The following is a 115,343-nucleotide window of genomic DNA, read 5'->3' as shown; positions in this document are numbered from 1 at the left end:
CCTCCGCCTCCGGCAAGGGTGAACGTGCGATATGCAATGAAAACTCGGCTTCGATCTGACGCTCATCCAGCTGCTCGCTGATGGCCTGCTCAAGCTGCTTGTAGACTTCCTTGGTGATGAGCACCGGTGCGACCTTGGAGCCGAAGCGGCCCAGCATTGACTCGCGGCGGGCGACCGCCAGCGGATCCGTCAAGGCGATCTTGATGTAGTAATCGGTGGGTCTGAGCTTGTGTCGTCGCTCAGACCGATGGGCCACCTCTGCATCTACCTCACGCAAGGCACGCTCGCGTTGCTCGTGCAAGAGGATAAGAAGGTAACCACAGCCTGCTACCGCAGGCAGTGTAATCAGAAGAAAAAGCCAGTAGAGCATCGCTGCTTCATGTTTCCTTGAAGAGACAGTGACCTGTCAGAGGCCAACGATGATACCGGCTTCAGCGATCCCAGCAAGTCTTATTGTCGCCTTCAGTGACCCCTTTGGCACCAATACTGTTGATCGAGAGCCCGTCGCACTTGTCGTCGAGTTGGCCTGCCTTGGCGTTGGCTGTGAGTGTGTAGGTGACCGCATTGCCGGCTGAAGCAGCCGGAGAGTTGCTGACGGAAATATCGTAGTGTTCGTTGAAATTAAGCGTACTCGACGCTGCGGGCGCCGAATAACCAAGCTCCTTCACCGTCCGCGCATAGCTACCACTGCGCGAGAAAAACTTCTCCTGCGCCGTAGCCATCCGCAGCAACTCAGCTTTCGCATCGGCGCGATGTGATTTCATCACGCTGTCGCGATAGGCCGGGTACGCCACCGCGGCAAGGATGCCGACGATGGCGACTACGATCATCAGTTCTATCAGGGTGAAGCCTTTTGACTGGCGCATGTGAGTGCTCCTGCTAGCGTGTGTAAGCATTCATGGTTGTTTCATCCTTGACGACCGAAGCCGAAACAATCAGGCGCTCTCCTCTGGAGACTGCCGCCTTGAAAAGCACGGTGTCTCCTACCTCCAGCACCATCATGAGCGGAACTGGCTTACCTCGGACCACGACAGCGACAGTGGGATCGACCTGGAGCGTCTCATCGAGAATCGTAATGGTGTTCTTCGCGACGTCGATTGCGTTGACGATACCGCCCGCTTCCGATATTTCCTCTGCAACTGCCACCGACGACATCAATAAGGTCAGGGCGAGGGCTAGAGAGGCACTGCCAAGTCTGGTCACAATAGAAATGTACGTTTTCATCGCAGTTGTCTCCATGTCTGTCTGCCGTCATTGGCACCGAATTCGGTCTTTGTGATTTCGACACCGTTGGCAGTGGTTCGAACGATGTTCTGCCCCAGGATATTGAAACCACCAGTATTGGCAATCTTGACGGCAGCCAGGTTGTTACCTGAACCGTAGGCTGCGTCGTCGGCGTTGTAGTCGCCGTTGTTGATCATGCCGTCATTATTCAGGTCGAACTGCCGGACTTTCGGCGGACCGCCCGCTGCACTGAGACCGAAAATATAATTCTCGAGGCCGCTTTCACAAAGCGAGAGCAAGGGCGTCGAGGACATGAAGAAGACGACGGGTTCGCCCCCGGTGCCGCGAACGATCGGGTTGGTCATCATCATCTCACCACGGTTGATCGGGTCAGCCGCCGTCGCTTTTCCGGTACCGTCGTCGGCATACTCCACAAAGTCCAGGAACCAGCCACGCTCGTTCACTACAGGCGCATCGTAGGGCGGGGTGTCGTCGTAGGTCAGCCACTCGACGGTTTCTGTAGTCAGCCGTTTGATAGTGTTTTTAAGGATTATCGGCTCCCCCTCAACATCTGCTACGTACTCCTGCTCCTCGAACACCAGAAGCTTCTGCTGCTGCAGGTCATCTCTGTCGAACGTGCCGTTTACCTTGGTTTTGTCGAGCACCGACCTGTCCCACACTGAGTAGAAGCTGTTCACCTGAACCAGATCAAGCTCACCATCGTCCTCTTCAATGTACTTACCCGTACCGAAGGTGACAAGATAGCTGTCTCCGAAGGGGTGCAGCGCAAGCTGGGGACGAGTGGTGATCGACTGTCTATCACCATTGGGGGCCATAGCGGTGAATAATGGCTTGTTTTCTGCCAATTTCCAGTTAGCGAGCGCAGTACCATTCGTACGTGGATGCACAGTTGACGTCCCCATGATGGCCTCTTTCGTGGATACCGCAGTGTTGATCAAATCGAAGCGCCACAGCTTGCCGTGCAGATCACCCGCGTAGACCGAATCGACGATGAGATCACCGTTGACGTCTGCCAACAATGGCTCCGCCATTCCATTTGGATCGGTGGGCGTGCCAACGCCTGTATCGAACGCCTTGATCGTTTCTCCAGTCAGCGCATTCAACACCAGCAGTTGCGAGCGATCCCCGTCGCTTTTATAGCCATTTCCGATGACCACACCCCATTTGCCATTGTGCAGGCGTCCAATTTGAGCCTTGCCATAAACATGACCGAGGTTTGGCCGAACGGTGGAGTTCAAAGCCTTCGTGCCACTAATCTCCCACATGAGCTTGACTTCATCAGGATCGGTAACATCCAGGGCGTACACCGAGCGACCACCAGCGCGGAGGCTCCCAATGAGTATGGTTCGCCACTTTGTACTGCTGGCCGGATCGTAGACGTCAAACGAGTTGAGTTCGCCGTCGACGAAGGGTTCGTGCTTGTATCCTATAGCCGTTAGTTTATTGAGCTTCGGCACGATCTCAGAAGGAACGAAGGCAAAGATCTCTACCCCCGTATTGGCATCGAAGGCATGCAGCATGCCGTCGTTGGCACCGACGTATACCATCGGCCGACGTTCAGCCTGCAAAGTCTTGAAGACCTCATAGCTATTGGGATCTGTACGCGAAAAGCCCTCAGTCTTGTCCAGGTTAAGCGAAGACGGCGCACCGACATAGAGTGGCGCCGAATAAACGATATCACCAAGAACCTTGCGGCTCGCGCCCTGCCCCCTTGATCGGAAGCGAATATCTTCCATTGCGTCACTACCACGCAACCACGTCACGCGATCGGCACCGAACGCGTCGGCTTCGCCGAGCGAGTTCAGACTTAACTGAGCCTGCTGGGCAGCTGTGAGGTTTGCATATTCAAAGTCGACGAGAACGCCTGCAGTATTGGCTATCTTAATTTCACGTGAATGTGGCGTTCGGCTCGCCAATTGGGCACCAGCCGACCAGCTAGGCGTTTCAGCGACTTTAAGTGTTCCATTTTCGTCCGCAGTCAAAGCAAAGGCTCGCAGATCACCACTCCAGTTTTCGGAGTTAAAGTTCGCGGCGTATGCGAAGTCTGCACCCTCTACGACGGCTGAATCAGACGCCGGTGCTGCCGCTGTAGCTGTTCGGTCCTGTATACCCTGAAGCACGGCCCGAAACGCTTCAACAAGCGTATTTGGATCATCGGCGCTGAAGAACTTGCCACGACCATTGATGGCGGCGTGCCAGAGGTCGTAGGGGTTATTGCCGCTATTGTTGGAAGCGCTCGGCCAGGTTTTGGCTCCGCTGACCAATGCTGAGTAGTCGCCACCGAAGGTATCGCCATTGAAGTCAGGATCGTTCAGTACGGCACTGAAGCCCAGGCCGACAGTAAAAGTCGTCATATGCTGCCAATGCGCTGAATCATTTTTAGGATTCCAGAAAATTTCTGCCTGAGTACCGCTCTTTGCTGTCAGATAGACAGGCACTTTGTCTGCCATATCGGGCTGGGCGTCGTTGTACCATTGCGAAAAGACAATGTCGGCGACAGTATTCGACGCGGAGTCCTTGAACGGGCCGATAGGCGTATAGTTTTGAGCTCCAAACTCTGACGCCGGTGAGACCGGAGGCATCGTTTGAGCAGTGTTATCCACATTGCCGTAGTCGGTCGCAAGACTGCCGTTCCACAAACCATCCGTAAAAAGCATGTGGTACGACGGCCGACATTCAATCAAAGGCGTTTCGGTTGTACCTGGCTGGAAGGCGTACGCACTGTTCTTTCCAGTTCTTGTCAGCTCGGCGCCGGCTCTTACCACCGCTGACCGCAGCGGTGTACCACCCGAGGCGGGCGCGATACTTAACCAGTTATAGAAACCATCTCGGTGAGCCCCATTGAAGGGACGCAGGCGGCTATCGACGTCTGTACCAGTCCAGCCTTCGCAGTCGTTGTTAAAACCATTGCACTTGTTGAGCGCCTGAAAAGCCAGCCGTGCGGTGTCGCCGACTGCTTCGAAGGCAAGTGAAGCCGCACTCGCTGCTGCAAAGACGCGAGTACGATAGAAGGAGAACCAATTGGCAAAGTTCTGCCTGGATTCTGCTGCAGTCTTACCAGATTCGCTGCCGACCTTAACATACCTATAACAATCGTTATCCGAGATCACATCGGTCGTGCATTTAGATGGGTCGTAACGATAGTAATAAGCATGCTGGCCCAATCCTGCAGTATCGGGCCGCTCGTCTCCGCCTGCGCCAAAGTCATCCCGGGGATGAAGGATGATTTCAGTTGAAAGGCTGTAGGAATAGTCTCTGCCCTTGCTTGTAGACGGCGTATAGACGAAGGTCGGGAAGTAATTGTTGGAGAGGTTTGTCGTGTCAGCAGTACCGTCACTGTTTACGTCGGGCCTGAAACCATTGACGTAGGCATTGGTGAAGGAGGTTGCGTAACTGCTGCCGTCGGCCTTCTTAGGCGCCACATAATTAATATCAGGGTTATAGAACTGCAGGTTCCAGTCCGGGGATGCAAACTTGCGCTGAATAAAGAGCCAGTTTTTCTTGCTGCAACCATCGGGTCTGCAGAGCCTTTCGTTGGAAGTTTCATAACCATTAACGCGGTCATCTGGCGTATAGGCAAAAGCCATGGAGCCTGAATCGTCCAGAGTGACGAATATGTTTGGCTCCACGCTGTTTTTGACGAACAGCGGCACTGTGGCCAGATTCAATGGCGCAGCGTAGGTCTGAGTCGCCGGCCCCAGCAGTAGCAGCGACGCAAGCCCATAAGCACCACTTTTCCGAGCCGAACTGATAACAATCTTCAAGGTTTCATTCAACATACATCACCTCACCCTGCCCTGGCGGAAACGCCAGACGCGGTAGCAAATCAAAGAATTTTTACGTAGCGGCTTTCGACTGTTGAGGTTGTATCCTCACGCCATTCGGTGGTCTCCGCGTTGTCTGAACGTAAGCCAGCCGCCGTACTGACTACCGAGTAATAGTGCGGCCCTACGCCGGCTGCAGCCGTTTGTGGGTCGGTCACCGCTACGCCGAAGCTGAGGTCTTCACTGCCGAGGTCGAAGCCATCGTACACAAGCATGCCTCTTGGCTGCTGCGATACCTTGGCCAGCACGTGAATGGCGGGATCTGTGTAGTCGTAGCCAACTGCCTGGTTGGTCCACCAGGTCCAATCGTCAAGGTTAGTCTCCCAATCCTTTTCACCTTCTACCCAGACCACAGGTTCTGAGCCGCCACAGAGCGGGGGTAATGCGCAATCGCCTACCAGTTTGGCGGGTGGGTTGCCGACCTGTGCAGTCAGATAACGCTCCAGCCGTCGAAGCATGGACTCACCAGCCTCGACCGACATGCCTTTGTCTCGCATGTTCAGCAGCATGCGCTCTTCCAGCGTCGTTTCTTCCATTCCCAGTACGGCAATGACCGTCATCACCAGCAGCATGACTAGCGCAGCAATGAGCGCAACACCTTGCTCAGCTGGCCGGCGAATATCTTTCATAAGCTTGACGTTCCTGTAAGTCATGGTCCTCTCCTACAGCACGATGTTCTTGAGCGCGATGGTCTGCGTAGCGACACGATAAATGCGTGCATCCGCTGCAGTAGTGTCTGCCGCAGCATCGAGTGGAAAACGGAAAACCTGTGGCGTGGTATTGATGTTACCCGGCGCCACGGCCAGAACGTCAAAACGCAGACTGACGATCTTCTTCCAGTCACTGTTTGCCGGCGCTGTTACATACTTGTCAGCCACACGATCGTTGTTGCTGTCGATGCCATAGCGAAGTGAGAAATCTTCAATATCACTGACGAGGGGGTAGGCTGTCCCACCATCTCTGCCACATACCAATTCGTTAGTAGCGGCATTGTAGTAGATTCTCTCGACAACCGGCTCGGTGTAGCCGGCTGCGTCATAATTAGCTGCATTGCCAATCTTGGCACCAGTGCAATCCACGTCGTCAGACACGACCTCCTGATAACGGATGCAGATGCCCATACCTGTTTTCGAAGCAGCGATCACCTGCCCTGGGTCGAAGGTGGCACAATGTGTTGACGCGCCTTTCTGCTTGAACACGAACATTTTCGTGGTCTGGGGCAACTGCCGGAAGCCGGTTTTCTCGAGAATGTCTTCAAGAAAGCTCACCGAGAAGCGGGAATTTTCCTGCACCTGAGACTGAGCCTGCTGAAAGGTATAGGTGTCTTTCTTGGCCAGCATCACTTGCACCACACCTGTCAGCAGCAGTGAGCTGACGAGAATCGCTATCATCAATTCGACCAGTGAAAGGCCGTTCTGTCTGTAGTTCATCATTTCAGCTCCTAAGGCTCGAAACTGGTGACATAGGTCTGGAGAGTCGCAGCGGGATCAGCATTCTGCCGGTCCAGCAGGGTCGACTCTGACCAGCTGAAGGCTATTTTCACCGCACTGCCAAGACCATCACAGGCCGCAGTGTCGGGCGTGGCGTCAAGACAGATCACTGCACTTTTAGTCAGCTCGGCAGTCGTGACCGGCAGGACCTGCTTGAGGCTTTCAGACCATTGGATAAGATCATTGGTGGCCATCTCATTCTCCGTACAACCGGTATCGGTGTAGCAGGCAGCGACCAGATCACCGACATCGGGAAAGCCAACTTCTGCGGCTTTGCCATAGTTATCGAGGTTCGGACGCCCCTGATTGTCGAGGATGGCGTCCCGGTTGGCCCGGATACGTTCCATGAGATCGTTGGTCAACATCATCGCGTGGGTATTGAGGTTCGAATTCGTGGTGGACTGCAGACTCACCATCTGCAGGCTGGCAATACCAAGAATACCTACCGACAGCACCATCAGCGCGATGAGCACTTCAAGCAGCGTCATGCCTGACTGTCTACCGGTAATGGGAAAGCCGGAAGTTTGCTGGAACATTGGGAGGGTTCTCCTAAAGCAGTTGGCACTGATCATGGCGTGCAGGTCGTGGCTGGTCCGGTACTGACGCGACCGGTTCTCGAAAGACTGATCATTCGGCCATGATCCTTGCCCCGGTCGTCACACACCGCGAAAGTCATCGTCGATGTATGCGACAGCATTCCATTCGGTCGAAACGCAATATGCATGGAAGCAGAGTTGACAGAGCGAATTTCGAGATCGCCATCAAACGCATCGCGATCACGCAATTGCTGATCTTCGGCCGCCACGAAAGCAGTCCCGCCGTCGTTCTTGGCGCGGCTATCACGGTAAATCGTCCAGCCGTTGCTCCAGACGCGTGGGGTCCCGCCTTTTCTCTGGAGGTTCACAGCCCAGTTCAAACGAATGGCTTCGCTGCGCGCGTAATTGAGTTGCGACACAAAGGAATTGGTTGCCGTTGTAATGCGGTTATTCTTGATCATCGCCTGGAAAGACGGCACACCTACAGTCAGCAGGATGGCCGAGATGGCCAGCACGATCATCAGCTCTAGCAGCGTAAAACCCTGTTGTCTCGACGTCATAGGACGTAGCCCCGATATGTTTATATATCAGGAAGCCTAGTACCTCGTTCAATTTGCAACCACAGCCATCGGACGAACGGCAGGATTGAGCAGACGAACGGTAGTTAAATGCACCTTTTCCCAGGCACTAGCTATGCAAAGCGGCCTACCCCTGAACAGTGCGACGCCTATAACGCCTGCTTCACCCTTTCCAGATCTGCCAGAAATTCTTTGTACGCCGACTGCCTGCCTTGCTCAGGCAGTCGTAACAGGTAGGACGGATGGACGGTCGCAAACACCTGCCGGCCATCATGAGAAATCCAGCGACCCCGCACATCGAGCAGGCGGGTTTTGTCCCCTAAAACCCGTTTTGTAGCGGTTGCGCCCAGGCAGAGAATGTAGCTCGGATTGACCAGATCCATTTCGGCATCCAGCCAGCCTGAACAAGCGGACACCTCCCGTGCCGAAGGACTTGCGTGCAGACGCCGCTTCCCGCCCTCCTTCCATTTGAAGTGCTTGACGGCATTAGTGAGATAACATTCACCAAGATCGAGTCCTACCGCCTCCAAGGCGTCTCTGAGTAGATTGCCTGCAGGCCCCACAAACGGCTCGCCCTGCAGATCCTCCTTGTCGCCCGGTTGTTCACCAACAATCATCAACGATGCGTTGCTGGCACCACAGCCCGGAACTGCCTGCGTTGCCCGCTCGTAAAGGGGACAGGCTCGACAACCCTGGACCAATTCGCGCAACTTCTCGATCGACCTGGCATCCTGAATGGCTGCTGTATTATGCGTGTCGGTAATCCTGAGTGGTTCCCTTGCGCTCACCTTGTGCCTGAGCTCATCTTGTTTGGTTCTCACAGATGAGGACCGTTTGCGAAGTGCTTCTGCATCCAGCGTATCTGCACTCAACATGGCATCTACTGTTTGAGTCGAGCCACTGACCAATGCCGAAATCAAGGCCGCTTCAGGCATATTTTTCCAATAATGCTTCGGCATCTCGCTCTGCATCAATGCCGTATTTGTTCGCGCCGGATTAAAGGTCTTGGCGTAGTAGGTAAGCCACATTGACTCAAACGCGTCTTCGCCGCGCTCAAGAGCTGCTCGAACAGTAGATTGTGGCTCGCCCGCCACGAAGCTTACGTGACCGCCTTCGTGGTGAGCTGCACCGTCTGGCGTAAAAATACTCCAGTGCATATTCGGGAAGCGGCGAGCGAAGAAGGGTGCGGTCAGTGGCAGCACCAGATGCAGGGGCTCGAACCAGGCAGCCCAATGCGCTCTGGCTAGCCTTGGATCAGCCGGCTCAGCGAGATCGAGTGCTTCAGGCGAAACGCTGCCGAGCGGCGTGAAGCGAAGAAACGCTTTCATTTTGTGGGCGGCACGGTGCACGACCTGGGCACGTTTTCTCAGCTCATCGACATCAGGATCAATAGTGAATTCCAACAGATCCCGCTCGCCGTGCACCAGCCTCCACAGTACTCGATACAGTAGCGCCCATTTATCGCCAGAACGGTGGCACGCGACCTTCTGAGCGACAGTCATAAACCTGGACGGAACGCGAGCGCGGGACTCATGATCGGACATCAGCGGCGTGCTATCCCATAGCGATTGCTGCTGACTATCCTCCCAGTTGACGGCTTCCGGCGGAACGCGCGCGTTCAATAATTCTCGCGCTCGCTCCCGCCACTGCTCAAACGTTGAGATACTCGACATGGTTCATCCGGCTCCGTAAAGACGCTCACATGATGAAGTCACCAGCTAACCGAACAGCGCTAATTGCTCTCCAACACCACTTGGCGCCAGAGAGGCTTGCCGAGGAGGCGGTAAAAACGACGCCTTGAGCGTTAGTGAATCAACCAGCGTGGAAGCGGGACGATAATCCTGCGCGACAATGAAAGGCCGTACTTTCTTGAGCGACACACGCATCTTTGCCAGATCATTCAGGCGGAGCGCATGAAAGCGTCGGCTTGTCAGAATTCGCTCCACCGATCTGGTGCCTATGCCAGGAATGCGCAAGAGCCAATATCGAGAGGCACGATTGATATCGACTGGAAAATGCTGACGGTTCCTCAGTGCCCAGGATAGCTTCGGGTCGATATCCAGTTCCAACTCACCCGATTCCGGAGGCACAATTTCCTCAACTCGAAACTGGTAGAATCGCAAGAGCCAGTCAGCCTGATATAAGCGGTTTTCCCGCACCAGTGGCGGCGGCTTGACGGGCAACTGCCGCGAAGCATGGGGGATGGGACTGAATGCAGAGTAATAAACGCGCTTCAGGTCGTAGGCATGATAGAGATTTGAACTGGTAGAGAGAATATCGATATCGTTTGAAGAGTCAGCCCCGATGATCATCTGTGTGCTCTGCCCTGCAGGCACGAATCGCTCCAACTTCACGCGCCGAGAACCACCATGTTTCTGCTTTGCCGAATTCTCTTCCCTGGTGTCATCCCGTTTTAGCCGCACTTTCGCCATGGCGGAACGGATCTGATGCAGGTCTTTCTCGGGCGCAAATTGCTGAAGCGACTCTTGCCTGGGCAGTTCGATATTGATACTCAGCCGATCAGCGTATTTTCCGGCCTCATCTATAAGATGCTGGGACGCCTCGGGGATGGATTTGAGATGGATGTATCCGTGAAACCCCTCCTCCTCCCGAAGCTTTTTGGCCACCTCCAGCATCTGTTCCATCGTGTAGTCAGCGGACTGGATAATGCCGGAACTGAGAAACAGGCCTTCAATATAGTTCCGCTTGTAAAACGAAACTGTCAGCTGAACCACCTCATCTACCGTGAAACGGGCTCGAGCGACATTGCTTGAACTGCGATTTACACAATAGCTGCATTCGTAGATGCAGAAATTGGTGAGCAGAATTTTCAACAAAGATATACAGCGGCCGTCCGGGGTATAGCTATGGCATATACCCATACCTTCCGTCGAGCCGAAACCTTTACCCTTGCCGGCAGCTTTCTTGCCTGCGCCACTACTTGAACAGGACACATCGTATTTCGCCGCATCAGCCAATATTGCCAGCTTTTGAATCAGCTCCATTCACAGATACTCGCACTTTTCGCACACTACTGTATTCTTGTACAGTATCCACCTAATGTAAAGGCGTTCAAGCTAAAGTGACAAGATCGGGGAAGTCTTTTCATCATCTCGGCGTTCTTTCTGATAGACTTTGCCAGGTATATTCTTTGCAGCCGCGCCTAGACAGCCGGCATATCAAGCCCATTCAATCGTAGCTATTGTCCATGACAGACGAAACAACGAGTGCCGAGAAGCCCGCCCACCGCGGCGGCATGCTGCAGAACCTGCTCTTCAATATCATTATTCCGGTCATCATCCTCTCGAAGTTCAGTGGTGAGGATTCGCTCGGCCCAATGGTGAGCATCGTGGTCGCCCTGGCCTTCCCTATCGGCTACGGCCTTTACGACTACAGCAAATCGCAGAAGACCAATTTCTTTTCGGTGCTGGGTATCATCAGCGTCTTTCTGACGGGTGGCATGAGCCTGCTGAAGCTGGATCCTGAATACATCGCGATCAAGGAAGCCGCCATTCCGGCCCTGATCGGACTGGCCGTGCTGATCTCCCAGAAAACGAAGTTCCCACTGGTGAAGATCTTTCTGTTCAACGACCAGATCATGCAGGTAGACAAGCTGCATCAGATATTGGCGGAGAATGGCAAGGAAGAGGAATTCCAGGGAAAACTGTGGAACGTGGCCTCTATCGTGGCAGGCTCGTTTTTCCTGTCAGCGATACTGAATTACATGCTGGCGAAAATCGTACTGGTGAGCCCGCCAGGGACGTCAGCCTACAGTGAAGAACTGGGCAAGATGACCGCACTGAGTTTCCCTGTCATTGCCTTACCCAGCATGATCGTCCTGATGATAGGGCTCTGGTATCTGATCAAGCAGATCAAGCTACTGACCGGCCTCAAGCTTGACGATATTCTCAAGCAGCATTAAGACCTTTAACGCAGTCGGCCGCGGCCAAAACTGCTGACGCGTTCACTGCTCGCGCGCAGCACGCTCAGACTATGGGTTGTATGCAGGTGGCAGATGGCGATCGATAGGGCGTCGGCCGCATCGGCCTGAGGGGTGGCGTCGAGCCGCAGCACAGCTTGCACCATATGTTGCATCTGCGCCTTGGTCGCGGCGCCCGTGCCAGTCATGGCCTGCTTGACCTTGGTTGCCGAATATTCCCCGACTTCCAGCCCAGCTTCAGCCATAGCGAGAATAGCCGCGCCCCTGGCCTGCCCCAGCTTCAGCGCGCTATCGGCATTTTTCGCCATGAAGACCTTTTCGATGGCAGCAGTTTCCGGCTGGTACATCTGGATGACCTGTGCCACTGAACGAAACACACACTGCAGACGGGCTGCCAACGTATCGCCCTGCACTCTGATGCATCCACTCGCGACATACACCGGCTTGTTGTGCTGGGCCTGAATCAGGCCATAGCCGGTAATGCGCGAGCCGGGATCGATCCCGAGAATGATCACTGAACGTCGCTACTAAGCGCCTGGGACTTCTTTCGCACGCAGGCGAATCGATAGTTCCTTGAGGTGGCGATCTTCGACCTTGCCCGGCGCCTGGGTAAGCACACACATCGCACTCTGGGTCTTCGGAAATGCAATCACCTCACGGATCGATTGTGCACCCGTCATCAGCATGACCAGACGGTCCAGACCGAAGGCCAGACCACCGTGCGGCGGCGCACCGTATTTCAGGGCGTCGAGCAGGAAGCCGAACTTGTCAGCCGCTTCTTCTTCACCGATACCGAGAATCTCCAGCACCTTCTGCTGCATGGCGCGATCGTGGATACGAATCGACCCACCACCAAGCTCCGTGCCGTTCAGAACCATATCGTAGGCTCGGCTGAGTGCAGTGCCCGGGCTTTCTGCCAGCATTTCTGGTGAACAGGATGGTGCAGTGAACGGGTGATGCAGTGGCGTCCATGCGCCCTTGTCGGTTTTTTCGAACATCGGGAAGTCGACAACCCAGCATGGTGCCCAGGCTTTGGTATACAGATTTCGATCCTGGCCGATCTTCACACGAAGGGCGCCCAAAGCTTCATTGACGACAGTGGACTTGTCGGCACCAAAGAAAATCAGGTCGCCATTCTCTGCACCGGTGCGGCTGAAAATTTCGCTGATAGCCGCTTCAGGGATGTGCTTGACGATCGGCGACTGCAGGCCTTCAGCCCCGGCAGCCTTGTCGTTGACCTTGATATAGGCCAGACCACGCGCGCCATAGATGCCGACGAACTTGGTGTAGTCATCGATCTGCTTGCGGGACAGCTCGTTACCGGCCGGGATCTTCAGCGCAGCTACCCTGCCCTCAGGATCGTTTGCCGGACCAGAGAAGACCTTGAACTCGGCATCCTTGAGCAGATCCGCCACATCAACCAGTTCCAGCGGGATACGCAAATCCGGCTTGTCGCTGCCGTAGCGCTGCATGGCCTCGGCATAAGGCATGCGTGGGAACTCGCCGAGATCGACATCAAGCACGGTCTTGAACAGATCGACGATCATGGCCTGGGTCAGCTCAATGATTTCAAGCTCATTCATGAAGGAGGTTTCGATGTCCACCTGGGTGAACTCGGGCTGACGGTCGGCACGAAGGTCTTCGTCACGGAAGCACTTGGCGATCTGGTAATAACGATCGACGCCGGACATCATCAGCAACTGCTTGAACAGCTGTGGGCTCTGCGGCAGCGCAAAGAAGCTGCCGGGATGCGTGCGGCTTGGCACCAGATAATCACGCGCACCTTCAGGGGTGGCTCGGGTCAGTATCGGTGTTTCCACATCGATGAAGCCCTGCTGGTCGAGGAAGTTGCGAATAAAGGTCGAGACCTTTGAGCGCAGCCGCAGCTTGTCCAGCATTTCCGGACGTCGCAGATCGAGATAACGGTACTTTAGGCGGACTTCCTCGCCAACGTCGACATAGTCGTCGAGCGGGAATGGCGGCGTTTGCGCCGAACTCAACAACTCGACATTTTTCGCGAGCACTTCGACACGTCCTGTGGACATGTCCTTGTTCTCGGTACCGGCAGGTCGGGTACGCACACGACCAGTGATCGCCAGGACATATTCACTGCGTACTTTCTCAGCAAGCGAGAAGGCTTCGGCGGTGTCGGGATCGACCACGATCTGGGCGATGCCGTCGCGGTCACGCAGGTCGAGGAAGATAACGCCGCCGTGGTCGCGCCTGCGGTGAACCCAGCCGCAAAGGGTGACGGTTTCATCGACGTTGGATTCGGATATGGCACCACAGTAATGACTGCGGCTGAATTGACTTTGCATTGGAATGTCCCGTTCGCAGGCGCCGTTAAAAAGCGTGCTAGTATAAACGCTCCATGCGCCAATTGCAGTCCTGAGTTTGGAATTCGGAGCAGCTCGACACTAGAATGAGTGTAATAAGAACAACAAGCCCTGAAATGGAGCTAAAAATGCAGAAACCGCTCATCGTTCTTCTACCGGGCCTGTTCATGCCCATCAGCAGTTGGAGTCGGGAAACCCTGCGTCATCTGCGGCAGTTTGGCGACTGCGTCCCGCTATCGCTGCCGGGTCATTATCCCGAGCCCGCCCTGCAGGAAGGTCAGCACTACGACAAGGCCCTGGTACTGGAGTCGATCGATCGACAACTTGCCGAGCAACTGGAACCGGAGCAACTGGCCAGCCGGCCCGTCGTGCTCTTCGGGCATTCCACCGGCGCACTCACCGCCCTGTATTACGCCAGCCAGCGTCAGGATCTTGTATCAGCCGTTATCAGCATTGGTGGCACAGTGGATGGGCGCGAAGAAGAGAATGTCTATTACTGGAATCAACTCGGGACCCGATATCTGGGCACCCTAGGCCTGAAACTGACCAATTTTTCAACCTGGTTGGGTACCATGAACGCCGCGACTCACCGCCTGGTCATGAAAGCGGCCTTTCACAATCCTCATAAAGTACTGGCTGATGGCGACTTCGAAGCCGCAATGCCTGATTATTTTCCGGACCTGAGAAAATTCGACACCTCCACGGCCGGCAGAATTCTGCGAGACCTGTACCAGTTCGATGCCAAGCCTGAACTGACCCGGCTGCATTTGCCGGTTTGGGTATGCGCGGGTGAAGAAGACGATTTCGTGCCGGAGCGACGTACCCGTGAGCTTACGGACACGCTGCCCGAGGCGACACTTGATGTGATTCCAGACACAGGACATCTGCCCTTCGTCGAGGAAACTGAACGCTTCTTCCGCTCGATGAGGGTGTTCATGCAGCAGGTGGGGTTAGGCGTCTGGGCTGAAAATCAACCAGCGTTATCCGTGAGAGAAGCGATAGGCCCGGTGTCGTCGAGAGACAAGGCCGCCCTCAGATCAGCTACCCGCAAACTGAGCGCCTCTGGTTCGTAAGGTGTCGCAGGGAAGCGGCCCCAGACCGGACCAGGCCAGGCCTGATCGTCACTGAAGCGCACGATATGATGAATATGCAGCTGCGGAACAACGTTCCCAAGTGCTGCGACATTCATCTTTTCCCCTGAGAATAGACCCATCATCACTGTTGCCAGCAGACACGAGGTATCGTTGATCGAACATCGCTGAATGCGTGTGAGCTCATGCAGCTCAGTAGCATCGGCGACCATTGGAACAAGTAGGCACCATGGGTAGGCTGAATCATTCATCAGCCTGACCTCACAGATCCCTAACCTGCCCACGAGCACCGTATCGCGCTCGATACGATGATCGAGCTCGAACCCCTCAGCTGCAACGACTTCGGCAGACATGCTCAGGCGCCCTTAAATGAACTTCTGAACACTCAGACCACGACCCATGGCGTAATAGTCGAAACCCTTGCGAGCCATTCGCTCTGGATCGTAGAGGTTACGACCATCGAAGACCGCTGGTCGGGTCAGACTGTTTTTCATGACTTCGAAGTCAGGCGAGCGGAACTCTTTCCATTCAGTACAGATGAGCAATGCATCGGCACCTCTCAGACACTGCTCCTTGGTACCGCAGAGATCGAGGCTGTCCTGATCGGCATATATGCGCTGCGTTTCCTTCATTGCTTCAGGATCGTAGGCCTTCACTTTCGCGCCAGCTTCCCACAGCAACTCCATGAGCACCCGGCTTGAGGCTTCACGCATGTCATCAGTGTTGGGTTTGAACGACAGTCCCCAGACAGCGAAGGTCTTGCCCTTGAGGTCGCCATCGAAGTATTTGCTGACCTTTTCGAACAGCTTGGACTTCTGACGATAGTTGACTGACTCGACGGCCTTGAGGAGTTCTGAATCATAGCCCACCGAATCGGCGGTCATTACCAGAGCCTGCACATCCTTGGGAAAACATGAGCCGCCGTAGCCACAGCCCGGATAGATGAAGTGATAGCCGATACGTGGATCAGATCCGATGCCGCGTCGTACGTTCTCGATATCTGCCCCGAGTCTCTCGGCCAGGTTGGCCACTTCGTTCATGAAGCTGATCTTGGTCGCGAGCATGGCGTTGGCGGCATACTTGGTCAGCTCCGCAGAGCGGATGTCCATGGAGATGATACGATCGTGACTGCGATTGAAAGGCTCGTAGGCTTCACGAATAAGCTCGATAGGCTCGTCACTGTCAGCACCAATCACGATGCGATCCGGCTTCATGAAGTCGCCAACTGCGTCGCCTTCCTTGAGAAACTCAGGGTTGGACACGACATCGAAGCGCAGGTCACTGTTCCGTGACTGCAGCACTTCCTGAACAGCTTTCTTCACGCGATCGCCAGTGCCCACGGGCACGGTGGACTTGTCGATAATGACCTTATAGTCGTTCATGTGCTCGCCGATACTGCGAGCGACCATGAGCACATATTTGAGATCGGCCGACCCATCTTCATCAGGCGGCGTGCCCACGGCGATAAACTGCAGCTGGCCAAATTCCACGCCTTCTTTGGCGTCGGTAGTAAATTTGAGGCGGCCGGCTTCAAAGTTCGCCTGCACGATGGGCTCGAGGCCTGGCTCAAAAATGGGGATGATGCCGTTTTTCAGATTCTCGATCTTGGCCTTGTCGACGTCCACGCACATGACGTGATGGCCAACATCAGCCAGACAGGCACCTGTGACGAGACCGACGTAGCCAGTACCGAAGATAGTTATATTCATGATTCACTCCTTGTTTAAGACTTCCGGCCCTGCCAGATCTTTTCCCAATTCAGCGCTGAACGAACGATGGTCTCGAGTTCGGCATGATCCGGCTCCCAGCCAAGCACGGCTTTGATTCGGTCATTGGCCGCTACCAATGCGCCCGGATCGCCCGGACGGCGATCGACGAGTTCAACCGGAAAGTCTACGCCAGACAGCTTCTTCACCACGTCGACGACTTCCTTGACCGTGAAGCCTGTGCCATAGCCGCAGTTCAGTATGTTAGAGCCACCGCCAGCCGCCATATGGGCAAGCGCCATGATGTGCGCCTTCGCCAGGTCTTCGACATGGATGTAATCACGCACGCAGGTGCCGTCGCGGGTGTCATAATCAGTACCGAAGATCTTCATGCCATCGCGAACGCCATTGGCGCATTCGCAAGCCACTTTTATCAGGTGGGTGGCTTCTGGTGTAGCCTGTCCAATACGGCCCTCGAGGTCAGCGCCGGCCACGTTGAAATAGCGCAGAATGGTATAATTCAGTCCACTCGCCGCCGCGAAGTCCTGAATCATCTGCTCACTCATGAGCTTGGATGCGCCATAGGGATTGATGGGCTGCAGCGGGCTGGCTTCACTGATCACCGTCTCATCGGGCATACCGTAGACAGCTGCCGTGGACGAGAACACCAGTCGCGGAATCTTGTGCTTCTCGATGGCGCCGAGCAGGTTCAGCGTATTTCTGGTGTTATTGCGATAGTACTTCAGCGGGTTCTCAACTGACTCGGGGACCACGATATGCGCGGCGAAATGCAGCACGGCTTCGAAGTTCTGGCCCTCCATCAGGCGGTCGATCGCCTCTGGATCGCCGAGATCACCTTCTACAAGCTTGCCGCTCAGGATGGCCCAGGGATATCCGGTCGAGAGGTTGTCGAACACGGTAATATCGTGGCCAGCCTCACCTAGCTGACGCACTACATGGCTACCGATATAGCCAGCGCCGCCAGTTACTAAAACTTTCATGCTGTTTCACCTTAATAGACTTCAAAAAAATTCGTTCCCGCTATGGAGTCTGGTCGGCTACCGTACCCGATCGGCCAGCCTTCACAGCGGCTCTGCGTTCAGCAAAAAAAGTCTGCAATAGTTCGCGACTTTCATCGGCCTTTACGCCCTCGCACCATTCCAGCTGCCAGTTGAACGGAAAGTCACCCAGCAAATTGCCGTGACTCACCACTGCGCCAGACTTGGGCTCCCTCGTGGCAAAGACCAGGCGGGAGACTCGCGCATGAATCATCGCGCCCAGACACATCATGCAGGGTTCCAACGTTACGTAGAGTGTAGCAGGCGTCAGCCGATAGTTGCGGCGAGTCAGACCCGCCTCTCGCATCGCAGTCATTTCGGCGTGGGCGCTCGGGTCGCAGCGATCAATAGGCGCGTTCCAGCCCCTACCGATGACCTGCCCGCTTTTGTCATCGACCACGATCGCGCCGACTGGCACCTCGCCAGCGGCATAGGCTCGCTGGGCCTCTTCCATGGCCAGCGCCATCCACTTCTCGTCGTTCTCTTCTACGTCGGCCTGCGCCAGATGGCTCTGGTGTTGAGGCGCGTCGCTAGCGCCTACTCCCATTCAATCGTAGCCGGCGGCTTCGACGACACATCGTAGGTGACCCTGGAAATGCCCTTGATCTCGTTGATGATGCGGTTGGAAATGCGCTCGATCAGCTCATAAGGCAGATGTGCCCAGCGTGCGGTCATGAAGTCGATGGTCTCGACGGCTCTGAGCGCCACGACATATTCATAACGCCTGGCATCACCGACTACGCCGACTGACTTCACTGGCAGGAACACAACGAAAGCCTGTGCCACCTTGTGATACCAGTCGGCCGCATGCAGTTCCTCGATGAAGATGGCATCCGCCTGACGTAGCAGATCGGCATAGGTCTTCTTGACCTCGCCAAGTATACGCACGCCTAGGCCTGGCCCTGGGAACGGATGGCGATAGACCATGTCGTGAGGCAGGCCGAGCTCGACACCAATGCGGCGCACCTCATCCTTGAACAGCTCACGCAAGGGCTCGACCAGCTTCATGTTCATCCGCTCAGGCAGACCACCGACGTTGTGGTGGCTTTTGATGACGTGGGCTTTGCCAGTCTTGGCCGCTGCCGATTCAATGACGTCAGGATAGATAGTGCCCTGGGCGAGCCAGCTGACATCCTTGATTTTCGTCGCGTGCTCGTCGAAGACATCGATGAAGACCTTGCCGATGATCTTGCGCTTGGCTTCGGGATCGCTCACGCCCTCGAGGGCGTCGAGGAATTGAGCTTCTGCATCGGCGCGAATGACCTTGACGCCCATATTCTTCGCGAACATCTCCATGACCTGCTCGCCTTCGTGAAGGCGCAACAGACCATTGTCGACGAAGACACAGGTGAGCTGATCACCAATAGCCTTGTGCAGGAGCGCCGCGACTACCGATGAGTCGACGCCGCCGGATAAACCCAATAGCACTTTGTCGGTGCCAACGAGTTCACGCACCTGGGCGATCGCATCGTCGATGATCCGGCTGGCCGTCCAGAGACATTCGCAGCCGCAGATGTCCTTGACGAAGCGCTCGAGTATGCGCTGCCCCTGAATGGTATGGGTAACTTCAGGGTGAAACTGCACGCCATACCAGGGCTTCGAAATATGCTCCAGCGCAGCCACTGGCGCACTTGGCGTGGTTGCGGTCACGCGGAACTGGTCGCCCACATCGACGACCTTGTCGCCGTGACTCATCCAGACGTCGAGCAGCGTGCGACCATCAGGACCAACATGATCACGGATATCGGCCAGCAATCGCGAGGGCTCACCCAGTACTTCTACCTGAGCGTAGCCAAACTCATGCGCTTCGGCACCAGCGACCTTGCCGCCATTCTGCTCGGCCATGGTCTGAAGCCCGTAACAAATACCGAGCAGCGGCAGTGGCTGTTCATAAATGAAATCTGGCGCTCGGGGCGAGTCGAGCTGGGTGACAGACTCCGGCCCGCCGGCAAGAATGACGCCCTTTGGCGCAAACTCCTCAAACTCAGCCTGAGTAATATCGAAGGCACGAATTTCGCAAAAAACGCCGATCTCGCGAATGCGACGCGCGATGAGCTGGGTGTATTGACTGCCGAAATCGAGCACCAGTATCCGGTGCTCGTGAATATCCTTACCTGACTTATCAGCTGACACGGTAATTGGGTGCCTCTTTCGTAATGGTCACGTCGTGGACGTGGCTTTCGTTGATGCCCGCGGAGGTGATGCGGGTGAACTGCGGCACGGTGCGCATGGTCGGAATGTCAGCACAGCCCGTGTAGCCCATGGCCGAGCGAACTCCGCCCATCAGCTGGACGATGACGTTTGACAGCGGGCCCTTGCTCGCTACCCTGCCCTCGATGCCTTCCGGCACCAGTTTTTCGACGCCACTGCTGATGTCCTGGAAATAACGATCGCTCGAGCCCTGGGCCTGTGACATGGCGCCCAGTGAACCCATGCCCCGATAAGCCTTGTAGCTGCGACCCTGGAACAGCACGATCTCGCCAGGTGCTTCGTCAGTACCGGCCAACAGGCCACCAACCATCACGCTACTGGCACCGGCGACGATGGCCTTGGCGATATCACCAGAAAAACGAATGCCACCGTCGGCGATCACGGGGATATTCTTCTTTGACATCACTGCAGCGACGTTGGCCACAGCGGTAATCTGCGGCACGCCGATACCCGCTACGATACGTGTGGTACAAATGGAGCCAGGACCGATACCAACCTTGACGGCATCTGCGCCCGCATCAGCCAGCGCCAATGCAGCATCTGCCGTAGCGATATTGCCACCGATGATCTGCACGTCAGGAAAATTCTTCTTGATCCAGCGGACGCGATCGAGCACACCCTTGCTGTGACCGTGAGCGGTATCGACCACGACCACGTCAACGCCAGCGCCGACCAGGACGGAAATCCGATGCTCTGTGTCGCCACCAGTACCGACAGCCGCGCCTACGCGAAGACGACCCTGGTCGTCCTTGCAGGCAAAGGGAAAGTCTTCGGCTTTCTGAATATCCTTCAGCGTGATGAGACCGCGCAGCTTGAATTCATTGTTCACCACGAGCACTTTCTCGATCCGGTGCCGGTGCAACAGCGACATCACGGTCGCAGCATCAGCGCCTTCCTGAACGGTGACCAGCTTGTCCTTGCCAGTCATCAACTCGGACACCTTCTTGTTGAGATCGGTTTCGAAGCGGATATCACGCCGGGTCACGATGCCGACGAGTTCTTCGCCCTGCACGACCGGCAGGCCGGAAATCTTGTTCTCGAAAGTGATCTGGCGAACCTGGGCCACTGTGGTATCAGGCGAAACCGTGATAGGGTCCTTGATCACACCCGTTTCGAACTTCTTGACCTTGCGGACTTCTGCGGCTTGCCGCTCAGGCGTCATGTTCTTGTGTATGATACCGACGCCGCCTTCCTGGGCGAGCGCGATGGCCAGACCACTTTCCGTGACAGTGTCCATAGCCGAGGAAATCAGTGGAATCCGGAGGGTAATATCGCGAGTCAGCTGAGTGGAGAGATCGACATCCTTTGGCAGCACCTCAGAGTAACCTGGGAGCAGAAGAACATCGTCGAAGGTGAGAGATTCTTGCGCGAGTCGTAACATAGAGAATATCTTCGCTGGGAAATGGCGTGAGCGCTACGATCGAAAGCGGCCGCAGCTAGCAGGCGGGCGCATCAAGCGCATCGGGCACAGAGTCAATAGTGCCGGGTATTATATGTTACTGGTCTCAACAAACAAGCACGTGGAAACCAAGATCACAATATGTCCTTTTTAAATCCTGACGAGACTGCCGCGAGTCCTGGCAGCTCGGAACAGCAGCCACTCAGCGTTTCAGCCCTGAACCTCGCCGCGCGAATGCTGCTGGAAAACACTTTCGGACAGGTCTGGATCGTTGGTGAAATTTCAAACTTTATCTGCCCGGCCTCCGGTCACTGGTATTTTACGCTCAAGGACGATGCCGCACAGGTCCGCTGTGCCATGTTCCGCAACCGCAATACGAGCGTGCGCTGGAAGCCTGCGAACGGACAGTCAGTACTGATTTGCGCCCGCGCCAGCATTTATGAAAATCGTGGCGAATATCAGCTGGTGGCGAATGCCATGCTCGATGCTGGCGCAGGCTCGCTGCAGCAGGCCTTCGACCAGCTCAAGCGCAAGCTCGAGACAGAGGGCCTGTTCGACCCGCTCAGAAAGCGTGACATTCCGGCCATGCCTGCTGGGCTTGGCGTCGTGACGAGTGATACCGGTGCCGCATTGCATGACATCCTTCACGTGCTGAAACGACGCTGCCCATTGTTACCGGTCAAGGTTTTTGCCAGCACTGTTCAGGGCGATACGGCGGTCGGCGAGTTGATGGCCGCCCTGCACTGCGCGGACAGGGATCCGGAGGTTGAGCTGATTATCATTGGTCGTGGCGGCGGCTCTGCTGAAGATCTCTGGTGCTTCAATGACGAACGCCTCGCCAGAGCCATTGCCGCCTGCAACACCCCTGTGATCTCGGCGGTAGGCCACGAAACTGATGTCACCATCAGTGACTTGGTCGCGGATCTTCGGGCACCGACGCCTTCGGCGGCGGCTGAACATGCCAGCCCGGTCCAGGCTGACTGGCTGGTACGGGCGGCACAGCTCGATGCGCGCCAGAATCAGGCCATGAACCGGGTGCTGCGGCTCAGCAGCCAGGCCGTCAAGGCCCTGTGCAATCGACTGCAGCATCCGGGGCAAACCCTGGAGCGGCATTCGCAAACGCTTGACCAGCACCAGCTTCGACTAGAGTCTGCAATGGAACGGCTCATCTTCAGCCACAAACGTCATATGTCTCAGCTGAGCGCACGCTTCAACGCCATCGACCCGGCCAGGCCGTTACGCGAACGTCGGCAGCGTGTGGATGAGCTACTCGGCAGGCTGTCGCGCTGCGGGCAGCAGTCGCTGCAAAACAGTCGACAACAGTTTCTGGTGGCCGCACGCCAGCTCGAACAGCTCAGCCCCCTGGCCACCATGAATCGCGGTTATGCCATAGTGAGCACGGAAGCTGGCGGTGACGACGTCAGCAAGATGACGGATAGCGACGCCATGGAGACTCGCGGTATAGTCGGCGCCGTAGTGAGCTCGATCAAGCAGCTTGATCCCGGCGATCGCCTGACTGTGCGTCTGAAGGACGGCCAGGCCGAGTGCCTCGTAGAACATATAACCGATCCAGGCGGAGACTGACTATCCATGATTCCAATGCGCATTTTGCTCGCCCTCAGCTTTGCGAGCTTTCTCGCCGCTTGCACGACCAACCCGGTGACCGGGAAGAAACAGCTCGACCTCGTGTCAGAGTCCCAGGAGCTGGCAATTGGTCAGGAGCAGTATGAACCTGCCCAGCAATCACAAGGCGGTGCCTATACACTCGATCCTGAGCTCACCATGTATGTTCGGGGCGTCGGCGAAAAACTGGCAGCGGTCAGTGATCAGCCTGATCTGCCATACGAGTTCGTCGTGCTGAACAATGATGTGCCCAATGCCTGGGCCCTCCCCTCTGGCAAGATCGCCATCAACAGAGGCCTGCTCACCAAATTCGATAACGAGGCCCAGCTCGCCGCAGTTATCGGCCATGAGATCGTGCACGCAGCAGCGCGACATGGCGCCCAGCGCATGCAGAACAGTATGCTCGTGAGTGCCGGAATGGCTGGTCTCGGCCTGGCCATGAGCAATCAGGAGTATGGCCAGCTACTGGTTGGCGGCGCCGCACTTGGCTCGACACTGGCGTTGGCCAAGTACGGCCGTAACCATGAACTGGAGTCCGATCACTACGGCATGGAATACATGGTCAAGGCCGGGTATGACCCCCAGGCGGCCGTCGAGCTTCAGAAAATCTTTGTTGAACTCTCCGAGGGCAATAATCCATCGTGGATTCAGGGCATGTTCGCTACGCACCCGCCTTCACAGGACCGCGTGGAGGCTAACGCTGAACACGCCAAACAGCTGAAGTCCAGATTTCCCGAGGCTGACTATCGTGGCGAACAGGCATTCATGAAGGCTACCGCGAGGACCCGACGCGCTATTCCAGCCTACGAGGCCTATAACAAGGGCCTGAAGGCACTCAGCGAGGGCAACACCAGCGAAGCCATGACCCTGGCAGAGCAGGCCATCAAGATCGAACCCGAGGAAGGCAAGTTCCATCAGCTCAAGGGTGATGTGTACGCGAAGCTCGGAAATGAGAAGCTTGCGCTGCAAAACTATGACAAGGCGATTTCACTGAATCCGGAATATTTCGAGCCGCTACTCAAGCGAGGCCTGGTCCGCCAGGCCACGGGTCAGCTGGCTGGCGCTGAGCGAGACCTGCAGAAAGCGAATCAGCTACTCCCGACCTCGGTTGGGCACCTCGCTATGGGTGACATTTCGATGTCGAAGCAGCAGCCGCGTCAGGCCATCGAATACTACAAGGTGGCTGCTCAGGCCGAAGGCCGTACCGGCGATATCGCCAGATCCAGGCTGTCGCAGTTCCAGTAGACCCTCTAGACGCCGAGCGCCCGCAGCAGCTCGTCTCTGGCGAGTTGGGGGTCTTCCTGCATGAAGCAGTGTCCCCCTGGCAGCTCGTGAAAGGAAAAATGACTGTTCCGCTTTCCCGCCAGCCGTGCCGATTTGGCAACGAAAGGATAGGAACGCTCTCCATACAGTATCCGGGTCGGCGTTCTGGAACGCTTGATGGCGCTCCAAAGGCCGTAGGGTACGCTGTCAAAAATATCGGCTTCCAGCCAGGTTGGGCAGCGTAATTCCACTTCCGCGCTGCCATCCCGCTGTTTCAGCGCACCGAGTATGAAATCCTGCAGGCTCGCTTCGCACCAGCCCTTGTAGATACCCCGTCCGCGCAGACTGTCTGCAGCGTGGCTGAACGAAGCCCAGTGATCCCGTCGTTTCAGCGCTTTCTGACTAAACGGTGTTCGATACCAGGGCATTACCAGCTTCTGGACTCGAAGCAGGCGAAGCATCCAGGGCGTGAACAGTACTGGATCCAGTAACACCGCTCTGCTGAACAGGGTGGGATTACGGCTGCACAGCAAGGTTGTGAGAACACCGCCAAAACTGTGTCCTACAGCGTAGCGAGTGACATCGCCGTATTGGGCAGCCACCGACTCGATAACAGCTGTCGCCAGCGCTGCATTGCCATTCCAGCCGAGGAAATGCCTGCCCGCTTCCGACTCACCGTGCCCCTGCAGGTCTGTGAAAATGCAGTCGAACGGCGCCTCCTGCCCATCATTGTCACACACCAGAGGTGCCAGCATCTGCCAGTACACGGATGCGCAGAAACCATTGCCATGAAGAAAATGCAGCAGAGGCCGGCCTCGCACCGGCGATCGCCAGCCTCTGATGACCAGCGGCTGCTCCAGACCTTTCAACTCGCCCTTCGCGAACATCTGTTCGAACTGAATGAGTCCACTGTCGTGGATCGGGTGGTACGCAGAGTCGACCGACGCCTCCATGTTCACTTGAGCACCGCCGCAGGCTGCCGACTCATTGCCGACCGAAGGTTGAAGCTGGCGTAAAGGGCAATGGCCACGCCAAGCCCAATGGGTAGCAGCAGCCAGTATTGCCAGTATACTGTAGGCGCCATGTCGAAGACCTTGATTTGCAGTACGAGGCTCGCGGTCTGACTCAACACCATGGCCAGCAGACCGCTCGCACAGCCAATAAAGAAAAATTCGCAACGCTGCGTCGCCCGCAGCGCACCCGGGTCGAGCCCCAGGGCCTGCATCAAGGCCGTTTCGTGCGCCCGTACTGGTGCTTCACGGAGCATGACCACCACCACGACCAGTGCCGCGGCAGCAATCACAATGGCCAGTAACAGCTCAAGCCCCTGCCCGACCTGTTTCAGAAGCACCTGAATGCGCGAGATCAGCGGTCCCAGTTCAAGAATGGAGACCGTGGGATAGTTCCTGTTGATCTGGGAGAGCAGATCCGCCGAATGCTCATCCCCCACCCTGAAGCTGGTGATATAGGACGGCGTGAAGGCCTCGAGGGCGCCCGGTTCGAAAATAACGTAGAAATTGGGCTTGAGACTGGTCCAGTCGACAGTTCGAAGACTGCTCACGACCGTTTCCAGCCGCTCTGACCCGATATCGAAGACCAGACTGTCACCGACATCGAGATCGAGTTGCTGGGCAAGGAGAGATTCTATCGACACACGAACGGGCGAGCCCTCGCCGGGGTCCAGCTGCCCGCCCGCATCTGTCCACCACTCGCCGTCCGCTACCTGGTTACTGTCTGGCAGCTCGGCAGACCAGGTCAGATTCAGCTCACGATTGAGCGCATTGACATTCTTTTCCTTCGACACCGTGGTCTTGACGTCTTCACCATTGATCTCGGCAAGGCGACCACGAATCAAGGGATACATCGGCTGCAGCTTGTTTGCCGTCTCCTGGATCAGACTCTCGAGTTCTTCACGCTCGTAGGGTGCGATATTGATGAGAAAGTGATTGGGCGCGTCGTCCGGCAGCTGCGTCGTCCATTGCGTGATGAGCTCGGTCCTGATCAGGAAGACTGTCAATAGCAGACCGAAGGTGCCGCCCAGTGCCGCCGTCTGCGGAATCACCCACCAGGGGCGACGGAGAATATTGGCCAGCGCCGAGCGCCAGGCGCTCTTATAGATAACGTGACGATCGCCGGAGAGGCTTTTCGTGGCCACGCGCGCCAGCAGGAACAGCAGGCCAGCCAGGAGCAAGGGCACGAGAAAAAGCGCCATGACGACCACGACCAGCAGCGTACTGCCGAGATAGAGCGCCAGTGTCACGACCAGCAATGCATAGCCTGTCAGGGTCCACAGACGACCGGTTTTCGAGCTGGCGACGCTGCCGTCCTCACTTTGCCGGAGCAGACTCGCCGGGGGTGCCTGCAGCAGCGATCTCAGCTGTGGATACCACTGAAAGAGGCAGACGAAAGCGACGACACCTGCCGGTAGCAGAACCCACCAGCCAAACAACGGTGAAGCTGGCAGGCTCACCTGCTCACCAAGCAGCGCGAAAAGACCCCGTTCGAGCGCCAAAGAGGCCAACCAGCCAAAGGTGAGTGCCAATACTAGCCCCATTCCCAGCTTGGCCAGATAGTCCCGCAGCAGCACATCGGAGGTCATGCCGAGCGTACGCTGAAGCGCGACAATACGCTGTTGTTGCATGACATAGAGTTCGAGCGCGAGTTGTAGCGACACCAGGGTAATCAGGATGGTCGCCAGGGCAGCCAGCGCGAGGAAGGCGCTGCTGCGTTCCCAGGCTCGCGATAGCGTACCCTCACGCGAATTCGCCCATTCGAGCTCGTCAGAAGCGCCCATCATCGGCGTTGCAGCCGCCTCGAAGGCACTCAGCCTGTCTGGCGAACCGCTCATATTCACTTCATAGTCATAGCGGCTGCCCGGCAGAATGATCTCGGTAGACGGGACATCTGCGAAGTTCATGAGCACGCGTGGTGCAGCGCCAACGATACGGAAAGAGGGATCGGGCTCCGAGAGCAGGCGGCCGCCGACTTCGAAAACAGCGCGGCCAATGCGAATCTTTGATCCAAACTCGACGCCGAGCCGTTCGAACAGGGTTCTAGCCAGGTAGACTTCCCCTGGGGGCGGCCCAGCAAACTCCGAAGTGGCCGCGTTCTCGCCATCACCGGGCGCTCTCGTGCGGGTTTCGACATCCAGCTGACCTTCCAGCGGATAGAACTGATCGACCGCCTTTACCGATACCAGCTGGAACTCCGGCAGGGTCAGGTCAGGATCTTCGGCGACAGGTCGGTCTTCGACCGCGGCCATGGTCGAAAACTCATAGGTCTCGGAATAGGCAAGGCCCGTCTCGCTCGCCAGTCTGGTCCACTTATCAGCGGGTTCAGGCTGCCGATTCGAATCCAGCTCGACGTCACCACCAGCCATCGCGCGCTGACCCTGGGCGAACTTTTCCACCAGCGCCACATTGAGCCGCATCATCAGCATCAACATCAGACACATGACACACAGGCTGTAGAACACGATTCTGAAGGCTGGCTGCCTCAGCTCACGACGAATACTCATGCGACGGACGCCGGCTCGTCGTGCAGACGGCCATCATAGAGGTAAACCCGGCGATGGCAACGCTCGGCCAGTTTGATGTCGTGAGTGACGAGAATGAGCGTTGTGGCCTGCTTGTGGTTCAGTTCGAATAGCAGGTCGATGATTTCACCGCCTGTCGCTTCGTCAAGGTTGCCGGTCGGCTCGTCGGCAAACAGGATCTTCGGGCGGCCCGCGAAGGCTCTTGCAAGCGCAACGCGCTGCTGTTCACCTCCGGACAACTGGGTAGGCCAGGCATTGATACGCTCGCCCAGCCCGACCTGCTGAAGCCAGGATTCCGCTTCCTGCGCGGAATTCTTGGCCGTGCTGTCCAGTTCGCCATATTTCGACTTGAGATCGAGCGGCAGCATGACATTCTCAAGCGCGCTCAGATAAGGATGCAACTGGAAGTTCTGGAACACGAAGCAGACCGAGGTTCGACGAACACTGGCCCGACCGTTTTCGTCCAGGCTACTGAGCTGGCTGCCCTGCAGCATCACGTCACCCGTACTTGGAATATCAAGGCCCGCCATGATCGACAGCAGTGTGGTCTTGCCTGACCCCGAACGGCCCAGTATGGCCAGCGATTCACCAGCCACCACGTTAAGATCAACGTGTTCCAGTATCGTCAGCGGCGTCGTACCAGCGACAGTCTTGCGGATTCCGGATAGCGCCAGAACGGGGTCTGACGAACTTTGCGATTCTTTCATTACATTATCAGGCATGGACTTTGGGGTCGCAGTTGTCGTAAATGAATGGGGAGACGAACGGAAGCCGGCCAGACCAGCTTTCGACAAACCTTATACGCTCGGGGCATGAAAATCTATTGCACCGGGTTTGCAGAGGCAGGACCAATATAGTGCAGTACAAGACCAGTTCGAAGCAGTGGCAAACGGTAATCAGTGCCTTTCTATTCATGGCCATTTTCAGCCTGGCAGCGGCCGCCCAGGCCTCAGCCTCCGATCCGCGGAAGATCCTCATACTCGGCGATTCGCTCAGCTCCGGCTATGGTATCGATCTCGATCAAGGCTGGGTGAAAAAGCTCGAAAGCCGGATTGCCGATCAGCAGTGTACAGACAGTGTGACTGGCGAAGACTGCGTCCCGGGTAAATGGTCGGTCGTCAATGCCAGTATTTCTGGCGAAACCATAGGCGGAGGCCTGCGCCGACTGCCCAGACTGCTCGAGCGAACCGAGCCTGATGTCGTGGTCGTGGAGCTTGGCGGTAACGATGGTCTGCGCGGCTATCCGGTTCAGCGCATGCGACTCGAACTGGAGAAGCTGATCGAGCTGGCGAAGGCAGATGGCGCTCACGTGCTGCTGGTGGGCATGATGATTCCGCCGAATTACGGCCCGGCATACAGCGAAGCGTTCGCCGCCCAATATGCGGATCTTGCGAAATCACTCGAGGTGCCACTTGTGCCCTTCCTGCTGGATAATGTAGTGTTTACCGAAGGCTATATGCAGCAGGACAGAATTCATCCTACTGTAGAGGCTCAACCACAGATTCTGGACAATGTCTGGCCAGAACTGCGGGATCTCTTGCGAGAGGTGGGTGAGCAGGAATCGAACAGCTGAAAAAGATCGAGATTTCTTGCACGCAGGTGGTTGACTCAACCGAGTGAACTCAGTAATATCCTGCCGCTCAACGATGATCCTCGATAGCTCAGTTGGTAGAGCAAATGACTGTTAATCATTGGGTCGCTGGTTCGAGTCCAGCTCGAGGAGCCATTTTTGAATTCGGGGTATAGCGCAGTCTGGTAGCGCGCCTGCTTTGGGAGCAGGATGTCGGGAGTTCGAATCTCTCTACCCCGACCATTTTTTCAAATGGTCGTTTTTACTTTCCCCCGCTTTATCGTGTTGTCTGAATGCCCCCCCCCTGTTGTTACCCGTATGATGCCCGTCTATATTGAAGCGGCGTCATTGACGTGTGCCGTGCAAACACCTCGTAAAATCTTGTCAGCGAAGAAAATCCACTGTCGTACGCAATTCCCGCGACCTGCATGGTTGACGAGACCAGCTGCGCTTTCGCATGTCGCAGTCGCATATCCGTCAGAAAACTCAATATCGATGAACCCAGGGTCGCCTTGAACACCGCCATGGCGGTACTTTTGGGCAGCCCGGCGGCGTCCGCTATATCGACAATGTTGATATCACTCCGGAAATTCTCCGCAATGAACTCGACCATTCGGGCAGTTTGTTGCAAGCCCCGCTGCGATACCATTGGAATCGGTGAAACCGCCGTGGTGGACCGGCTGACTTCAAGCATTCGCCGGCGTAGATAGAGCAAGGCCTCGTCGAGCACCAGCGCGGTGAGCTCGCTGTGCGCGTTCTGGAGATCGCCTACCCAGTCCAGCACTCTCGACAGTGGCATCCGCGAATCGAGGACAGTTTGAAAAGGTGTCGCCTCCTGCAGCAGGCGAGTCAATTCACCCATCGGCAGGCTCTGAACCAGCTCCGCCAGGGGAACGCGCATACGTAGCAGACGGCAATCCTGGCTGGCAGCCATCACGCCGTGTGGATGCACAGCAGAAAAACAAAGCAGATCACCAGCGGACAGCGCCCAGGCCTGGTCACCGTAGCTGAAGTTCAGCTGGCCGAAGAGCACGGTCCAGAATTCGAAGTAACCACTGCGCTCTCCGCTGTACTCAAGCGGGGATTCAAGAATGGCATCACCGCGAAAGCAACTGGTGTGAAAATCGGGGTGTTCGAGTGAACAATATTCAGCTGAATATCTTGATTGAACCTGTGTCATGAGGCAGCCCGTCTCTATTGTTTTTTTAAGTCACGTGCAGTTGGGCCAGTATAGGAAGGGCGGGCAGAGCGCGGGGTAAAGTAGCGAAAGCGAGTGTAACAAAATGCGAGCAGAAATCAAAAAGCTGCACCAGGATCTTGGCACCACCATCGTGTATGTGACACATGATCAGATCGAAGCCATGACCTTGGCCGATCGAATTGCCGTTATGAAAGACGGCATCGTACAGCAGTTCGGGACGCCGCAGTCGATTTATGATCAACCTGCGAACGTTTTTGTGGCCGGCTTCATGGGCTCCCCCTGCATGAACTTCATCCCCTTGAGGATCGAAAAGCGCAATGGCGAGTTCATGGCGAACATCTCTGATCACGCTGGCCACGTGCATGACATGGACCTGGGAAAAACGGGACGTGAGCTGCATCAAATGGGCCATAACGAGGTATTACTGGGCATTCGTCCTGAGCGTCTGCCTGCACGTTGTGCCGATGAGGTAGAGGACTTGGAGAACCCTACTCTCAAGGCTACGGTCGAGATCGTGGAGCCAACCGGGCCGGATACGATGCTGCATGTTCGCTTGAACGGCGTAAAAGTGACCTGTCGCGTTTCGCCGGATCACATCGTCAAGCCAGGCGATGTGGTGGAGTTGGTGCCGGATTTGTCAAGGGCGGTGTTCTTTGATGCGGAGTCGGAGAAGCGGCTGGCTTAAGCGATGAGCGGGTGGCTACCTTGAAGGTCGTCTTGTAGAGACAACCTGGAGCCTCTATGATTCGGACGTGCGCAATTAAGCGCCGCTGAGTCTGCGTTTCATGCAGCCTTCTCCATCCCTTTAGCCATCTGGAAGTCAGGCGTGAGCATTATCAGCAAAAATTCCCTGATCCACCAGATCATTCTCAGCCTCGAAGCTGACCTCGACACCGTCAAGGCTCAGGCGCGCGGTGCCCATGATGCAGCGACGCACGAAGAAAGCGCAGCTGAGAACAAATACGATACATTTAGTCTCGAAAGCGGCTACCTGGCCTCCGGACTATCTCGAAGAGTACGAGAGATCGAGCAGTCTCTTCAGGCTTATCGGGATCTGGCTCCCCGAGCCTTTGACGATGACGACGAGATTCGACTGACAGCGCTGGTCACGCTCGATGACGATGCGCGGCTGAAGTACTTCATAGGCCCCGGTGCGGCTGGCCTGGTGCTCAGCTTCGAGCAGGTCGACGTTCGGGTCATCACACCTCAGTCCCCGCTCGGCCAACAGCTGCTCGGCAAAGCCGTCGGTGAAGACATCATGCTGATGCAGAAAGGTGTCCAGACTCCAGCGAGCATAACAGACATCGTCTGATTCCAGCTCCCGCTGTACCTACTGCGCATCCGAAGCCGGTGATACCATGTTCTGCTTGCCCTTGCCGGCCAAACACGAGTTATTTCATGTCGCCTCTTGCTATCGGAATAGGCAGCGCCCTGCTCGCCTTCGTGATGTGGGGCTTTCTGCCACTGTATCTCAAACTGCTTGGCACTCTCGGATCGGGTGAGATATTGGCGCACCGCATGGTGTGGTCCCTCCTCTTTCTTGCCGGGCTACTCACTGCACTGAAGCAGTGGCGCTGGCTCAAGCCAACCCTGAAATCGCCACGGCTCATCGTGCTGAGTACCGTCGCGGCCCTGCTGTTGAGTGCCAACTGGATTACTTACATCTGGGCTGTCAATTCGGGCTTCATCGTCAATGCCAGCCTGGGTTACTTCATTAATCCTTTGATCAGCGTGCTGCTGGGCTTCCTGTTTCTGCAGGAGCGAATGCGGCCGATACAGTGGTTGAGTGTGGCAATAGCGGCCTGCGGCGTCATTTATCTCACCATCAGCCTGGGTGAGTTGCCATGGATTGCGCTGGTGCTTGGATTCTCGTTTGGTTTTTACGGCCTTCTACGCAAGCAATCCGTGCTGAACTCGCCGAACGGTCTCACACTGGAAACGATGATTTTGTGCCTGCCGGCGCTGGCCTATCTGCTCTGGCTCGAAGCCGATGGTAGCGGGGCCTTCCTGCACACGAGTATCAGCCAGAACCTGTTGATGATTGGCACCGGTGTCATTACAGCAACGCCACTTCTGCTGTTCGCTCATGCAGCGCAGCGGATACCGCTAGCCACGCTCGGGCTAGTGCAATATGCGGCACCGAGTATTCAGCTGCTACTTGGCGTATTCATGTATAACGAGCCATTTGGCGGCGACCGAATGATCGCCTTTGGTCTGATCTGGACCGCCCTCGCACTGTACAGTGGAGAGGGCTTGCTTCGTATGCGCCAACGGCCGAAGCCCGCTGCCGCGAGCGAGGCCGTCATCGATGCACGGCCGGTGTAATGCAGGTCAGGGCAGCGTTTGCCTACTGAAGTAAGCTTTCATGACTGTATAGAAGTTATGTGGGTCTTCGCTGCCGCACAGCTCGCGAATCGAGTGCATGGCCCACTGCGGCATACCGATATCCAGTGTCTTGACGCCAAGTGCTGACGCCGTAATCGGGCCGATGGTGCTACCGCAGGCCATGTCGGTCCGAACCACGAAACTCTGCCATGGCAAATTACAGCCACTTGCCAATTCCTCATAGAACGCGCTGGTCACGGCATTGGTCGCATAGCGTTGATTGTGGTTCACCTTGATGACCGGACCACGGTTCAGCTGCGGGCCATGGTTCTCATCATGGCGGTCGGGATAATTCGGATGAATCGCATGAGCGTTGTCAGCCGATACCATAAAAGAGCGTTCGAGAAGACGATGGGCACGAACGCTGACATCTTCAGTGGTACTGTCGCTGCGAACAGCCGCCACCATGCGCTGAATGGTCGAGGGCAAAAGATTGCCTTCTGCGCCTTCAGCGGACTGCGAGCCAACTTCTTCATGGTCGTTGAAGACCAGGACACATGGCTCAGACGACTTCGAATCGAGCATGGCCTGCAGCCCGACATGACAGGACAGCAGATTGTCGAGCCTTGCCGAAGCAAGCATCTGTGACTCCACTCCAATAATGGCGCCTGGCTGCGTGTCATAGAGACTCAACTCCCACGACACCACGCGCTTCAGCGAATCGTCACCGGCCGTTTTTCTGGCTTCGTCGAGCAGCAATTGCTCGAAGCGTTCAGTCGAGAAGCCTGCCCCGCCTACCTGTTCGAGCAGCATGACCGGCGGCATATGCTTCTGTGGATTCACCGAGCGATTCTGGTTTACTTCACGATCGAGATGGATAGCCAGACTCGGCACAGTGGCAATGGCTCGTCGAAAATCGATGAGCAGACTACGACGCTCGTCCTTGCTTGTGGTCACCACGACCCGGCCCGCCATCGACAGGTCTCGATCGAACCAGGGATTGAGCAAGGCACCCCCATAGATCTCGACACCGAGCTGGCCAGTGCCATGGCGGCTCAGCGCCGGCAGTGGCTTCAATTTCAGACATGGGCTGTCGGTATGTGCACCGTAGAGCCGCAAGCCCCTGCTGATGGCCTCAGGCTCAGCCAGAGCGGCCATATTGGCGAGGATGACGATGGATGAGCCATTCCTGACAACGTAGCTGCGATCGAGTGCTTCAAGAGACAGCGTGCTCCAGTCGGCAGTGGCATCCAGCGCCGTGAATCCCGCCTTGTCCAGAACTTCGCGCATATTGGCAACAGCGTGGAACGGTGTCGGCGAATTATCGATAAAGGTCAGCAAATCCCTGTTGAAGGTCTCCACTGTAGTATCTTTGGCAGTCATATCAGTATTCCGTTTTCGGATCTTTCGGGTTGTCGGGGGCCTTGGCATCCTGATCAGCCTCTGGCCGGCCACCGTCCTGAGTCAGCTGTTCCAGTCCTTTTCCATCCGATGCACCGTGTTCGCCTGCGGAAGGCTCAGTTACCTCGGAATCAGACGCGACAGTGTCAGGGTGGGCAGGCTCGGGCTCTACCCTGTCGTCAGTAGCCGGTACCGGCTCGGACATTCGACGCCAACCCCAGCGGAGCCAGGCGAGCATCGCAAAAGCCAGCCAGAGGGACCACAGTAGTGCCAGCGCCCGATACAGCCAGATCGGTGTCCAGAACAGTTCTATTTTGGGCAAAGTCGCGGCGGTGTTGTCGATGTACCAGTTGAGCACATTGGCAGATGACCCCATCCCCAGGACGTAGTCCACAGGCTGACCGATCAGGCCTCGCGAAATGCTCAGCAGCACCCAGGCGAAGGCGGCTATCGTCAGCACGATCAGAAGCGCCTGATAAGCTCTTTGCTGTGAGCGACTGAGCTGGCTCATGATCCGCTCCCGATAGAACAGCGCAGTGAGCCAGAACAGCAGAATGCCCAGTCCGGCCACCCAGCCCAGGCTCGCCCCTGCAGCCAGCAGCATCCATTGGCCAATACCAAGTGGGTTGTTGCGCAGGAGACCAGCCACGACCGCGGCAACCAGCAGCACGATGAGCAAGGGCCAGAACAGCAGGGCCGGTCCATATTTCGGGCCGGCCATATGCAGCAGCCAGGCATCGCCAGGCAGAACGGTCGTGATTTCAATGTTATTCAGCGCCACAGGAAACTCTATGGCTGGCGTCGAGCCACGCCAGTGGCTTCGCTGTGGTTCAGTCCACGCCACTTCGACGGTCTGACTGCCGAAGCCCAGAATCACGTCGATCGATCCGCGCTTCTGCGGCTGCGGCACGCGTTCACCGTTCAGCATGACCGAGGTGATTTCAGCCTTTTCAGGCAGGCGGAATGAAAAACGCTGGCTCCTGGAGGCCCTCGCTTCGATAGTGAGATGACTCTCCGCTGAGGCCTGGCTGAAGGTCTTGCGCAGCCTCGCCTGATCGATGGTCAGCTGTTTGCCTTCGATGACTTCGGGCCGGGTGATATCGAGCGAGACACTCTCCCCGGGCCGGGGCAACCAGCTCGGTTGCCACACACCACGGGAGGTCACGCTGTAGGGCGCTATGCCCGAATAGGTGACTCGCCACAGCGGTCCCACGGCCAGGTTCCACTGTTCGGTCCAGCTATCGTTCACCGGCGCTTCGAGCTGCAGGCTCTGTCGTGGTGTCAGCGTGGATGTCCAGCTTGCGGTGTCCTGGCCGTCCTGCAGCGTCACTCGGATCCAGCCAGGCTTTGGCGTTTCGAAGCGACCCATGAGGGTCTCACCGGGCAAGAGCGGCAGATCGATGGTGAGACTTCCCTCCAGTGGCGCGACCCGCTCTACGGTCGTCCTGACCTGCCAGTCGACGCCGAGATTGAGTGTTCTGCTCACCTTGGCGAATGGAGGTGCGGGCTCCTGAAATAAGTGTTTGCGGGCATCAGCTCTTCTGCCACTGCTTGAATCGCGCTCGAAAGTGAGTTCACGCCCCAGCAGTTGGGTGCCGGACAGCCCCGAGGCCACCCAGTCGGCACTCTGCACATCAACATAGTGTGGCAGTAGCGGAAAGTAGATCTTGAACTGATCAAGATCCTCGACCTCGGCTTCGAGCCGCAGCGTGAACACGCCGGCCTCGAGCTCAGTGTGCCACACGCCTTCCGGATCGGTATGCCAGCGTTCGACCGGCTGAGTATTTACAGAAACAGTGTCAGGTACCCACCAGCCGCGTCGGGCTGGCAGGGGCACCATCTGTCTGGTCTGACTACTGACGACCAGGGTAAGCACAGCCTTCTGATTGTCCAGCACCAGGGAGGCCCGATCTACGCTGACGCAACTCGGTAGACAGGCTGGTGGCATCAGCAATCGTGCCTCCATCTGTTGCAACAAGGTCTGCGACGGCGCGACGAATGAAGCAGGGTCTGAAGTCATCTCGATATTCGGCCCGCGACCGCTGCCGACCTGTTGTGCCTCCGTAGACGGTGACCAGAGCAATGGGATCGAACAGCCGAACACAAGCGCCACACCAAGGCGTGTAGTGATACCTGGCTGCCAGGCACTACTATGCGCATCGGTTGGCGGGGATGCTGGCTTGCCACGTCTGAAACGCCGACCAAGCGAACCAAAGATGCCCGCATCCGGAAAATCGTCAGACTCGTCCCCATACTCTTTCGGTAACCAGAGACGGATGAGCAGGAAGGCCAGCAGCAGCAGGTGCAGACAAAGTGCTACCGCCGTCTGCCATCGTGACAGCACGATCAGGCGCAGCGAATCGGACTGGCTCGCCGCACTTTGCCAGTTCAGTGAGATACGGTGCCATCGCCATTCAGGCACGGCAGGCCCGGTCTGTAGCGGCTGGTCACCGACATCGTATAACCATTCGGCATCTGGATCTGTTCGCGGTTTGGACATGAGCGGTGCGCTCTTGCGTCGATCGAAAGCCTGCGAAGCCATCGGCGCTTCAAGTTCACGACTGAGCGCATGAGCTGCCGTCTGTGGCAAGGCAGCCTGTTCTGGCAGCAGAGGGCGCTCGAGCTGTGGATGCATGATCAGACGCAACTGCTCGGCGGAGTAGATCACAAGGAAGACAGAGAGCGCGGTCAACGCAGTCAGATGACCGATTCGGCGCATGGTTTCGAGGCGGAACCGCAGGGTGCCGGCGGCATTCGCCCGAGCGAGCGGACGACCCAATAACAGGGTTGCGATCAGCAGGAACAGCAGCACACTCGCAGCCTGATAGGCAATGGCGACAGCCGGTAATGCAATCATTCCCCAGCCAGCGCCATAGATCCTGAAGACACAGACGCCAGCGAAAAGAATCAGAAAAAGATCCCAAACCGACCATTCATCCAACCAGGTACCAGCGCTGAAATCAGCACCCAGCGCAGCCAGTGCCCACCAGCCTGGAGGCAGCATGATGTCCAGGCTCAGTTCGCTGAGCGGATGCTTCCAGCCGCTGGCTGGCATGGTATAGGTAAGCCCATTGTGCAAGGCTGGCAGCCTGGACACGGCATCCAGATTGACTGCCGTTGAGCGAATTTCAACACCGTGCAGACCGGAGTCTTCGAGCTGGGTAATACTCTGAGGCGCACCGTCGAGCCTGACGTGGCCGAGAAAAAACGGCGGTGCCATCTCGATACGCCAGCCATCGTTCATACGTCCGGTCAACCGGTCCCGCCAGAGCCATTCACGAGCATCGAACTGCAGCCAGACCGTGCTCACCTGCCGCAGCTCGTTGTTCTCCACCTTGCCCACACCTCTGTCCAGTTCTTTCAGCAAGAGCGGTGAACCGGGCGCTACCCGGAATGCTGGCAGCGTCTTCCAGTCTGCCGGCAGCAGGGTTCTGTCAGGATCGATGGCCTCGCCATTGATTTCAATCCGACGCAGGCTGGGGCGGCTTTCCACGACCCAGATTTCCTGGGAGGGCCAGCTGCCCTCGGCAGGTTCTGCAATCGAGTAGGCATTGACCTCACTGGTCTGCCGAAATACCGCGTTAATGGTGAAAGAACCTGGCTGCAGCTGAACCTTCAGTGCACCATCCGATTCAATCTTTGCAGGTAGCGGGCTGGTAAGATCGATGAGTTTGAAGCCAGGCAACTGAAAGCCAGGCAAGACGGCCTCACGGCTGTCTCCGGCAACATCGAGAACGAGCTGGGTGTACAGCATTTTTGGCTGATCGTCGAGTAACTTGCGGTAAACCTGGAGACGCAGAGAAGCCGGTTTGGCAGCATTCTTGTCGCGATCAGTGACCAGCCAGATATCATTTTTGTCGTCGATATAGACTTCATTGCTCAACACCCCGGAGCGCTGCAGCTGAACAGGTCCGAATGCGAGCGGCACTGCCAGTTTCTGCGGAGCGCTTTTCCAGCGGAGTTCGCCGCGGATCTCATGCTCGCCAGCACCCACGTAAATACCAGGCTCGCCTTGTGAGGAAGCGACTACCGGGGCGCGCCTGCCATCCACCATGACATCCTGTGGCCAGGTCGTCCTGTCTCCGGGCAAGGGTGCAAACACTTCCTTCCGCGCCGAAAGCCGAAAATCGAAGGCAGCACTGTTGGTTCCGAGGTTGACAGCCAGCGGGCTGACGTAGAAGCAGACATCCTCGAGGGTGCCATTGCGCTCCGCCTTGTCATCTCGATTGAGCGCAGTCCTGGTACACGCGAGCTGTTCGTTGCGCTGCAGAATCCAGGGCACCCATTGCTGCAGAGCGTCAGGCCAGGCGTCGACGATGGACAGCTGCTGGGGACTCAGTTGTGACATGGACGCAGACGATTGTGCGAACGCAGGTGATGAATACAGGAAAAATAGCAGAACTGGCCAAAACAGCACGCCGCCGAGCCCGAAAAAACCTCGGTCAGTGGAGCCATTCATTCGTGGCCATGCGAACCTGTGCGCAACGCAAACTTCAGCTTTCATGGAAAATGTCTTATAAATAGTAAAGCGGGTGCTCGCGAAAGTAGCGTCAGGGCCAGCTAAATGCAACTTAAGACACCGTGAGACTAGGAGAATACGTAATAACAATGGCGCATCGCATTGATACTTCTGACATCTGGCTCCTCGATATCGAGGCCTACTCCGGTGAAAGTGACAGTTTCCCGGTCGCCATCGCCTGGGGCATCATGGGCGGGCAGATCAACCATGAGCTCATCATTCCTGAAGATGAGTGGGTCGAAGAAGCCGAAGACCAGCCCACCACCTCCGAATTCAATCTAGATGATTTGCGGGAGCGAGGGACCACCGCACTTGATATCATCAGGCAACTCAACGAAGAGCTGGCAGACAAGCAGGTCGTGGTTGACGGGCTCGATATTGATGAGGCCTTGCTGGAGCGTCTATATGAGCCCTACGGTGCGGAGCCATCATTCGAAATTCATAGCCTGACCAACTTCCTGAGCGATAATAATATCGACTACGACTTTCATGAGCTGTATGAACGGCGAACAGAATTCGTGCAGGAGCAGGCCCAGGGGACCGATGAGGCCGAAAAGAGCGTATTCGCGCTCCATCAGCTCATCGAAGAGTATGTTCAGAGGGAAGAAGACTAACTGCGCTTGCCATAAAATCGGGGGCGCCCGACGCTCATATTGCGTGTTTCGGAAGCTAGCCTTGCATGAGGTCTGGCGTCTGGTTCACGTGGCTCTTTCTTCTTGGCATCATCCAGCCTGTCGGACTTTCTGCGTCTCGGCTGAACTGACTCGTTTTCCCAGTTAGGCTCGGCCGCTGCCTCCTCCTTGCTGCCGACCCAGTATTTCTCGACCGCCATGGCCACGCGCTCGGAAATATCATCGTCTCGACTGTAATATTCGCGGTCGAGCAGCATTTCGCTGATCGCCCTGACCGCATCGGCCATTTCGTCACATGCCATCTGTAGACGATAACTGAGCGCTTCGATTTCATCGTCATCCATGGCCTGAAGCCGATGCCCGGCCTCATGAAAAAACGCATTCTTGATCCAGTGCCTGAGAAAAAGAGCCTTCTGGAGAATATTCCAATGCTGTTCAGGTATTTCGAGATCGTAGATGATGTCCTCGGTCACCTTGCCAAGTTGCCCCTGGCTGCTGGTGTACATCATTTTTCGCAGCCGGCTTTTCCAGCGGCTGGCGATGCTGTGAGGGCTCGTCCCATAGAGGCCGGCAAGTGTGTGCTCAAGCGCCTGCGCCTGGTAAAAAGCCTTGCCTAACAGGGCCAGCAAGGGGACGGCTGGTTCACCGTATTCAGTTGATTCGGACATGGTAAATCTGTAGCTCGGTCTGTTTTATAGAAGTTTGGCTGGAATAAAGACTTGTTTTGTGACTATTTTCCGTGACTGTAGAGAATGAGCAGGGCAAAATCCACGCCCTAGTTAGCAGTTCCGGCAAGGACCACAAATGATCTTCAGCGCAAGCTTTCAATCTCACCTCCGCAAGGCGATGCTCTGGAGCAGGTCCTTTCATTATAAGCCAATAATGGCTGGCCTGCTGTCAACAATGCTGCTTTCAGCGTCTGCGCACGTTCTGGCGGATGATGCCGACAGCGGTGCAGCCCTCTCTTCGGCCATCGAAAATGCTCCGGCGAAGAAGCCCAGGAAAAAGCGCGGCCCGGAGATTGTGCCCAAGCACGAGCGCTCGTATATCGGCATCTTCGGCACGCAATTGGAAGTTCGTGGTGTCACCCTGGCCAAGGACGATCTCAAGTTTGATGGCGCCTCCATAGTCGCCGGAACATATCTCAGCGATTACTTCCGACTCGAGGCGCGGGCTGGCACGGGGCTGGAGACGGCCGTAGCTGCTGATGACCCGGAAAACTCGCTTGAATTCGATATCGATTATTATATTTCCGGGCTTATCGGACCACAGGCCAACCTGACAGACTATTTCCAGGTCTACGGCCTGGTCGGCGTCACTCGGCTGGTCGCGTCTACCGATCGCTCGGCACTTCGGGGCTTCCCGGACATCCCTGAAGGACTGATCGACAGCTCATTCAGCTTCTCGTACATACTCGGCACGGACATCCATATTCACTACGATATATGGGCATCCCTCGAATTCGGGCAGCTGCATAAAGACACCCTCACCAATATCAGAACCGAGTTCCTGAACCTCGGCATCAAGTACGAGTTCTGATCAGCCAGCAGCTGTGAATTCTGGGGTTACGGGCGAAGTCTTCAGGAATTGACTGTTTCGTAAAGTCCGTCACCTCGAAGGCCTCTTTCAGGGCAGGACTCAGCTTGAATGATCGCAGATTGCTGGAAAACAGCAGCGTGCCCCCATCTTCCAGGCGCTGCATGGAGGCACGAATCATATCCTCGTGATCACGCTGTATATCCAGCACCCCGGTCATGCGTTTGGAGTTCGAAAAACTAGGCGGGTCGAGAAAGATAAGGTCGAAGCGTTCCCGCTTCGTTTCACTGGATGACAACCACTCCATCACATCAGCCTGCAGGAACCTGTGCTGACCACTGTTGAGGCCATTCAGCCCAAAATTATGAATCGCCCAGTTGAGATAGGTCTGTGACATATCCACGCTCAGCGTTTCCGCAGCCCCGCCTGCTGCGGCCTGCAATGATGCTACCGCTGTATAGCTGAAGAGATTCAACACCCGCTTGCCTTTGGCCTGCTCACGAAGCCACGCGCGCGCAGGTCGATGATCCAGAAAAAGCCCGGTATCGAGATAGTCATGCAGGTTGACGTACACTCTCATGCCCGCCTCCTGCACGATACGGAATGGCGCAGGTAAAGAGGACTGTCCAGGCGGTCGTGACAAGGGAGACGGGCCCGAGCGGCCTGCCTTTTCGTATTGACTGTTGCCGCGCTGCCTACTGCGCTGCTTGATTACGACCCTGCTTTCATCAAGCTCAAGCACTGACGAAATCACTGCTCTGGCCGCGATAAGCCGCTGCCTCGCCTTGACTGGATCTACAGATTTCGGCGCAGCATATTCCTGCAGGGACACTTCGCCTTCATACCAATCCAGTGCAAAGGCGAACTCGGGGATATCGGCATCATAGAGCCGGTAACAACTGACGTCGTTCCGTCCGGCCCACTTGCGCAGCTGTTTCAGATTCTTCCTGAGGCGGTTGGCCAGGGTTTGCTGGTGCTCGCTCCAGGTCTCTGGACTAACGCCCTGCCCTGACGGCATCGCCAGATTTTCAGTAAAATCGTCCTGATGGGGAGACCTGTCAATCGGTTGGGCATCAGTCGTCCCATTACGATCGGCTTTGGGCCCGCCGTAGAGTTCAAAGACACTCAGCACCACTTCGAGATCGCCGTTATACAGCTGGTATTGCTTCTTCGGCTTGAGATGCATGACCTGTGGCACATCTGGCAGACCAGATAGAACCGCAAGCCTGCAATCATGCTTCAACTGCTTCAGCGCCGTTGCCCAGTCAGCATAGAGTCGCTGTATCTCGAGCGTGCTACCGAGTCGTTCGCCGTAAGGCGGATTGGTGGCGATGAGTCCGTAGGCAGAGGCCTCCGGCGCACTCATGGCCTCTGAAGCCGAGCGTCGCTCCAGATCGATGAACTCCACGACGTCTGCGCTTCTGATGTTGATGCTGGCATGGGTCAGCGCCTTCGGATCGACATCACGTCCGAGACAGCGACCGGTCCAGCGCTGCCGGGCAGCCGCTGCCTGTGCTGTCGCATCAACGATAACCGCCTGCCAGAGTTCTGGCTCATGCCAGCGGGCATACCTGAAGAGGCCGGTCTCGCGCAGGAGACCGGGTGCCTGTTGAATCGCCATGTGAGCCGCTTCGATCAAAATGGTGCCGGAGCCACAGAATGGATCGAGCATGGAGGCCGCCGGATCAGCTGCGACCATCTCCGGCCAGCCAGCCCGCATGAGCACAGCCGCCGCCAGATGCTCTTTGACAGGCGCTGCTCCCTGCGCATTTCGGTAGCCTCGCTGGTGGAGACTACGGCGGCTGCAGTCGAGCGCGATACTGAAGCCCCGTCCAAAGCCGGCAGCGATGACCTGGCGTGCATTGTCCCGGTCAAGATACGGTGGCGCTTCACCAGCAGCGCGAAAGGCGTCGACGATGGCATCCTTGATCAACTGTGCACCAAAGCCGGCGCTGCGAATATCGCCGTCCTGTCCCTTCGCATCTATCCAGAATGGACTATCCGGCTCAAGCAGACGAACCCAGTCGATGCTGGCAGCGGCCTCCGAGAGGGCACTCACCTGTGTCGTTTTGTTATCGACAGCCAGGTTGATTAACACTCTGCTTACCAGACGGCTGTACATCAGCAGCCAGTAAATCTGGCCCAGGGTGGCATGGCTTACCGCCCTCGTTCGCAACAGCTGATCGGTCTGAAGGCCGCAGCCCGCAATCTCCGAGGCGACGAGATGATCGAAACCTCTGGGGTAGACCAGCTGGATCTGAGTGGTTTGCAGGCTGTCGGTAAACAAGGGATTAGAATTAAAACTCATTTTGATAGACCAAACTATTCGTTCACATGCAGCGGGAATTAACGCTACTTTGATGGTGTGGAGACTGTGGCCCATGCAAAAGGCAGTGGCAAGCACAGATTCGTTCTTGGTACGGCCGCAATGGCAATGGTCCTCCGCCATGTCTGACAAGGCCCGATTCGAGCGCTCCGGTCCTCACCGGGGGCAGCCATAAAGGGCATCAGGAATTCGAGCTTTGTCGGCATCGAATGTTCAATTTACCAGATCGTGAGGAATGGAAATAATGAAGAGACAGAAGCGTGACATGTCTGAACGGGCTTACTCGAAGGGCTATCAGGTCGGCGTATCGGGTCGTTCAAAAGATCTTTGTCCAGACACAAATCACGATACATGGATGAGCGGCTGGCGTGACGGCCGCGCGGATAATTGGGATGGACTCACCGGAGTTTCCGGACTTCACAAACAACATACCCTGCACGGCTGATCAGGCAGCCAGTAAGCACCGACGATTAGCGACTTTCCCTGGCCAGACAGGTCCAGGCTGACATCTCCACCCACCCATTGTCGCGTCGTCAGGCAGCCCGGTCTCCGGGCTGCCCCATATCAAGATCCGCTATAGCTTCCACCAGCGCAGGTCCTGCGTAAATAAATCCGGTATACACCTGCACCAGAGCAGCACCACGCTGCAGTTTGGCCGCGGCGTCTGAAGGCGTCATGATACCGCCAGATGCAATAACCGGCATATCTGAATCGACCTCGCGCAAGGCTGTGACCAGCCACTGCAACAATTCATCTGCCCGAGCAGTCAGGGGCGCACCGCTCAATCCTCCAATTTCCCGCGCATGCTGGGCCGCCTCGACGCCCTGCCGCGACAGCGTGGTATTTGTCGCAATCAGGGCGTCTATACCAGCACGGTGAGCCTGAACGGCCACGCTCTGGACTTCTTCATGCGTTAGGTCGGGTGCAATCTTGAGGGCCAAGGGCACATAGCGGCCTGATTGCTTTTCGAGGCGCGCCTGCTCCGCCTTCATTGTTTCGAGCAATTGATCCAGTGCCGAACCAAACTGCAGTGCTCTCAGGCCAGGCGTATTGGGGGATGAGAGGTTGATCGTGACGTAGTCGGCCACACTGTGGACGGCGCGAAAACAGTCAAGATAATCGATGTGAGCCGACTCTGCCGGAGTATCCTTGTTCTTGCCGATATTCACGCCGACTATGCCGGGCCAATTTCGCGCCTGAAGGCGAGACACCAGCTTTTCCACACCAAGGTTATTGAAGCCCATGCGGTTGATGATGGCCTGACGGTCTTCGAGCCTGAACATTCGAGGCTTGTCGCTACCCACCTGTGGCTTTGGCGTAACCGTCCCCACTTCGATGAAGCCGAAACCGAGTGAACCGAACGCGTCGATACACTCGCCGTCCTTGTCCAGCCCTGCAGCGAGGCCAACCCTGTTCGGAAAGTCCAGCCCCATCACCTTGATGACGCCAGGCTGACCAGCCACTGAACCCCGAGCAAGCTTTTTCAGAAGTCCGGTACGCTGCATGAAACGCAGCCCCGCCAGCGCCTTGTCGTGGGATTGCTCCGCATCAAGCCGGAACAGGAAGTTTCTCATCCACGGATACATTCTTGCCAGAGCACTCATCATTCGCTGCTCTCCTTTTCGCTGCTTTTCCTACCCCCGCACCAGCCGCCCGGCTCGTGTCGAGGCGGGAGTATAACGATGCCATCGCGAAGACGAAAGGACAGAGTGTGTCACCCTGCGGACAGGGAATGTTTCAGTACTGTCACTTATCCACGAATTCTGTGGATAACTTTGTGTGTATCACAAGAGCAACGTGCCGGAGCCTACTGCGACGCGGCTTTGGCGCAGATCGTTCGATTTTTACCCACACCGTTTGCGGGCCGCACTCAGGAAAAAAAGGACGTGTATAAAGTTCGAAATGCAAGCCCTGTCAGCACCAATTTGAACCAGAATTTGAAACGATCTTCATTGACATGTTGAAGAACACGAAGTCCGACCCTGGTGCCGAACCAGGCTGCGAAGATCATGCAGGCGAGCACTGTGAGCCACGGCATGAAGCTGAAACCAGCCAGGCCAAAGACCAGAATCTTCAGACCATGCTGTGTCGTCATGCAGGTTGAGAACAGCGCGGTGTAGCGCCATTTATCCAATCCCGAACGTCCGATCCAGGCCGAGACCAGCGGACCCGTCGCGCCGACGAGCATGGTCGCCAGCGTAGTCAGCAGTCCGCCGGTCAGCAGACCAATTGGACTGCGCAGTCCCAGCTGGGGCACTTTTCCCCAGCACAGGTAGAGGATGAAGAGCGAAATGATGACGGGAATCCAGCGCTGATCCATACGCACCAGCAGCGCTACGGCCAGAATGGAAGCGACTACCGCGCCTATTGCGAAGAACATGGCCTGAGATCGATCGAGTTGCTCGCGAGTGAGCACCGCTCGGCTGGCATTCGAGCCCATCTGCACCAGACCATGTAATGGGATGAGCGCCAGCGGAGGCACCAGGCCGGCCATGATGATGACCAACAGCGATCCACCGCCGACACCGAGAGCAGCGGTCAGGACCGAACCGACGAAACTCGCCGCCGTCAGTACGATGAGATCGATGATCGACATCATCTCTGGCAACAGCGAATTCATGGTACGTCAGGCCATCAGACTGTTGGTCTTGATCTTCTGCAACTTGTCGCGAAGCTGCGCGGCCTTTTCAAATTCGAGATTTCTCGCAGCTTCATACATGGCGTCTTCAAGCGCCTTGAGCGCCTTCATGGCCTGTTTTGGATCATCCGGTAAAATATCCGGCCCAGTGTAATCCATGCTTGGCTCGGCCACCTTACGCTGCGCTGTACCCTTCTTCTTGCCTGGGTTGTACGCGCCCTCCATGATGTCCTGTACGTTCTTGTCAAGCGCTGTTGGCGTGATGCCGTGCTCGAGATTGTGCTCGATCTGCTTGGTACGGCGGCGGTCTGTCTCGTCGAGGGCCCGCTGCATGCTGTCGGTGATCTTGTCTGCATACAGGATGGCGCGCCCACGAAGATTTCGCGCAGCTCGGCCGATGGTCTGTATCAGCGAGCGATCACTGCGCAGGAAGCCTTCCTTGTCGGCGTCGAGAATAGCTACGAGCGAGACTTCGGGCATATCGAGACCTTCTCTCAGCAGGTTGATGCCGACGAGGACGTCGAATACGCCTAGCCTGAGATCCCTGATGATCTCGACCCGCTCAACGGTATCAATATCGGAATGCAGGTAGCGTACGCGGATCCCATGCTCCATCAGATAGTCTGTGAGATCCTCCGCCATCCGTTTGGTCAGTACCGTCACCAACACACGCTCCTGTCGCGCTACGGTGGTCCTGATCTGGCCCATCAGATCATCCACCTGCGTTTTCGCTGGCAGGATCTCGATCACCGGGTCGATCAGACCTGTGGGCCGCACCACCTGTTCAACGATCTGGCTCTGATGCTCGGCCTCATACTTGCTCGGCGTAGCCGATACAAAAATAGTCTGGGGCGCGGTCCGCTCCCATTCGTCGAAACGCAAGGGCCTGTTGTCCAGCGCCGAGGGCAAGCGGAAGCCATATTCCACCAATGTTTCCTTGCGCGAGCGGTCTCCACGATACATCGCACCGATCTGCGGTACTGTCGCATGGGATTCATCGATGATCAGCAGCGCATCGGCCGGGAGATAGTCGTACAGGGTCGGTGGTGGCTCGCCCGTCGCACGGCCTGAGAGATAGCGGCTGTAGTTCTCGATGCCGTTGCAATAGCCCAGCTCCTGCATCATTTCGAGATCGTAGCGGCAGCGTTCCTCGAGCCGCTGGGCTTCGAGCAGGCGATGGTTGTCGCGCATGTTCTTCAGGCGCTCGGTCAGCTCGGCCTTGATGCCGCTGATGGCATCCAGAATGATCTGGCGAGGGGTGACATAGTGCGTTTTCGGATAGATCGTCGCTCGCGGCACCTTGCGAATGACCTCGCCGGTCAAGGGATCGAACCATGACAGCGACTCCACCTCATCATCGAAAAGCTCGATACGCAGCGCTTCGCTTTCGGACTCCGCCGGGAACACGTCGATGACATCCCCCCTCACCCGGTAATTGGCGCGGTGCAGCTCGACGTCATTACGCTTGTATTGCAGCTCTGCGAGCCGCCTGACGATGGTGCGCTGGTCGATGGTGTCGCCACGATCGAGGTGCAGCATCATCTTCATGTAGGATTTCGGATCGCCCAGGCCATAGATGCACGAAACAGTCGCGACGATGATGACGTCCCGGCGCTCCATCAGTGCTTTCGTGGCGGAGAGTCGCATCTGTTCGATGTGCTCGTTGACTGACGAATCCTTCTCTATGAAGGTATCCGATGACGGCACATAAGCTTCTGGCTGGTAATAGTCATAGTAGGAGACGAAATATTCGACCGCATTGTTGGGGAAGAACTCCTTGAACTCGCCATAGAGCTGCGCCGCCAGCGTCTTGTTGTGCGCCAGTACCATGGTCGGCCGGTTCACCTGCGAGATGACATTGGCCATGGTGTAGGTCTTGCCGCTACCGGTGACACCGAGCAGGGTCTGGTGACTCAGGCCGTCGTTCAGGCCCTCTACGAGTTTGGCTATGGCCTGAGGCTGGTCGCCCGCTGGTTCATAGGTACTCTTCAGTTCAAATGATTTCATACTTCCTTCAATCCGTGTCAGGCGCTATCGATGCAATTGGCCTGATGTTACAATTTCGCCCAGTGTTACCACCCTACTCTCAATCATCAAGAAAGGACCGCCTGCGTGGAAATTCAGTTGTCGGATCGTGTCAACAGCATCAAACCCTCGCCTACACTCGCCGTGACCAACCGCGCTGCCGAGCTCAAGGCAGCTGGTCATGATGTCATCGCACTTGGCGCCGGTGAGCCGGACTTTGATACGCCAGAGCATATCAAGGAAGCGGCGATCAAGGCGATCAGAGACGGTCGCACCAAATACACCGCCGTCGATGGCACGCCCGAGCTGAAGCACGCGATCATCGATAAGTTCAAGCGCGACAACAAGCTCAATTACGAAGCCAATCAGATACTGGTGTCATGTGGGGGCAAACAGAGTTTCTTCAACCTGTCGCTCGCGCTGCTCAATCCTGGTGACGAAGTCATCATTCCGGCACCCTACTGGGTGTCTTATCCGGATATGGTCCTGATTTCGGGCGGCAAGCCGGTATTCATCGACACCACTGTCGAAGCTCGCTTCAAGATTACAGCTGAGCAACTCGAACAGGCGATCACGCCAAAGACCCGGCTTTTCGTCATCAACAGCCCATCCAACCCTAGCGGCGTGGCCTATACGCGTCAGGAACTCACAGCGCTTGCCGAGGTGCTGAAAAAGCACGAGCAGGTGCTGATTGCCACTGATGACATGTATGAGCATTTGCTATGGAACGAGGAAGGCTTCTGCAATTTGCTGGACGTCGCGCCCGAATTGATCGACCGAACAGTCGTGCTTAACGGCGTGTCGAAAGCCTACTCCATGACGGGTTGGCGTATCGGATACGCCGGCGGCCCGCTGAAGCTGATCAATGCCATGAAGAAAGTGCAGTCACAGAGCACGTCGAATCCTGCTTCCATTTCACAGGCTGCTGCAGTGGCAGCGCTGAACGGTAGCCAGGATTGCATTCAGCCGATGCTGAAAGCATTCAAGGAACGTCATGATTATATCGTCGAGGCACTCAACGCCATTCCAGGCGTGAACTGCCCTGAATCTGATGGCACCTTCTACAGCTTTCCCGGTTTTCAGGGCGTGATGGAGCGACTGGGCATGGCCAGCGATGTCGAACTCGCCGAACATCTGCTGGTGAAGAACGGCGTGGCTTTAGTACCAGGCTCTGCCTTCGGTACGCCGGGCCATCTGCGAATATCTTTCGCCACAAGCATGGGCAACCTCGAAAAAGCCATGCAACGTCTGCAAAGTCTGGGTAATTAATAGATATGCCATTACTGCATTTGGATCAGATTTCTCTCGCTTATGGAATGAACCCCCTGCTCGACAACGTCTCGGTTGTGATCGAGCGGGGTGAAAAAGTCGCGCTCGTGGGGCGCAATGGCGAGGGCAAATCCACCCTGCTGCGCCTGCTGTCTAAACAGGCGGAGCCGGACAGCGGTGAGATCCGTGGTCTGGATGCGATCAATGTCGGCGTACTGGACCAGGACCTGCCGGAACGTACTGACACGACGGTATTCGAACTCGTGGCTGGTGGCCTGGCTGAAGCCGGTGAGCTGATTACCAGGTTTCACGAACTCTCGCATAGCGAGCTCGACGAAAAGGGCCTGGAAGCCCTGTCTGTCGTGCAGTCGCGCATGGAAGCCCTGAATGCCTGGCAGCTCGAGACCAAGGTGGAAGCCATCATCACCCAGCTTGGCCTCAAGCCAGAGGTCACCTTGAAGTCGCTGTCAGGCGGCTGGCGCCGACGTGCCCTGTTGGGGCGCGCACTGGTGTCCGATCCGGATCTGCTGCTGCTCGATGAGCCTACGAACCACCTCGACATCCCGGCGATCGAATGGCTGGAAGGCTTTATCCGCAATTTCCGTGGCGCCGTCATCGTCGTGACGCACGATCGCCGCTTTCTGGCGAATGTGGTCAACCGCGTACTTGAGCTCGATCGTGGCAACATCTATTCAGTCAGTGCGAGTTACCCCGAGTATCTCGAGCAGCGGGAAAAACGCCTGCAGGATGAGGCCACGGAACAGGCACTGTTCGACAAGCGCCTGGCTGAGGAGGAAGTCTGGATCCGTCAGGGCATCAAGGCTCGACGCACCAGGAACGAAGGTCGCGTACGCGCACTGAAAGCCTTACGGGTGGAGCGCTCACAACGTCGTGAGCAGCTGGGCAAGGCCAACATCGAGCTCGAAAATGCTGACAAGAGCGGCAAACTGGTGATCGAGGCCGAAGGCGTCACCTATAGCTACAACGCGAGCAGCACTGATACGCCGGTGGTGAAAAACCTCAAGCTGCAGATACAGCGCGGCGACCGCATCGGTATCGTCGGCAGTAACGGCTGTGGCAAATCCACACTATTGAAGCTGCTGCTGGGCGATCTCACGCCAGATGCCGGCAAGATCAGGCACGGCACCAAGTTGCAGATTGCCTACTTCGACCAGTTGCGCAACCAGCTGGATCCGAAGAAGACCGTTATCGATAACGTCAGTGGTGGCCAGGATTTCATCGAGATCAATGGCAAGCGCAAGCATATCATTGGCTACCTCGGTGACTTCCTGTTCCCCCCTGCCCGAGCGCGAACCCCGCTTTCGGCGCTCTCTGGTGGCGAACGGAACCGTGTGCTGCTGGCCAAGCTGTTCACCCAGCCCGCGAACCTCCTGGTGATGGACGAACCGACCAACGATCTGGATGTCGAAACACTGGAAATGCTCGAAGAGTTGCTGACCGAGTACAAGGGTACGCTGCTGCTGGTGAGCCACGACCGGGAATTTCTCGATCAGGTGGTGACCAGCACCCTCGCCTACGAAGGCCAGGGCCGCTTCAAGGAATATGTTGGCGGCTATACCGACTGGGTTCGTCAGGGACATGGCTTTACCGCCGCCAACAGTGGGCTGGAGAGTCTTGCTGACGACACCTCAGCCGCTGATAACACTCAGGCTGACAGTGTCCCGGCAAAATCGGCCGCTGCTTCGCCCGCGTCCGCACAGAAACCTGAGCCGAAAAAGAAGCTGAGTTACAAACTGGAGCGCGAGTTACAGCAGTTGCCTGTGCAGATTGAAACCCTGGAAACATCGATCACCGCCATGCAACTGGCAATGGCCGAACCGGGTTTCTTCGCCAGACAGCAGAATGAGATCAACAAGGATACTGACAAGCTGGCACGACTGGAGGCAGAACTCGCGTCCGCCATGGAACGCTGGCTCGAGCTCGAATCGATGTAGCTTGCCGGCTCGTCGGGAGTGAGCCAGAGCGGCTCAATAACGTAGTGAACTATCATATAAGCTGAAAGGAGACACGATATGCACTACACCAGACAGGTTCTGACGGGTAGCGTACTGGCACTGGGTATGGCCCTCGTCGGCTGTGGAGAGTCGGCCGAAGACATGGATCGAGCGGGCGAGGATCTTTCTCGCGCGACCGAGGACATGGTCGAGAGCGGGAAGCGTATGGCAGGTGAAGCAGCTGAAGAAACGGGCGAGTTCATCGACCGCGCTGGTGACAGCCTCAGCGATGCCGGCGCGCGCGCGAAGGAGTTGGGCCAGTCCGCCCTCAACAAGACGGGCGAAATGGCCTCGGATGCCGGCGACGCCATGCAGGACATGGGCAATGAGGCCAACGAAGCCATGCGTGACGATCCGAACGATCAGGACACTACAGACCGCATGGAATAAGAAGACCCGATCGCATCATATGACTGAGCGCCTGCGCTGCCGGAGCAGGCGCCATTCCTCCAGAAGCCCTATAGCCAGACTACCGCACATCAGCAGCAGAACTATCGTAAAGGGCAATGCTGTCGTGATTGCACCCGCATGCAAGGCGTCCAGAGCAAGCGTCCCACCCCCGACCAGCAACATCGATGCGATGAGCCCTTCCAGAGTGGCCCAGAAAACACGTTGCGATGTCGACGAATCCAGGGCACCGCCCGACGACAGCGAATCCGCTACCAGACTCGCGGAATCAGAAGAACTGACGAAAAATACGACCACGGCCAGAAGACCCAGCACAACGGTCACCTCAGACCACGGCAGCGTCTTCAGCATGGTGAAAAGCGCCAGTGACGGCTGATTGCCCAGCGCCTGCAGTTCACTACCGCCAGCCTGCAACTGCAGTATTGCACTCCCCCCGAATATCGTCAGCCACATGAAGGTCAGGATACTTGGAATAACGAGCATGGCCACGAGGCATTGTCGAATGGTGCGACCACGAGAGATACGAGCCACGAAAAGCCCTACAAATGGTGTCCAGGAGATCCACCAGGCCCAGTAGAACACCGTCCACTGGTGGTACCAGGCTTCATCGTCACGATCGAACCAGAGGCTTAACGCGCCACTGTGCTGCACATAGGAAATGAGGCTGTCGGCCCCCACGGCGATGATGGCCAGAGAGGGGCCGGCGGCAAAAACGAAGGCTGCCAGCACGACTGCGATCAGCAGGTTGAGCTGGCTGACCCGCCTGATGCCACGTTTGATACCGAAAATCATCGACACCACGACCAGCAGCGTTATCGCTACGATAATACCCAGCTGGACTGGAACGGTATTGGGCGTGCCAAACAGAAAGTTCAGCCCTGCGCTTATTTGCCTGGCGCCAAAACCCAGAGATGTCGCCAGACCGAACACGGTGGCAATGACCGCCGTGCTATCGATGATATCACCTGGCCAACCCCAGATACGCTTGCCGAGCAGCGGATAAAACGCGGAGCGCAAGGTCAGCGGAAGCCCGCGGTTAAAAGCAAAGAAGCCCAGAGCCAGGGCCACCAGACCATACATGGCCCAGGGGTGGAAGCCCCAGTGATAAAGTGTAGCGCCCATGGCGAGGTCAGCAGCCTCAGGCGTCGCGGGCGCTACACCAAGCGGAGTGCCATCGTGGCCGAGATAGTGCGAAATCGGTTCTGCAACACTCCAGTACATGAGCCCGATGCCCATGGCACAGGCGAACAGCATTGCAAACCAGGACAGCACCGAGTATTCGGCGCTGGCGTCTACGCCACCGAGTCGGATACTGCCGATTGGCAGAACGATCAATAGCAGGCAGAACACCACGACGACATCGGCTGTAAAGCTGAACAGCCAATCGAAATGCTCGATCGTCCATGTCATGGTCTGCGAAAACAGCAGGTCAGTCTGGACCGGCGCAACGATGGCCAGCATGACGAATACGAGAATCACGGCTGCGCTCAGGAAGAAAACCGGCGCATGCATCTCTAGACCCAGGACCTCCATCTGGTCTTGTGCATTCGGGTAATCGCCCACAACTGGAGGCGTTATGGTCTCGGCACAATCGCCGTTGCGGGTAACCGGCGTGTTCGACTCGTCCACCTGCTCAATGTCTTGCTGCTTACCCTTGTTCACGCTGCTCTACCACTCCATTTTACCGATCTTGAACTGATTGATATCTGCTGGGCAGGGTATGCCAGCCAGAAGAAGGGTACATACGGTAGCAATATTAAGCCTGCTTGCATAAACTTCCTTGCCTCATCTGCACGTACTGCAGTCATCCAGATTCAAAAAGTCAGGAAGACAAGCCTATATGAAGGTTCCGAAGTTACCAGGCATTCTCTTTCCACTCATCAGCCTAGCCATCTATTCGCTCGGTCATGGGGTGTTGTCCACGCTAGTCACTGTCAGGCTCTCCGCTGAAGGCGTCTCCAGTACCTGGATAGGCCTGGTGAGCTCAGCCTACTTCGCCGGCCTGATTGTCGGCACCTTCGTCAACGCTCGTCTGATCGTGAGTGTCGGCCATATACGGGCCTTCGCAGCTTATGCCTCCATTCTGGCCGCCATCACGCTTCTACTCGGGCTTGTGGTCGTTCCCGAGTTTTGGGCACTGATGCGCTTCCTGGGAGGATTCGCCTCAGGGGGACTTCTGGTCGTCATCGAGTCCTGGATACTGGTCACTACACCCTCTGTGAAACGTGGCCAGGTGATGGCGGCCTATATGATCCTCTTCTACGGATCGATGGCCCTTGGTCAGATGGTGCTGAAAAACGTCGATTTGAACACACTGGTACCATTTGCCATCTGCGCCATCTCAGCATCGCTCTCCGTCGTGCCGCTGGCACTGGCTCGGGTAAACATGCCGATACTCGAAGTTGGCAAGAGCCTGCCCCTGGGTCGCCTGCTTCGCATAACGCCTGCGGGCATTACCTCGAGTTTCGCTTCGGGGCTGCTGCTGGGGGCGCTGTATGGCCTGCTACCACTGTTCTTTGCCGGGTCTGGTTACGATCTTGCCAATACAGCCAACATGATGGCTATCGTCATCATAGGCGGCATGGCACTACAGTATCCGATTGGAAGAATGTCAGACCTTACCGATCGCAGAATCATATTGGCTGCGTTGTTCGGCATCACTATGGTCATCTCCATATTTTTCGTCTGGGCAGCACCGACCGAAAATTTCTGGCTCACCGCCAGCTTCATTTTTCTGCTCGGTGGCACCATGTTCTCCATGTACCCTATCAGCCTCAGCCATGCCTGTGATGAAGTTGAACCGTCGATGGTCATGAGTGTGAACCAGGGGCTATTGATCGCCTACAGTATCGGGGCCATGGTCGGCCCCACGATGGCGCCATTTTTCATCGAAGTACGAGGGCCACTCGGACTCTTCGCATTCTTTAGTGTCGTATGTGCGTTCACGGTGGTCTTCCTGCTGTATCGTCGAACCCGTCGCGAAGCGGTACCGCTCACTGAGCACTTCAGCCACACGCTCTCGATACCGAACACACCGATCATGGCAGAAATCGACCCACGCTCGGAATTTCCTGAGATTACACCAGTGATGCCTGAATACGAGCGTCGGCATCACGATCATCACGATGTTGATGTCGGGCAGAATCATTCTGCTGCTGACCAAGATCATCCGGCAAGACGCCGGAACGACCACTGAGAGTGCTGCCGTCATGGCCTTTACACTGATAGATCCCATTACCAATCCGTTTCTCCTCCCTTTCGATGGGCGCCTATCCATGCGGGCGCTCAGCACCTCGCCAGTTGACAAGGATGGGGCTCTGCCCAAGGACGAGCTCAAAGAACGACTGCAGGTGCAGGTGGAGGCGCTTCACGACCTTCAGCGAAAGCTCTTCGCCGACAAGCGTTTTTCAGTGCTGTTGATTTTCCAGGCCCTGGACGCCGCAGGCAAGGACAGCACAATTCGACACGTAATGACGGGCGTGAATCCAGCTGGGGTCTCAGAGACCAGTTTTGGCCGCCCCACATCGACCGAGCTCGACCAAGACTTTCTCTGGCGAGCTGTAGCTGCCCTGCCTGCGAAGGGCAAGATAGGTATTTTCAACCGCAGTTATTATGAAGAAGTACTGACCGTCCGGGTGAATCAGGAGCTCTTGCTACCCCAGCGCGTGCCCGGCGTTTCAGAGCACCCTGACGGCACCGTGGAAGTCGATGTGCAGTTCTGGGAAGACCGCTTCACTGCCATAGCGGCCCATGAGCAGTACCTGGCCAGACAGGGCGTACTGGTGTTGAAGTTCTTCCTGAACGTCAGTCGCGAAGAGCAGAAACAGCGCCTGCTATCACGAATCGACAAGGCACGAAAAAACTGGAAATTCGAAGCGGGAGACCTGGACACACGTGATCAGTGGCCAGCCTACGAAGCGGCTTACGAAGACGTCTTCAGCCGGACTGCAAAGCCATGGGCCCCGTGGTATGCCATTCCCGCCGACAGCAAACCATACATGCGGCTCAAGGTTGCGGAGACTATAGTGGCAGCGATGGAGCGTCTCAACCCGAGCTGGCCGGAACTCGATGACGTCGAGAAGGCAGGGCTCGAGGCAGCAAGAACCCGCCTGACCAGCGAGGACTAGATTTCCTTTTTCGCATTGTCATCGAGCAGGTTTTCATCGTTAGACGCCTGATCGGCGTCGAGCTGCTGCTTGATATCCGTTTCAGGCCTGAGGTCGGCAGCGCCTTTCGGGCGGCTCTCCGCGACTGGGGACGCTTGGGGCGGCTTGGGTCGGCTTGGCGCCTCTGCCTCAGGCGCCTCACTCAGCGTGATCCCTTTGGCACCGAGCCACTTCAGATTATAAGTAGGTTCTGGCATGCCAATTTCAGCTTCGTCGAAGCAGACCTTGATCAAGCGGATTGCCTCACTTTTCACCTTGACATAACTGTACTGCGTCTGGTCGATCCACGCGTAGATATGCAGCACTACGTTCGAATCTCCGAGTGCTTCAATGAGCGCCTGTGGTTTCGGATCTTTCAGTACGCCCTCCATGCCATCCAGGGTATCGAGCGCCAGGGTTTCGGCGTGATTGAGGTCGATGTCTGTGGAGACGCCGACCACAAAATCAAAGCGCCGCTGGGCGTGACGCGTATAGTTTATGATCACGGCCTTGAACACGAGCGAGTTCGGCAATCTCACATGGTTGCCTTCGAAGGTGAGCAGTATGGTGGCTCGCGTAGTCAGCCTCGACACAAAACCCTGATATTCATCGATCCTGACCAGGTCATTGGCTGAAAATGGCTGCCGAACACTGAGCATGAGCGAGGATATGAAGTTTTCCACACTGTCCTTGAGTGCGAAACCCAATGCCAGACCAACCACACCCGCAGCGCCGAGTAAGGTGCCCAGAATGGCGGTCGCGCCGAAAAGCTCGAGCACGGTGTAGAGGCCGAAGATAAAGGTCAGCATACCGGCAATCTGAGCGGCAATTCGTGCTACGAAAATATTCGGCGTCACACGGCCGAATAGCCGGTCCAGCTTTGACACCACGCGGGCAAGCCAGAAGAAGACACCAAGCCACAGCAGCGCCGCCAGGACCAGGGGCAGCCAGGTGATGAAGGCAGTGAGAAGACTCCGTGCCTTTTCAAGCGCCGGGTTCACGCGCTCGCCAATGGCAGACTCCTGCTGCAAGGTATTGTTCACTGCCACCACCTGCGGTAGACGCCCCGCAATCTCAGCAGCCTTCACGGCGACATCCTTGGCGAGAACATTGCCCGACAGTGTGACCACCCCGGCGTCTACCTTGACCTCCACTTCGGCCAAACCAGGAAACTGGGCGTAAATGCGCTTCAGTCTTTTCGAGATATTGGCGTCATGTTGCGATGGATTGCTGTAAAGATCACCATCAAGCGAGCCCTCGGCCACTTCTATTTCTGCATACGCGCCTGTACTCAGCGTCAGGAGCAGGAGCAAGAGCAAGGTCACCTTTTGCAGACAGTTATATATTGGCTTTGATAAGGACAAGCATTTTCCTCCGGAAGATGAGGCATCAGTGATCATTGCGCCCCAGAGACTGGTTACGCTTACTGGCCAGGCTCCGATCTTAGCAGTCATGCCCCTCCCGATCCGGCGTTGCAATAAATGTCGATACGCCGATAATGAAAACTGACTATTCAGCGAATATAACAATGAACATCAAAGCCAGCACCAGTGATATCAAACGGCCGAAACAGGGTGGCCCGGTCTCGAAGTCGGTGAAGCGATCGAAAGCCCTGCAGCGCATCACGCTCATCGGAATGGTCCTGGACCTCGCACTCGGCGCCGCCAAGATTGTCGTCGGCACCATCGGCCACTCTTATGGCCTGATAGCCGACGGTATTCATTCGCTGTCCGACGCGCTCTCGGACGTGCTCGTACTGGTGCTAGCGCATGTTGCTGGCAAAGCCCCGGATGACGATCACCCTTACGGTCACGGCAAATTTGAAACCGTAGGTTCAGTGCTTATGGGCAGCCTGCTCATAGGTGTGGCGGGCGCGTTGGCCTGGGATAGCGTAATGCGCCTACTCTATGCCACTCATCTTCAGGAGCCCGAATGGCCGGTGCTGGTGGTAGCTGCCATTTCCATCGTATCCAAGGAATGGATCTATCGGGCGACACGCAAGGTTGGCGAAGAGTTCCGTTCCGATCTCATCATTGCGAACGCCTGGCACTCACGAACGGATGCATTTAGCTCCATAGCGGTTCTGCTGGCCGCTGGCGGAGCGATGGCAGGGGTGCTCTGGCTTGATATCGTGGCCGCCATCGTCATTGCGGTTCTGGTGGGCCATGTGGGCTGGCGTTTGTCACTATCAGGTCTTAGACAACTCGTCGAAACCGCGGTGCCCGAAGAGTCCAGTCTTGCATTTTCGCGAACGGCCGAGGCAGTTGAAGGCGTGGAAGGCCTCCATTTCCTGCGAGCGCGAGCCGTGGGGGCCGAAACCCTGGTAGACGTTCACATACAGGTGGCGCCCTATGCCAGTGCCTCCGAAGGCCATCATATCGGAGTGCTGACAACACGCGCTCTGAGGAATGCCCATCCGGAAATCGCTGATGTCACCTGTCATGTCGACATTGAAGGCAATAACGCGGAACTGAAGCAACGAATGTCTGTGCACAAGAAGTACCTTGCGGCGGCGGACAAACTGCCGGATCGACGCCAGATCGAATCGAAGGTCCGCGAGCAGCTTGCTGAATACGATGACCAACTGGTTCTCGAACGATTGCAGCTGCACTACCTGAATCATCAGGTCGAAGCTGAGCTGCTCATCAGGATTAATGCTTCATCCCCGGCCATGACAGCTGCGGCACCGGCGTTCGATGCCGATGATGTAAAGACCGCATTAGCAAGTTGCCTGCAGGCACTCGGAGTCAGTGACATCAGAATCTGGTGGCGTGGGTAAGACGACTCCGCTGGGCGGACTGTCAGCCTCAGCCCTTCAGGAAGTGATCAATGCCGGCCTGCGCGCAATCCATGTCCTGCTGCGGTGTTCCCGAGCTGATACCGATGCCACCCACGACAGCACCCTCTACCGAAACAGGTAGCCCGCCGCCCACCACACAGAGGCGGCCACCCATCGAGGTATGAATACCGAACACCAGGTTACCGGGTACGCAGGCAGCGTTGTATTCATGTGTAGCCTTGCGCGCCGCTGCAGCCGTAAAGGCCTTGTCCTGTGCCACAGTGATACTGGTGATCTTGCCGCCATCCATTCGCTCGAAGGCCAGCAGGTTGCCCGACTCATCGGTGACCGCAATACACATGGGCACCTTGATATCCATGGCCTTGGCTCGGGCACCCTCAATGAGCTTGCGGGCGTCATTCTGGTCAAGTCGGCTGATGGTGAGCATATCGTCGAATCCTCTGGAATAAAAATACCTGACTGGATCATCGTTGTGCTGAGAGACAAAGTCCAGCAGATAAATCAGCCTGCTCGTGAACGTCGCCCGGGCTGAGTCAACCGGTTGCCTCTGGGCACACCCAGATTCAAAAAAGTTCGATAACGCGGCCTCTGGCGGCTTCCGCATCTTCATGATCATGGGTGACAAGAATGGTGGGAAGTCCCCGACTGGTCAGATGTTCAAAAACCAGCTGGCGCATCTCCGCGCGCAGACTCCGGTCGAGTTTCGAAAATGGCTCGTCCAGCAACACTGCTCTCGGCTCCGAGAGCAGTAGCCTCATCAGCGATACGCGTGCCCGCTGACCACCGGAAAGTGTCTCAGGATCACGGCTGCCGAATCCACTCAGCCCGATTTCTGCCAATGCCTGTTCAACGCGCATCTGCGGCTTTGGATGCCCGGGGACGAGACCGAAACGCAGATTGCCGGCCACGCTCAGATGCGGGAAAAGCAGAGGGTCCTGAAACAGCAGCCCCACCCCTGATCGCTCGGCAGACACAGACGTGATGTCTTCATCATCCAACATCACTTTTCCGCTGGCCCGGAAAGCCGGTGGCAGAAAGCCCGCCACGTGGGCCAGGAGAGTGGACTTGCCTGACCCCGAGGGCCCCATTATCGTCAGCACTTCGCCGCCAGCGAGGCTGGCATCGAGCGCCAGCAGCAACTTGTCCTGCAGGCAGAGCCTGACCTGCTGCAGATGCAGCTCATGAGCTTTCATTGAATCTCCCTCATCCCCCGTCGATTACGCCAGATCAGGCCTGGCAGGGCAATGGCGACGGCGAAACCAACGAAGGGAAGCAGTGCCTGGACCAGTGACCAGATGCCGATCAGCCGCCTGTCGCCGCCAGCTGCCAGAGCGACTGCCTCGGTAGTTACAGTCGTGATGCGCCCTGCCCCCAGCAGGCGTGTAGGCAGGTACTGCGAAATGCTGATTGCAAAGCCGAGCGCAGCAGCAGTCAAGATCGGCGCCAGCAGCAGCGGCAGGCGAACGCGCCAGAATACGCCGTTCATCGAACTCCCGAGTGACCGGGCCAGTTGGCTCCAGCGAGGATCAAGACGTCGGTAGGATTCCGCCAGCGCAAGATAGACGTATGGCAGAACGAAGAGAAGATGGCCAGCGGCGACCAAGGCGAGCGAAGGCCCTGACTGAATCACCTCGGCACTGACGGTTATGCCCGACAGAAACGCAATCTGCGGTACTAACAGAGGTAAATACAGCAGCCACAATGCCCATGGCGCGGCGACGCCCAGTCGCTGCTCCCGCTCAAGCGCAGCGATAACCAGCAAGACGGCGAGGATGGTGGCGGCGGCAGCGATCACAAGCGTCGTCAGCAAGGGATCCTGCAGCGTCGGCAATGCGCGGAAAAAGGCATCTGCAGACAGCGAGGCAGGCCAGGCTGCCGGGAAACGCCAGAATCCGGCGAAGGCGTTGAGCGCCAGCGCCATAAAACCGAGACCGGCCATGAGCACCACCAGCGACATGGTCACACGCCCAAAGCTTCGTATCGAACGATCAGCGAAGCTGCGATGCCCTCGGCGAACCCACAGGGCATGCAGGCGGCTGGCCAACTGCTCGAACAACCACCAGTTCAGCAGCACTGCGGCCGTCAGCAGTAGTTGGGCAATGGCACCTGCCGAAGCCACATATAGGGTTCCGAGATCCGGGTCGTTGAACCACTGGACCACCTGCACGCTGAGCGTCGGTGGCAGGGTTGGTCCCAATATCATGGCGACATCGACCGTGGACGAGGCAAAGGCAAGCACTGCATAGACCGGTAAGCGAATGAGCGGATAGAGTGCTGGCGCCACCACCTTTAGCCAGGCCACGCCTGGCCGGTAACCCAATGAGCGCGCCATGATCACCCGTTGCCCGGCGTTGACCTGTGGCAAAGCGGCAAGACTCATCAACAGCAGGAAGGGCACTTCCTTCATCACCAGACCGGCCATCAGTGAAAGGCCAAGACTATCGTGGACAATCAGCAGGTCGGGTGGCCGCTCCCAGCCGGTCAGGCCGGGAGAGATCCAGCGGGTCAGGAGACCTGAAGGCATGATGAGAAAGGCAAAGCCGAAAGCCGCAGCGGCATGGGGTACCGAGAGCAATGGCGAGACAAGCCGACGCAGCCAGCTGTCCAGCGACCAGCGACCAGACTGCCTGGCACCGACGGCGGCAAGAAAGCAGAACACGATGAGCAGAGACAGGCCCGTCGTCACCAGCGCCGTGGCGTAGCTGACGCCAACGCTGCGCCAGATCCCGGGCGAGGCGAAAAGCCGCAGCCAGGGCTCGAGCGTCAACTGCTCACCGCCCAATACTGGCAGATAGCCAAAGGCAGGCAGCAGCGCCAGTATGAGGCCTGCCAGAACCGGCAGTACCAGAATAGCGATGACGACTACTGGTATCAGCCGCAGGATCAAGCTGTCATCCGTCGCATTTCATTAGCTGCGGCCAAACCGCACGCAGCAGTCAGATCCATCATCAGCTGCCGACGTAGCGCTTCAACCAGGCTTGTTCAAGCGCCTCTACCCAACTTGGATGGGGCTCGGCAATCACCTTTTCGAGCTCAGCAGTGCTGGCGGCACCAGGCAACTGCGGAAGCTTTTCGAAAAGAGCCCGCTGCTGCTCCGTCAGTTTCTCCAATGAAAGCACAGTCGAGTTACCCCACACTGTTGCATCCTGTTTGCGCGCCTGTGCCTCAGGCGACAGCATGAAGTTGGCAACGACCATCGCGCCTGCTGGATGGCTGGCGTTGAAGGGAATGCCGACAAAGCTGAAGTTACCCAGCGTACCGCCATCGAGCACGTAGGTTTCGACACTGGCAGGCAACTCGTTGGCGGCAATGGCGCCGGCCGCCTCCTGGGTATTAAAGGAGTAGGCCAGGCTCAGCTCACCATCAGCCATCAACTGGCGCATCGCCGGCCCGCTTTCCGGAAAGGCGCGTCCGGAACGCCAGAGCTGCGGGTGCAACTCATCGAGAAAGCGCCACAGCGGCTTCGTGACTGCTTCGAAATCCGCTTCAGATACCGGCTCGCTGAGCACGCTGCTATCTTCGGCGAGCTCTATCAGCGCCTGCTTCAGGAAGGTGGTCCCGAGAAATTGTGGTGGCTTGGCATAGGAGAACTCTCCTTTGTTGGACTTGCTCCACTTCAGCAGTTGTGGAATCGTCTTCGGCGGATTTTCCGTTAGCGCCTTGTCGTAGTAGAACACCAGCTGCGCCTTGCCCCAGGGAAGCTCGTAGCCGTCGACCGGCACCGTAAAATCAGTTCTTACCGCCGGAGATTCATCGGGATTGGTGAGTGGGAAATTCGGCACGTCTTCTGCCCAGGGGCCATACAGGAGGCCAGCCTGTTTCATCGACGCGAAATTTTCGCCGTTGATCCACACCAGATCAACTGCACCGCGATTGGTGTTACCAGCCTGCTTCTCAGCCAACACTCTGGACACGGCCTCGGCGGTGTCTGAAAGCTTGACATGAACGAGCTCGATATCGAACTGCCGCTTTACCTCTGCCGCAAGCCAGTTGATATAGTCATTGGTCCTGTTATCTCCACCCCAGGCATTGAAATAGACCGTCTGCCCAGCTGCCTGCTGCTCCACCTCGTTCCACTCACTGTTCACCAGTTTGTTGTCGGCGCTCATGCTTGCCGCCGACAATACCGTGAACAATCCAGCGACCGTCGCTCGAAGCGTCTTCCGAAAGTTCATGTGCTTGCATCCTTGATCATCATGTTGAATTTTTCAGTAATATTCAGCATCAGCGAAAGGCATCGCCAATCAGCTGTATCTCATCACTTACCTGCTGGAGTACCTGTTGGCTGAGATAATGCCTGGCTCGTTCCTCGACATGCCTGTTCAGGGTGTCGGCATTATTGTTGCGGTCCCAGTTTTCGTAGTGTCCTGTATGGTTCTGCGCCGCCGTGGCCAGCCATTTTGCACACCAGGTGCTTGACCACAGCCACATCGCCCGCCGCAGATCAGCCTGCCAACTCAAATGTGCGAGGACACTCGCACTTTCGCCACCTCGCAGGTCTGCCAGATAAGCAGCCCATTGGCGATAAGCTTCGATGACGCTCGCCGCTTCCAGCACAGCATGTGTGCGCAGATCCCAGGTCGTGGAGGTATACAGTGTTGCGTGTGCAAGATCAAAACCGGCGTGGCTATAGCGGGCCTTTTCCAGGTCGACCATCCAGGCCTTGCCCGACTCGTCGATGAGGAAATTGCCGGGGTGGGCATCGAAGGTAATGAGACTGACTGGCGGTCGATCATGTCGATGCAGCGACTTCGCCAGCGCAGACAAGCCCGACTGAAGCAGGTTTTCGCTGCCCGGAGACAGCTCTACCTGACTGAGATAACGCGCCTGCCCGCTCACTTCATCGTGCATCGCGCGCAGCGGATCTGCAAGATCAGGCAGTGGCCTGCGGGCCGGACGATCGGGCAGGTCCAGTGCATGGATGGCTGCCAGTGTTGCCATGATGGCATCGAGATCGGCGGGGAGCACCGGCGGCCGACCGATGACTTCCTCGACCACGAGCGCTCCCTGTGGCAACAGTCGACTGGTCGATAAACACGCGTACAGTTTTGGGGTACAGCCAGAAGCCATGGCGCGTTGAAAACAGGCCGCCTCGTGCTCAAGATGACGCTGCGGCGGTAGGCCTACCTGGCTCTGCTTGGGTATCCGCAGCAGGCATCCATGGCCCTCCAAACGGACATGAGCGTGCGCCAGACCGCTATCCTCGAGCGGCGTCAGCTCACTGCCGGCCCACCGGCTCGACCGCAGTGCTTCATGCAGGGCATCCAGGTTCTGCGCAGTTATTGCGACATCTGAATTGCTCAAGACTCAGCCCGACACAGCCAGCAGGCCGCGCGCCCTCGCCAGCCGCTGCTCACGCAGCCGACTGAGCGCTGGTCCGATGACGTCGGTGAAACAGCTGTCGCAGCCAATGCAGAGGTTGGCGTAATCGCCACCATCCGGCTTCGTGGTGTGCGAAGCATCGAAGAAGCGCTCTACGGGCCAGCCTTCGTTGACTGCCATGCGCTCCGGTTTGCCGGCATTGATGGCTTCCATCGCCGGATGCCCGACGAGACTTTCAAGTACATCGATGAGCTTCTCCTCAACCAGGTTTCCCAGAGGATGTGCCGTCTTGATACAGCAGGGATAGAAGTCACCTGATGGGTCGATCGAGACTTCGGAGCCAGAGCGACCGTGCTCCAGGAAATTGAGCCCACCAGACCAGGCATTGCAGAAGTTGTCTGTCATTGTCGCTGTCGAAAGACTGTTCTGCCACGCCCGGCCACGCGGCCAAAGCTTGCCGATCCAGGCATCCTCCGTAGCCCCGAAGGCGCTGTAGACGGGCCCCTCTTCGTCCATCCAGAGACGCTCGGTGGATCGCAGACCGGAGCGATGCATGCCAGCAGCTTCGAAATCCCGTCTGAGCGCATTCTCCAGCTCGGTCTTGCCCTCCCCTTTCATACCGACGTGATAATCGTCCAGACCGGCAATGGAAATCATCCAGACACCGATTGAGAGCAACTCATCGATGATCTTTGGCGTGACCAGATCGCCAGTGGTCTGAACTACGATATTCACGCCGCCGCTGTTCTCGTACTTTTTTCTCAGCGCCTCGATGGTCGGATACAGGACCCGCTCACGCACGGGCTCGGTCAGCACATCGCCACCCGACAGGATGATCCGTCCCCTGCGTCTGACGGGACGGCCATCGGCTGCCGGATTGCGCCAGTCTTCATACATCATGGTCTCCGGGAGGTTGGCAACGATCGCTGGTGCGTTGCGCTCGGCCTCACTGACCACCGCCTCAAGTTCTTCGCGAACATAGGGATGAAACCTGGATTCATAGCAGTGCTTACAGCGACGATGACAGTGCCAGCACAGCACGTAGTATATTGATTCCATGGTAGGTCCCTGCAGGCTAAAAGTAGATACTGGACAAATAATACATGCTCAGCAGGCTGCCGATAAGCACCACGAGGCCTCGTAGCCAGGCAGCGGGTAGCCAGCGTGCAATCCGTCCACCGGCCAGCCCACCGACCACGGCGCCCGCGAAGGCGATCGCGGTGTAGTGCCAGTCAATGAGACCGGACAATGCAAAAATCAACACCGCCATACTGGTGATGAGCGCCCCCAGCAGATTCTTGAGGGCATTGTTCTGCTGAACATCATGCACACCGAGCATGTGCAGACCCGCCATGAGCATGATGCCCATCCCTGCACCGAAAAAGCCGCCGTATATAGCAATCAGAAACTCAGCGAGACGAGTACCGGCAGAGGCGTGTTCGTCACCATAGCCTCTTCCCGCTGAGCTCAAGGCCTGGCTGAGACGAGGCCCCAGGGCGAACAGGACCGTCGCAAACAGGATCAGAAAGGGCACCAGGCGGAGAAACATTGTATTCGGAATGAAAATGAGCAAAGCCGCACCGCAACTGCCGCCAATCAGAGCGATCCAGAGGGTGACTCGAATCGAGCCTGAAAAAGCGCGGAGCTCCCGCCGATAGCCTATGGCTGCGAATGCATGGCCTGGCCAGACCGCCACGGCATTGGAGGCATTCGCCACCACCGGTGGCATGCCCGCAGCGAGAAATACCGGAAAGGTAAAAAAGGTTCCGCCGCCTGCGACAGCGTTACAGATGCCAGCCAGGATACCAGCGCCAAATAGCACAAATGATAGCGTTTCGATAGCGGAGTCTGCCCAGAGTGAAAATAGACTTGCCAGAACCGAAATGGGTGCGCAGGCTTGTCGGGTACAGTAGTGAAACTACACCAGGGAGGCTGGTATGACCAGACCAACAGTGTTTACCAGGTATCCGAAGATTGCAGTCAATCTCTCCATGCTGTTTACGGAGTTTCCCTTTCTCGAGCGTTTCGGACAGGCAGCTGATGCGGGCTTCAAGGGCGTCGAATGTCAGTTTCCTTATGAGTGGGATCCCCATGCCATCCGTGATGAACTGAATGCCCGTGGTCTGGAGATGGTGATGTTCAACCTGCCGGCAGGCAACTGGGCCGCAGGGGAGCGCGGTATTGCCTGTCACCCCGACCGGCAGCAGGAGTTCCGTGAGGGTGTCGATCACGCCATCGCCTACGCCAGGGTACTCGGAAACCGGATGATCAACTGCCTCGCGGGAGTCATGCCCGCCGATGTGAGTGCTGTGCTCGCTCATGACACTTTCATCGAAAATCTTGCCTACGCAGCAGCCGCCCTCGAACAGGTAGACATTCGCCTGCTCATCGAGGCCATCAACACCAGGGATGTACCGGGCTTTTTCCTTCACGGTAGCGATCAGGCACTCGTGATACGTGAAATGGTAGGGTCCGATAATCTGTTTTTACAATACGACGCTTATCATATGCAGGTGATGGAAGGTGATCTGGCGCTGACGATCGAGCGCAATCTGTCGCATATCGCCCACATTCAGATTGCTGATAATCCAGGGCGACATGAGCCTGGCACCGGCGAGATCAACTATGGCTTTCTGTTGAGCCAGATCGCAGCCATTGGCTACCAGGGATGGATCAGCCTGGAATACCTGCCAAATTCGTCCACCGAAGCAGGGCTCAAGGGACTCAAGGACTGGCTACTCGACTAAAGCCTTCCCACCCGCATGGAGGGGTGCCAGCCAGGTCAGCAATTTTTCAGTGACTTCGGGGTGATACAGCAGCTGCATATGGTGGCAGCCATAACAGATGAACTGCTTATCCGGTTCGAATTCCAGGTGACGATCGCCTTCCTCATGCTGCCCCAGCGCGCTGGCCACAGGGACAAGGCCATCGCCGACTATCCTGTCACTGATGGCACGAGGCCGTGGCGCCGTCGAAGCAGCAATGGTGTAACAGGTAATGCCTGCGGGGAGCGGCATGGCGGTGCGGGTATCACCGCTGCGTTCGAAGCGGTCCCTGTCCTGCCAGTCTTCATCGCGAATATTGCCGAAGCGCAAATCAGTGATGCCGGCGCTGCGCAGTTGCCCGAGTTTGGCAAAAGGGGCGGTATGTCGCGTGCTGCCGAGAATGACGTCCACCCAGTTGCCTGCCCGTTCCAGTGGCGAGCCATGATGAGGCGTGCCGAGACTCACAAAGGCTTTACATTGTGACGGCCAGGACAACCCGGCCTCAGCGGCATAGTGGAAGGCACTACGCGCAAGCAGCCCGCCCATGCTGTGACCGATGATGCTGAGACTCCTGACTGGCACAGGCCACTCGTCGACAAGCGACTGAAGCAAGGTAGCAAGCAGACGCCCGTTCTGGGAGATGTGCCGGCCTGAATTGTAGCGGATATGAACCGGAGTGCAGTCATCTGCGGCGCCCAGGCGGTCAGCATGGCTCTGCGAAGACTTGCTGCTACGCCACTGCAGATCGTTCATGCACAGGCCATGTAGCATGAGCACGAGGTGACCACTGACACCGGTCATGGCACCAAGTTCGTCCTCCACGATGGCCTGCCCTTGCGCGTCACCCGTCATCACTATTTGCCCGTCCACGCGAAGCGTCATAGGCAACTGCAGGGCATTGCCGCTGGCCTCCAGGTGATCACCCAGCACGCCATTCAGGGCCGCGATCATGGCGGCGCGCTGCGGTGATTCCGGTCCCGCCTCGTCGATCGCCTTCAACAGGGGTTGCAAGGTGCTCTCAAAGCCACTGATCGCCTTGTCTATCCCCCACCCGACTGCACCAGTGATATCAAGCACGCTGCGATAGACGAGACCGGTTATACCGCGCGTTTTTCCGGGCTGATCGCCTTCAGGCATGCCGAGCGTGGACCAGACCGACTGATGAACGCCTTCGGCAATGCGGGTCACGTTCTGGGTCGCCTCCGTGGCTAACCTGGCCAGGCCACGGAGATCCGCAGCCGATGGGGGTTTCTTCATATTTGCCTCTACCCTGTCGTGTACCTTCAACTGGTAGGCAGAAGCATCGCATGAGCGGCTGTGCGCTACCAGAGTCTTCTACGACCAATGTCTAATGTCATTCACTCTCAGGTATGCTTAGCTGACGATCTGACAGTCCCGTCACAAAAAATTCATAAGGGTCTGTTAGTGTCTGCAACCTCACAAGCAAGGCGGGACTACTCCATGATCAGGCCACTGAAAACGCTACTCAACTCCTCTACTCCGCTCGTCCTCTCAGCAGGTCTGGTACTGTCTGCAAGCCCCATTCATGCTGAAACGCTCCGACTCCTGACCTGGGGCGGTTATGCGCCAGACAGTGTCGTCGAAGAGTTTGAAAAGGAAACTGGAATAGACGTCGAAGTCACCACGTCCAACAATGAAGACATGATCTCCAAGCTCCGCGCGACCGGCGGCGCTGGCTTCGACCTGGCTCAGCCCAGTCAGGATCGCATCAGCAGTGCGCAGGCTGACTTCGATATCTACAAGCCTATCGATCTCAGCAAGATCAAGACCGAGCAGATGACGACATCGATGCTCGAGGCAACGAAAAAGAACACGTCCTTTCAGGGGCAGGTGTATGGGGTGCCTCACATCTGGGGCACCAGCGGTCTCATCGTCAATAAGAAAGACGCCGCCAGCGTCAAGGATTACACTGATCTCTGTAACGACGACCTGAGCGGCCCAGTCTCCTATCGGCTCAAACGCCCAACACTTATCGGTTTCGCCTTCGCCATGGGGGAAGACCCCTTCGCTGCCTACGAAAACCCGGAAAGATATCAGCAGATCCTGAAGAAAGTCGAAGACAAGCTCGTCAGTTGCAAGCCCCAGGTAAAAGCCTACTGGGATGGTAATGACGAACTCCTGAACCTTATCCGCTCGGGCGAAGTCGTTGCGGCGATGGGCTGGGATGCGGGTGGCTGGAAGCTTAACAGCGATAATAAGGACGTCAGTTTCATAGCGCCTAAGTCAGGTGCGCTTGGCTGGATCGACACCTTCGCCCTGCCAAGGAAAACCAAGGCTGAAGATGCCGCCTATAAATGGATCAATTTCGTAATGCAGCCAAAGATCGCGGCACAGATCACCGAAGCGGCTGGCAACTTTACTGCTTCGGAAGGTGCTGACGAGTTTGTGAACGAGACGCTTAAGCAGCAGTATCAGGACAGCTTTTCGAAAGATGATGTGGATAACATCAAGTGGTACCCACCGGTCCCAGCCGGTCTCGAGGAAATGGAAGGCAAGGTGCTCGATCGCGTCAAGGCAGCTGGTTGAGTACCAGCCACACCGGGCCGCGCTTCGATCTGGAATGCGTCGGCCTGAGCAAGGCTTTCGGCGACTTCAGGGCTGTTGATGAGGTGTCCTTCAGCATCCCACACGGCTCGTTCTTTTCCATTCTTGGACCTTCGGGCTGTGGCAAGACGACCCTGCTGCGCATGCTGGCCGGTTTTCAGAGGCCTGACGCCGGCGACATTCTGATTCAGCAAACATCAGTCCTGGCCACGCCGCCCAACAAGCGTCCGGTGAACATGGTCTTCCAGCACCTGGCGCTATTTCCGACCATGACCGTGGCTGGCAATATCGCTTATGGTCTGAAGCGCAGAGGCGTCTCGAAGGCCGAGCGTGACCAACGCATCGATCAGGTACTGGCGCGAATCGGTTTACCTGACTCAGGCGAAAAGCGAATCGACCAGCTGTCGGGCGGCCAGAAGCAGCGTATCGCGATTGCCCGTTGCCTCGTCCTCGAACCGGCTGTATTGCTACTCGACGAACCACTCGGCGCGCTGGATCTCAAGCTGCGTGAGCAGATGAAAGTCGAGCTCAAACAGCTGCAGCATGCTTTCAATACGACCTTCGTGTACATCACGCACGATCAGTCTGAAGCGCTCGCGATGTCAGACCAGGTCGCGGTCATGAACCACGGGCGCTTTGAACAGGTGGGAACGCCACAGGCACTGTACTATGAACCAGCGACGGCCTTCGTCGCCGGTTTCGTGGGTGAGAGCAACCGCTGGGTCGGCAGGATCACAGACATCAATGGAGACGCTGTTGAACTGGAGACGGCGCAGGGTCTTCGATTACGGGCCACGGCACCGAAGTCGTCCTCGGCCTCACTGTCGGTAGGTCAGGCCGCCGCGGTGTATATTCGGCCCGAAGCCATCAGCATTGGCTCCGCACTCGAGCGCGGAGAGGGTGTCAACACGGTGCAGGGGCGCGTCGACACTATTCTGTTCGATGGCGCTCGCAGCCATTTCACTGTCGACATCGAGGCAGCCCCTGGTCTGCAGGTGCAGCTCCCTCAAAGTGGGCGATATGCGCAGTTGGCCCGAGGCGACGCCATCACCCTGCACTGGGAAAAGGCTCAAGCCCTATGCTTCCCGGCCCAGTGACCGCCGCGAAGGGCTCAGCCGCCGGCAAACTCAGCCTCTGGCTGCTGCTGGCGCCCATACTGCTCTGGCTCCTGCTGCTGATTATCCTGCCTCACCTCGACCTGCTCGCCATCTCTCTGCGCGAGCGGGTCGCTGCCCGCGAATATGCCTTCAGCCTGGACAACTACACCGCGTTTTTCACCGAACCACTGTACTGGAACACCTTTTTACGTACGGCAATCATGTCGGTGCTGGCAACGCTGCTGACCCTGCTCATCGGTTTTCCTATCGCCTACTACATCGCCAAGATGCTCAAGGGCCGTCCGCGTTCTCTCCTGTTCATTCTCTGCCTGATTCCCTTCTGGGTCAGCGAGTTGGTCCGGACTTACGGCTGGATGATTCTGCTGAGGGAATCAGGCCTTATCAGTGGGCTGCTGCAATGGCTGGGACTGGCTGACCAGCCAGTGGAAATGCTCTACAACGATGTCGCCATCATGATCGGCCTCGTCTATACCTCGATGCTGTTCATGGTGGTGCCACTGGTGAGTACCCTGGATAGCCTGGACGACAGCCTGATCGAGGCCGCTTACGATCTGGGCGGCAACAGCTGGAATGTGCTGCGCTCGGTGATCATCCCGCATGCTGCGCCAGGTATCGTCAGCGGCTGCATCATTGTCTTCATGCTCACGCTGGGCAACTACCTCACGCCGACTCTGCTCGGTGGTAAGAGCAGCCTCTGGTTCACAGAGCAGATTTATACCCAGTTCATTACCCGCTTCAACTGGGAACAGGGCTCGGCCTTCGGCATCCTCCTCCTGTTGCTGTCTTCACTGATCGTCTGGTCCGGCCTGAAAATCACACGACAGTCGTTCACGAGGGTCATGTCGTGATTGCCTCCATTCCCAGCAGTCGATATTTTCGCTTCACCTACGGGTCATACGTGGGGCTGTTTTTCATGTTTCTCATCGCCCCACTGCTTGTGGTGGCCGTGTTCTCTTTCAATGATTCCAGCTTCCCGGCCCTGCCCTGGAACGGCTTCACGCTCGACTGGTATCTGGGGGATGGTACGGCCAATGATCAGGGGATTTCGAGAAAAGGTATCTTCAACGATGAAGCGTTGCTCGGTAGCATCTGGACCAGCATTATCGTCGCAGTGGCCACCACCGTACTCAGCATCGCTGTCGCCATATGCAATGCATTCCTGTTCGAGCGCAGGCAGTTTCCTGGAAAGAACCTGCTGTATATTCTGATGCTGACACCGCTCGTCGTACCGGGCGTGATCCTCGGCGTATCCATTCTGGTATTCAGCAGTAACGTCGCCAACTGGGTCGATGAGACTTTCAACTACGAAGTTGAGCTGTTGCGTCCAGGTCTTGCGCTGGTGGTGGTGGGACAGTTTGCCTTCATCAGCACCATGGCCACACTGGTCATATCCGCGCGCCTGCGCAAGTTCGATATAACGCTTGAAGATGCGGCAATGAATCTTGGTGCGTCGCGTCTGGTCGCAGTGTTTACCGTCACCCTTCCCTGGCTCATGCCCGCGATCATTGGTTCAGCCATAGTCAGTTTCCTGATGTCGTTTGAAAACTTCAATACCACGCTCATGCTGGTCGGCTCAGATTCGCCCTTGACCATCGCCATGTTCGACCGGCTGAAAAGCGGTTCGACGCCGGTATTGAATGCGGTATCCGTTTTATTGATGATAGGGTCGGCCATTCTGGCGTTGATCTCGGTATTCGTGCAGAGAGACAGGACGAGCCGGAATGGGTAGTCAGGGCCATCACTAGCGACGTATTATCCGGCAAGGAAAACCACTGTATGCGTCGCAAAGGATGACATCGATGTCTTTTACCGAAACTACCGCTAATACCTCCCCGCACTGGGGCTTTGAACTCAGGCAAGCCACTTATGACGAGGCCTGTCGTGTACTGGAAAATATTCGCAAGGCGGGGAAGAATGAACCGGTCGATCAACTTGCCAAAGAAGCCGGCCAGGCGGTAACCCTTCTGACCGAGGCCGGATTTCAGGGCTATTACCACAAACCTACCGAAATCGTTCCACTCCCGGCGATGGCGAAGAAAACGGCTGATACCGGCATCCGGGGTATTGAAAAAGCCATCAGCTTCGTGATTGCCCAGTTCTTCAAGAAGCGCACAGCCAGTGAACTCGCTCAACTCGCTGATTATCTGGAGACGATGCTCCACCACAATTATGAGGCGAAGTCACACCATCTCGTATTTCCAATCAGTGACGATCTGCACAAACGCGCCGTTGTGCTTATTCACAAGGTACAGAACGATTCCCACCCGCGAGCAAGTCTGGACGTGATCGTCGAGACCCTGAGTGAGCTCGTCACGGAAAGCATCGATGCCTATTATCTGCAACCAACGGCGATGGTGAGCATCGGTTCGCTCACGCGAAAGACGGCTGATATGAGCGTCAAAGGCGTCGGCTCCGGCGTGCGATCCCTTATCGATAAACTGATCAGGCAGCTGACAGATGAACAGCTGACAGCGCTATCCTACTATCTCGAGAGCATGATTCACGACCGCGCGGCCTAGCGCCCTCCCTACGCAAAAGCGGAAAACATCTCACACTGGAGGAATCTGAGCGTGAACCTGAGCATCATTGCCGGACGTCGTGCGCTGGACCATATACGTGACCATGGCCTGAAGCAGGCTGACTTCAGAGCGGTGGTCGCCGCTTCCGGCGGCCCGAAGTGGTTCGTGCTCAAGGGCCTCGATCAATATCTGTTCGGCGAATTTTTCAGCGAGCGGCAGACGCCACTGCATACGCTGGGATCCTCAGCGGGCGCATGGCAAATGGCCTGCTTCGCACAGGACGACCCCGCCGCTGCGGTCGAACGCCTGGCCGATCTGTACTCGCGAGAGACCTACTCAGCCAAGCCGAGCCCACAGGAAATCAGTGGTAAGGCCCGCATTCTGGTCAAGCATTTTCTTGGCCCTGATGGCGCGAGACAGATTGTCGATAACCAGCGCATACAGACCCACATCATCACCAATCGCTGCAAGGGTCCAGCGGCCAGCGAAACGCGCTGGATGCAGCTGGGTGGTCTGATTACCGCGGGTGCAGCGAACGCACTGTCCCGGCGAAATCTCCGCCACTTCGTAGACCGCGTGATCTTTCACAGTGGCCAGCACAGCTTCTTTGAATTTGATGACTTTGCGACGTTCAATGTGCCGCTGACGCCTGGCAATGTCGAAGACGCACTGATGGCCAGCGGATCTATCCCGCTCATTCTGGAAGGCGTGAAGAACATTGAAGGTGCTCCGCCTGGTATCTACCGCGATGGCGGCATACTGGATTACCACTTTGATCTGGCATTTCTGCCAGCGCATGACAGCGGCCTGGTGCTATACCCCCACTTCAGCCAGATGATCACGCCAGGCTGGTTCGACAAGTCCCTGCGCTATCGCCGCGCCGCCATGCACAACTATGACAATGTGGTACTGCTGGCACCCTCGCAGGCCTTCGTAGACAGACTCCCCCATGGCAAGATTCCCGACAGAAACGATTTCATCGACATGGAACCGGACGCACGACTGCGCTACTGGCAGACAGTCATCAGTGAAAGTGAGCGCCTCGGAGAAGAGCTGGCTGAATTGGTCGACGGTGGTCGTGGTCTCGAGCAGGTCCAGGCTTTTTCCAACAGCAGAATCTGAACCCTGACAGAAAGTTCATGATACTGGTTGCGATTTCAACAGACGCAGAACTATAATGCGAATCGTTCGCGTTTGCGTTTGTTTTATCACCAGCAGCACAGGGACCTGTCTTGAACCAGCTCATTACTTCCTTTGTCGAAGGCGGACCGGTCGTCTGGACGCTATTTGCCTTTTCCGTTTTCGCCGCCACGATCGCAGTAGCCAAATTCTGGCAGTTCGCTGTCGAACTCCGTCTCTCAGACGCTGCGCCAGCCAAAGCACTTGATCTTCTGGATGCCGGAGATCGCTCCGCAGCACTGCAGCTCGTCAACAATCGCCAATCCCTGCGCGCCCGCATCATTCGCCAGGTTCTTCACGTTTTCGAGCAGCCTGGCCTGGCACCCGAGGAAGCTCGGGAAGAAGCCATGCGTCAGGCCCGCCTCAATGCGGCTGACCTGACCAGCTATCTGCGTGTGCTGGAGGTCATTGCTACCCTCGCACCGCTACTGGGTCTGCTCGGCACGGTCATGGGCATGATAGAAGCGTTCAAGGCCATGGAGATCGCAGGCGCGAATGTCGACCCTGCGGTTTTATCCGGCGGGATCTGGCAGGCCCTGCTCACTACAGCCATAGGTCTGGCAGTGGCCATCCCGGTGTCTTTATTGCATAGCTGGTTCGAGCGCCGAAGTGAGCTGGAGGCTGCCGCCATCGAAAACCAGCTGCAGCGAATGTTCACCGCCGAAGCCCGCCTTCGTGGCCACAAGCAGCCATCAATGGCACGCGCAGCAGCGTGAACAGCAGCATTCTGCCGCTAAGAGCTCGCAAGCGAATCAGTCTGACGGCATTGATCGATGTCGTATTCATACTGCTGATGTTCTTCATGCTCACCAGCACATTTACCAAATGGTCGGCGGTACCCTTGAAGGCGGCCACGACTGGTGGCGAATCGGTGTCGGCCGTCGAGCCGCAGATGCTGATCATGCATGACCCGGATAGTTTTAGTATTCGAGGGACAGATTCCCAGGCTCGATTAGCGCTCAGCGAATTGCTCCCCCGGTTGGACGCTACACAGTCACTGATACTCGTTCCGGTCAGCGAAATTGAGGTCAATGCGCTCGTCCGCGCGCTGGAGCTGCTGAAGGAAGCCGGTCATGAATCCGTTCAACTGGGGCAACTGGCGAAATGAAGAAAACATCCCTTCAGCTGCTCACCCGCAGAAGCAAGCCAACTGAAGACAACATGATTCCATTGATCAACATCGTTTTCCTGTTGCTGATCTTTTTCATGATCGCGGGCACGATTGCCCGGGCGCCCGATGCAGACATCGATTTGCCGGTGACCAGCCTATCGCAGCAGCAGTCGGAGTCCGATACCTTTCATCTTTCGCTGACAGCTGACGAGCGCTTCTATCGCGACGGTACCGAGATCAGCTTTGACGACCTGTCCAAGCAGGTTAAGCAGCTGGACAAACAGGGCACTTCGCTCGTGTCGATCAGTGCTGACAAAGGGCTTCAGGTGCCGAAACTGTACGCTGTGCTCAGCCTGTTCAACGATGTCGAAGGCGTTTCAGTGAGCCTGCGTACACTGAGTGAACCAGAGCCAGTTTCTCCAGTGGCAAGCAAGCTGTGAAGACGCGTCTGTTTGTAGCTTCCGGTGTGGTTGCATTGCTACTTCATGCTGCTGCCGCTATCGCTTATCTCAGAAGCAATGAGCAGAGTCCAGCAGATACCGGCGCTTTTGCTGACGGCGAGCATGGGCTGGAGATTGGCCTTGGCATGGTGGGGACTTATGTGGATCTGTCGCCAGCCCCCGCTGAGCCAGAGCCAGAGCCAGAGCCAGAGCCAGAACCGGAACAAAAGCCCGAGCCAAAGCCAATCCCAGAGCCAGAGCCCAAACCAGAGCCCAAACCAGAGCCCAAACCAGAGCCAGTAGTCGAACCTGCTGCCCAACTTGAGCCAGTGCTAGACCTGGACACCGCTGTTGCGCCCGCGCTCGTTGCGCCGCCGGAGCCGGCACCTGAGCCAGAACCGCAAGCGCAAACTGTCGAAGCAGAGCCTGTCGACGAGCCGAGTGAGGACGCCTCCGAAGCAGAGACGAACTCCGCGCCCACCACAGCGGCAAGACGAGCTACAGGTCGCAGTGACTCTCGAAGCACCGGCGGCAAGGCGGCGGCCAACAAGGATTATTTCAGTGAACTGTTTGCCTGGCTGAACCGGCACAAGCAGTACCCACGAGCGGCCAAGCGCGAGAAGCAGCAAGGCACTGTGACCATAAAATTCAGCATGCGTCGCGATGGCACAGTTCTGCACCCGAGCATCAGTGACAGTTCCGGTTTTCCGCTGCTCGATGCCGCGGCGCTGGACATGTTGCGACAGGCCGAACCACTGCCACCGCTGCCTGACAGTATCGATAAAGAAGAAATTTCGCTCGTCATCCCGATCGAATACTCGCTCATCACCAACACCCTCTTCGGGGATTAATCCAGGAACTACTCATGTACAGCAGTACTTCTCACAAAGCACAGTCACTCACTTTACGCCGTACAGCCTTTAGCACAGGCGCAGGCGCGCTGACACTTGGCATTCCGGCGCTCATGCTTGGAGGGCTTGCACAGGCTGACGACGAGACCTTCGTACTCGACACGATGCAGGTAGAAGAGCGGACGGTAGACACTAATCCCTACGCCGAACCCGGCGCGCCTTACAAGGCCAAAGAGTCCGGTGATGACCGCCACGTCAAGCCCATCGCCGAAACACCCCAGACCATCAACGTCTTTACCCAGACCCAGATCAAGGATGCGGGGCAGAGTGATTTGAAGGAAGTGCTGGCAGCGCAGCCGGGTATTACCCTCGGCACTGGTGAGAACGGGAATGCTTTCGGCGATCGCTATATCATCCGTGGCCACGAAGCCCGCAGCGATGTCTTCGTCGATAGCCTGCGCGACCCGGGTATGACGACCCGTGAGACCTTTGCTACCGAACAGGTTGAAGTGACCAAGGGTCCCAGCTCCACATTCGCCGGACGGGGCTCGACGGGTGGTGCCATTAACAGCATCACCAAACATGCCAGCACCGAGTACGACTTCAACAAGGCGGAAGTCGGCGTCGGCACTGATGCTTACCGACGTCTGACTCTGGACAGCAACATCGGTATGACCGACCGCACTGCCCTGCGCCTCAATCTGCTGCATGGCTACGAAGAAGTCCCTGATCGCGAGCCAGCCGATCGGGAGCGAAATGGCGTGGCCTTGTCCGCCCTTTTCGAAGCTACGGATCAGCTCGATTTCAAGCTGGATTACTACTACCTCAACGCCATGGACCGCCCTGATCTCGGCACCTATATTGTCGCAGGGGGTGGCAGGCCGGTTGACGATCTAGCGAGCTACTCACAGGAGCAGGATTTCCTTGACTCCAAAATTGAAGTCTTCACTTTTCGAGCTGGCTACGACATCGACGACAACATTCGCATCGAAAATGCCAGCCGCTACGGCACCACCGACAACGGTTATGTCACCACCGGCGCGCGAGGCACTACCAGAGCGCCTGAAGACCCCTTTGCGCCGGGCGTCGACACAGTGTCGCTGAGTACCCACCAGGGCTACCAGGAAGTTGAGTACTTCGCCAACCAGCTCAATCTATTCGTTGACACAGAGCTGATGTCAAAGCGCAATCAGTTCGTCGTGTCTGCAGAGTTTTCGAACAACAACGTTCTCAATGGCGTTTACAACGTCAACAACACGGCGCCGACAAACTGCGCTGTAGCCGGTCGCGGTGGCGTTTCGCAGACCTATTGCATGTTGGGGCCTGATGGCACGACCATCGCCAATCTCGATGGGGTGATGGGTCGCCAGATCAGTAAGGGCGCGTGGGATACCGATTATTCAGTAGAGACGCTTTCGCTCTCGGTCATGGACACAGTCGACCTGACGGATCAATGGTCCATTTTCTTCGGGGTTCGGGTCGATAGCTTCGACTATAACAATACGGTGATATCGACCGACCGTGCGACTGGCGTGCGCAGCGCTACCAATTATGACTATTCCGACGACCTGTGGAACGGCCACCTTGGCGTGGTTTATCAAATCACAGAACAAGGCAACGTCTATGCGACTTACAGCACCTCTGCAAACATCAACGGTGGCGAGTCCGACCTCGGTGGCAACTGCGGGTATGGCGGCCTCTGTGGTGACCCGGTTCAGGTCACCAAAAGCGAGCCAGAGCTGACTGAAAATCTCGAAGTGGGTACCAAGTGGAACATCATGAACGAGAAGCTGCTGGCTACCGCGGCGGTCTTCCAGATCACCAAGGATGATGTCATGGAAACCATCGGTGAGGATGACTACGCCACGCTGGGCACCCTGAATACTGGCAAGAACCGTGTTCGTGGTGTAGAACTCTCGATGGCGGGTAATCTTACTGAAAAGTTGAGCACGCAGTTCGGTGTAGCCGTGATGGAGTCTGAAGTACTCGAGTCCTTCGACAGCGAGACAGAAGGCCGCACGCTGAGTAACTTTGCCGAAGACAGCTTGTACCTGCAACTCAGGTATCAGGCGACCGATAAATTCGCCTTCGGTGGCGCAGCGACCTATTCGAGCGAAATGTTTGCCGGACAGCCAGACTCGGCAGCAGGTTTCGACGATGCTCGGAATGATTATAGTTACCGGGTCCCGAGTTACTCAAAATACGACCTGTTTGCCAGCTATGCCTTTACTGACAAGCTCAGCACGCGTCTCAACGTCAACAACGTGTTCGACAAGGACTATTACCTTGCGGCCTATCGTAGCGGCGCATTCACCTATATCGGCGACGCACGCAATGCACAACTGGCCTTGGCTTATGAGTTCTAGTTCATGAGTAATCAGCAGAACGAACAGTTCTGCATACCCAGGGATGTCGTCAGCCTGGGGGATTACGAGCGGGTGGCCTCCACCCGTCTCACCCACGCCTGCAAAGAGCATATCGCCGCAGGCGTGGGTGATGAACTGACCCTCCAGCGCAATCGCGAAGACTTCGATCGTATCCGGATTCAGCCACGACTGCTGCGCAATTTTGCTCAGGCCAATACCAGCTGCGAATTGCTGGGTAGCCGCTTGCGCCATCCGATCATGCTGGCCCCCGTGGCTTATCAGAAGCTGGTACACGTCGACGGCGAGCTGGCCACAGCCGCCGGCGCGGCCGCAGTCGACTGCGGCATGATAGTGAGTACATTGGCATCTGCCAGCCTCGAAGACATCGCAAATCAGGGGCTCAGCCTCCTCTGGTTTCAAGTGTATTTTCAGCCAGAGCGGGCGGCGACGCTCGCTCTGGTCCGCCGTGCCGAGCGCGCAGGCTATACAGCGCTTGTCGTCACGCTGGACGCGCCTGTATCCGGCCTGCGCAATCGTGCCCAGCGAGCGGGTTTCGAACTCCCCGAACATGTTACGGCGGTCAATCTCGAGCACTTCTCCAGGCCACCACAGCGTGCCCTGGATTCGAACGATAGCGTAGTGCTTCATGGGTTCATGGCTGATGCGCCAACCATGGCCGATCTGACCTGGCTGTTGGCTGAAACACGCTTGCCAGTGTTGGTGAAAGGTGTGCTGAACCCCCTCGACGCGCTTGAATTGAAAAATCTGGGCTGCGCCGGGGTCGTGGTATCGAATCATGGTGGGCGCACTCTGGATGGTCTGCCATCCACAATCAGTGCACTTGCGGCTGTTCGTGCGGCTGTCGGGGACGAATACCCGGTTCTGCTCGATAGTGGTATCCGTCGCGGCACTGATGTTTTGAAGGCCCTGGCGCTCGGCGCGAACTGTGTACTCGTGGGCCGTCCCCAGCTCTACGCGCTGGCTGTCGCGGGTGCGCTCGGGGTGGCCCATATGCTACGCCTGCTGCACACCGAATTCGAAACAGCGATGGCTCTGAGTGGCTGTCCCTCCCTTGCAGACATCACGAAGGACTGCATCCTTGCTGATTGATATTCCAGACTTACTGTCGAACAGCGAAGTCATCGCCTTTAGGGAGCGTCTCGCTGGCGCTGAATGGATAGACGGTCGCAAAACAGCCGGCAGTCAGGCGCGCGGGGTCAAGAGCAATCTTCAGCTCGACGATGACGCTCCACTGGCCAAGGAGCTGAGCACCTACATTCTGCGAAAGCTTGGTAGCCACCCGACCTTTCTATCGGCAGCCCTGCCTCACAGTATCTTTCCACCCCGCTTCAACTGCTATCAGCAAGGCGGTGCCTACGGCCTGCACGTGGACAACGCCATCATGGCGCTGCCCGACCAGGGTCTTCTACGCAGCGATATATCAGCGACGCTGTTTCTGTCGGATCCTGACGCCTACGAAGGTGGCGAGCTGATGATAGAAGGCAGCTTCGGCGCGCAGCAAGTCAAGCTCGAGTCAGGCAGCCTCATTCTCTATCCTGCCAGCAGCCTGCATGAAGTCAGGCCAGTGATCAGTGGTCGCCGTGAAGCCGCCTTCTTCTGGGTGCAGAGCATGGTTCGAGAGCACCATCAGCGCGAGCAGCTGTTCGAGCTCGATCAGGCCATACAGGTGCTGAGCTCAGATCGTGGCTCGGACAATCATGAAGTGCGGCGGCTCAGTGCGCTGTATCACAACCTGCTGCGTAGCTGGTCGATCGTCTGAGCTCGCTGGCTGGCTGACGCGCGAGCTGATCAGTGGCCCGTCAGTTGTGCCAGCGCGGAAGATAAAGCTCGGCCCTGACTGTGCGGGTAGTCAGGTCTGAACTGATATCGATCCTGCCATCGTGGAGTTCGGCAATTTCCTTGACGAAGCTCAGGCCCAGGCCCGAGCTTTTTCGATCGCTTTCCGCTCTTGGCAGTGAATAGAAACGCTCGAAGATACGTTGTGCCGCAAAGTCTGGAATAACGCCGCCGCCATTGACGATGCTTATCCGACACATATCATCAGACGTGGACCTGTCTATAGTCACCTCGACACCCGCATGCTCGGGGCTGAAGTCAATGGCATTATCCAGCAGGTTGCTCACGGCCTGCGCCACCAGAAAGCGCTCGCCCTTTGCGTAACAGTCACCGTCCGGCAGGTGCAGCCGCAACTGCAAATGCTTCAGGTGAATCCGACTCGACTTTGCCTCTATCTCGGCGTCGACCAGAGACTGCAGACTCAGTCGCTCTGCACTGCGCAGCTCATTACGTTTTTCGACTTCGGCTAACGCAAGGAGACGCTCAATCAACACTGTGCACCTCAGGGCTTCACCGAGAATATTGTTGAGAAAGCGGGACCGCCTGTCATCGTCCATGGCAGGCTCCTGCAATAGCTCTGCCGCGCCTCTGATAGCCGCCAGCGGGCTCTTCAACTCGTGTGTCAGCGTATGGATATACTCCTCGACATAACGCCGCCCTTCCAGTGATTCACGCATCGCTTCCATCGAGTCAGCCAGGTGGGCCAGCTCGCGTTCGTGGATCTTCGGCAAGGCAGGTCGACGACCCGCACTGACCTCATCTACATAGCTGGATAACTTGCGTATGGATCGTGTCAGCCAGAATGACAGCAAGGCGCCAAGCACCAGCGCGGCGAGCAGAATGATGGTGCCCTGCTGCCAGATCTGCTGCCTGGCGAGATCGATGAATGGCTGCAGGCTTGCATTCGGTTGGCTTACCGTCAGGCTGCCGACGATGTCTCCGCGATGATAGATCGGCGCAGCCACATACATCGCCGTGCTGAACTCATCGCCGGCTTTCAGTTGCGTTGTTCGGGCCCCGTACTCCCCTTTCAGGGTCAATCTGACATCGTTCCATTGCGAGTAATCGATGCCGAGCTGAGAAGGGTCCGTGTGCAGAACCACGATACCATTCTGGTCTGTGACGTAAATCGTAAAGCGCGGTTTCGTCTTGTCCAGGGTCCAGATACGCGCATTCAACGGGCGATATTGATAGCGGTTCAGCGCAACTGAGAACGCTGAAGTATTCAGCCGCGCGTCGATCTGACCATGCAGGCGGACTTCCATCGCGACGAGTTCTGCAAGCAGGTTTGCTGTGTCTACCAGCGCCTCTTCGCTCGACTGCCTGATCGACGGCCGCAATTGATCTGCAACACCGTAGAGAAACCAGAGCGTAGCCATACCGACCAGCACGAAATAACCGAGAAAGATGCGGCGGCCAAATTTCACTACTCGGGCTGCCCGTTGAGCGACAGACTGTAGCCAAGACCACGATGCGTGACGATGGGATTCGACGCCGCGTCGATATCACGCAATTTGGCGCGCAGGCTTTTGACATGAGTATCGACTGCGCGTTCGAAGCTGGCTTCCGGCTCATTCCATACCTGATCCATCAGCTGACTGCGTGTGAATACCCGCTCCGGATTTTTGAGGAGATGGCTAAGGATCAGATATTCGTAGCGGGTCAACACCAGGGTCTGGCCGTGGAAGCGAATTCGTGCGCGCTCCTCGTTCAGATCAAAAGTCGAAGCGGGAGCGGGCCCAACTTCAGAATTGTCTAGCACGCTCGCTGGCGGCTGTACGCGTTTCAGAATGGCTCTGACGCGCGCACAGATCTCTCTGGGACTGAAAGGCTTGGTCACGTAGTCATCGCCCCCGATCTCAAGCCCGACAATGCGATCAATCTCGTCTCGTCGTGCCGTCAGAAACAATACGGGCACATTGGACTTCAATCGGATCTGCTTGCAGAGCTCGAAGCCGTTGATATCTGGCAGACCAACATCCAGCACCACCAGATCCACCTTCGGTGCGTCTGTAGCCAACAAGCCCAAGCCGTCCTGGCCAAGTCGCATCCAGCTGACCCTGAACCCATCGGTTTCAAGGGCGTAGACCAGGGTATCGGCAATGGCCGCTTCATCCTCGATGATGAGTATGTGCTGTAACGGTGTGCTGCTCTGCGGGCTCAATATCTCGGCGTCCTGGTATCGGTTCGTTCAGCTCGGCCGTCACTACATAGCGCAACGGACCTCCGGCGGACAATTCGTCGAAAGGATAGCAGCTAATGAGTTGAAGCTCAGCCGCTGCGCCTCCGAGCTGCAACTTTTCGCTACGACTGTCGACGATTCTGATCGATCTTACAGTGTACCTGCGAAGCGCCCCCCGTGTGTCTTCGAGTGTGAAGACATCGTTTTCGCGTACATGCTTCAGTTCGGCAAAGTGGGTATCCCTGTGCCCGGCCAGAATAATGCGGCCAACAGCATCCGGTGCTGCGCTGGCCTCTACATGGCCGGGCCCGAAGGCGAGCGCCTGGCCACTGGTACCATTGAGCACCACGTATGCGCTACCGTCGGGAAAGCGTAGCCGTCCCACAGGCCAGACATCCGCCCAGGGCCATGGCTTTACCTGAAGGATTTGCTGCTGACTGTGGCCCTCCTCTTGCGCAGCCAGCGTCGACGCCCAGGCGTGTTGCAGTAGAACCTGAGCCAGTACCGCCTTTGCATCAATCCATAACGCCGACACGAGCGCCCACAAACTGCCGGCGAATACCAGCGTCATCAGACTTCGCCGCGCCCACCGGTTCTTTTGACGTCGACCCGCCGGTTGCTGCGGCCGCCCGCCTGTCATCACGCGGCCTTCTACCGTATTCATGGCCGTACGCCAACAGGGTGACCTTGAGCGCTCAGCCTGAGCTCGCAAACGATCATGAACAGGCACAGCAAGAGTCCTACCAGGCCCAGCAGTCGGAGCAGGTCGGCCGGTGTCGCGGTATTGGGATAATGCACTGCGTACTGTGGCATGGCGACTTCATGACGGGCTGCCGCTTCCGATCCAGCCGGTAGCAGATTGGCAACCGTGCCTTCACCCAGTGGCTGACCAGGCGCTCTGACAGGAGCCTGCTCTTCGGCAATGAAGCTCGTGTATCTGGACGCCAGGTGATGATCAAGCGCCAGCTCGAGGATGGCCGGTCGCAACTCCGCTTCGGGCGTGCCGGTGTCTATACGGCGTGACAATGCTTCGATTCGAGCCTTGGCCCATACGCTCGAGACACCTGGGTGCTGGACCTTGTCATCGAGGCTTACCGTTCTTGACCACGGCTTGCCAGCCAGCTGGCCTCTCAGCCTCAGGCTGGTGGGCTTGTCCAAAGTCATGGCCACGACGACGGGATCACCAGCATACAGGTCGGGCACTTTTTCCGGCTCAAAACTTATCGCGGCACCGTCTTCACTTTCGATAACAATATCCGTGAGCACAGGCGCTTCGAGCTTGAGAAACAGTCGTCCCATCGACTCTGTGACCTGATCGGTCTGTGAAATATAGGTGAAGCTGCCTCGCCCTGCTTCTGCGGCCTTGCGCATGAACCAGGCATTTGGCGCAGAGCCAATCCCGACGGTGAACAGCCTGCTGCCGCCCAGCAATTTATGGATGATCCCGAAGAGTTCAGCTTCGTTGCCAACTGCGCCATCGGTGATAAACACCACTTGCCGCATTCGTTCCTTGTCGGCTTCGCCACTGAATGCGCTACGCAGCGCCGAGGCCATTTCTGTCCCTCCATTCGCCTCCAGATGGCTGACGAATTCGAGGGCCTGATTGATATTTCGCGTCGTGGCTGGCTCCGATGCCGAATAGAGTTGGGTAAAGGTCGAATTGAATTCAATGATGTTGAAGGTGTCGTCAGGACGCAGCCTGGTCAGGCCCTGTTGCAAACCCGCTCTGGCCTGTCTTATCGATTCACCGCCCATGGAACCTGATGTGTCGATAACAAAGATGATCTCGCGGGCTATTGGCGATGCCACCTGCGCAGCGACCACCGCGGCACTTTGTGGCGCCAGCACCAGCAAGCCATAGTGCTTTCCCTCGACCGTCTCACCGAAGACTTCCGCATAGGGTTCGTCCTCAGCTTCCATGGACCATGTCAGCAAGATGTCGCGATCCATCGGCTCACTGGTCTTGCTGAAGCTGATACTGCGGACTTTTATACCCTTGCTGACCGAGGGCTCGCCCCGCCTATCACCTGATTCGACGATGTCATGATGCACGCTCTCGAGGTCACCGATGTATGCTCCGCTGAAATTGCCAGAGAACTGCACAGTCGGCACGGCTTCAATGGGGAGCGCAGATTTGTCGACTACAGGAGAGCTGGCGATGGCCATGTCCTGCGCGTCCGCAGTGGCTGGAAAGTAGCGTGGCGTGAGCGTGGTTGGAATTCGCAATGTTGCCTTACCGGCATCTATTTCGATCGTTTCAATGTACTCTAGTCTTACCATGACTGACTCCGCTGGCGGAATATTGGCTACCCTGGTGGAAAACAGATTGGGGCGCTGCTGCTCTACCAGGCTCGCCACCCGTCCTTCCCGCTTTGCCGTGGCATAGCGCGCTTTCGCTGCTTCACGCTCGGCAATGCGTCCTTCGATCACGCGATCGCCAATCTCGATGCGCATGGCACGCACGGCCGCCTTGTCCGCCAATGGGAATAACCAGGTGCCTTCGGTGAAGTCGCTGTTGCGGTTGAAAAAACGCTGCTCGATAACGACACGGGCAATGCTACCTGTGACGTGGACCTGAACGCTGGTATCAAGCAGCGGCGCAGGCACCTGCACCCCGTCGCTTCGAAGCAGCATGAGTGCACCGGTAGCAGGTGCTGCGTCTTCAGCGGCCTGCGTCAACTGTGCCAGGCAGGAAATGAGCACCCAGACGCAGATGGCCAGGAGTGCGCGGATGGGATCGAGCCAGCGACCCGACTTGGTGTGACGTGACATGACAATTCTCCTGTGGAATGAACAGGAGACAGTGTGTTCCCACAACTTGGCATTCATGTGTGGATTGTGTGAGCGACTCGAACGTCACAGTCTGATCGTGCTTGCTGACTAGGCGAAACCTCGTGGTTTGCACGTAGTCAATAGGAATGGCAGCCTTATATTTCTTCCACTTACAAAGATGTTTCTATTTAACTAGTTTAAAACAGGGTATACCGGCTTTAGTGTTCAATGTGCCCCCAGAGCCCTAGAACAAGGTAAAGCCTGCAATTGAATCCTGAATCAGTTTTTGAATGGTCCGCTGGAATCTATCGATATCTGATACAGCCCGCCACCAACTCCACCCGGGGAGGCCCAGCGGAATGAGCTATCTGATCGAAAAGATGAGCTACTACATCGAATTGAGCGCCGAAGAGAAAACTGTGCTGCTCGATCTCGAGAGTGTGACCACCCAGTACAAGGCGAGGACGATCATCTATCACCAGGAAGCGCAGGTGGGTGATATCTTCGTAGTCAGAGAGGGTTGGGTCGCTACTTTTTCCCAGTTGCCAAATGGCAATCGAACCATTCTGAACATCCACTATCCTGGAGACATTGTAGGTTCTTCTTCCATGCCCTTCGAGGTTCACGCTTCCGGACTCATGAGCATCACGCCGGTCACGCTGTGCCCCTTTCCCAAGGAAAAGCTGGCCACCGTGTTCAGGCATCATCCCAATCTCTCCGCACTGCTGTATACCGTGAGCCTGCAGGAAAAAATGGTACTGGTCGATCGGCTGAAAGCAATAGGTCGCATGCCCGGCAAGAACAGGCTGATGTTATTCGTGTTGCAGGCGCATGCCCGACAGACGGCGTTTCAGCAGCTTGACGCGCTGACTTTCGATTTTCCGCTCTCGCAGGTGTTGATTGGAGATGCCATCGGTCTCACAACCGTGTATGTCAACCGAACGGTGAGAGAACTGGAAGAAGAAGGTCTCATGAGCGTTCGCAATCGGGAAGTTACTATTTTCAACAGGAGACGCATGATAGAACTGTGCGATTTCAAGGATCGGTACCGCCAACTCGATACGACCTGGTTTCCCGGCTTCATCAAATGAAGCCTTTTCTTAAGGGCCCCTGCCACCGCAGGCCCCGTCAACAGGATACGAGAGATGTGGCTGAGAACGAGATGTGATATCAGGTTCAACCTGAGCGTGCCGACGCCTTTCGTGCTGATGCTGCGTCCGCGAAGTGGTGCCCAGCAGTGGGTCGCGCGCGAGGAATACCGCGTGGTGCCTAGCCTGCCCGCCGTGGAGTTCACGGATATTTATGGCAATCTCTGCCAGCGCGTGACGGCAATGCCTCCAGAATTTGCGGTGTACACGACAGCCGAGGTGATGACCGCTGACATGGTCGACAAGGCACCCGGTGGTGAGTTCGTCGAAGTACAGAATTTACCGGACGCTGTGCTGATCTACCTGCTGCCCAGCCGCTACTGCGAATCCGATCGTTTTGGTCAGATGGCTACGGATATCAGCAGAGACTGCCTGCCGGGTTATGACCAGGCAGCAGCCATCACGACCTGGGTTCATCAGAACATCAACTATCGACCAGGCAACAGTGACCTTTCCGTATCTGCAGTCGAAGTAAATACGCGACAGTGGGGCGTCTGCCGGGACCTGTCCCACCTGTGTATCGCCTTGTGTCGTAGCCTGAGCATACCGGCCCGGCTTGTCGTGGGTTTTCTCCATGAGCTGAAGCCGATGGATCTTCACGCCTGGTTCGAAGTCTTCGTCGCCGGGCGCTGGTATACCTTCGACCCTACCGAAGATCAGCAGCGAGGCGGCTATGTCGTGATCGGCTACGGCCGGGATGCCGGTGACGTTGCGGTTTACAATCAGTTCGGGCCGACTGTGTACCCGGTCGACCAGACGGTGATCGTGGAACGAATCGCCGACGTCAGCCAGGTGCCGAACAGCCTGCCCTAGTGTCTATTCGGTCGAGGCCCAAAGCGCCGTCCAATTTGGTATAATAGGAAGATTGGGCGCAGTGATGTACCCGCAAGCCACCTGCCATTGTTGTATCAGAATGACTATGCCTCAGCCCTCGCAGTTCAGCGTTGCCCCCATGATGGACTGGACTGATCGACATTATCGCTATTTCGCCCGCCTGCTGAACCCGGAGACCGTTCTCTATACCGAGATGGTCACTACCGGTGCACTGATTCATGGCGATACCGACCGTTTCCTCGCTTACGATCGATCGGAGCATCCGCTGGTGCTGCAGCTCGGGGGTAGTAATCCTGCCGAACTTGCCCAGTGTGCCCGCATGGCCGAGGCGCGTGGTTTTGACGCCGTCAACCTGAATGTCGGCTGCCCCAGTGACAGAGTGCAGAACAACATGATCGGTGCCTGTCTCATGGCCCACCCGCAGCTGGTCAGTGACTGCCTTGCCGCGATGCAGGCGGCCGTCGATATTCCGGTCACCATCAAGCACAGGATTGGCATCGACGATCAGGATGGCGAAGCCAGCCTGCACGAATTCGTGAATACGGTACAGGCTTCGGGCTGCTCGACCTTCATCGTACACGCCCGCAAGGCCTTGCTGCAGGGACTTTCACCAAAGCAGAACCGTGAAGTACCTCCGCTCATCTATGATCGCGTGTATCGGCTCAAGGCAGCCTTCCCGGCGCTTGACATCATTATCAACGGCGGGATTGCATCCACTGAGGCAAGCTTCGAGCATCTTCAACACGTCGACGGTGTGATGATTGGACGGGCCGCCTACCAGACACCATGGATACTCGCGGAGCTTCCCGGCGGGCTGGCCCACCGCCAAACCGGGCACGCCGCAGACATCGATTTGCGCCTCCGGGTCGCTCGGGAATTTCTCGCGTACGTCGAGCGCGAACACGCCCAGGGCACCAGAGTCTGGGCCATGCTTCGGCATATCCTCGGCCTGTTCCACGCGCAGAAGGGTGGCCGAGTATTCAGGCGAGTCCTCAGCACCGAAGCCGTGCGGCCAGACACCTCGCCTGCGGTTTTCGCACGCGCCATTGACACTGTCGAAGCATTGCAATACAACGAAGCAAGCTAGCTCCCCAACACATTCAGGATGAATAATGGCCAATCTACTCGAGCAACTCCGAACCATGACTTCCGTGGTCGCAGACACCGGTGACGTTGAGGCCATCCTCAAGCATCGTCCTGATGATGCGACCACCAACCCTTCGCTTCTGCTCAAGGCTGTTGACCTGCCGCACTACCGAACCCTGCTGGACCAGGCTGTCGAAGCTGGTCATGGCGAAGTCGAGGCCGTATGTGACCGTTTCGCGACGTTCGTCGGTGGTGAAATTTTACAGAACATCAAGGGCTACGTGTCGACTGAAGTCGACGCCCGCCTGTCATTCGACACAGCCGCAACCGTCAATAAGGCTCAGCAGCTGATCGAATATTACGAGGCAGCCGGTGTGAAGCGGGACCGTATTCTGATCAAGATTGCGGCGACCTGGGAAGGCATTCAGGCGGCGGCAGAACTCGAACAGCAGGGCATTCATTGTAATCTGACCCTGCTGTTCAGTTTTGCCCAGGCCCAAGCCTGTGCCGATGCCGGCGCCACGTTGATCAGTCCCTTCGTCGGCCGAATCTATGACTGGTACAAGCGTGACCGTGACGTGCGCCATATCGACCCGATCGACGACCCTGGCGTGAAATCCGTGGCGCAGATTTACGAGTTCTACAAGCGGCACGGCTTCAAGACCATCGTCATGGGCGCCAGCTTCCGCCATATCGGTCAGATTACCGCCCTCGCCGGCTGTGACAAGCTCACCATCGCGCCCAACCTGCTGCAGGAGCTGGCCGAAACCGAAGAAGACCTTCAACGTGCATTGCCGGAACACAGCAGCCAGGGCGGCGAACGCCCATCCGCGCTGACGGAAGCCGAGTTTCGCTGGCAGCTCAACGAGGACGCCATGGCGACTGAAAAGCTCGCCGAAGGCATTCGCACATTTGCGGCTGATCAGATTGCCCTGGAGCGCATCGTCAAACGTGCGATTGAGGGTGATATCAGACGATGAGTGAATCAAAGAACGAAAATATTGTCTGGCAGACGTACAAGGTCAGCGCGGCCCAGCGGGCCGAGCAGAAGAACCAGCAGCCCTGCGTAGTCTGGCTGACTGGTCTCAGTGGTGCTGGCAAGTCCACCCTCGCCAGTGCACTCGACAGTCGCCTGCACGAGCTGAGGCATCACACCTATGTGCTCGATGGCGATAACGTGCGCCACGGCCTGAACAAGGATCTGGGATTCTCCGAGCGCGACAGGGTGGAAAACATCAGACGCGTCGGAGAAACGGCCTGCCTGATGGTGGATGCTGGCCTCATCGTGATTACGGCTTTCATTTCACCTTTCAGGAAAGACCGAAAAATGGTGAAATCACTGGTCAAACCAGGGCAATTCATCGAAGTGCACGTGTCCACGCCGATCGAGACCTGTGAAGGCCGTGACACGAAGGGCCTGTACAAGAAAGCCCGAAGTGGCCAGATCAAGGACTTTACGGGGGTCAATTCGCCTTATGAAGTGCCCGCGTCTGCCGATGTCACCATCGATACCAGCGACAACAGTCTCGAAGATTGCATCAACCAACTTATCGACTATCTCAGCAAATTCGGATACATCAGAACACAGCCGAAAGCCCTCTAGTGTCCTCTCGGACCGGACTGGACTCTAGTATCCCGACTGGCCGAACTCTGCAGGCTTGAGCACGCCGTGCTCAAGCGAGTACACGGTCTGCATGGTCTTCGCGAGTGCATGATCGTGCGTCACCAATACGAAGGCAATTGCCAGCCTGTCGACCAGATCCCGTAGTATGGCCGTCACCTGATCCGCGGTATTAGGATCGAGGTTGCCCGTTGGTTCGTCCATCATTACACAGGATGGTTCGGTAACCAGCGCGCGGGCGATGGCTACACGCTGGCGCTCACCGCCAGAAAGCGCGCCCGGCTTGTGCTGCAGCCGATGCCCCAGACCCACCTGCTCCAGATAAGCCTCGGCGCGTGACCGAGCCTGAGATACCGGCAGCTTCCGCAGCAAGAGTGGCATCGCCACGTTTTCAAGGGCGGTGAACTCTGGCAGCAAATGGTGGAACTGGTACACGAAACCCAGGTGCTGATTGCGCTGACTCGCCTTGGCAGACTCGCTCATCGTGGTCAGATCAGTGCCCGCCAGTTCGATTCGCCCCTGGCTTGGGCTGTCCAGGCCTCCAAGCAGATTCAGCAGTGTCGACTTGCCAGAGCCACTGGCGCCAATGATGGCCACTGTGTCACCAGGAAAAATGTCGATGGAAATATCGTTGAAAATCTCGATGTCCGTCCGTCCCTGCTGATAGGCCTTGCCAAGGCCTGTGCAGCGAATGACCGGCTTGCTGCGGTCGACTATATCATTCATAACGCAAAGCCTCGGCGGGCGCGATCTTGGACGCTTTCATGGCGGGATAAATGGTAGCGAGGAAGGCCAGGCCCAGGGCACTGCCGCAAATGACCGCCACGTCGTTCCACAGCAGCTGTGAGGGCAGATAACTGATGAAGTAGACATCGGCACTGAGGAACTGGAAACCCAGCGTCTGTTCCACCCAGGCGATGAGGCCGCTGATGTTGGTCGCCAGCAGCACGCCAAGCACTGCCCCACTGAATATGCCGATGCAGCCGATGAGGAGGCCCTGGAACAGGAATATGCGCAGAATAGTCCCTGGCGTGGCACCCATGGTGCGCAAGATGGCGATATCCGCCCGCTTGTCGGTGACGACCATGACCAGCGTAGACACGATATTGAAGGCCGCTACGGCAATGATCATCATCAGGAGCAGGCCGACCAGGGTCTTTTCCATGCGGATGGCCTGGAACAGATTGCCATGGCTTCTGGTCCAGTCGCTCGCCGAATAGTTCGAGCCCAATGCACTGACCGCCCGCCAGGCCACCTGCTGGGCCTTGAACAGGTCGTCGACCTTTAGACGGATGCCATCGACCCGGTCGCCCATGCGCTTGAGTTTCGCGGCATCATCGATGTGAATCAGCGCCAGGTTGCCATCGATTTCAGCGCCTACGCTGAAGATTCCCACGACCTTGAAACGTTTGAGCCGGGGAAACACACCTGCTGGCGTCACGGAGGCCTCTGGCAGCACCACAGTGACTTTGTCACCTATTCTGGCATGCATGTAGGAGGCGAGTATGTCTCCGAGCACGATATTGAACTCACCGCTCTCGAGATCATCGATCGAGCCTGCCTTCATATGGTTCTGGACGATGGAGACGCCTTTTTCCAGCGCTGGTTCGACCCCATTGAGGAGCATGCCTCGAACACTGCCTGAAGAGGTCAGCATGCCCTGGGCGTGAATATAGGGCGCCATAGCCACGATATCGGGGCTATCGGGAATCTTTTCGGCGATGGCCCGCCAGTCTCGCATGCCATCGTAGCCCTGAATGGTGGCGTGCGGCACCATGCCGAGGATACGTTCACGAAGCTCACGATCGAAGCCATTCATGACCGACATGACGGTGATCAACACCAGCACACCAAGCGCCAGACCGATCATCGACGACAGCGAAATGAAGGAAATGAAGTGATTGCCCTTCTTCGCCCAGGTGTAGCGAAGTCCGATGAAAAACGGAAGTGGTTTGAACATTCTTCAAAAAATCCTTCGGGACTGCGGGGAGCCACTATAATAAATAAATGGCGGCGTTGCGACTGCCCTCTGCATCTATCAGAAGGGGCGTCGAATCGCCCATGAAATCAAGCAACAGACGCATGGCCCACGATGAATGACTTCCCGAACAACAGACGTAATTTCTTTCGTGTCAGAACGATGGCACAGATTGAATATCACGCTGTCCGTTCCGACCGCGACGACGAGCTCAGCGTCCGGCCGGTGTATTACGAGCTGCTGACCGAGCTGCAGAAGATCGACGTGGAATGCCAACGCGCCCTGGCGAGCCTGCATGAACTGCCCGAGGTGAACCGCCAGATCGTCTCGCTGTTCAAGCTGCAGAGTCGGAAGATCGACCTGATCGCGCGTACTCTGGCGCTAACGGAAGACAAGCTCGATGAGCAGCGTCTCACCGAAATAAGCCTCAGCGAGGGCGGCATGGCCTTCCAGGTGGGCAATATGCAGCAGCCGGGCGACCGTCTCGCCGTCAAGGCAACCTTTCTGCCGGGTTATACGACCATGATCGTGCACGTCGAAATCATTGATGTGCAGCATGAAGAAGATGGCTATTGGGTGCGAACGGCCTTTCTGGACCTGGATGAAGCCCAGCGGCAACTCATCGCCCGCCATATTCTGCGCATGCAACAGAACGAGCGACGGCGCTACTACGAAGACACGGCCGAGCCAGTCATCACGCCGCTGGACCGCCATCACATGTTTCGTGACGACGATCTGCTGGGCTAGCCGGCAGACTGTTGATCAGCCAGATTTACCCGCCACGGTGCCCGATGCACCGCTCGGGGTGGACATCGAACGGGAGTACATCATCATGAAAAGTCTTCGCCTCACTCACGCAAGCCTGCTGCCAGCCCTGCTCTGTCTCAGTGTCGTCATGGCACCTGTCCATGCAGACGAACTGAAGATCGGCGTCGCGACGCAAATGCAGAAACAGAAATCTGCGCACAGCGGCAAGCTCCCCGAGCCCGGTCTGGCACAGGATAGCGTGCAGCGTGAATTCGGCGAACCGGTCCGGGTAAGAGGTCCGGTGGGCGACCCCGCTATCACGATCTGGGAATATCCCGGTTATTCGGTGTTTTTCGAAAACAACACTGTGATTCACACTGTTCTGAAGTCAGGGTAAAGTACCCAGCTCACTCAGCCACCGACAACAGTTGACCACATTGACCCAGACAAAAAGACTCAGATTGCCCGCAGAGTGGGAGCCGCAGAGCGCGGTGCTCCTGACCTGGCCCCACGAACAGACCGACTGGCACGATCAGCTCGAGCTGGCGCATGCGACCTTCCTGCAGATCGCGCTGGCCGTCTGTCGTCACCAGGCGCTCATCATCAACTGTCAATCATTCGAGATCATCGAGCGCATCGCCGATGAGCTGGGTGCTGCCGGGGTAGATCCTCGCCAGGTCAAGCTCGTTCATGCGCCCTCGAACGACACCTGGGTCCGTGACCATGGTCCGATCACGGTCTACGAACGCCTGCCTGGCGAGCAGGAACCGGAGGCGGTGCTGATCGACTTTCAGTTCAATGCCTGGGGCGGCAAGTTCGCTGCCGAGAAAGACAATCAGCTGACGACCATCCTGCACGAACTCGATACCTTTGGCATGACCCAGCTCCACCATGTCGATTATATCCTCGAAGGCGGCGCGATCGAATCCAACGGCGCCGGCACGATTCTGACCACGACCCGCTGTGTCACCAGTGCAACACGCAATCCCGAACAGACAAAAACCAGCGTGAACAAGGTGTTCGCCAAGCATTTCGGCTGCGACACGGTGCACTGGCTCGACCATGGTTATCTGGCTGGCGACGATACCGACGGGCATATCGATACCCTGGCCCGCTTCTATGGCGAGCGGCACATCTGTTATGTGCAATGCCAGGACCCTGAGGACGAACACAAGACGGCTCTCGACGCCATGGAGGCGCAACTTCAGGCCTTGCGCACCATTGATCACAAGCCCTATGAGCTCACGCCACTGCCGATGGTCTCGCCGCAGTTCGACGATGAGGGCAATCGCCTGCCAGCCACTTATGCCAACTTTCTCATCATCAACGATGCGGTCCTGTTGCCGACCTACAACGCGCCGGAAGACGAAGAAGCCATACGAATCGTCGGCCAGTGTTTCCCGGATCGCGAAGTCATTCCCATAGACTGCAGTGTATTGATCACCCAGGGCGGCAGCCTGCACTGTGTCACCATGCAATTACCGGAGGGCGTCGACTGATGTCACTGAAAGCTCTGCAGACGGCGCTGGACAACCTGCGCCAGACACAGCGGAATATCGAGACGATCATCCTTGGCAAGTCCGAGCAGATCACGATGGCGCTGTGTTGCCTGCTCTGCAAGGGCCATCTGCTGATAGAGGACATCCCCGGGATGGGCAAGACCACCCTGTCCCACGCCCTGGCGAATGCGCTGGGCCTGTCCTACAACCGCATTCAGTTCACCAGCGACCTGTTGCCGGCCGACCTGCTCGGTCTGAACCTGTTCGATAAGGACAGTGGCGAATTCGTCTTTCATCCCGGGCCACTGTTCGCCCAGCTGGTGCTGGCCGATGAAATCAACCGGGCCACGCCCAAGGCCCAGAGTGCCCTGCTGGAGGCCATGGAGGAGCGTCAGATTAGTATTGAAGGCACGACGCACCCCCTGCCGAAACCTTTTTTCGTCATTGCCACGCAAAATCCGAGTGACCAGAGCGGCACTTACCTGCTGCCCGAGTCGCAGATGGATAGATTCTTCATGCGTATCCATCTCGGCTTTCCGCCGCCAAAGGCAGAGCGTGAGCTGCTGCAAGGGGTGGATCGCCGAGCCATGGTGCAGGCCATGGAGAGCACATTGTCACCTGAGACGCTCAATGCTCTCCAGGAAGCAGTGGAGCGCATCCACACCAGCGATGCCCTGCTCGATTATGTTCAACGCATCATCGCGTTTACCCGGTCTGGCAGCAAGATGGGTAATGGTCTGTCGCCGCGTGGGGCCATTGCCCTCGTGCGTGCCGCTAAAGCCTGGGCCCTCATGCATGAGCGGGATTTTGCCCTGCCTGACGATGTTCAGGCAGTATTGCCAGCGGTCGTCGAGCATCGATTGGGCAGCAGCAGCCGGGCCAGCCATCACCCGCTGACCGAACAGATTCTGCAGCAGGTCCCTGCGCTATGAAGCTGCCCTTACCTGCCAGAGCGCCGGCACGCGCCTGCCTGCCTTAGCAGGTCGCTATGTTCGCGATTGGGAGAACTCATCATATCGTGGCTTGTTCTGTGCTAATGTGCCCCCATTATTTTCGTGCTTATCCATCAACTTCAAAGCGCCGACCTGGCATAGTCCCGGCATCCCCCGGCTGTAGTCTGTCCACGTCTGCTACAAAGGATCTTTCATGAGCGAAGCCCAGAAAAAAACCAAGCCTACCCGTCATATCGAACTGCTGATACTGGGCTCCGGTCCTGCCGGTTATACCGCCGCCGTCTATGCGGCAAGGGCAAACCTGAAGCCCGTCATGATTACCGGCATGCAGCAGGGTGGACAGCTGACAACGACGACGGAAGTGGACAACTGGCCTGGCGACGAAAATGGCGTGCAGGGACCAGAACTCATGCAGCGCATGCTCAAGCATGCCGAGCGCTTCGATACCGAAGTGCTGTTCGACCATATCCATACCACCGACCTGACAAACCGCCCTTTCCGGCTCGAAGGCGACAGTGCGGTGTATACCTGCGACGCGCTCATCATCTCTACCGGTGCATCAGCCATGTACCTTGGCTTGCCGTCGGAAGAAAAATTCATGGGCAAGGGTGTGAGCGCCTGTGCCACCTGCGATGGTTTCTTCTACCGCAAGCAGGATGTCGCCGTCGTTGGTGGTGGCAATACGGCCGTTGAAGAAGCGCTGTATCTGGCCAATATCGCGAAGAAGGTCTACCTGGTGCATCGCCGAGACAAACTGAGGGCAGAAAAGATTCTGCAGGCCCGGCTGATGGAAAAGGTGGAAGCCGGCCTGATCGAAATCATCTGGGATCATGTCGTCGATGAAGTACTCGGCGACGATAGCGGTGTGACCGGCCTTCGCATCAAGCAGCGTGATGGTGACGCTACTCAGGATCTGCAACTGCAGGGCGTTTTCATCGCCATTGGCCACAAACCGAACACCGATATTTTCGAAGGTCAGCTGGACATGGCCGATGGCTATATCAAGATCAAGTCCGGACTCAGTGGCAATGCCACGGCGACGAGCGTACCGGGTGTGTTTGCAGCCGGCGATGTCAGTGATCATGTCTATCGCCAGGCTATCACTTCTGCTGGCTTCGGCTGTATGGCGGCACTCGACGCCGAGAAGTTTCTCGATAGTTAGGGCGGCCACTAGCTGCCCATGAAGTGACCCGGATATGTCCCTTTACTTGCCCTGGCTTGACGAGCGCTCGGTAGAGCGCTCTGTAGCCGGCGGGCTCGTCTATCGTTTCCCGCCAGTAGAGGCTGCCCTCGAAGAGCCAGATGGCCTGCTCTGCGCAGGCGGCGATCTCACGAGCGGTCGACTGCTGAGCGCGTATGCCAGAGGTATCTTTCCGTGGTACTCCGAAGGCCAACCTATTCTGTGGTGGTCCCCCGACCCACGCTGCCTGTTTTTGCGTGGCGATCTGCATGTCAGTCGCAGCCTCAGACGCAGGATGAGACGGCAGATGCATTCGACACGTTATCGCTTCACCTTCGACACAGATTTCGCCGCCACGATGGCAGCCTGTGCCAACCGTGAAGAGACATGGATCACGCCCGAAATGTTGCGCGCCTATCAGCGACTGCACACGGAAGGCCATGCTCATTCGGCCGAGTTATGGCACCAGGCAGACAACGACCAGTGGCAGCTTGTGGGCGGTCTGTATGGCCTCGCCCTCGGACGCTGCTTTTTCGGTGAATCCATGTTTTCTCTGGAGACCGATGCATCGAAAATCGTTATCACACTGCTCATCGAGCACCTGATGGATTGGGGCTACCACCTGTTGGATTGCCAGGTGGTCAGTGATCACCTGCGCTCACTTGGCGCCAGAGCCCTGCCACGAGAGGCGTTTTCAAGACTTCTCGAGACGTACGCAGCCACCGACTCTGCCCCACCACATCAATGGACGACGAACCCCGCTTTATTACAAAACGGTTCATGAAAGCCTAAAGCGGCACTCGACCGCTTTCATCAAGCAGTTTTTGCAGTATGCTTAGGCCATCTGGATTATTATTGAGCCGTGATATTTGCCGTGACCAAGCTTCAGTCACTCGTCTACTTTGCGACGCCGGAACACGAGTGCAGTTACCTCGAGGGTCGTCTCGCCACCACTGTCTTTGTCGACCCCACTGTAGAGATCGACTTCGAGACCTATTCGCGGCTCTCGCTCAACGGCTTTCGTCGCAGTGGCAATCACTATTACAAGCCCAAGTGTGAGGCCTGCAGTGCCTGCATTCCGGTTCGAATTCCAGTAGCGCACTTCAGGCTCAGCAAGAGTCAGAAGCGTATCGTTTCCAGAAACAAGGACTTACGGGTCAATATACGCAAGGCTGAATACAACCCCCGCCACTTCGCCCTCTACGAGCACTATATCAACAGCAAGCATGCCGATGGCGACATGTATCCGCCGAGTCTCAGCCAGTTCGAGAATTTTCTGCTGGAAGCGCGTCCCGAAACCGAGTTTGTCGAATTTCTGGCTGGCGAAGAGTTACTGGCGGTAGCGGTAATCGACCATACCGCAGACGGGCTCTCGGCAATCTACACGTTCTACGACAGCAGACATGCCCGACGAAGCCTTGGGGTTTTCGCTGTGCTCTGGCAAATCGCCTATGCCAATGAGCGCAATGTCCCCTATCTGTATCTGGGCTACTGGATACGGGGCTGTCAGAAGATGTCTTATAAGACCAACTACCGCCCGCTCGAAATGCTGGTCCACGGTCGCTGGCTAGGAATTGGCTGAAAAGCGGCTTTTTTGCGTTTTGGCCGAAACTCGTGCAAAATCCGTCCTCATTTTTCTGCTCACACCAGTTATTTAATTATTCACCGGGTGCACCTGTTCGCTGTCACTCGGTAAGGCCGTAAGCCGCGCAAAGGCGTAGACACGACCACCAGTCCAACAGAGGGTTGATGCCGAATGGCAAAAGAAGACAACAGTATTGAAATGGAAGGGACTATCGTCGATACCCTGCCGAACACCATGTTCCGGGTTGAACTCGAGAACGGCCACATCATGACAGCTCACATCTCAGGAAAAATGCGGAAGAACTACATCCGCATACTGACTGGAGACAAGGTCAAGGTCGAAATGTCGCCCTACGATCTCAGCAAAGGCCGTATCGTCTACCGCGCCAAGTAAGGCCGCGTTTCACTACCCAGACAGTCATCATAAAAAAAGGCCGTACAGTGAACTGTACAGCCTGATTTGTGCTGGGCCGAAGCCTCACCGGATCAAATCCGGCCTGGCTCCAGCAGCTTCAATGCCTACTCGGCGGAAGCGTCTTCCAGAGACTTTGTCGGCTCGAACTGGAAGGTCAGCTTGTCATCCTTTACGGAGACGAAGGCTGTTCCACCATGCTCTGCCAGCTCACCGAAGAGAATCTCCTCAGCCAGGGTCTTCTTGATATGCTCCTGGATCAGGCGGCCCATCGGTCGAGCACCCATCTTCTTGTCGTAGCCATGCACTGCGAGCCACGCCTTCGCCTCTGTGTCGAGATCGAGCAGAACCCGCTTCTCGTCCAGTTGAGCCTGCAGCTCAGTCAGGAACTTGTCCACGACATGAGTGATCGAAGTCGGCGCCAGCGGATCGAACTGAATGATGCCATCCAGACGGTTCCTGAACTCGGGCGTGAAGCTCTTGGTAATAATCTCCATGCCGTCTGTCGCGTGGTCCTGGTTGCTGAAACCAATCGAACGTCGGCTCATTTCTTCAGCACCAGCATTCGTGGTCATGACCAGAATGACGTGGCGGAAGTCGGCCTTGCGTCCGTTGTTGTCAGTCAGCGTTCCGTGGTCCATGACCTGCAGCAGCAGGTTGAAGACTTCAGGATGCGCTTTCTCGATCTCATCCAGCAGCAGCACACAGTGCGGATGCTTGGTGACTGCTTCAGTCAACAGACCACCCTGGTCGAAGCCGACATAGCCTGGAGGCGCACCAATCAGTCGTGACACGGTGTGACGCTCCATGTACTCAGACATATCGAAGCGCACAAGCTCGACGCCCATGATCTTCGCCAGCTGGCGAGTCACTTCGGTCTTGCCCACACCAGTCGGTCCTGCGAACAGGAAGGAGCCTTCAGGCTTGCCCTCTGTCGTCAGGCCCGCTCGTGACAGCTTGATGGCCGTACACAGCGCGCCAATCGCAGGATCCTGACCAAAGACGACCATCTTGAGGTCGCGCTCCAGTCGCTTCAGCTTGTCCTTGTCAGTCGAGGACACAGTCTTGGAAGGAATGCGGGCAATCGAAGCAACTATACTTTCGATCAGCTCGAGATCAATCACGGACTTGCGCTCTTCGACAGGCTTCAGCCGCTGACTGGCGCCTGCTTCATCAATCACATCGATAGCCTTGTCAGGCATGTGACGATCGTTGATATACCGATCTGCCAGCTCTGCTGCGCCCTTGAGCGCCTCGTCGGTGTACTTGATGCCGTGATGCTGTTCGAAGTACTTGCGAAGGCCACGCAGGATTTCGATGGTGTCTTCGACCGATGGCTCGCTGACGTCAACCTTCTGGAAACGACGTGCCAGGGCACTGTCCTTCTCAAAAATTCCACGGAACTCAGTAAAGGTCGTTGAGCCGATACAGCGCATCTCACCACTGCTTAACAGCGGCTTGAGCAGGTTTGAAGCATCCATGACGCCACCGGACGCTGAACCCGCACCAATGATGGTGTGAATCTCGTCGATGAAGAGAATGGATTTTTCCTGCTTCTTCAATTCTTTCAGAAGTGCCTTGAAGCGCTTTTCGAAATCGCCGCGATACTTCGTACCAGCCAGCAGTGCACCCATATCAAGGCTGTAAACAACCGCTTCCTTGATGATTTCAGGCACCTGACCGTCGACGATGCGCTTGGCAAGGCCTTCAGCGATAGCCGTCTTGCCGACACCGGCCTCGCCAACCAGCAATGGGTTGTTCTTGCGACGACGTGACAGCACCTGCATGACCCTCAACAACTCGCTGTCGCGACCGATCAAGGGGTCGATACGGCCCTGTTTGGCCAGTTCATTGAGGTTGGTAGCGTACGCATCCAGCGGTGATGCGCCGCCCTGCTCGTCCGAACCTTCTTCAACTGCCTCGCCGTCTTCGTCACGAGCGCCTTCACCGCCAATCTTGCTGATACCATGCGAGATGAAATTGACGACATCGATGCGAGCGACGTTCTGCTTCTTCAGCACATAAACGGCCTGGCTTTCCTGCTCACTGAAGATGGCAACGAGCACGTTGTCTTTCTTGCCAGAGGACTGCACATGGAACACTGCACGCTGCAGTACCCGCTGGAAGCCCAGTGTTGGTTGCGTTTCCCGCTCCTGATCATCAGTCGCGATGAGTGGCGTGGTGGAATTCACGAACTCGGAGAGCTCGCCACGCAGTTGCTCGATATCCGCTCCGCAGGCGTGAAGCACTTTTACAGCGGATTCGTTATCCAGAAGTGCGAGCAGCAAATGCTCTACAGTCATGAACTCATGACGTCTTTCACGGGCATTCTTGAATGCCGCGTTCAGCGTAAGTTCGAGGTCCTTACTTAACATATTTCACCTCTTCGATCTTGCGATCTTCTATAAGCGATGATTGGAAAACCATCTTCAAACAGCTCGTTCAATCTCGCAAACCAGCGGATGTTCACACTCGGCTGCGTACTGATTAACCTGTGCAGCTTTGGTCTCTGCAACATCCTTGCTATAGACACCACATATTGCCCGGCCCTGCGTGTGCACGGTGAGCATGATCTCGGTGGCCTTCGTTTCGTTGTGGCCGAAAAACTTCATCAGCACCTCCACCACGAATTCCATCGGCGTATAGTCGTCATTCAGCATGACAACACGATATTCGGCTGGACGTTGAAGGGCTGGTTTGGCTGGCGCTACCGCCAGACCGCCGGCCCCACGTCTGTCCTCGTCTTCGCGTGGCCCTTCATCTCCAGTCATGGAGACTCGCGAGTTCACGCTATCTGAATTTAATTCTAGTCGAGTATCTATGACTTTACCCATGCCTGTCTGATTAAGAATCTTAGAGTTTGGTAACGAAAGGTCGCCACATTGTGACTTCGTTAGGATCTCTCCCGATCCGCTTGCGTGACGCCTTCCGTACACGATATGTGGGCTTGAGCGAATATTTTAAATGGCTCGTTGCATTCAGTTACAATCCGCGCTCGCTGGTAGTATCATTGTTTCAGCTGATTCGCTTCAGTTAGCAGTAGCATTGTATGTTTTTGTAAGTGGGGACTCAGGTTCTGCTTTTCAACTGTATACAATACGTCCGGCCTTATGTAGCCAGATCGACTGCAAGGGGTCAACAACAAGAAATTTTCGGTATTACAGCGCTGCCCAACGTCAGCCTGCCCGCCTCCAGACAGGAACAGCGGTTACCGATACAGAAGGACATGGGAGTCGAACATGCCTCAGGGTAAAGTGAAATGGTTCAACAATGCCAAAGGATATGGCTTTATTATTGCTGATGAAGACAATAGCGATCTTGCCAACGAAGATCTCTTCGCGCACTTTTCAGCGATCAAAATGGAAGGTTATCGGACCTTGAAGGCTGGTCAGCGGGTATTATTCCAGGCGCAGCCAAGCGGAAAGGGTTTTCACGCAGTTGATATCGTCCCTATAGACGAGTCAGGTAACCCAATCGTTCAGTCAGAGCAACATCAGTCACGAGATGCTGAGGTAGCCAGTACCGAGTCCACAGCTACAGATGACAGCGGCAAACCGCCGATACAGAAGTCTCTGGATGAAACGACAGCAGACGGGCATGACATCGCTTCGGAAGAGAAGACATCAGCGAAGGGTGAAGATCGAGCCAGAAAATTAAACAGAGCAGTTGGCGCAGATTCCTGACCGTGCGCGGTCAGCTTCAGTCCTTTTCCATGTAGTAGGTCGAATCAGGTGGGCCTGTCACAGGTCCACCTGATCAGTATGAGGCAAATAAGCCCGCCGGTCGCTTACAGGCCGCCCTGCGCCCTGTTGATATGCCCGATGATGGCATCGCCAAACTGCGACGTTTTCATCAATGTCGCATCCGGCATCAGTCTTTCAAAGTCATAAGTGACTGTTTTGGCTTCGATTGCAGCTGAGATCCCTGACAACACCAGATCTGCGGCCTCTGTCCAGCCCATGTAGCGCAGCATCATCTCTGCAGACAGAATAAGTGACCCGGGATTGACCTTGTCCTGCCCGGCATACTTGGGTGCCGTTCCGTGGGTGGCCTCGAAGATCGATACACTGCCGCCAATATTGGCGCCTGGCGCGATACCAATGCCCCCAACCTCCGCTGCAAGCGCATCTGAAATATAATCACCGTTAAGGTTGAGCGTCGCTATGACGCTGTAGTCTTCAGGACGCATCAGTATCTGCTGCAGAAAGGCATCCGCTATCACATCCTTGATGACGATCATCTTGCCGGTCTTGGGGTTCTTGAGCTCCATCCATGGTCCGCCGTCGAGCAATTCAGCACCAAATCGCTCCCGAGCAAGCTCATAGCCCCAGTCTTTGAACGCACCTTCGGTGAACTTCATGATATTACCCTTGTGCACCAGCGTCACAGAGGGCTTGTCGTTATCGATGGCGTACTGGATGGCCTTGCGAACGAGGCGCTTTGTTCCCTCTTCCGAGACCGGCTTGATGCCAATACCGCAGCTTTCCGGAAAACGGATCTTGGTGACCCCCATTTCCTCACGCAAGAACTTGATGAGCTTGATGGCACCTTCGCTATTGGCCTTCCACTCTATTCCCGCGTAGATGTCTTCGGAGTTTTCACGGAAGATGATCATATCGGTTTTTTCAGGGGCGCGAACCGGACTGGGCACACCCTTGAACCAGCGCACCGGTCTGATACAGACGTAGAGATCAAGTTCCTGGCGCAAGGCCACGTTCAGTGACCGGATTCCACCACCTACCGGCGTAGTGAGTGGCCCTTTGATACTGACTGAATATTCGCGAAGCGCTTCGAGTGTTTCTGCGGGCATCCATTCATCGGGCCCGTAGACCTTGGTCGACTTCTCACCACAATACACTTCCATCCAGGCAATGGCGCGCTTCGTGCCGTAGGCTTTCTGAACCGCTGCGTCGACGACCTTGATCATGACCGGTGAAATATCTACACCGATACCGTCGCCTTCAATGAACGGGATGATGGGGTGGTTCGGAACATTCAGGGAGAGATCTGCGTTGACGGTAATCTTGTCACCATCGGCTGGCACCCTGATCTTTTGGTATCCCATTACTTAAACTCCGTTTCTCGTTTGTGTTGCACTTGTCCTCAACGATAACCGACCGATCAGCATGCCTCGCTTTTCCGACGGGTAGGACGCCATTTGTAGCAGTGCATTCAAGCCGATACTATAGCAGTTTTATGTTACCGCTGGCGTCAATTTGAAACCCCGAAGCAAAATTCCCGAGCACCGAAAACGGCAGGCACCTGTTCAGGGCGCCAAGCTATTTCAGGATGCGCTCATCGTATTCAACAAGCCCATGAACGTGCTGTGTCAGTTCAGTGACAGCGAGGGCAAGCGAACGCTGGCCGATTTCATCGAAGCCCCGGGTTATTATCCCGCGGGTCGTCTCGATTATGATTCAGAGGGCCTCATGTTGCTGACCAATCAGGGCTGGCTACAGGCCCGGATCGCGGAGCCACGCTTCAAGCTGCCCAAGACCTATCTCGTGCAGGTTGAAGGTGATATTACGGACGCAGCCCTGCTCAGACTGGCGGAAGGTGTCGATTTGAAGGACGGACCGACTCAGCCAGCGCAAGCCCAGCGGATCGAGACGCCGGTGCTCTGGACGCGCGAGCCACCCGTTCGCTTCAGAAAGGCCATTCCAACCAACTGGATCAGCTTGCGCATCACTGAAGGTCGCAACCGTCAGGTACGGCGGATGACTGCTGCCGTCGGTTTCCCCACCCTGAGACTGGTGCGCTGGCAAATAGGCGATCTGAAGCTCGACGGGCTTGGCCTCGGCGAATGGCGAAAGCAGGCTGTACCCGAACAACTCGCGCCGGTGTCAATGCCCCCCCACCCTGCAGGACGAAGGCGTCGCCATGGATCATGAATCTCAGTCAGCGTCGGTCGACGACCGGTGGTACCCACATGCCACGGTGGCCTGCATCGTGCCTCGCTGCCGAAAGGGCATGGCGGTGGACCCATTCGCAGGCACCCTGGGTGCCGACGACATGGCCGCCCTCGAGTTCCTCATGGTCGAAGAAGGCATCGAGGGTCGATCCGTCTTCAACCAACCGGCTGGTCATGTTGAATACGGCGAAACCATCGAAGCAGCCGCCATCCGCGAAACGCTCGAGGAAACTGGCTGGCAGGTTCGGCTGAACTCGTTTCTCGGGATATATGTGCTGCGAATTCCCGATAACAGTGGTCAGGACCGGGTCTACCACCGTTACTGCTTCCTGGCCGAGCCACTTGCTCAGATTACAAACGATCTCGACGATGCTATCATCCGCGCGCTCTGGCTTGACCACGCAGCACTTGCGGCCAGTTCAGACCGCCATCGAAGCCCCCTGATCATGGCTTGTATCAACGATTATCTGGCGGGGCGGCGCTATCCGCTCGCTCTCATTCAGGAATACTCAACCGGAGACAGGCCGTGACGGCAGCTGGGAACGCAGCTCAAACATCGCAGACCAGATCGCCACAGCACACGCGCGTCATCGTGGGCATGTCCGGCGGCGTGGACTCCTCCCTGGCCGCCGCTTTGCTGATCCAGGCCGGTTACCAGGTCGAAGGCCTGTTCATGAAGAACTGGGATGAAGATGACGGCACCGATGCCTGCACGGCCATGGACGACCTGGCGGATGCCACAGCCGTCGCTGAAACGCTCGGAATCAAGCTGCATACGGCCAGTTTCGCCGCGGAATACTGGGATCGGGTGTTCGAGCATTTTCTGCAGGAATATGCCCAGGCGCGAACGCCAAATCCGGATATTCTTTGCAATCGTGAAATCAAGTTCAAGGCCTTTCTCGAATATGCCCAGACTCTGGGTGCCGACTTCATTGCGACTGGCCATTATGCCCAGACGGCGGTGCTCGGCGGTCAAACCTGGCTGGTAAAGGGTGCCGATCCAGCCAAGGACCAGAGCTACTTCCTGCATGCCGTGCCGCAGGCAGCACTGGCCAAAACCCTGTTTCCCCTCGGCGGCATGATCAAGACCGAGGTCAGACGGCTGGCGGGCGAGCTTGGCCTGATTACCCATGACAAAAAGGACAGCACGGGCATCTGCTTTATTGGCGAACGCAAATTCAGCGATTTCCTGAAGACCTACCTACCCGCCCAGCCCGGCAATATCGTGACTGAACTCGGTGAGGTCATCGGCCGTCATCAGGGGCTCATGTATCACACCATTGGCCAGCGCCAGGGTCTTCATATAGGCGGCCTGAGCGAGTACGGCGAAGCGCCCTGGTATGTAGCGTCGAAGAATCTCGCTGACAATACGCTCACCGTCGTCCAGGGCAGCGATCACCCACTGCTGTTCCGCTCGGAGCTCACCGCCGGGCATCTTGACTGGGTTGCCGGCAGCGCGCCGCCGCGGGATCGTCTGATGGCAAAGATCCGCTATCGTCAGCCTGACGTGGCCTGTACGGTGTCGCTGGCGGGTGACAGGGCCGAGGTCCGCTTCGACGTCCCGCAGCGTGCGGTCACGCCAGGACAATCCATCGTGTTTTATGACGGACTCCGCTGCCTCGGCGGTGGTATCATCCTCTGACCAATTCTGATAGCCGGTTCATTCTTTCTTATGTCTCAGTATTCTCTCGAAGACCAGGTCATAGCACTGTCAGCCGTGTTCATGTCTGCAAAGCTCGTCAACGACCTCGCCAAGCAGGGCCAGCTCGACCAGGACGCGATGAATTGCCTGATGGCCAGCCTGCTGAAAACCGATGCTGATTCGGTGCCCGCCGTGTATGCCGGAGATGGCTCAGGCCCCGGGATACGTAGCCTGATGCCCGGTCTTGAAGAGCTCAAGGGCGCGCTCGGTCGCAGGCAGGAGAAGCGGCGTATCGATGTCATGCGCTATGCCCTCACCCTGTTATTCCTGGAAAACAGGCTGCGCAAGCGCAATGACCTGATGTCGCTGATGGGCAAGCGAATCGAGCAGATCAAGATGCAGTCACAGCACTTTCCCTTGAATCACAGCACGATCATCGGTGCCTTTGCCTCCCTGTATACCGATACCGTGAGCACCTTTCCCCAGCGCATACAGGTAACTGGCGATCCAAAATATCTCCGCGTTGATGAAAACGCCGACAAGATCCGCGCGATCCTGTTAACCGGCATCCGCGCTGCCATCCTGTGGCGTCAGACCGGTGGTCGGCGCTGGCGCCTGCTGTTCAGCAAGTCGGCGCATCTCAATGCCATCGAAGCCGTCCAGTCACGCCTGATGGATCAGGCCTAGTCATTCTTTCACCGTCAGTATATTCGTTTAAAGAGCACATCGTATGACCCAGAACGCCCTCACAGAGCTCAATGCCATTTCACCCATAGACGGCCGCTATGGCTCGAAGACCCGCGCCCTGCGCGAGCATATGAGCGAATTCGCGCTGATACGAGCGCGGACCGAGGTGGAAATCCGTTGGCTGATCGCGCTGGCCGATCATCAGGACATCGAGGAGCTGTCACCCTTTTCGACATCAACGAAGCAGTTTCTGAGCAAACTCTATGAGGACATGACCGAGGCAGATGCCCAGGCAGTGAAGAATCATGAGGCAGTGACGAACCATGACGTCAAGGCCATCGAGTACTATATCAAGGACAGGCTGGCGACAAGCGAAGCGCCTGGCGAACTGGCGGCCATCAGCGAGTACGTTCACTTTGCGTGCACCTCGGAGGATATCAACAACCTCGCCTATGCCCTGATGCTGAAGCGCGCCATGAGCGAGGTGGTGGTGCCGATGATCAATGAGATCAGCCACAGCCTCGCCGGCATGGCCAACAGCTTCGCCGATCAGCCCATGCTGTCGAGAACGCACGGGCAGACCGCCTCACCGACGACCGTGGGCAAGGAATTTGCCAATGTAGTCGCGCGTCTGCAACGCCAGTTGAAGCAGATCGCCGGTCTGGAATATCTCGGCAAGATCAATGGCGCCGTCGGCAACTTCAATGCCCATGTATCCGCCTATCCCCAGCTGGACTGGGAAACACTGGCGAAGGACTTTGTCGAGTCCATGGGTCTGACCTGGAACCCCTATACCACGCAGATCGAGCCTCACGACTTCATTGCCGAAGTCTTTGATGCCATGGTGCGGGTCAACACCATCATCATCGATCTCGACCGTGATATCTGGTCCTATATTTCGCTGGGATATTTCAAGCAGAAGTCGGTGGCCGGTGAAGTTGGTTCATCGACAATGCCGCACAAGGTCAATCCGATCGATTTCGAAAACTCAGAAGGCAACCTGGGCATCGCCAATGCCGTCATGTCGCACCTGGCGCGCAAGCTGCCGATCTCCCGCTGGCAGCGAGACCTGACCGACAGCACCGTATTGAGGAACCTCGGCGTGGGTCTGGGCCACACCATTATTGCCTTCCAGGCCACCCTGAAAGGTCTAGGCAAGCTCGAGCTCAACGCCGAGCGCCTCGAAGCCGACCTGCAGAACAGCTGGGAAGTGCTTGCCGAGCCGATCCAGACAGTCATGCGTCGGTATGCCATCGAGGGTGCCTACGAAAAGCTCAAGGCGCTGACGCGCGGCAAGGCCATTACCGCCGACATGCTGCCGCCCTTCATTCAGAGCCTCGAGATTCCCCAGGCAGCACGAGATGCACTGCTGGAACTCACGCCACGCAACTATATTGGCCTGGCCAGCACCCAGGCTCGGGCCATCAGTAGCTACAAGCCATGATTAACGAGCGCTTCGGCAGGCTCGGGCTCGATGGCTTTCTTGAGCAGCACTGGCATCAGAAGCCGCTGTTCGTCGCTGGTGCCTTCAGCGACGTAGCGAACGAACTCGAATTCGACGAGCACGATCTCGCGGCCTTTGCCACGGACGATGCGGTGGAATCAAGGCTGGTCCGTGAACGACACGATGGGCGCGAATGGACCGTGCAGAACGGTCCATTCGATGATGAAACACTTGAACAACTCCCAGACGGCGGATGGAGCCTGCTGGTGCAGGGGCTCGAGCAATGGGTGCCCTCGATGGCCGCGCTGCTCGAGGAATTCCGCTTTCTGCCAAGCTGGCGTCTCGACGACATCATGGCCAGCTTCGCACCGCCGGGCGGCAGCGTTGGCCCGCACTTTGATCAGTACGACGTCTTTCTGATTCAGGTCAAGGGTCGACGAAGCTGGCAGCTTGGGGCACCGCCCGCCGACACAGGCGCTGCAGGCAAGCCACCCTCGGCCAGCGATATTGCGGCCGCCCTCAGCCCCTGGCTCAGAACCGATACCGACCTGAAGATCCTCAGGGACTACCCTTTCACAGAAACATTCGAGGCCGGCCCGGGCGATCTGCTCTACCTGCCACCTGGGTACGCGCATTTTGGTGTGGCGTCAGAAGATGCGATCACGCTGTCAGTCGGCTTCAGGTCGATAGACCCTGCCCAGCTAGCGCTTTACTGGAGCGAGGAAGCCACTGAACAGCTATCAGGCAAGCTGCTGAGCGATCCAAGGCAGCTGTCGGAAAACGACGCTGCAGCCGACGACAGCGGCCGAATTGGTTCAGCCAGTATTGCCCAGGCACGTGAAGTGCTGATGAAGGCGCTAGCGGATACCAGGCTGCTGCAACACGCTTTCTGCCGGGCAGCCAGTGAAAGTCGCAACAGCAGCGCGCTGAGCGAACAGGCTCAGGCCAACAACCTGAACGCCGACGAATGGCTGACTGAGGCTCGTGAATCTGGCCTGTACTGTCGTGATGGCTCTCGGTTTCTCTACAGTCAGGAAGACAACAACCTTGTGCTCGGCGTGGACGGCGACACCTATGACTGCGAAGCAGGCTGGCTCGATCTGGTCAGGGCGCTGTGTAACGAACGCTTCGTCGAACTGCCTGCCGACGATAGCGAGCACTTCGACAGCGCGCCTGATCTCGTCCATCTGATGTTCAAACTGTATCAACATGGCAGCGTCTGCCTGACCGGCGAAGACTGACTGGACGGCGCGGCGCGGCCTGAAATAAGCTGAGCGAGCTGCAAACAGAGGTCGACACATGCTGAGTTATACAAAAATCATCGAGCGCTTCGACGACGAACCTGATCTCAAGCTCATCCGGCAGGAGGTCTTCGTCGAAGAGCAGGCTTGTCCTCCAGACCTCGAATGGGACGAACTCGACGCCGTAGCGACTCATTTCATCGTCAGAACCGATGAGCATGAGCCGGTTGCTACCGCCCGCCTGATTCCGCTCGAACAGGGCGCCGCCAGTCTTGGCCGCTATGCCGTGCGCAAACACTTCCGGGGCCAGGGCATTGCAGCGAAGCTTCTGTCCTATACGATTGCCTATGCGCGCAGCCAGGGATTCAGCCACCTTCAGTTGAGCGCGCAGATCTATGCTGCTCGCCTGTACGAAGCTGAAGGTTTTGTGCGTGAAGGCGAACCTTACGAAGAAGCCGGCATTCCTCACATCAGGATGACGAAGCTGCTCACTGGTCGCCAGCAGGCCGCTGCCGGGCTATTGGGTGATGATCCGACTGTGCACCGCTTCAGCAAGACGAGGGCCTACGCCGAGGCCGTGGTGAGTCTCGCCAGTCAGGCCCGTTACCGGCTCCTGCTGCTGACACCGGACCTTGAGAAGGGGGTGATGGATCAACCCGCTCTACTCGATCAGTTTGTCAGACTGATCCGGGACCAGCCCCGCAACCACATCAGAATCATCTGCGCCGATGACAAGGCGGCGGTACAGCAAAGCAACCGTCTGGCGGCACTGGGTCAGCGTATGACCAGCAGCCTTGAAATACGCACGCTTCGCAGGGATATCCCCTTCCCCGATCAGGTCTACCTCATAGCCGACCAATCCGGTATTCTCCTCAGACACGACCACCGGGCTCCGGCAGGCTTCATCTGCTACCACGATCCGGGACTGGTCCGCCGTCTGTCCGATGCCTTTACCTTGCTGTGGGAATCTAGCGAAGAGAACAGAGAGATCAAACCGCTGACACTATGATCAGCCCTGGCCCCGAGCCGCCACTTCAGATACCAAGTCATGTCAACACTGTCGACGCCACAAAAAGCCTGGGTTATGTATGACTGGGCCAACTCGGTCTATTCACTCATCATCGCTACTGCCATATTCCCGGTCTATTACGTCAGCATGACCGCCGATATCACGAGCCTCGAGACGATATTCGGGGCAGTGGATCCAGCCGCCGTCTATAGTTTCTCGCTCACACTCGCCTTTCTGATCGTCGCCCTCGGCTCCCCGGTGCTCTCGGCAATAGCTGACCGAAGCAGTAAACGGCATTACTTTCTCATGGCTTTCTGCAGCCTGGGATCGGCGGCGTGTGTCGGCCTGTTCTGGTTCGATGAATCCACCACGGTCTGGCTGGCCGTTGTCCTGAGTGTATTCGCCAGCATCGGATTCTGGGGCAGCATCGTATTCTACAATGCCTATCTACCGGAAATTGCCGAGGAAAAGCTGAGAGACGAGCTCAGCGCCAGGGGATTTGCCATGGGCTATTTTGGCTCGTCGCTGCTACTTGTGGTCTGCCTGGCGATGATCCTTGGCTACGAAATCTTCGGGTTTGAGAATGCCGCGTTCCCCACGCGACTATCATTCCTGCTGGTAGGCATCTGGTGGTTTGGCTTCGCCATGACCTGTATCTACTTTCTACCGAAACAGAAAAAACCTGTGGTGCATGAGGGCGAAGTCAGCGCTCAGCAGCAGTTGACGGCGATGAAGATACTGCAGCGGGTCGCGGCCCAGGTGCGCCGCTCGAAAGATCTGCGATTTTACCTACTGGCCTATTTCTTCTTCAGTACCGGCGTGCAGACCATCTTCTACGTCGCCAACCTCTACGGCGCCAACGAGCTGGAACTTCCTGCAGGCAAGCTCATAGCCACCATACTGGTCATACAGATTATCGCCATTGTCGGTGCGCTCAGCTTCTCGCGGCTGTCGGCACGGCTGGGCAACCTGAGAGCCATGCAGACTGCTCTGGCCATGTGGGCCCTGCTTTGCGGCCTCGCCTTCCTGATGGATAAGTCCCAGGCCTGGGTGGAGTATTACTTTTACGCACTGGGCGCGGCTGTGGGGCTGGTCATGGGCGGCATACAGTCACTGGCGCGATCTACCTACTCGAAACTGCTGCCGCCAGACGCCGATAACACAACTTTCTACAGCTTCTATGACGTGCTGGAAAAAATTGGCATTGTGCTCGGGACGCTGCTGGTGGGGGTGACGCTACAAATGACTGGCAGCATGAAGCCCGCCATTCTCATGCTCGGCGGCATGTTCATCCTGTCGTTGCTGGCGCTCATTCCGGTACGAGAGCCTTCGGCGGCACATCAGCACTCGGCCTAGTCGCGCTCGCGAATTTCCGGCTCAGTGGCGTCGACCACCTTGCTGATCTGATTGCGTAGCCAGCGATGGTCCGGATTATTCTGCAGCAGCGGACTCCAGGCCATGTTCAAATCAAAATTCGGGATGGGAAACGGCGGCGGCTTGATGACCACGTCCGGGTTGTTTCGCATCAGTTCGGCAGCTCGACTCGGCAAGGTGGCAATCAGGTCTGGTTGGCTCGAGAGCAGCATCGCCACCTGGTAATGTCGGGTAAACACGCTGATCCTGCGCTTCTGATCCAGCTTCGCGAGCGCCTCATCAACCCAGCCCAGCTTCTGCACATCCTTGGGATTCACACCCACGCCGACACCAAAGCCCGTCTTACTCACCCAGATATGGCGGGCCTGGAGATAATTTTCCAGGGTGAAATCGAACACTAGCGGATTATGAACGCTCAGCAGGCAGGAAAATGAGTCTGACCACAAGACCCTCTGGTGGAAAGATTGTGGAATCTTGTCAAAGCGATTGATGGCCATATCGACCCGCCCCTGCTCGACATCGAGGAAGGTGACATCGCTTGGCGTCAGCACATCCAGTATCAGATCGGGTGCCCGCTTGCGAACACGCTTCAGCAGACCAGGTATAAGCGTGCTCTCGGCGTAATCACTGGCCATGATGCGAAACACCCGCTTGCTATGCGCAGGGTCGAAGTCATCTTTCGGTTGCACGGCCCTGTCGATCTGCACCAGAGCAGAACGGACCAGCGGTTGCAGTTCGAGCGCGCGGGCGGTGGCACTCATGCCTTCGCTGGTGCGCACCAGCAGCGGATCCGAGAAGAGATCGCGCAGCCGCTTGAGACCGTTGCTCATGGCCGGCTGTGTAATACCAAGATGGTTGGCTGCTTTCGTGACACTTCGCTCACGAAGTAGAACATCGAAGTAAACGAGCAGATTCAGGTCGATACGGGACAGATTCATCAATACATTGTGGTCTGACTGGGCCACTCGCGCAATCTGCTACGGAGCAGAGCTGCAAAATCGATCTATACTAGTCGTATTGTTCTGATGAATTGTTCTCTATGTCCCCTGCGACCATATCAGCCGCTATTGGTGGTCTCGTTATCACTGTTCTGGTGCTTGCCTTCTATTTTCAGTGGCGCCAGAAGCATCGTGAGGCACGTCTGCGCCGCTTGCATGAGCTCAAGGCGAGGGATCGCAGGCTCAGAAATCTGGCCGATGGCCTGCCTGGGGGCCTTATTCCTGCAGACATTCGCCTGCTCCTGAGCCGCACTGGAAAAGAGATTGCGAACGAGCTGAAAGAGCTGGGGCTTGGCGATCTGGCCGAAGAGGCGAGCTTGGACTGGCAGGCTTTCGCAGGCAATGCTGCGCAGGCTGCAGCGGAACCCATTCCGAAGTTTTCCAACGAAGCCTCGGCCATGGCGGCCAGAAAGATGTTGAAGACCCTCTATCGCTTCATCGAATTGCAGATCAGGCTAAAGCGCCTGGACTACAAGACAGGCTACGAACGCCTGCAGCAAACCCAGTTCCTGATAGCGCGTACAATGGCAGATGCTCACCATCGCAAGGCGGTCGACGCGACGAAACAGAATAGGCTACGGGTGGCCATTCATCATTATCACGATGCCGCCGCCGGATTCGCAAATTTGCATGAAAATCCGTTAGCTATCAAGTATATCAATGCCTTTCGCTCGAAAATCAAGGCTCTCGAGGCTCAGGCGACCGAAGAACAGAAACAGAAGGTTGTCGAGACGCCCGCTGTCGCCGACGGAGACCCCTCTAAACTCAGCCAGGACTGGAATTCCATCGCCAACGACGCCGACACCTGGAAGAAGAAGCAGGCCTACGATTAATGTTTCGCAAGGCCTGAAGTACTACAGCAGCGCTTCGATCGGCGCTTTCAGTTTCTTCGGCTCGGTATTTGGCGGAAAACGGTTCACAACATTGCCTTCACGATCTACCAGGAACTTCGTGAAATTCCACTTTACGGCTTCCGACCCCAGCAAACCCTTGGCCTCTTTCTTGAGGTAAGCAAACAGGGGGTGCGTACTCTCCCCGTTGACGTCGATCTTGCTGAACATTGGGAAGCTGACGCCATAGTTCTTCTGGCAGAACTCCGCGATGTCCGAATCACCCTTCGGGTCCTGCTTCAGAAACTGGTTGCAGGGAAAGCCGAGAACGATCAGTCCCTTATCCTTATAGGTATCGTAAAGTTCCTCTAGGCCTTCAAACTGTGGCGTAAAGCCGCACTTGCTGGCCGTATTGACGATCAGAAGCACCTTGCCGGCAAACTCCTCCAGCGTTCTGTCCTGGCCCTTGATGTCCTTCGCAGAATATTCGTAGATTCCCATTCGCAATTCGCCTTCTGATGATGTGTTCATTCCATGGACCCGTCGGCGACGGTGTCGCCGCTCGGGACTGTCACGCTTGGCGGCAGCCAGATTGCCTCAGGATTTCGGCCTGAAATCGAGACTGGCCGAGTTGATGCAATAGCGTTCACCCGTCGGCTGAGGTCCGTCCGGAAACTTGTGCCCCAGATGGGCGCCGCAATTCTGACACAGCACCTCGGTCCTGACCATGCCGTGACTCACATCGCGGCTCTCGGCCACATGCGCTTCCACAGCAGGCTGCCAGAAGCTGGGCCAGCCTGAACCAGAATCGTATTTCTGCTCGCTGGAAAACAGTTCGACGCCGCAACAGGCGCAGTTGTATTCGCCACTGGCCTTGAGCCCGTTGTATTCGCCGCTGAAAGGCGGCTCGGTGCCACCCTGGCGCGTTATCCTGAAGGTGTTTTCGTCGAGGCGCTGGCGCCACTCTTCGTCTGTGAGTTTTGTGTGATCTTCGTGTGAGGACATACTCATCTACTCTCTGCTGGTCGATGCTAAACATCAGAATTGATGTATGCTTAAGGGCTTGTGACACCTACTCTTTACGGGGTAGCCACCAGATATTCCCACATAGGACGATGGATCCGATTCGATGATGTACCAGGTCAAGAAGTCAAACAAGCTTCAGAACGTATGCTACGACATTCGCGGCCAGGTGCTGCAGGAAGCAAAGCGGCTCGAAGAGGAAGGCGCACGTATTCTCAAGCTGAATATCGGCAACCCCGCCGTCTTCGGCTTTGACGTACCAGAAGAAATCCAGCAGGACGTGGTCTACAACATTTCCCAGGCCCAGGGTTATGTCGACTCCAAAGGCCTGTTTTCTGCGCGCAAGGCCGTGATGCACTACACGCAGCAGCGCCGCATTGCCAATGTCGACATTGAAGACATCTATCTCGGCAACGGCGTCAGCGAACTGATCGTGATGACCATGCAGGC

At 56.9% G+C, this 115,343-nt stretch carries 106 protein-coding genes and 2 tRNA genes (2 of these 108 only partly in view); 57 read left to right on the top strand and 51 right to left on the bottom strand.

Going from position 1 to position 115,343, the window contains the following annotated elements; translation table 11 throughout:
* The 10 genes from ABD735_RS03865 to ABD735_RS03820 form a co-directional block, all read right to left on the bottom strand.
* Positions 1-370 carry the beginning of a hypothetical protein gene (locus ABD735_RS03865; protein WP_344803457.1) on the bottom strand. The gene continues 371 nt to the left of window position 1, outside the view, so the window shows 370 of its 741 coding nt (coding positions 1-370); its start codon is at positions 368-370; the stop codon falls past the left edge of the window.
* A gap of 61 nt (positions 371-431) precedes the next feature.
* On the bottom strand, positions 432-866 hold the full coding sequence (locus ABD735_RS03860; RefSeq protein WP_344803455.1) for a type IV pilin protein: 435 nt from the start codon (positions 864-866) through the stop codon (positions 432-434).
* A 13-nt stretch (positions 867-879) separates the two neighbouring features.
* Positions 880-1,224 carry a hypothetical protein gene (locus ABD735_RS03855; protein ID WP_344803453.1) on the bottom strand — a complete coding sequence of 115 codons (345 nt, stop codon included), beginning with the start codon at positions 1,222-1,224 and terminating at the stop codon, positions 880-882.
* Positions 1,221-5,024 (bottom strand): pilus assembly protein, encoded by a 3,804-nt coding sequence (locus tag ABD735_RS03850; RefSeq protein WP_344803451.1) that lies wholly within the window; start codon positions 5,022-5,024, stop codon positions 1,221-1,223. Before ABD735_RS03850 ends, ABD735_RS03855 begins: the two co-directional genes overlap by 4 nt.
* 47 nt (positions 5,025-5,071) lie before the next feature.
* The gene (locus tag ABD735_RS03845; protein ID WP_344803449.1) at positions 5,072-5,722 is read right to left on the bottom strand and encodes a pilus assembly PilX family protein; all 651 of its coding nucleotides are present in this window, start codon (positions 5,720-5,722) and stop codon (positions 5,072-5,074) included.
* A 9-nt stretch (positions 5,723-5,731) separates the two neighbouring features.
* Positions 5,732-6,502: a PilW family protein gene (locus tag ABD735_RS03840; RefSeq protein WP_344803447.1), complete on the bottom strand. Its 771-nt coding sequence runs from the start codon at positions 6,500-6,502 to the stop codon at positions 5,732-5,734.
* Between the two features lie 8 nt (positions 6,503-6,510).
* Entirely contained in the window at positions 6,511-7,095 is a 585-nt protein-coding gene (gene pilV, locus ABD735_RS03835) for a type IV pilus modification protein PilV (RefSeq protein WP_344803445.1), read from the bottom strand.
* 32 nt (positions 7,096-7,127) lie between these two features.
* On the bottom strand, positions 7,128-7,655 hold the full coding sequence (locus ABD735_RS03830; protein ID WP_344803443.1) for a GspH/FimT family pseudopilin: 528 nt from the start codon (positions 7,653-7,655) through the stop codon (positions 7,128-7,130).
* Between the two features lie 167 nt (positions 7,656-7,822).
* Entirely contained in the window at positions 7,823-9,346 is a 1,524-nt protein-coding gene (locus ABD735_RS03825) for a UdgX family uracil-DNA binding protein (protein ID WP_344803441.1), read from the bottom strand.
* A 45-nt stretch (positions 9,347-9,391) separates the two neighbouring features.
* Entirely contained in the window at positions 9,392-10,678 is a 1,287-nt protein-coding gene (locus ABD735_RS03820) for a putative DNA modification/repair radical SAM protein (RefSeq protein WP_344803439.1), read from the bottom strand.
* Positions 10,679-10,881: 203 nt separating this feature from the next.
* Here ABD735_RS03820 and ABD735_RS03815 point away from each other — a divergent pair, with 203 nt between their 5' ends.
* On the top strand, positions 10,882-11,595 hold the full coding sequence (locus ABD735_RS03815; protein ID WP_344803437.1) for a VC0807 family protein: 714 nt from the start codon (positions 10,882-10,884) through the stop codon (positions 11,593-11,595).
* A 5-nt stretch (positions 11,596-11,600) separates the two neighbouring features.
* On the opposite strand, the gene ruvC is transcribed toward ABD735_RS03815, so the two are convergent.
* Both ruvC and aspS read right to left on the bottom strand, forming a co-directional pair.
* On the bottom strand, positions 11,601-12,128 hold the full coding sequence (ruvC, locus tag ABD735_RS03810) for a crossover junction endodeoxyribonuclease RuvC (RefSeq protein WP_344803435.1): 528 nt from the start codon (positions 12,126-12,128) through the stop codon (positions 11,601-11,603).
* A 12-nt stretch (positions 12,129-12,140) separates the two neighbouring features.
* Complete coding sequence (aspS, locus tag ABD735_RS03805) at positions 12,141-13,931, bottom strand: aspartate--tRNA ligase (RefSeq protein ID WP_344803433.1); 1,791 nt, start codon at positions 13,929-13,931, stop codon at positions 12,141-12,143.
* Between the two features lie 146 nt (positions 13,932-14,077).
* Between aspS and ABD735_RS03800 the strand changes: the two genes are divergently transcribed.
* A complete protein-coding gene (locus tag ABD735_RS03800; RefSeq protein WP_344803431.1) occupies positions 14,078-15,022 on the top strand; it encodes an alpha/beta fold hydrolase in 945 nt (314 codons plus the stop codon).
* Here the strand turns inward: ABD735_RS03800 and ABD735_RS03795 are convergent.
* From ABD735_RS03795 to guaB, 6 genes are read right to left on the bottom strand one after another with little or no spacing between them, the layout of a single operon-like run.
* Positions 14,920-15,393: an HIT domain-containing protein gene (locus ABD735_RS03795; protein ID WP_344803429.1), complete on the bottom strand. Its 474-nt coding sequence runs from the start codon at positions 15,391-15,393 to the stop codon at positions 14,920-14,922. The genes ABD735_RS03800 and ABD735_RS03795 overlap by 103 nt on opposite strands.
* Before the next feature lie 12 nt (positions 15,394-15,405).
* Positions 15,406-16,749: a UDP-glucose dehydrogenase family protein gene (locus tag ABD735_RS03790; protein ID WP_344803427.1), complete on the bottom strand. Its 1,344-nt coding sequence runs from the start codon at positions 16,747-16,749 to the stop codon at positions 15,406-15,408.
* 14 nt (positions 16,750-16,763) lie between these two features.
* Positions 16,764-17,747 (bottom strand): UDP-glucose 4-epimerase GalE, encoded by a 984-nt coding sequence (gene galE, locus ABD735_RS03785; RefSeq protein ID WP_344803425.1) that lies wholly within the window; start codon positions 17,745-17,747, stop codon positions 16,764-16,766.
* Between the two features lie 40 nt (positions 17,748-17,787).
* The gene (tadA, locus tag ABD735_RS03780; RefSeq protein ID WP_344803423.1) at positions 17,788-18,351 is read right to left on the bottom strand and encodes a tRNA adenosine(34) deaminase TadA; all 564 of its coding nucleotides are present in this window, start codon (positions 18,349-18,351) and stop codon (positions 17,788-17,790) included.
* The gene (gene guaA, locus ABD735_RS03775; RefSeq protein WP_344803421.1) at positions 18,342-19,937 is read right to left on the bottom strand and encodes a glutamine-hydrolyzing GMP synthase; all 1,596 of its coding nucleotides are present in this window, start codon (positions 19,935-19,937) and stop codon (positions 18,342-18,344) included. Before guaA ends, tadA begins: the two co-directional genes overlap by 10 nt.
* Positions 19,927-21,396: an IMP dehydrogenase gene (gene guaB / locus ABD735_RS03770; protein WP_344803419.1), complete on the bottom strand. Its 1,470-nt coding sequence runs from the start codon at positions 21,394-21,396 to the stop codon at positions 19,927-19,929. The genes guaA and guaB overlap by 11 nt, the downstream gene beginning before the upstream one ends.
* 159 nt (positions 21,397-21,555) lie before the next feature.
* Between guaB and xseA the strand changes: the two genes are divergently transcribed.
* Together xseA and ABD735_RS03760 are read left to right on the top strand one after the other, a co-directional pair.
* Entirely contained in the window at positions 21,556-22,998 is a 1,443-nt protein-coding gene (gene xseA, locus ABD735_RS03765) for an exodeoxyribonuclease VII large subunit (RefSeq protein WP_344803417.1), read from the top strand.
* Between the two features lie 6 nt (positions 22,999-23,004).
* Positions 23,005-24,282, top strand: a complete 1,278-nt coding sequence (locus ABD735_RS03760) for a M48 family metalloprotease (protein ID WP_344803415.1) — start codon at positions 23,005-23,007, stop codon at positions 24,280-24,282.
* A gap of 5 nt (positions 24,283-24,287) precedes the next feature.
* On the opposite strand, the gene ABD735_RS03755 is transcribed toward ABD735_RS03760, so the two are convergent.
* The 3 genes from ABD735_RS03755 to ABD735_RS03745 are packed head-to-tail and all read right to left on the bottom strand — an operon-like array spanning position 24,288 to position 28,542.
* The gene (locus ABD735_RS03755; RefSeq protein WP_344803805.1) at positions 24,288-25,253 is read right to left on the bottom strand and encodes an alpha/beta fold hydrolase; all 966 of its coding nucleotides are present in this window, start codon (positions 25,251-25,253) and stop codon (positions 24,288-24,290) included.
* Between the two features lie 2 nt (positions 25,254-25,255).
* Positions 25,256-27,817, bottom strand: a complete 2,562-nt coding sequence (locus tag ABD735_RS03750; protein WP_344803413.1) for an ABC transporter permease — start codon at positions 27,815-27,817, stop codon at positions 25,256-25,258.
* Positions 27,814-28,542 carry an ABC transporter ATP-binding protein gene (locus ABD735_RS03745; protein WP_344803411.1) on the bottom strand — a complete coding sequence of 243 codons (729 nt, stop codon included), beginning with the start codon at positions 28,540-28,542 and terminating at the stop codon, positions 27,814-27,816. Before ABD735_RS03745 ends, ABD735_RS03750 begins: the two co-directional genes overlap by 4 nt.
* 149 nt (positions 28,543-28,691) lie before the next feature.
* Here ABD735_RS03745 and ABD735_RS03740 point away from each other — a divergent pair, with 149 nt between their 5' ends.
* The 3 genes from ABD735_RS03740 (at position 28,692) to ABD735_RS03730 (ending at position 29,648) form a co-directional block, all read left to right on the top strand.
* Positions 28,692-29,408: an arylesterase gene (locus ABD735_RS03740; protein ID WP_344803409.1), complete on the top strand. Its 717-nt coding sequence runs from the start codon at positions 28,692-28,694 to the stop codon at positions 29,406-29,408.
* A gap of 77 nt (positions 29,409-29,485) precedes the next feature.
* Positions 29,486-29,561, top strand: a tRNA-Asn gene (locus tag ABD735_RS03735).
* A 10-nt stretch (positions 29,562-29,571) separates the two neighbouring features.
* Positions 29,572-29,648: transfer RNA gene (locus ABD735_RS03730), tRNA-Pro, on the top strand.
* 67 nt (positions 29,649-29,715) lie between these two features.
* On the opposite strand, the gene ABD735_RS03725 is transcribed toward ABD735_RS03730, so the two are convergent.
* Positions 29,716-30,585 (bottom strand): helix-turn-helix domain-containing protein, encoded by an 870-nt coding sequence (locus tag ABD735_RS03725; RefSeq protein WP_344803407.1) that lies wholly within the window; start codon positions 30,583-30,585, stop codon positions 29,716-29,718.
* A 103-nt stretch (positions 30,586-30,688) separates the two neighbouring features.
* Between ABD735_RS03725 and ABD735_RS03720 the strand changes: the two genes are divergently transcribed.
* From ABD735_RS03720 to rarD, 3 genes are all read left to right on the top strand, one after another.
* The gene (locus tag ABD735_RS03720) at positions 30,689-31,291 is read left to right on the top strand and encodes an ABC transporter ATP-binding protein (protein WP_344803405.1); all 603 of its coding nucleotides are present in this window, start codon (positions 30,689-30,691) and stop codon (positions 31,289-31,291) included.
* Positions 31,292-31,432: 141 nt separating this feature from the next.
* Entirely contained in the window at positions 31,433-31,918 is a 486-nt protein-coding gene (locus ABD735_RS03715; RefSeq protein ID WP_344803403.1) for a GreA/GreB family elongation factor, read from the top strand.
* Positions 31,919-32,004: 86 nt separating this feature from the next.
* Positions 32,005-32,931 (top strand): EamA family transporter RarD, encoded by a 927-nt coding sequence (gene rarD / locus ABD735_RS03710; protein WP_344803401.1) that lies wholly within the window; start codon positions 32,005-32,007, stop codon positions 32,929-32,931.
* A gap of 6 nt (positions 32,932-32,937) precedes the next feature.
* Here rarD and ABD735_RS03705 read toward each other — a convergent pair whose 3' ends face one another.
* Positions 32,938-34,314 (bottom strand): M18 family aminopeptidase, encoded by a 1,377-nt coding sequence (locus ABD735_RS03705; RefSeq protein WP_344803399.1) that lies wholly within the window; start codon positions 34,312-34,314, stop codon positions 32,938-32,940.
* 1 nt (position 34,315) lies between these two features.
* Positions 34,316-38,836, bottom strand: a complete 4,521-nt coding sequence (locus tag ABD735_RS03700; RefSeq protein ID WP_344803397.1) for a hypothetical protein — start codon at positions 38,834-38,836, stop codon at positions 34,316-34,318.
* A 104-nt stretch (positions 38,837-38,940) separates the two neighbouring features.
* On the opposite strand from ABD735_RS03700, the gene ABD735_RS03695 reads away from it, so the two are divergent.
* Positions 38,941-39,465, top strand: coding sequence for a hypothetical protein (locus ABD735_RS03695; protein ID WP_344803395.1), 525 nt, complete (start codon positions 38,941-38,943; stop codon positions 39,463-39,465).
* Here the strand turns inward: ABD735_RS03695 and ABD735_RS03690 are convergent.
* Entirely contained in the window at positions 39,462-40,151 is a 690-nt protein-coding gene (locus ABD735_RS03690; protein WP_344803392.1) for a hypothetical protein, read from the bottom strand. The two genes, ABD735_RS03695 and ABD735_RS03690, sit on opposite strands and share 4 nt — an antisense overlap.
* A gap of 136 nt (positions 40,152-40,287) precedes the next feature.
* Here ABD735_RS03690 and ABD735_RS03685 point away from each other — a divergent pair, with 136 nt between their 5' ends.
* A complete protein-coding gene (locus ABD735_RS03685; protein ID WP_344803390.1) occupies positions 40,288-41,022 on the top strand; it encodes an outer membrane beta-barrel protein in 735 nt (244 codons plus the stop codon).
* Here ABD735_RS03685 and rlmKL read toward each other — a convergent pair.
* Positions 41,006-43,327, bottom strand: a complete 2,322-nt coding sequence (rlmKL, locus tag ABD735_RS03680) for a bifunctional 23S rRNA (guanine(2069)-N(7))-methyltransferase RlmK/23S rRNA (guanine(2445)-N(2))-methyltransferase RlmL (RefSeq protein ID WP_344803388.1) — start codon at positions 43,325-43,327, stop codon at positions 41,006-41,008. The genes ABD735_RS03685 and rlmKL overlap by 17 nt on opposite strands.
* A gap of 262 nt (positions 43,328-43,589) precedes the next feature.
* Here rlmKL and rmf point away from each other — a divergent pair, with 262 nt between their 5' ends.
* Positions 43,590-43,790: a ribosome modulation factor gene (rmf, locus tag ABD735_RS03675; protein ID WP_344803386.1), complete on the top strand. Its 201-nt coding sequence runs from the start codon at positions 43,590-43,592 to the stop codon at positions 43,788-43,790.
* Between the two features lie 88 nt (positions 43,791-43,878).
* On the opposite strand, the gene ABD735_RS03670 is transcribed toward rmf, so the two are convergent.
* From ABD735_RS03670 to uvrB, 3 genes are all read right to left on the bottom strand, one after another.
* Positions 43,879-44,952 (bottom strand): quinone-dependent dihydroorotate dehydrogenase, encoded by a 1,074-nt coding sequence (locus tag ABD735_RS03670; protein WP_344803384.1) that lies wholly within the window; start codon positions 44,950-44,952, stop codon positions 43,879-43,881.
* Positions 44,953-45,215: 263 nt separating this feature from the next.
* Positions 45,216-45,965: a sulfite exporter TauE/SafE family protein gene (locus ABD735_RS03665; protein ID WP_344803382.1), complete on the bottom strand. Its 750-nt coding sequence runs from the start codon at positions 45,963-45,965 to the stop codon at positions 45,216-45,218.
* Between the two features lie 6 nt (positions 45,966-45,971).
* The gene (gene uvrB, locus ABD735_RS03660) at positions 45,972-47,990 is read right to left on the bottom strand and encodes an excinuclease ABC subunit UvrB (RefSeq protein WP_344803380.1); all 2,019 of its coding nucleotides are present in this window, start codon (positions 47,988-47,990) and stop codon (positions 45,972-45,974) included.
* Between the two features lie 105 nt (positions 47,991-48,095).
* On the opposite strand from uvrB, the gene ABD735_RS03655 reads away from it, so the two are divergent.
* The 3 genes from ABD735_RS03655 (at position 48,096) to ABD735_RS03645 (ending at position 51,682) form a co-directional block, all read left to right on the top strand.
* Positions 48,096-49,277: a pyridoxal phosphate-dependent aminotransferase gene (locus ABD735_RS03655; protein ID WP_344803378.1), complete on the top strand. Its 1,182-nt coding sequence runs from the start codon at positions 48,096-48,098 to the stop codon at positions 49,275-49,277.
* A 5-nt stretch (positions 49,278-49,282) separates the two neighbouring features.
* Positions 49,283-51,232 (top strand): ATP-binding cassette domain-containing protein, encoded by a 1,950-nt coding sequence (locus ABD735_RS03650; RefSeq protein WP_344803376.1) that lies wholly within the window; start codon positions 49,283-49,285, stop codon positions 51,230-51,232.
* A 78-nt stretch (positions 51,233-51,310) separates the two neighbouring features.
* Positions 51,311-51,682, top strand: coding sequence for a hypothetical protein (locus ABD735_RS03645; protein ID WP_344803374.1), 372 nt, complete (start codon positions 51,311-51,313; stop codon positions 51,680-51,682).
* Positions 51,683-51,697: 15 nt separating this feature from the next.
* Here ABD735_RS03645 and ABD735_RS03640 read toward each other — a convergent pair whose 3' ends face one another.
* Positions 51,698-53,362, bottom strand: a complete 1,665-nt coding sequence (locus tag ABD735_RS03640) for a BCCT family transporter (protein ID WP_344803372.1) — start codon at positions 53,360-53,362, stop codon at positions 51,698-51,700.
* A 178-nt stretch (positions 53,363-53,540) separates the two neighbouring features.
* Between ABD735_RS03640 and ABD735_RS03635 the strand changes: the two genes are divergently transcribed.
* Positions 53,541-54,896, top strand: coding sequence for an MFS transporter (locus ABD735_RS03635; protein ID WP_344803370.1), 1,356 nt, complete (start codon positions 53,541-53,543; stop codon positions 54,894-54,896).
* Positions 54,832-55,827 carry a PPK2 family polyphosphate kinase gene (locus ABD735_RS03630; protein WP_344803368.1) on the top strand — a complete coding sequence of 332 codons (996 nt, stop codon included), beginning with the start codon at positions 54,832-54,834 and terminating at the stop codon, positions 55,825-55,827. Before ABD735_RS03635 ends, ABD735_RS03630 begins: the two co-directional genes overlap by 65 nt.
* Here ABD735_RS03630 and ABD735_RS03625 read toward each other — a convergent pair.
* Positions 55,824-57,209 (bottom strand): mechanosensitive ion channel domain-containing protein, encoded by a 1,386-nt coding sequence (locus ABD735_RS03625; protein ID WP_344803366.1) that lies wholly within the window; start codon positions 57,207-57,209, stop codon positions 55,824-55,826. The genes ABD735_RS03630 and ABD735_RS03625 overlap by 4 nt on opposite strands.
* Before the next feature lie 164 nt (positions 57,210-57,373).
* Here ABD735_RS03625 and ABD735_RS03620 point away from each other — a divergent pair, with 164 nt between their 5' ends.
* The gene (locus tag ABD735_RS03620) at positions 57,374-58,624 is read left to right on the top strand and encodes a cation diffusion facilitator family transporter (RefSeq protein WP_344803364.1); all 1,251 of its coding nucleotides are present in this window, start codon (positions 57,374-57,376) and stop codon (positions 58,622-58,624) included.
* A gap of 28 nt (positions 58,625-58,652) precedes the next feature.
* Here the strand turns inward: ABD735_RS03620 and ABD735_RS03615 are convergent, their stop codons facing one another.
* The 7 genes from ABD735_RS03615 to ABD735_RS03585 all read right to left on the bottom strand — a co-directional run bounded on the left by ABD735_RS03615 (position 58,653) and on the right by ABD735_RS03585 (position 65,789).
* Entirely contained in the window at positions 58,653-59,072 is a 420-nt protein-coding gene (locus ABD735_RS03615) for a GlcG/HbpS family heme-binding protein (protein WP_344803362.1), read from the bottom strand.
* A 136-nt stretch (positions 59,073-59,208) separates the two neighbouring features.
* Complete coding sequence (locus tag ABD735_RS03610; RefSeq protein ID WP_344803360.1) at positions 59,209-59,838, bottom strand: ATP-binding cassette domain-containing protein; 630 nt, start codon at positions 59,836-59,838, stop codon at positions 59,209-59,211.
* On the bottom strand, positions 59,835-61,532 hold the full coding sequence (locus tag ABD735_RS03605; protein ID WP_344803358.1) for an ABC transporter permease: 1,698 nt from the start codon (positions 61,530-61,532) through the stop codon (positions 59,835-59,837). The genes ABD735_RS03610 and ABD735_RS03605 overlap by 4 nt, the downstream gene beginning before the upstream one ends.
* A gap of 61 nt (positions 61,533-61,593) precedes the next feature.
* Positions 61,594-62,820, bottom strand: coding sequence for an ABC transporter substrate-binding protein (locus tag ABD735_RS03600; protein ID WP_344803356.1), 1,227 nt, complete (start codon positions 62,818-62,820; stop codon positions 61,594-61,596).
* 49 nt (positions 62,821-62,869) lie between these two features.
* Positions 62,870-63,949 carry an aminoglycoside phosphotransferase family protein gene (locus tag ABD735_RS03595; protein WP_344803354.1) on the bottom strand — a complete coding sequence of 360 codons (1,080 nt, stop codon included), beginning with the start codon at positions 63,947-63,949 and terminating at the stop codon, positions 62,870-62,872.
* 3 nt (positions 63,950-63,952) lie between these two features.
* Entirely contained in the window at positions 63,953-65,026 is a 1,074-nt protein-coding gene (locus tag ABD735_RS03590) for a radical SAM/SPASM domain-containing protein (RefSeq protein ID WP_344803352.1), read from the bottom strand.
* A 16-nt stretch (positions 65,027-65,042) separates the two neighbouring features.
* A complete protein-coding gene (locus ABD735_RS03585; protein WP_344803351.1) occupies positions 65,043-65,789 on the bottom strand; it encodes a sulfite exporter TauE/SafE family protein in 747 nt (248 codons plus the stop codon).
* A 115-nt stretch (positions 65,790-65,904) separates the two neighbouring features.
* Between ABD735_RS03585 and hyi the strand changes: the two genes are divergently transcribed.
* Positions 65,905-66,714, top strand: coding sequence for a hydroxypyruvate isomerase (gene hyi, locus ABD735_RS03580; RefSeq protein ID WP_344803349.1), 810 nt, complete (start codon positions 65,905-65,907; stop codon positions 66,712-66,714).
* On the opposite strand, the gene ABD735_RS03575 is transcribed toward hyi, so the two are convergent.
* Positions 66,703-67,989 (bottom strand): esterase/lipase family protein, encoded by a 1,287-nt coding sequence (locus ABD735_RS03575; RefSeq protein ID WP_344803347.1) that lies wholly within the window; start codon positions 67,987-67,989, stop codon positions 66,703-66,705. The genes hyi and ABD735_RS03575 overlap by 12 nt on opposite strands.
* Before the next feature lie 204 nt (positions 67,990-68,193).
* On the opposite strand from ABD735_RS03575, the gene ABD735_RS03570 reads away from it, so the two are divergent.
* From ABD735_RS03570 to ABD735_RS03510, 13 genes are all read left to right on the top strand, one after another.
* On the top strand, positions 68,194-69,279 hold the full coding sequence (locus tag ABD735_RS03570; RefSeq protein ID WP_344803345.1) for an extracellular solute-binding protein: 1,086 nt from the start codon (positions 68,194-68,196) through the stop codon (positions 69,277-69,279).
* Positions 69,276-70,394: an ABC transporter ATP-binding protein gene (locus tag ABD735_RS03565; protein WP_344803343.1), complete on the top strand. Its 1,119-nt coding sequence runs from the start codon at positions 69,276-69,278 to the stop codon at positions 70,392-70,394. Before ABD735_RS03570 ends, ABD735_RS03565 begins: the two co-directional genes overlap by 4 nt.
* Positions 70,376-71,263, top strand: a complete 888-nt coding sequence (locus tag ABD735_RS03560; RefSeq protein WP_344803341.1) for an ABC transporter permease — start codon at positions 70,376-70,378, stop codon at positions 71,261-71,263. The genes ABD735_RS03565 and ABD735_RS03560 overlap by 19 nt, the downstream gene beginning before the upstream one ends.
* 65 nt (positions 71,264-71,328) lie before the next feature.
* Positions 71,329-72,144, top strand: coding sequence for an ABC transporter permease (locus tag ABD735_RS03555; protein WP_344803339.1), 816 nt, complete (start codon positions 71,329-71,331; stop codon positions 72,142-72,144).
* 70 nt (positions 72,145-72,214) lie between these two features.
* Positions 72,215-72,934, top strand: a complete 720-nt coding sequence (locus ABD735_RS03550; RefSeq protein WP_344803337.1) for a hypothetical protein — start codon at positions 72,215-72,217, stop codon at positions 72,932-72,934.
* Positions 72,935-72,985: 51 nt separating this feature from the next.
* Positions 72,986-74,056, top strand: coding sequence for a patatin-like phospholipase family protein (locus tag ABD735_RS03545; protein ID WP_344803335.1), 1,071 nt, complete (start codon positions 72,986-72,988; stop codon positions 74,054-74,056).
* Between the two features lie 110 nt (positions 74,057-74,166).
* The gene (locus tag ABD735_RS03540) at positions 74,167-74,829 is read left to right on the top strand and encodes a MotA/TolQ/ExbB proton channel family protein (RefSeq protein WP_344803333.1); all 663 of its coding nucleotides are present in this window, start codon (positions 74,167-74,169) and stop codon (positions 74,827-74,829) included.
* On the top strand, positions 74,826-75,221 hold the full coding sequence (locus ABD735_RS03535; protein WP_344803331.1) for an ExbD/TolR family protein: 396 nt from the start codon (positions 74,826-74,828) through the stop codon (positions 75,219-75,221). Before ABD735_RS03540 ends, ABD735_RS03535 begins: the two co-directional genes overlap by 4 nt.
* Positions 75,218-75,664, top strand: coding sequence for an ExbD/TolR family protein (locus ABD735_RS03530; protein ID WP_344803329.1), 447 nt, complete (start codon positions 75,218-75,220; stop codon positions 75,662-75,664). The genes ABD735_RS03535 and ABD735_RS03530 overlap by 4 nt, the downstream gene beginning before the upstream one ends.
* Positions 75,661-76,515, top strand: coding sequence for an energy transducer TonB (locus ABD735_RS03525; RefSeq protein ID WP_344803327.1), 855 nt, complete (start codon positions 75,661-75,663; stop codon positions 76,513-76,515). The genes ABD735_RS03530 and ABD735_RS03525 overlap by 4 nt, the downstream gene beginning before the upstream one ends.
* Positions 76,516-76,529: 14 nt before the next feature.
* The gene (locus ABD735_RS03520) at positions 76,530-78,881 is read left to right on the top strand and encodes a TonB-dependent receptor (RefSeq protein WP_344803325.1); all 2,352 of its coding nucleotides are present in this window, start codon (positions 76,530-76,532) and stop codon (positions 78,879-78,881) included.
* 3 nt (positions 78,882-78,884) lie between these two features.
* The gene (locus ABD735_RS03515) at positions 78,885-79,991 is read left to right on the top strand and encodes an alpha-hydroxy acid oxidase (RefSeq protein ID WP_344803323.1); all 1,107 of its coding nucleotides are present in this window, start codon (positions 78,885-78,887) and stop codon (positions 79,989-79,991) included.
* Positions 79,981-80,661 (top strand): Fe2+-dependent dioxygenase, encoded by a 681-nt coding sequence (locus tag ABD735_RS03510; RefSeq protein WP_344803321.1) that lies wholly within the window; start codon positions 79,981-79,983, stop codon positions 80,659-80,661. The genes ABD735_RS03515 and ABD735_RS03510 overlap by 11 nt, the downstream gene beginning before the upstream one ends.
* A 40-nt stretch (positions 80,662-80,701) precedes the next feature.
* Here ABD735_RS03510 and creC read toward each other — a convergent pair whose 3' ends face one another.
* From creC to ABD735_RS03490, 4 genes are read right to left on the bottom strand one after another with little or no spacing between them, the layout of a single operon-like run.
* The gene (gene creC / locus ABD735_RS03505) at positions 80,702-82,165 is read right to left on the bottom strand and encodes a two-component system sensor histidine kinase CreC (RefSeq protein WP_344803319.1); all 1,464 of its coding nucleotides are present in this window, start codon (positions 82,163-82,165) and stop codon (positions 80,702-80,704) included.
* Positions 82,165-82,902, bottom strand: a complete 738-nt coding sequence (creB, locus tag ABD735_RS03500) for a two-component system response regulator CreB (protein ID WP_344803317.1) — start codon at positions 82,900-82,902, stop codon at positions 82,165-82,167. The genes creC and creB overlap by 1 nt, the downstream gene beginning before the upstream one ends.
* Positions 82,850-83,584 (bottom strand): class GN sortase, encoded by a 735-nt coding sequence (locus tag ABD735_RS03495; RefSeq protein ID WP_344803315.1) that lies wholly within the window; start codon positions 83,582-83,584, stop codon positions 82,850-82,852. The genes creB and ABD735_RS03495 overlap by 53 nt, the downstream gene beginning before the upstream one ends.
* Positions 83,581-85,692 carry a marine proteobacterial sortase target protein gene (locus ABD735_RS03490; RefSeq protein ID WP_344803313.1) on the bottom strand — a complete coding sequence of 704 codons (2,112 nt, stop codon included), beginning with the start codon at positions 85,690-85,692 and terminating at the stop codon, positions 83,581-83,583. The genes ABD735_RS03495 and ABD735_RS03490 overlap by 4 nt, the downstream gene beginning before the upstream one ends.
* Before the next feature lie 359 nt (positions 85,693-86,051).
* Here ABD735_RS03490 and ABD735_RS03485 point away from each other — a divergent pair, with 359 nt between their 5' ends.
* The 5 genes from ABD735_RS03485 (at position 86,052) to cysC (ending at position 90,363) form a co-directional block, all read left to right on the top strand.
* A complete protein-coding gene (locus tag ABD735_RS03485) occupies positions 86,052-86,783 on the top strand; it encodes a Crp/Fnr family transcriptional regulator (protein ID WP_344803311.1) in 732 nt (243 codons plus the stop codon).
* Positions 86,784-86,837: 54 nt separating this feature from the next.
* On the top strand, positions 86,838-87,653 hold the full coding sequence (locus tag ABD735_RS03480; RefSeq protein WP_344803309.1) for a transglutaminase-like domain-containing protein: 816 nt from the start codon (positions 86,838-86,840) through the stop codon (positions 87,651-87,653).
* Positions 87,654-87,759: 106 nt separating this feature from the next.
* Positions 87,760-88,761: a tRNA dihydrouridine(20/20a) synthase DusA gene (dusA, locus tag ABD735_RS03475; RefSeq protein WP_344803307.1), complete on the top strand. Its 1,002-nt coding sequence runs from the start codon at positions 87,760-87,762 to the stop codon at positions 88,759-88,761.
* A gap of 25 nt (positions 88,762-88,786) precedes the next feature.
* Positions 88,787-89,740, top strand: coding sequence for a transaldolase (tal, locus tag ABD735_RS03470; RefSeq protein ID WP_344803305.1), 954 nt, complete (start codon positions 88,787-88,789; stop codon positions 89,738-89,740).
* A complete protein-coding gene (gene cysC / locus ABD735_RS03465; RefSeq protein ID WP_344803303.1) occupies positions 89,737-90,363 on the top strand; it encodes an adenylyl-sulfate kinase in 627 nt (208 codons plus the stop codon). The genes tal and cysC overlap by 4 nt, the downstream gene beginning before the upstream one ends.
* Positions 90,364-90,387: 24 nt before the next feature.
* On the opposite strand, the gene ABD735_RS03460 is transcribed toward cysC, so the two are convergent.
* Positions 90,388-91,107, bottom strand: coding sequence for an ABC transporter ATP-binding protein (locus ABD735_RS03460; RefSeq protein ID WP_344803301.1), 720 nt, complete (start codon positions 91,105-91,107; stop codon positions 90,388-90,390).
* The gene (locus tag ABD735_RS03455; protein ID WP_344803299.1) at positions 91,100-92,341 is read right to left on the bottom strand and encodes a lipoprotein-releasing ABC transporter permease subunit; all 1,242 of its coding nucleotides are present in this window, start codon (positions 92,339-92,341) and stop codon (positions 91,100-91,102) included. Before ABD735_RS03455 ends, ABD735_RS03460 begins: the two co-directional genes overlap by 8 nt.
* A 132-nt stretch (positions 92,342-92,473) precedes the next feature.
* On the opposite strand from ABD735_RS03455, the gene ABD735_RS03450 reads away from it, so the two are divergent.
* From ABD735_RS03450 to infA, 8 genes are all read left to right on the top strand, one after another.
* Entirely contained in the window at positions 92,474-93,106 is a 633-nt protein-coding gene (locus ABD735_RS03450) for a PilZ domain-containing protein (protein ID WP_344803297.1), read from the top strand.
* A complete protein-coding gene (locus tag ABD735_RS03445; RefSeq protein ID WP_344803815.1) occupies positions 93,084-93,503 on the top strand; it encodes a hypothetical protein in 420 nt (139 codons plus the stop codon). Before ABD735_RS03450 ends, ABD735_RS03445 begins: the two co-directional genes overlap by 23 nt.
* Before the next feature lie 40 nt (positions 93,504-93,543).
* Positions 93,544-94,605 (top strand): agmatine deiminase family protein, encoded by a 1,062-nt coding sequence (locus ABD735_RS03440; protein ID WP_344803295.1) that lies wholly within the window; start codon positions 93,544-93,546, stop codon positions 94,603-94,605.
* Positions 94,605-95,537, top strand: coding sequence for an AAA family ATPase (locus tag ABD735_RS03435; RefSeq protein ID WP_344803293.1), 933 nt, complete (start codon positions 94,605-94,607; stop codon positions 95,535-95,537). Before ABD735_RS03440 ends, ABD735_RS03435 begins: the two co-directional genes overlap by 1 nt.
* Positions 95,538-95,751: 214 nt before the next feature.
* Positions 95,752-96,720, top strand: a complete 969-nt coding sequence (trxB, locus tag ABD735_RS03430) for a thioredoxin-disulfide reductase (RefSeq protein WP_344803291.1) — start codon at positions 95,752-95,754, stop codon at positions 96,718-96,720.
* Between the two features lie 34 nt (positions 96,721-96,754).
* Complete coding sequence (gene aat / locus ABD735_RS03425) at positions 96,755-97,522, top strand: leucyl/phenylalanyl-tRNA--protein transferase (protein ID WP_344803289.1); 768 nt, start codon at positions 96,755-96,757, stop codon at positions 97,520-97,522.
* 90 nt (positions 97,523-97,612) lie between these two features.
* Entirely contained in the window at positions 97,613-98,320 is a 708-nt protein-coding gene (locus ABD735_RS03420) for an arginyltransferase (RefSeq protein WP_344803287.1), read from the top strand.
* A gap of 174 nt (positions 98,321-98,494) precedes the next feature.
* A complete protein-coding gene (gene infA, locus ABD735_RS03415; protein ID WP_344803285.1) occupies positions 98,495-98,716 on the top strand; it encodes a translation initiation factor IF-1 in 222 nt (73 codons plus the stop codon).
* Positions 98,717-98,841: 125 nt separating this feature from the next.
* Here the strand turns inward: infA and clpA are convergent, their stop codons facing one another.
* The gene (gene clpA / locus ABD735_RS03410) at positions 98,842-101,109 is read right to left on the bottom strand and encodes an ATP-dependent Clp protease ATP-binding subunit ClpA (protein ID WP_344803282.1); all 2,268 of its coding nucleotides are present in this window, start codon (positions 101,107-101,109) and stop codon (positions 98,842-98,844) included.
* Between the two features lie 54 nt (positions 101,110-101,163).
* The gene (gene clpS / locus ABD735_RS03405; RefSeq protein ID WP_344803280.1) at positions 101,164-101,505 is read right to left on the bottom strand and encodes an ATP-dependent Clp protease adapter ClpS; all 342 of its coding nucleotides are present in this window, start codon (positions 101,503-101,505) and stop codon (positions 101,164-101,166) included.
* Between the two features lie 468 nt (positions 101,506-101,973).
* On the opposite strand from clpS, the gene ABD735_RS03400 reads away from it, so the two are divergent.
* Positions 101,974-102,417: a cold shock domain-containing protein gene (locus tag ABD735_RS03400; RefSeq protein ID WP_344803278.1), complete on the top strand. Its 444-nt coding sequence runs from the start codon at positions 101,974-101,976 to the stop codon at positions 102,415-102,417.
* Positions 102,418-102,521: 104 nt separating this feature from the next.
* On the opposite strand, the gene icd is transcribed toward ABD735_RS03400, so the two are convergent.
* On the bottom strand, positions 102,522-103,799 hold the full coding sequence (gene icd / locus ABD735_RS03395) for an NADP-dependent isocitrate dehydrogenase (protein WP_344803276.1): 1,278 nt from the start codon (positions 103,797-103,799) through the stop codon (positions 102,522-102,524).
* 169 nt (positions 103,800-103,968) lie between these two features.
* Between icd and ABD735_RS03390 the strand changes: the two genes are divergently transcribed.
* From ABD735_RS03390 to ABD735_RS03355, 8 genes are read left to right on the top strand one after another with little or no spacing between them, the layout of a single operon-like run.
* Positions 103,969-104,625, top strand: coding sequence for a pseudouridine synthase (locus ABD735_RS03390; RefSeq protein WP_425548573.1), 657 nt, complete (start codon positions 103,969-103,971; stop codon positions 104,623-104,625).
* Entirely contained in the window at positions 104,615-105,175 is a 561-nt protein-coding gene (locus ABD735_RS03385) for an NUDIX hydrolase (RefSeq protein ID WP_344803274.1), read from the top strand. The genes ABD735_RS03390 and ABD735_RS03385 overlap by 11 nt, the downstream gene beginning before the upstream one ends.
* Complete coding sequence (mnmA, locus tag ABD735_RS03380) at positions 105,172-106,287, top strand: tRNA 2-thiouridine(34) synthase MnmA (protein ID WP_344803272.1); 1,116 nt, start codon at positions 105,172-105,174, stop codon at positions 106,285-106,287. The genes ABD735_RS03385 and mnmA overlap by 4 nt, the downstream gene beginning before the upstream one ends.
* Positions 106,288-106,317: 30 nt before the next feature.
* The gene (gene hflD / locus ABD735_RS03375; protein WP_344803270.1) at positions 106,318-106,974 is read left to right on the top strand and encodes a high frequency lysogenization protein HflD; all 657 of its coding nucleotides are present in this window, start codon (positions 106,318-106,320) and stop codon (positions 106,972-106,974) included.
* A gap of 43 nt (positions 106,975-107,017) precedes the next feature.
* A complete protein-coding gene (gene purB / locus ABD735_RS03370) occupies positions 107,018-108,418 on the top strand; it encodes an adenylosuccinate lyase (RefSeq protein WP_344803268.1) in 1,401 nt (466 codons plus the stop codon).
* Positions 108,415-109,659 carry a cupin domain-containing protein gene (locus tag ABD735_RS03365; protein ID WP_344803266.1) on the top strand — a complete coding sequence of 415 codons (1,245 nt, stop codon included), beginning with the start codon at positions 108,415-108,417 and terminating at the stop codon, positions 109,657-109,659. The genes purB and ABD735_RS03365 overlap by 4 nt, the downstream gene beginning before the upstream one ends.
* A 58-nt stretch (positions 109,660-109,717) precedes the next feature.
* Positions 109,718-110,668, top strand: a complete 951-nt coding sequence (locus ABD735_RS03360; RefSeq protein ID WP_344803264.1) for a GNAT family N-acetyltransferase — start codon at positions 109,718-109,720, stop codon at positions 110,666-110,668.
* Positions 110,669-110,707: 39 nt separating this feature from the next.
* On the top strand, positions 110,708-112,024 hold the full coding sequence (locus tag ABD735_RS03355; RefSeq protein WP_344803262.1) for an MFS transporter: 1,317 nt from the start codon (positions 110,708-110,710) through the stop codon (positions 112,022-112,024).
* On the opposite strand, the gene ABD735_RS03350 is transcribed toward ABD735_RS03355, so the two are convergent.
* Positions 112,021-112,980 (bottom strand): LysR family transcriptional regulator, encoded by a 960-nt coding sequence (locus tag ABD735_RS03350; protein WP_344803801.1) that lies wholly within the window; start codon positions 112,978-112,980, stop codon positions 112,021-112,023. The two genes, ABD735_RS03355 and ABD735_RS03350, sit on opposite strands and share 4 nt — an antisense overlap.
* 101 nt (positions 112,981-113,081) lie before the next feature.
* Between ABD735_RS03350 and ABD735_RS03345 the strand changes: the two genes are divergently transcribed.
* Positions 113,082-113,873 (top strand): hypothetical protein, encoded by a 792-nt coding sequence (locus ABD735_RS03345; protein WP_344803260.1) that lies wholly within the window; start codon positions 113,082-113,084, stop codon positions 113,871-113,873.
* 21 nt (positions 113,874-113,894) lie between these two features.
* Here the strand turns inward: ABD735_RS03345 and ABD735_RS03340 are convergent, their stop codons facing one another.
* Together ABD735_RS03340 and msrB are read right to left on the bottom strand one after the other, a co-directional pair.
* Entirely contained in the window at positions 113,895-114,371 is a 477-nt protein-coding gene (locus ABD735_RS03340) for a glutathione peroxidase (RefSeq protein WP_344803798.1), read from the bottom strand.
* Between the two features lie 96 nt (positions 114,372-114,467).
* A complete protein-coding gene (gene msrB / locus ABD735_RS03335; RefSeq protein ID WP_425548559.1) occupies positions 114,468-114,881 on the bottom strand; it encodes a peptide-methionine (R)-S-oxide reductase MsrB in 414 nt (137 codons plus the stop codon).
* A gap of 121 nt (positions 114,882-115,002) precedes the next feature.
* Here msrB and ABD735_RS03330 point away from each other — a divergent pair, with 121 nt between their 5' ends.
* On the top strand, positions 115,003-115,343 hold the 5' portion of the coding sequence (locus ABD735_RS03330; RefSeq protein WP_344803794.1) for a pyridoxal phosphate-dependent aminotransferase. It continues 877 nt past the right edge of the window; the window shows 341 of its 1,218 coding nt (coding positions 1-341); its start codon is at positions 115,003-115,005; the stop codon falls past the right edge of the window.

The sequence above is a fragment of the Allohahella marinimesophila genome, assembly GCF_039538005.1.
Lineage (GTDB): Bacteria > Pseudomonadota > Gammaproteobacteria > Pseudomonadales > Oleiphilaceae > Allohahella > Allohahella marinimesophila.
Note: the sequence above shows the minus strand (reverse complement) of the source record. Positions and strands in the feature narration are given on the sequence as shown.

Bases quoted from the DNA above. Each gene is read 5' to 3' on its own strand.
- ABD735_RS03860 (WP_344803455.1), bottom strand. From the start codon at position 866: ATGCGCCAGTCAAAAGGCTTCACCCTGATAGAACTGATGATCGTAGTC.
- ABD735_RS03855 (WP_344803453.1), bottom strand. From the start codon at position 1,224: ATGAAAACGTACATTTCTATTGTGACCAGACTTGGCAGTGCCTCTCTA.
- ABD735_RS03850 (WP_344803451.1), bottom strand. From the start codon at position 5,024: ATGTTGAATGAAACCTTGAAGATTGTTATCAGTTCGGCTCGGAAAAGT.
- ABD735_RS03845 (WP_344803449.1), bottom strand. From the start codon at position 5,722: ATGACTTACAGGAACGTCAAGCTTATGAAAGATATTCGCCGGCCAGCT.
- ABD735_RS03840 (WP_344803447.1), bottom strand. From the start codon at position 6,502: ATGATGAACTACAGACAGAACGGCCTTTCACTGGTCGAATTGATGATA.
- pilV (WP_344803445.1), bottom strand. From the start codon at position 7,095: ATGTTCCAGCAAACTTCCGGCTTTCCCATTACCGGTAGACAGTCAGGC.
- ABD735_RS03830 (WP_344803443.1), bottom strand. From the start codon at position 7,655: ATGACGTCGAGACAACAGGGTTTTACGCTGCTAGAGCTGATGATCGTG.
- ABD735_RS03825 (WP_344803441.1), bottom strand. From the start codon at position 9,346: ATGTCGAGTATCTCAACGTTTGAGCAGTGGCGGGAGCGAGCGCGAGAA.
- ABD735_RS03820 (WP_344803439.1), bottom strand. From the start codon at position 10,678: ATGGAGCTGATTCAAAAGCTGGCAATATTGGCTGATGCGGCGAAATAC.
- ABD735_RS03815 (WP_344803437.1), top strand. From the start codon at position 10,882: ATGACAGACGAAACAACGAGTGCCGAGAAGCCCGCCCACCGCGGCGGC.
- aspS (WP_344803433.1), bottom strand. From the start codon at position 13,931: ATGCAAAGTCAATTCAGCCGCAGTCATTACTGTGGTGCCATATCCGAA.
- ABD735_RS03800 (WP_344803431.1), top strand. From the start codon at position 14,078: ATGCAGAAACCGCTCATCGTTCTTCTACCGGGCCTGTTCATGCCCATC.
- ABD735_RS03795 (WP_344803429.1), bottom strand. From the start codon at position 15,393: ATGTCTGCCGAAGTCGTTGCAGCTGAGGGGTTCGAGCTCGATCATCGT.
- ABD735_RS03790 (WP_344803427.1), bottom strand. From the start codon at position 16,749: ATGAATATAACTATCTTCGGTACTGGCTACGTCGGTCTCGTCACAGGT.
- galE (WP_344803425.1), bottom strand. From the start codon at position 17,747: ATGAAAGTTTTAGTAACTGGCGGCGCTGGCTATATCGGTAGCCATGTA.
- tadA (WP_344803423.1), bottom strand. From the start codon at position 18,351: ATGGGAGTAGGCGCTAGCGACGCGCCTCAACACCAGAGCCATCTGGCG.
- guaB (WP_344803419.1), bottom strand. From the start codon at position 21,396: ATGTTACGACTCGCGCAAGAATCTCTCACCTTCGACGATGTTCTTCTG.
- xseA (WP_344803417.1), top strand. From the start codon at position 21,556: ATGTCCTTTTTAAATCCTGACGAGACTGCCGCGAGTCCTGGCAGCTCG.
- ABD735_RS03760 (WP_344803415.1), top strand. From the start codon at position 23,005: ATGATTCCAATGCGCATTTTGCTCGCCCTCAGCTTTGCGAGCTTTCTC.
- ABD735_RS03755 (WP_344803805.1), bottom strand. From the start codon at position 25,253: ATGGAGGCGTCGGTCGACTCTGCGTACCACCCGATCCACGACAGTGGA.
- ABD735_RS03750 (WP_344803413.1), bottom strand. From the start codon at position 27,817: ATGAGTATTCGTCGTGAGCTGAGGCAGCCAGCCTTCAGAATCGTGTTC.
- ABD735_RS03745 (WP_344803411.1), bottom strand. From the start codon at position 28,542: ATGAAAGAATCGCAAAGTTCGTCAGACCCCGTTCTGGCGCTATCCGGA.
- ABD735_RS03725 (WP_344803407.1), bottom strand. From the start codon at position 30,585: ATGACACAGGTTCAATCAAGATATTCAGCTGAATATTGTTCACTCGAA.
- ABD735_RS03720 (WP_344803405.1), top strand. From the start codon at position 30,689: ATGCGAGCAGAAATCAAAAAGCTGCACCAGGATCTTGGCACCACCATC.
- rarD (WP_344803401.1), top strand. From the start codon at position 32,005: ATGTCGCCTCTTGCTATCGGAATAGGCAGCGCCCTGCTCGCCTTCGTG.
- ABD735_RS03705 (WP_344803399.1), bottom strand. From the start codon at position 34,314: ATGACTGCCAAAGATACTACAGTGGAGACCTTCAACAGGGATTTGCTG.
- ABD735_RS03700 (WP_344803397.1), bottom strand. From the start codon at position 38,836: ATGAAAGCTGAAGTTTGCGTTGCGCACAGGTTCGCATGGCCACGAATG.
- ABD735_RS03695 (WP_344803395.1), top strand. From the start codon at position 38,941: ATGGCGCATCGCATTGATACTTCTGACATCTGGCTCCTCGATATCGAG.
- ABD735_RS03690 (WP_344803392.1), bottom strand. From the start codon at position 40,151: ATGTCCGAATCAACTGAATACGGTGAACCAGCCGTCCCCTTGCTGGCC.
- ABD735_RS03685 (WP_344803390.1), top strand. From the start codon at position 40,288: ATGATCTTCAGCGCAAGCTTTCAATCTCACCTCCGCAAGGCGATGCTC.
- rlmKL (WP_344803388.1), bottom strand. From the start codon at position 43,327: ATGAGTTTTAATTCTAATCCCTTGTTTACCGACAGCCTGCAAACCACT.
- rmf (WP_344803386.1), top strand. From the start codon at position 43,590: ATGAAGAGACAGAAGCGTGACATGTCTGAACGGGCTTACTCGAAGGGC.
- ABD735_RS03670 (WP_344803384.1), bottom strand. From the start codon at position 44,952: ATGATGAGTGCTCTGGCAAGAATGTATCCGTGGATGAGAAACTTCCTG.
- ABD735_RS03665 (WP_344803382.1), bottom strand. From the start codon at position 45,965: ATGAATTCGCTGTTGCCAGAGATGATGTCGATCATCGATCTCATCGTA.
- uvrB (WP_344803380.1), bottom strand. From the start codon at position 47,990: ATGAAATCATTTGAACTGAAGAGTACCTATGAACCAGCGGGCGACCAG.
- ABD735_RS03650 (WP_344803376.1), top strand. From the start codon at position 49,283: ATGCCATTACTGCATTTGGATCAGATTTCTCTCGCTTATGGAATGAAC.
- ABD735_RS03645 (WP_344803374.1), top strand. From the start codon at position 51,311: ATGCACTACACCAGACAGGTTCTGACGGGTAGCGTACTGGCACTGGGT.
- ABD735_RS03635 (WP_344803370.1), top strand. From the start codon at position 53,541: ATGAAGGTTCCGAAGTTACCAGGCATTCTCTTTCCACTCATCAGCCTA.
- ABD735_RS03630 (WP_344803368.1), top strand. From the start codon at position 54,832: ATGTCGGGCAGAATCATTCTGCTGCTGACCAAGATCATCCGGCAAGAC.
- ABD735_RS03620 (WP_344803364.1), top strand. From the start codon at position 57,374: ATGAACATCAAAGCCAGCACCAGTGATATCAAACGGCCGAAACAGGGT.
- ABD735_RS03615 (WP_344803362.1), bottom strand. From the start codon at position 59,072: ATGCTCACCATCAGCCGACTTGACCAGAATGACGCCCGCAAGCTCATT.
- ABD735_RS03610 (WP_344803360.1), bottom strand. From the start codon at position 59,838: ATGAAAGCTCATGAGCTGCATCTGCAGCAGGTCAGGCTCTGCCTGCAG.
- ABD735_RS03600 (WP_344803356.1), bottom strand. From the start codon at position 62,820: ATGAACTTTCGGAAGACGCTTCGAGCGACGGTCGCTGGATTGTTCACG.
- ABD735_RS03590 (WP_344803352.1), bottom strand. From the start codon at position 65,026: ATGGAATCAATATACTACGTGCTGTGCTGGCACTGTCATCGTCGCTGT.
- hyi (WP_344803349.1), top strand. From the start codon at position 65,905: ATGACCAGACCAACAGTGTTTACCAGGTATCCGAAGATTGCAGTCAAT.
- ABD735_RS03575 (WP_344803347.1), bottom strand. From the start codon at position 67,989: ATGAAGAAACCCCCATCGGCTGCGGATCTCCGTGGCCTGGCCAGGTTA.
- ABD735_RS03570 (WP_344803345.1), top strand. From the start codon at position 68,194: ATGATCAGGCCACTGAAAACGCTACTCAACTCCTCTACTCCGCTCGTC.
- ABD735_RS03560 (WP_344803341.1), top strand. From the start codon at position 70,376: ATGCTTCCCGGCCCAGTGACCGCCGCGAAGGGCTCAGCCGCCGGCAAA.
- ABD735_RS03555 (WP_344803339.1), top strand. From the start codon at position 71,329: ATGTTTCTCATCGCCCCACTGCTTGTGGTGGCCGTGTTCTCTTTCAAT.
- ABD735_RS03550 (WP_344803337.1), top strand. From the start codon at position 72,215: ATGTCTTTTACCGAAACTACCGCTAATACCTCCCCGCACTGGGGCTTT.
- ABD735_RS03530 (WP_344803329.1), top strand. From the start codon at position 75,218: ATGAAGAAAACATCCCTTCAGCTGCTCACCCGCAGAAGCAAGCCAACT.
- ABD735_RS03520 (WP_344803325.1), top strand. From the start codon at position 76,530: ATGTACAGCAGTACTTCTCACAAAGCACAGTCACTCACTTTACGCCGT.
- ABD735_RS03515 (WP_344803323.1), top strand. From the start codon at position 78,885: ATGAGTAATCAGCAGAACGAACAGTTCTGCATACCCAGGGATGTCGTC.
- ABD735_RS03495 (WP_344803315.1), bottom strand. From the start codon at position 83,584: ATGAATACGGTAGAAGGCCGCGTGATGACAGGCGGGCGGCCGCAGCAA.
- ABD735_RS03490 (WP_344803313.1), bottom strand. From the start codon at position 85,692: ATGTCACGTCACACCAAGTCGGGTCGCTGGCTCGATCCCATCCGCGCA.
- ABD735_RS03485 (WP_344803311.1), top strand. From the start codon at position 86,052: ATGAGCTATCTGATCGAAAAGATGAGCTACTACATCGAATTGAGCGCC.
- ABD735_RS03480 (WP_344803309.1), top strand. From the start codon at position 86,838: ATGTGGCTGAGAACGAGATGTGATATCAGGTTCAACCTGAGCGTGCCG.
- dusA (WP_344803307.1), top strand. From the start codon at position 87,760: ATGCCTCAGCCCTCGCAGTTCAGCGTTGCCCCCATGATGGACTGGACT.
- tal (WP_344803305.1), top strand. From the start codon at position 88,787: ATGGCCAATCTACTCGAGCAACTCCGAACCATGACTTCCGTGGTCGCA.
- cysC (WP_344803303.1), top strand. From the start codon at position 89,737: ATGAGTGAATCAAAGAACGAAAATATTGTCTGGCAGACGTACAAGGTC.
- ABD735_RS03460 (WP_344803301.1), bottom strand. From the start codon at position 91,107: ATGAATGATATAGTCGACCGCAGCAAGCCGGTCATTCGCTGCACAGGC.
- ABD735_RS03455 (WP_344803299.1), bottom strand. From the start codon at position 92,341: ATGTTCAAACCACTTCCGTTTTTCATCGGACTTCGCTACACCTGGGCG.
- ABD735_RS03450 (WP_344803297.1), top strand. From the start codon at position 92,474: ATGAATGACTTCCCGAACAACAGACGTAATTTCTTTCGTGTCAGAACG.
- ABD735_RS03435 (WP_344803293.1), top strand. From the start codon at position 94,605: ATGTCACTGAAAGCTCTGCAGACGGCGCTGGACAACCTGCGCCAGACA.
- trxB (WP_344803291.1), top strand. From the start codon at position 95,752: ATGAGCGAAGCCCAGAAAAAAACCAAGCCTACCCGTCATATCGAACTG.
- aat (WP_344803289.1), top strand. From the start codon at position 96,755: ATGTCCCTTTACTTGCCCTGGCTTGACGAGCGCTCGGTAGAGCGCTCT.
- infA (WP_344803285.1), top strand. From the start codon at position 98,495: ATGGCAAAAGAAGACAACAGTATTGAAATGGAAGGGACTATCGTCGAT.
- clpA (WP_344803282.1), bottom strand. From the start codon at position 101,109: ATGTTAAGTAAGGACCTCGAACTTACGCTGAACGCGGCATTCAAGAAT.
- clpS (WP_344803280.1), bottom strand. From the start codon at position 101,505: ATGACTGGAGATGAAGGGCCACGCGAAGACGAGGACAGACGTGGGGCC.
- ABD735_RS03400 (WP_344803278.1), top strand. From the start codon at position 101,974: ATGCCTCAGGGTAAAGTGAAATGGTTCAACAATGCCAAAGGATATGGC.
- icd (WP_344803276.1), bottom strand. From the start codon at position 103,799: ATGGGATACCAAAAGATCAGGGTGCCAGCCGATGGTGACAAGATTACC.
- ABD735_RS03385 (WP_344803274.1), top strand. From the start codon at position 104,615: ATGGATCATGAATCTCAGTCAGCGTCGGTCGACGACCGGTGGTACCCA.
- hflD (WP_344803270.1), top strand. From the start codon at position 106,318: ATGTCTCAGTATTCTCTCGAAGACCAGGTCATAGCACTGTCAGCCGTG.
- purB (WP_344803268.1), top strand. From the start codon at position 107,018: ATGACCCAGAACGCCCTCACAGAGCTCAATGCCATTTCACCCATAGAC.
- ABD735_RS03365 (WP_344803266.1), top strand. From the start codon at position 108,415: ATGATTAACGAGCGCTTCGGCAGGCTCGGGCTCGATGGCTTTCTTGAG.
- ABD735_RS03360 (WP_344803264.1), top strand. From the start codon at position 109,718: ATGCTGAGTTATACAAAAATCATCGAGCGCTTCGACGACGAACCTGAT.
- ABD735_RS03355 (WP_344803262.1), top strand. From the start codon at position 110,708: ATGTCAACACTGTCGACGCCACAAAAAGCCTGGGTTATGTATGACTGG.
- ABD735_RS03350 (WP_344803801.1), bottom strand. From the start codon at position 112,980: ATGAATCTGTCCCGTATCGACCTGAATCTGCTCGTTTACTTCGATGTT.
- ABD735_RS03345 (WP_344803260.1), top strand. From the start codon at position 113,082: ATGTCCCCTGCGACCATATCAGCCGCTATTGGTGGTCTCGTTATCACT.
- ABD735_RS03340 (WP_344803798.1), bottom strand. From the start codon at position 114,371: ATGGGAATCTACGAATATTCTGCGAAGGACATCAAGGGCCAGGACAGA.
- msrB (WP_425548559.1), bottom strand. From the start codon at position 114,881: ATGAGTATGTCCTCACACGAAGATCACACAAAACTCACAGACGAAGAG.